The organism is Streptomyces sp. NPDC052064, assembly GCF_055585925.1.
This window is the reverse complement of the sequence record NZ_JBVJJE010000002.1, coordinates 112396-226018: the sequence shown is the minus strand read 5'-3', so window position 1 is coordinate 226018 and position 113623 is coordinate 112396. Positions and strand designations below refer to the sequence as shown.

Here is a 113623-nt window from a genome sequence, read left to right as displayed (position 1 = left end):
TCGAACCCCGGGCCACGACCGACTACGAGACGACCCCAGACGCGGACGACGCGGCTCCGCCGCCTCCGACGGGGGCCGACGGAGGAGCGGCGGCCGGGGCTCCGGGGACCGCCCGGGACACTTCCGCCCCCGGACCCGACGACAAGACGCCCGCCTCCGGCGACGAGGCGTCGGCTCGGGGGCACGCCGACGACGCTCGTGCCTCCGGGACCGGCGACGAGGCCCCGGCTCCGGGTCGCGCCGACGAGCCCCCGGCCCCCGCGGCCGGCGACGACACTCCCGCCCCCGGCCCCGGCGACGAACCCCCCGCCGCCCCGGCCCCCGAGCCCCCCTCCGCCTTCGAGAGCGATGTTCCGCCGTCCTCTCCCGGGCCCGCGGATGAGGACGACGAGGACGACGAGGACATCGCCGAGGCGGCGCATGCGCGGCGGACGATGATCGGGCGTAGTGCCGAGGAGGTCGATCACGCCCCGCCCAGGGGCCGGTACGCGCCGGTGCCCGCGCCGCAGACCGTGATGCCTCCCGCCCCGCTGCGCTGGGCGGCCCCCGCGGCGGCGCTCGCGCTGGCGTCGGCCATCGTGGCGGTCCGGGCTCTGCGCAGACGCCGCTGAAAACACCCCGCACCGGGTGAGGCCCTCTTGATCACCCCAGTAGGGTCGTCCCGTGAGTGACGAAGACATCACGCTGACCGCGGGCGACGCGGAGGTGACCGTGCAGCCGGGCAACGGCGGCCGGGTCGGAGGGCTGCGCATCGGCGGCGTGGAGATGCTCCGGCAGGGGGAGCGGTTCGGCTGCTTCCCGATGGTGCCGTGGTGCGGGCGGACCCGGGACGGCCGGTTCCTGGACGGCGCCGCCGTACGGCAGATGCCGCTCAACGCCCCGCCCCACGCCATCCACGGCACGGCCCGCGACGGCGCCTGGCGCACCGCCCGCACGCGCACGGACGAGGCCGTCATCACCCACGAGCTCGTCGACCCCTGGCCCCACCCGGGCCGCGTCACCCAGGTCGTCGCCCTCACCGGGGACGCGCTGACGCTGACCATGTCCGTGGAGACGTACCAGTCGTCGTTCCCGGCGCAGATCGGCTGGCACCCGTGGTTCAACCGGAACCTCGGCGGTGAGGACGTACGCCTCGACTTCGACCCCGCCTGGCAGGAGGAGCGCGGCGACGACCACCTGCCCACCGGCAACCGCGTCGAGCCGAAGCCCGGTCCCTGGGACGACTGCTTCGGGATGCCCGGCGGCGTCGACGTGACCCTCACCTGGCCCGGGCAGCTGGAGCTGAAGGTGACCAGCCGGGAGGAGTGGGTCGTCGTCTACGACGAGCAGGACGCGGCCGTGTGCGTGGAGCCGCAGACCGGCCCGCCCAACGGGCTCAACACCATGCCGCGCCTGGTCACGCCCCTGGAGCCGCTGGAGGCCACCACGACCTGGAGCTGGCGCCGCCTCTAAGCTGGGCGGCATGAAGGACACACGTGGCGCGCTGCTGCGACAGATCAAGGACAAGGCCGTGGTGCACGGCAAGGTGACCCTGTCGTCGGGTCTGGAGGCCGACTACTACGTCGACCTGCGCCGCATCACCCTCGACGGCGAGGCCGCGCCGCTGGTCGGGCAGGTGCTGCTCGACCTGACCGCTGACTTCGGGTTCGACGCGGTGGGCGGGCTCACCATGGGTGCCGACCCCGTCGCCGCCGCCATGCTGCACGCCGCCGCCGCCCGCGGGCAGCGCCTGGACGCCTTCGTCGTACGGAAGGCCGCGAAGGCGCACGGCTTGCAGCGGCGCGTCGAGGGCCCGGACATCGCGGGCCGCCGCGTGCTGGTCGTCGAGGACACCTCCACCACCGGCGGCTCCCCGCTCACCGCCGTCGAGGCCGTGCGCGAGGCCGGGGCCGAGGTCGTCGCCGTCGCGACCATCGTCGACCGGGCGACCGGCGCCGCGGAGAAGATCCAGGAGGGTGCCGGGGTGCCGTACCTCTTCGCGTTCTCGAAGGACGAGCTGGGCCTCGACTGACCAGGGCGTGGACGGTGGCCTGGACCTTCCGGCCAAGTCTGGAAAGATGGGGCCGACGATGACGTCGCATCCCAAGGTCTAGGTCAGGGCCGTAAAGAACGCAGTACGCCAACCCGCAGATACAAGGAGCGGACGCATGCCCATCGCAACTCCCGAGGTCTACAACGAGATGCTGGACCGGGCGAAGGCAGGAAAGTTCGCCTACCCGGCCATCAACGTGACCTCCACCCAGACCCTGCACGCGGCCCTGCGCGGTTTCGCTGAGGCGGAGAGCGACGGCATCGTCCAGATCTCCACGGGTGGCGCCGAGTTCCTGGGCGGCCAGTACAGCAAGGACATGGTGACCGGCGCCGTCGCCCTGGCCGAGTTCGCGCACATCGTCGCCGAGAAGTACCCGGTGAACATCGCGCTGCACACGGACCACTGCCCGAAGGACAAGCTCGACGGGTACGTACGTCCGCTGCTGGCGCTCTCCAAGAAGCGCGTCGAGGCCGGTCTGGCCCCGCTGTTCCAGTCGCACATGTGGGACGGCTCCGCCGAGACCCTCGCCGACAACCTCTCCATCGCGCAGGAGCTGCTGGAGCAGGCCCGGGCCGCGAAGATCATCCTCGAGGTGGAGATCACCCCCACCGGTGGTGAGGAGGACGGCGTCACCCACGAGATCAACGACTCCCTCTACACCACGGTCGACGACGCGATCCGCACCGCCGAGGCCCTCGGTCTCGGTGAGAAGGGCCGCTACCTGCTGGCCGCGTCCTTCGGCAACGTGCACGGCGTGTACAAGCCGGGCAACGTCGTCCTGCGCCCCGAGCTGCTGAAGGAGCTGAACGAGGGCGTCGCCGCCAAGTTCGGCAAGGGTTCCCCGTTCGACTTCGTCTTCCACGGCGGCTCCGGCTCCACGGAGGAGGAGATCCGCACCGCCCTGGAGAACGGCGTCGTGAAGATGAACATCGACACGGACACCCAGTACGCGTTCACGCGCCCGGTCGCGGACCACATGTTCCGCAACTACGACGGTGTCCTGAAGGTCGACGGCGAGGTCGGCAACAAGAAGACCTACGACCCGCGCACCTGGGGCAAGCTGGCCGAGGCCTCCATGTCCCAGCGCGTCGTCGAGGCCTGCGGCAACCTGCGCTCCACCGGCACGAAGATCAAGTAGTCCCGGTTCGTTCGCGTGGAGCCCGGCACCTCCTGAGGTGCCGGGCTCTTCCGTATGCTCCCTGCATGCCCGATGTCCGGCTGGCCTCACCGCGGGGCAAGTGGATCCTGCTCACCACCGTCCTCGGCTCCAGCATGGCCCTGCTGGACTCGACCGTCGTCAATATCGCGCTGCCCCGCATCGGCCGTGACCTCGACGCGGACCTGGCGGCCCTCCAGTGGACCGTCAACGCGTACATGGTCACGCTGGCCGGGCTGATCCTGCTGGGCGGGGCGCTGGGCGACCGTTTCGGGCGCCGGAAGGTGTTCGTCGTCGGTGTGGTGTGGTTCGCGGTGGCGTCCCTGCTGTGCGGGATCGCGCCGAACGCCGGGGTGCTGATCGCCGCGCGCGCCCTGCAAGGGGTGGGCGGTGCCCTGCTCACACCGGGGTCGCTGGCGCTGATCCAGGCGTCCTTCCATCCCGACGACCGGGGCCGCGCGGTGGGCCTGTGGTCCGGCTTCGGCGGGGTCGGGGCGGCGGTAGGGCCCTTCGTCGGCGGCTGGCTGGTGGACGGGCCGGGCTGGCGCTGGGTGTTCCTGCTGAACGTTCCGCTGGCGCTGCTGTGTGTGCCCGTGGCGCTGCGGCACGTGCCCGAGTCGGGCGGAGAGGGAGCCCGGGGCCGGTTCGACGTGCTGGGGGCGGTGCTGGGCGCGTCGGCGCTCGCGCTGCTGACGTACGCGTTGATCGAGGCGGGCGGTGCGGGCGGCGGCCTGGTGGTGGCGGGTACGGCGGTGGCGGGGGCGGTCGCGGCCGTGGCCTTCGTGGTGGTCGAGCGGCGGCGGTCCGAGCCGATGATGCCGCCGGACATCTTCTCCTCGCGCCAGTTCACGGCGGTCAACCTCGTCACGCTGTGCGTGTACGCGGCCCTCGGCGGGTTCTTCTTCCTCGCCGCGCTTCAGCTCCAGGTGGTGGTGGGTTACTCGGCCCTCGCGGCCGGTACGGCGTTGCTGCCGACGACCGCGCTGATGCTGGTGCTGTCGGCGCGGTCCGGTGAGCTGGCCGACCGGATCGGGCCGCGACTGCCGCTGACGGTGGGGCCGCTGCTGTGCGCCGCGGGGATGCTGCTGATGCTGCGGGTCGGGCCGGGGGCGTCGTACGGGGCCGATGTGCTGCCGGCGCTGTTGGTGCTCGGGCTGGGCATGGTCACGCTGGTGGCGCCGCTGACGGCGACCGTGCTGGGGTCGGTGGATGTGGCTCGGGCCGGGCTGGCCAGCGGGATCAACAACGCGGCGGCCCGGGCGGCGGGGCTGGTGGCGGTGGCGGCGTTGCCCTTGCTGGCGGGGATGGGGGAGGAGGCGTACCGGGAGCCGGGTGCGTTCGATGTCGCCTTCGGGAAGGCGATGGCGTGGTGTGCGGGGGCGTTGGTGGTGGGGGCGGTCGTCGCGGCCGCGGTGGTACGGAGGCCGCCGCCCGGCTGCAAGCGGCCGGAGTGTCTGAGGCATGGAGGTGTGACGGCACCGCCGCTTGAGGGGGAGCCGGTGCGGAAGCGGTTGTCGTAGGGGTGGGACGTTTTCGCTCGCGCCGGGGGCGCAGCCGGCGTAAGCGGGGTGCCGCTTCCTTGGGACGGGCGCCGCCCTGGGGGTACCTCCCAGGCCCTTGAGGCACTGGGGGAGGCACGACTGCCCGCAGCTCACGCCTGCGGCAGACTTGGGGCATGTCCATTCACGAGAACCTCCTCGGGGGCCCGCCCCCGACCCACCTCCCCGACGACCCCGGGCCACGGGAAATGCTCGCGTCGGGTACCGCGCCGGTCGATGTCGCCGCCGCGCACCCCACCTCCTCGCTCGCCTGGGCGCAGCTCGCCGACGAGGCGTACGAGCGGGGCGCGACCGTCGAGTCGTACGCGTACGCCCGTACGGGCTACCACCGCGGCCTCGACGCGCTGCGTCGCAACGGCTGGAAGGGCCACGGCCCGGTCCCGTGGGAGCACGAGCCGAACCGCGGCTTCCTGCGTGCCCTGCACGCCCTCGCCCGTGCCGCACAGACGATCGGCGAGCAGGAGGAGTACGAGCGCTGCTCCCAGTTCCTGAAGGACTCCTCGCCGACGGCGGCGCAGGTCCTGGGCTGACAGCGGCCGTGAACGCGAGGCCCGTCCGCCGAGCGGGCGGGCCTTGCGGTTTCGGGGGACGATTGCGGAGTATGCCGGTGGGGACCGGGGCCCCCGTGTCGGCATCGGCAGGGGCGGACCGCTACCCGGAGTTATCTGCAGGAGACAGCGATGTCCCACGAGGCTCACGAGCCCGAGACCCCGCATCTCGATTTCCACGGCACGACGCCGTACGAGGACTACGTCAAGGCGGACGTGCTCACCCACCTCCAGCACACCCTCTCCGACGACCCCGGAGAGATGGTCTTCCTGGTCACGACCCAGGTCATGGAGCTGTGGTTCACCGTCATCGTCCACGAGTGGGAGACCGCGGCAGGCGCGCTCAGGGGTGACGACATCCCCGCCGCCACCGCCGCGCTCAAGAGGTCCGTCCGCGAACTGGAGGCGCTCAACCACTCCTGGAAGCCGCTCGCCCAGCTCACGCCGGCCCAGTTCAACTCGTACCGCAGCGCCCTCGGCGAGGGCTCCGGCTTCCAGTCGGCGATGTACCGCCGCATGGAGTTCCTGCTCGGCGACAAGTCCGCGTCGATGCTCGTCCCGCACCGGGGCGCACCGCGCGTGCACGCGGAGCTGGAGAAGGCGCTGCACGAGCCGAGCCTGTACGACGAGGTCGTGCGGCTGCTCGCGCGGCGCGGGCACGACATCCCGGAGTCCGTGCTGCGGCGCGACGTCTCGAAGCGCTACGAGCCGTCGCCGGAGGTGGAGGCGGCCTGGACGGCCGTCTACTCGGGTGACGAGAGCGACGAGGTCGCCCGGCTGGGCGAGGCGCTGAGCGATGTCGCCGAGCTGGTGTGGCGCTGGCGCAACGACCACCTGGTCGCCACCCGTCGCGCGATGGGCGCCAAGACCGGCACGGGCGGCTCCGCCGGGGTCGCCTGGCTGGAGAAGCGCGCGCAGAAGAACGTGTTCCCCGAGCTGTGGACGGCGCGGTCCTATGTCTGACCTGGCCATCGCGGCAGAGAAGCTGGACGCCGTCGACGAACTGGCCGGCAAGCGCGCCGAGTTCGTGCTCGGCGAGGGTGTCTACCTCGACGGCAACTCGCTCGGCGCGCTGCCGGCCGTCGTCCCCGGACGGGTCGAGGACGTCGTACGCCGTCAGTGGGGAGAGCTGCGCATCCGGTCCTGGGAGGAGAGCGGCTGGTGGACGGCGCCCGAACGGATCGGTGACCGGATCGCCCCGCTGGTCGGGGCGGCGCCCGGGCAGATCGTCGTGGGCGACTCCACAAGTGTCAATGTCCTCAAGGCACTCGTGGGTGCGGTGCGGATGGCCGGGGAGGGCCGTGACGAGATCCTCGTCGACGCGACGACCTTCCCCACCGACGGGTACATCGCCGAGTCCGCCGCCCGTATGACCGGCCGCACCCTGCGGCCCGTGGCACCGGCGGACGTCCCGGGCGCACTGGGCGACCGTACCGCCGCCGTCCTCCTCAACCACGTGGACTACCGCACCGGCCGGCTGCACGACCTGCCCGGTCTGACGGCCGCCGTGCACGAGGCCGGCGCGGTCGCCGTCTGGGACCTGTGCCACAGCGCGGGCGCGCTGCCGGTCGGGCTGGACGAGCACGGTGCGGACCTCGCGGTCGGCTGCACCTACAAGTACCTGAACGGCGGGCCCGGTTCACCGGCGTACCTGTATGTGCGGCGGGAGCTGCAGGACCGCTTCGACTCGCCGCTGCCCGGCTGGAACTCGCACGCCGAGCCGTTCGGCATGCGCACCGGTTACGAGCCGGCCTCCGGTGCCCTGCGCGGCCGGGTCGGCACGCCCGACATCCTCTCCATGCTCGCCCTGGAGGCGGCCCTGGAGGTCTGGGACGGGGTGGCGGTCGAGGCGGTGCGGGCCAAGTCCCTCGCGCTGACGGACTTCTTCCTGGAGTGCGTGGCGGCGTATGTACCCGAGGGCAGGGTCGAGTGTGTGACGCCGCTGCCGCACGCGGAGCGGGGCAGCCAGATCGCCCTGCGCTGTGACGACGCCGGTGACGTCATGAAGCGGCTGATCGAGCGGAATGTGGTCGGTGACTTCCGGGCACCCGACGTGCTGCGCTTCGGCTTCACACCGCTGTACGTCGGGTTCGCCGACGTGGAGCTGGCGGCGCGGGTGCTGGCGGAGACGCTGGCCTGAGCGGCGACGGGGCCGGGACGCCCGTGCGGTGTCCCGGCCCCGCGGTGCCCGGTCTTCACCGAGCGTGACATCCGCATGTCCGCGCATGTCACGCGCCTGGTACCGTCCCGGCCAACGGCGCGGCCCTCAACCGGCCCGCCCCGTACGGTTCATCGCTGGAAGGTTGGAGCATGACGGACGACGTCGCAGCAGCACGGGCCGCTGCCGAGGAGAAGTCGGCCTTCTCCCACGCGCCCGTCGACCCCGACGCCACCGCGGCCTACGGCGACCACCCGGACCAGGTGATCGACTTCTTCGCGCCGCGCCGGGCCGGTGGCCCCGGACCGGCCCCGGTCGTCGTCGTGCTGCACGGCGGCGCCTGGCGCGCGCCCTACGACCGGCGCCACATCAGCCCGTTCGCGGACTTCCTCGCCCGCCGCGGGTTCGCCGTGGCCGGCGTCGAGTACCGGCGCGGCGGCGGCGACGGCTCCGTCGCGGGCCGCTGGCCGGACACCTTCGACGACATCGCGGCGGCGCTGGACGCCCTGCCCGCGCTGGTACGGGAGTTGCTGCCGCAGGCCGACCCGCGCCGTACGGTCCTCACCGGTCACTCGGCGGGCGGGCATCTCGCGCTGTGGGGCGCCGCCCGGCACGTCCTGCCGGCGGACTCGCCCTGGCGCAGCGGCAGTCCGGTGACGCTGCGCGGTGTTGTCGCCCTCGCCCCGATCGCGGACCTGGCGATCGCCGACAAGCTGGACGTGTGCGGGGGCGCCGCGCGTCAACTCCTGGGCGGGGACGAGTACTTCGCCGAGCGGCAGCCGTACGCGGACCCGGCGCTGCTGCTGCCCACGGGCATCGCCACCACCCTCGTGCAGGGTCGCGCGGACCTCGACGTGCCGCAGGCGGTCGCCGAGTCGTACGCGGAGGCGGCGGCGAAGGCCGGGGAGATGGTGGGGGTGACGTTGCTGGAGGACGTGGGCCACTTCCCGCTCATCGACCCGGCGGCTGACGCGTGCGCGGTGGTGGTGGAGGAGATCGCGCAGCTGGCCTGGTGAGCGGCGGACCGGGCGGCTTCCTGACAGCGTCCACGGGGCCCCTAGGAGCGGTCCCCGGTCATACCCGTAGTACCTGAGAGCTACGCCGCAGGTGAGTTCCCCGGTGTGACGCGGACGAGGCGCCCCGCTCCGTAACTTCCCTTCCACGCAGACCCGATGGCCGGGTGCGCTGGAGAGGGACGACCATGGGGTCCGCACCGCAGTACCGCCGTGCCGACGGCGGCAGACGCCGCGCCGGGCGATGGCGCCGAGCCGCGCTCGCCGCCCTCATCACCGGTGCGGTGGTCGTCCCCCTGTCCGGGGCCGTACGACCGCAGACCCCCGCACCGGCCCCCGCCTCCCTCGCCCCCCTCAGCGCGTCGACGCTCGACGCGGCGTACGCGGCCAACCGGGCCAACGCCGCCGAGGCGGCCCGCACGGCCGCCGCCCACCACGACCGGGACCGTGCCGCGACGGACCGTCGTCTGGCCGCCCCGGCCCGGCACCTCCTGCGGTTCGACGGCCGCGGCTCCGGCCTGGTGACGGAGGTCCTCGGCGACCTCGCCCGGGCCGACCGCATCGCCGTCCTGGTCCCCGGCTCCGACACGAGCCTCGACACCTACGGCCGGTTCCACGCGGCGGCCGCCGCCCTGCACCGGCAGCTCGCCCGGCAGGCCCCCGCGGGCACGCACACCGCGGTCGTGGCCTGGCTGGGCTACGAGACGCCGGGCACGGTCAGCACGACGGTCACGACGACCGGCAGGGCGGAGCAGGCGGCCCCGCACCTGCGCGCGCTCGTCGCCGACCTGCGTGCCATAGCGGGCACCGGACCGCGCATCTCGTTGCTGTGCCACTCCTACGGCTCGGTGGTCTGCGGCCGTGCCGCCGCCGGGATCGCCGTCGACGACATCGCGCTCGTCGGCAGCCCGGGCACGGGCGCCGACACCGCCGCCGGCCTGCACACCCGCGCCCGCGTCTGGGCGGCCCGGGGCGGTGACGACTGGGTGGAGAACGTCCCGCACCTCGACCTGGACCTGTTCGGCACCACCGTCGGCTTCGGCACCGACCCCGTCTCCCCGGGCTTCGGCGCCCGGGTCTTCACGGCGGGCGACGGCGGCCACAGCGACTACTTCAGACCCGGCACGGCCTCCCTGACCAACCTGGCCCGGATCGTCCTGGGCGAGACCAAGGCGGTGCCCCATGACTGACATCGGCGTGCGCGCCCTGCGGCAGGGAGTGCGCCGGGGCGCCGGCCGCATCGGCGCGGCCACCCCGCCCGGCCGCGACCGGGCCGTGGACGCCCTGCGGGCCGCCGCCGTCCTCGGCGTCGTCCTCGGGCACTGGCTGGTCACGGCCCTGGTCTCCGACGGCCGCGTCCTGCGCACGGCGAGCCCGCTGCAGCACATGCCCTGGCTGACGCCCGTCTCCTGGATGTTCCAGACACTCGCCGTGTTCTTCCTGGTCGGGGGCCATGTCGCCACCCGTGGCCATGCCTCGGCCCGGGCCCGCGGAATCCCGTACCACCAGTGGCTGACGGCCCGGCTGTCCCGGCTGTTCAAGCCGGTCGCCGCCGTCCTCACCCTGTGGACGGTCGCCGCCGTCGCGCTGCTGCTGTCGGGCACCGAGTTCGGCACCGTCCGCACGCTGGTGAAGCTGGCCCTGTCCCCCCTGTGGTTCCTCGTGGTGTTCGCGGGCCTGACGGCGGCGACCCCGCTGCTCGCCCGGCTCAACCCGCTCTGGCCGCTGGCCGTCGTCCTGCACGTGGACCTGCTGCGCTTCGGCCTCGGCGGCCCCTCCTGGCTGGGCTGGGTGAACGTGGCGGCCGGCTGGATGGTGCCCTACACGCTGGGCGCGGCCTGGACCCGGGGCGAGTTGGAGCGCCGCCACGTGGGCTGGATCCTGCTCGCCGGCGGTGCGGCGGCGAGCACGGGGCTCGTCGCGTGGGCGGGCTATCCGGCGTCGATGGTCGGCGTCCCGGGCGAGGGCATGTCCAACCTGGACCCGCCGACGCTGGCCGTCGTCACGTTCGGCCTGGCCCAGTGCGGTCTCGCCCTGCTGCTGCGCGAGCGGCTGCGGAGGGCGATGCGCCGGCCCGTGGCGTGGGCGGCGGTGGCGCTCGTCAACCTCTCCGCGATGACCGTCTTCCTCTGGCACCAGACGGCCCTGATGGCCACCACGGCCACCGGCCTCCTCGCCGGCCGGCTCCCCGGGCTGCACACCCGGCCCGACGACCTCGGCTGGGTCGGGGCCCGGCTTCTCTGGCTGCCCCTGTTCGCGCTGGCCCTCGCGGTCTGCTGGGCCGCCTTCCGCTCCTTCGAGCGAGGCGGCGGCCGGGGCCGCGGGTCGCGGGTGGTGCGGGCGCACCGTCCGTCCGACCGGGGCACAGCGGCGAAGGCGCGTCATGTCTAGGCTGGGCCGTGTGACGGACACGGGGGTGGGCCGCGCGCTGCGGGCGCGCGTCGGGGACTGGCTGCGGGTGCTGCGCCAGGATCTGTGGACGGTCCGGGTGGACCCGTTGCCGCCGTCCACGTGGCTGCTCTGGCTGCCGCACGGGCTGGTGTGCCTGGCCGCGTTCGGTGTCACCGTCGGCGCGGTGGGGCAGCTCGTCGACAACGGCGGGGTGGGTCTGCAGATCGCCTTCCCGCTCGGGCTGGCGCAGGGCGGTGCCATGGTGCTCGCGCTGTGGCGGCCCATCCCGGCGTGGTGGCTCTCGACGGCGGCCATGGTGCTGGGAGCCCTCGAGGTGCGCCGCCAACTGCTGGCAGGTGGCGCCCACGACTTCACCTGGCCCTGGACGTCGGCGGGGATCATCGAACACATGGCGGTGCTGCTGCTGCTCGCCCTGCGGGTGCGTACCCGGGTGTCCGTCGAGGCGCTCGCGCTGACCGTGCTCCTCACCTACGTCGTGCAAGGATTGCTGGGCGCGGCCGGCTATCAGCCCACCGGGGTGCTGGCGGTCACCCTGTTCGCCGTCGTCGTGGTCGTCGGCACAGCCCTGCGCGGCCGCCGCGAGGCCCGCGCGCAACTCGTCGAGCAGACCACGCTCACCGCCGAGGAGCGCACCCGGCGCACCCTGTTGGAGGAGCGCAGCCGCATCGCGCGGGAGCTGCACGACGTGGTGGCCCACCACATGTCGGTCATCTCCATCCAGGCGCAGGTCGCCCCGCACCTCGTCGAGAACCCGCCCGACGAACTCAAGGAGAACCTCGCGGGCATCCGGCAGAACGCCCTGGAGGCGCTGACCGAGCTGCGCCGGGTGCTGGGCGTGCTGCGCTCGGAGCACCCCGGGCCGGGGGAGCCGTTCGCCGACGCGGGTGACGAGACCACACCGCACGCCCCGCAGCCCACGCTCGACCGGCTCGACGCGCTGGTGGAGAACACCCGGGCGGCCGGACGCGAGGTCGTCACCGACATCAACGGCGAGCGGCGTCCGCTGCCGCCCGGCGTGGAGCTGTCGGCGTACCGGATCGTGCAGGAGGCGCTGAGCAACGCCCTGCGGCACGCTCCCGGCGCGAGGATCACGGTCCGTCTCACCTACGAGCCGGACGGCCTGGAGGTGGAGATCGTCAACGGCCGCCCGACCGGGCCACCACCGCCGTCGACGGGGGCGGGCCACGGACTGCTCGGCATGCGGGAGCGGGTCGCGATGCTCGGCGGCACCATGACGGCGCACCCGTGGCACTGGGACGGCTTCAAGGTCACCGCCTTCCTCCCGGACACCCCGCCCGCCGACGCCCCGGGCATCCATCACCCCACGGCCCCTCAGGGAGAGACCTCATGACGAGCGGTACCGGCAAACCCATCCGGGTTCTCATCGTCGACGACCAGGCGATGGTCCGGCAGGGCTTCACCGTGCTGCTCGGTACCCAGCCCGACATAGAGGTCGTCGGCGACGCGAAGAACGGTGAGGGCGGCATCGCCCTGGCCACGGAGCTCGCCCCGGACGTCGTCCTGATGGACATCCGCATGCCCGGGATCGGGGGCATCGAGGCCACCCAGCACATCACCTCGGCGCACCCGGACATGCGGGTGCTGGTGCTCACCACCTTCGACCTCGACGAGTACGTGTACGACGCGCTGCGCGCCGGAGCCTCCGGGTTCCTGCTGAAGGACGCGTCGTCGGAGCAGCTGGCCGAGGCGGTCCGGGTGGTCGCGGCCGGGGAAGCGCTGCTCGCCCCGGTCATCACCCGCAAGCTGATCGCCGAGTTCTCCCGGCTCGACGGCAAGCCCCGCGCCCCGCTCAGGGAGCGCGTCGGCGACCTGACCGAGCGGGAGACGGAGGTGCTCGCGCTGATCGCGCAGGGCCTGTCGAACGCGGAGATCGCCCGGCACCTGGTCGTGGCCGAGCAGACGGTGAAGACCCATGTGGGCCGGATCCTGGTGAAGCTGGGACTCAGGGACCGGACGCAGGCGGCGGTGTTCGCCTACGAGTCGGGGCTGGTGCGGCCGTCGGGGTACTGAGGGGTGGCCGACGAGACTCCGTAGTACCTGAGGGGGACGCCGAGGAACCCCTCTCCAAGGGGACGACCGGGACCCGGGGGCCGCATACCGTTCTGTACGTGACCGAGACGACTCACATGCAGACCACGCCGTCGGGGCCCGGGGCCAAACCGCGCAGCCCGGAGTACCGGGTGGCCGTGGACTCCCTGCGCGGACTGCGGCAGGACCTGATCCACGACGCCTTCGCCTACCGGCCGCTGCCGCGCAGGAGCACGGACGGGCGGATCATCCGGCGGCTGCCCGGCCGCCTGCGGGAGTACGCGATCTGGACGCCACACGCCCTGATGGCCGTGGCCGCCCTGATCACCCTGCTCATCACCGGCGCCGACACCGACGGCCACGTGCTCCTGGTCGGCCCCTTGACGGTGATCCCCGTCCTGCTGACCATGATCCGTCCGGTCGGAGCGTTCTGGGCGTCCATGGCCTCCACGCCGCTGGCCGTGCTAGGCAGCAACTGGGGCGGATGGCCTTGGGCCGCCGGCAGCTTCGTCTGCCACCTGACCGTGCTGACGGTCGTGGCCATGCGCACCAGGCCGCGCACGGCCGGGTGGATGTGGGGGCTGACGGCCCTGTACGCCCTGATCGCGGACAGCGGCATCGGCCCGACCTACTTCTACGGCACCAACTCCGCCCCCATGCTGATCTTCTCGGCCATGATCCTGCTCTGCGTCACCGTGTGGCACATCCGCCGCCACGCCGAGCAGGAGGTCACCGCCCAGCAGACGGTCACCGCGCACGAGCGCTCCCGCCGCACCCTGCTGGAGGAGCGCACGACGATCGCCCGCGAGCTGCACGACGTGGTCGCCCACCACATGTCGGTGGTCGCCATCCAGGCGGAGGCAGCGCCCTACCGGGTGGAGAACCCGCCGCCGGAGCTGGAGAAGGCCTTCGCCACCATCCGGGAGAACGCGGTGGCGGCCCTGACCGAGCTGCGCCGCGTCCTGGGTGTCGTCCGCGCCGAGGACTACGAGGCCCCGGACGCCCCGCAGCCCACGCTCGCCGACCTGGAAGGGCTGCTGGCCAATGTGCGGGAGGCCGGTCTGGGGGTCGAGAAGGTGGTGACCGGCGCGGTGCGCGAGCTGCCGCAGGGCGTGGAGCTGTCGGCGTACCGGATCGTGCAGGAGGCCTTGAGCAACACCCTGCGGCACGCGCCGGGCGCGAGTGCCCGTGTCGAGATCGGGTACGTTCTCGGCGGCCTGGGCCTGCGCATAGTCAACGGCCCGCCGCCGAACCCCGGCCTGATCAAGCCCTCGCCGGGCGCCGGGCACGGCATCACGGGCATGCGGGAGCGTGTGACGATGCTGAACGGCGAGATGACGGCGGGCCGGACGGACGACGGAGGTTACGAGGTGGCGGTGTTCCTGCCGGTCGCCCTGCCGGACGAGGACGACGCATGACCATTCGCGTGCTGATCGCGGACGACCAGATGATGGTGCGCGAGGGCTTCTCGGTCCTGCTGAACGCGATGCAGGACATCGAGGTCGTCGGCGAGGCGGTGAACGGCCGGGAGGCCGTCGCGAAGGTCCGCGAGCTCGCCCCGGACGTGGTGCTGATGGACATCCGCATGCCCGAGCTGAACGGCATCGAGGCGACCCGCGAGATCGTCGCCGCCGACGGCGCGGCGAAGGTGCTGGTGCTCACCACCTTCGACCTCGACGAGTACGTCTACCAGGCGCTGCGCGCGGGAGCCTCCGGGTTCCTCCTCAAGGACGCCTCGGCCCGCCAGCTCGCCGACGGGGTGCGGATCGTGGCTGCCGGTGAGGCCCTCCTGGCCCCCTCGGTGACCAGGCGCCTGATCACCGAGTTCTCGAAGCTCTCCGAGACCCCGCGCCTCATGCCCTCCGCGCAGGCGGCGTACGGCGACCTCACCGACCGGGAGACGGAGGTGCTGGTCCTCATCGCGCAGGGCCTGTCGAACGCGGAGATCGCCGAGCGGCTGGTGGTCGCCGAGTCGACGATCAAGACGCATGTCAGCCGGATCCTGGTGAAGCTGGGGCTCAGGGACCGGACGCAGGCGGCGGTGTTCGCCTACGAGGCGCGGCTGGTGACGCCCGGTTAGCCGGGGACGTCGCCCCGCAGGCCCTCGGGCCCGGGGGCGACAGGCCGGATCAGTCCAGCTGCATCGGCACGCAGTCGCTCACGTACGACTTGGAAACCCAGCCGGTGGTGCCCTTGGCCAGCCCGCTCTTCGACTTCTGGCCCAGCTTCAGCTTGATCCAGGAGCCCTTGGTGCCGACCTTCTTGCCCCAGTCGTTCTTGTGGAGGATGCCCTTGGACTTGTAGCCGGCGCCGGGACCCGTGCGGAAGTTCACGCCACTGCTCTTGTAGACGTAGTAGTAGACGCGCGGCTTGCACGGCATCTCGGCGGCGGTGGCGGCCGGGGCGCCGGCCGCGACCGCGCCGGCGGTCAGCGACAGGGCCAGCATGGCCGAGGCGGCCAGACGTGCGGGGACGCGGGTGCGGAACTTGGCTCGCTGCTGTGTCATGAAGTTCTTTCCTTGCGAAGGCAGGTGCCGCTCAGGCGGCACGCACAGCTTAACGATCTTGGTCTGGATGGTTGATCCCGCCTGTCCCGTCGGAACACCCCTGGTCAGATGCGGGGATGTGGGGCTAGCGTCCGTCCATGGCAGCTGCTTCCGACCTCGCGTTCGACCCGTGGGACCCGGCGTTCCTCGCCGACCCGTACCCCGCCTACGCCGAGCTGCGTGCCCGGGGCCGCGTGCACTGGTTCGAGCCCACGAACCAGTGGCTCGTCCCGCACCACGCGGACGTCTCGGCGCTGCTGCGGGACCGGCGCCTGGGCCGGACGTACCAGCACCGGTTCACGCACGAGGAGTTCGGCCGCACCGCGCCCCCGCCGGAGCAGGAGCCGTTCCACACGCTCAACGACCACGGGATGCTCGACCTGGAGCCGCCGGACCACACCCGGATCCGGCGCCTGGTGTCGAAGGCGTTCACGCCGCGCACGGTGGAGCGGCTGAAGCCGTATGTGCGGGGCCTGGCGGACGAGCTCGCCTCGGCCCTGGTCGAAGCGGGCGGCGGCGACCTGCTGAGGGACGTCGCCGAGCCCCTCCCGGTGGCGGTGATCGCCGAGATGCTCGGCATCCCGGAGTCCGACCGGGCCCCGCTGCGCCCCTGGTCGGCGGACATCTGCGGGATGTACGAGCTGAACCCGTCCGAGGAGACGGCGGCGAAGGCGGTCAGGGCGTCGGTGGAGTTCTCCGACTACCTGCGCGAACTGATCGCGGCCCGCCGCAAGGAGCCGGGAGAGGACCTCATCTCGGGCCTCATCGAGGCGCACGACGAGGACGACCGCCTCACCGAGCAGGAGATGATCTCGACGGCGGTGCTCCTCCTCAACGCCGGCCACGAGGCCACGGTGAACGCCACGGTCAACGGCTGGTACGCCCTGTTCCGCAACCCGGCCCGACTGGCGGCCCTGCGAGCGGACCACTCCCTGATCCCCTCCGCCGTCGAAGAACTGATGCGCTACGACACCCCGCTCCAGCTCTTCGAGCGCTGGGTCCTGGACGAGATCGAACTCGCCGGCACGACGATCCCCCGCGGCGCGGAGGTCGCCCTGCTCTTCGGCTCCGCCAACCACGACCCGACGGTGTTCGAGAACCCGTCCGCCCTGGACCTGGGCCGCGCCGACAACCCCCACATCTCCTTCAGCGCCGGCATCCACTACTGCATCGGCGCACCCCTGGCCCGTATCGAACTGGCGGCGTCCATGGGGGCGCTGCTGGAGAGGGCCCCGACACTGCGCTTGGCCGCCGAGCCCGCCCGTAAGCCGAACTTCGTGATCCGGGGGCTGGAGGGGCTGGCCGTGGAGGTGGGCTGATCACCCGTCGACTCGAACTCGACCCCGAGGAGCTGAGGCGTGGGACGGACCGACTCGCCGTCACGTGGTCATGTCCCGCCTCCGCAACCCCGCCAGCCCCGCAGCCACCAGCACCACCGCCAACCCGGTCAGCATCACCACCGGCCCCCACTCCATCTCCCCGCCCGGCAGCTTCGGCAGATGCCCGAACGGCGAGAGGTTCAGCACCATCTGCGGCACATCCAGTGCGGGGCCGACCCAGCCGATCAGGAGTGCCGCGCCGGCGACGCCCCAGGCCGCCGCCGCTCCCCGGGGCAGCACGCCGTGCAGCAGCACCGCCACCCCGCCCATCACCCACACCGCCGGCAGCTGCACCAGGCACGCGCCCAGGATCGGGCCGGTCTCCTTGCCGTAGCCGGCGGCCAGGCCGAGGCCGGCCAGGAGCATGATGAGTGCCGAACCGCCGAAGGCGATCACCAGGTGGCCCGCGGCCCACCGCAGGCGCCCGACCGCGTTCGCCAGCACCGGCTCCGCCCGGCCGGACGTCTCCTCGCCGTGCAGGCGGAGCACCGACGCCACGATGTACAGCGCCGCGACCAGGCCGAGCATGCCGGTCATCGACGCCAGGAAGGTGTCCGTCAGGCCGGACCGGCCGCCCATCCGCTCGAAGATCCGCCTGGCGTTCTCGTTGTCGCCGACCAGGTCGGCCGCGCCCTCGGTCATGCCGCCGTAGACGACCCCGGCGAGGAGGAAACCGATGCTCCAGCCCAGCACGCTGCCCCGCTGCAACCGCCAGGCCAGCACGCCCGCGCTGCCCAGGCGGCCGGTCGCCGGGCCCGGCCGGGAGGGCAGGAAGCTCATGCCGAGGTCCCGGCGGCCCGCCAGCCCGTACGCCACCGCGCCCTGGAGGAGGGCTGCCCCGGCGAGCAGCGCCAGCACCCACCAGCGTTCGTCCGCGTACGGCCGCAGGTTCTCCAGCCAGCCGAGCGGTGACAGCCACGTCAGGACCGACGAACCTCCCCCGGTGCCGAAAGCCTGGGAGGTGCCCCCATCCGCCGCCGAGTCGCCCGCCGCGCGCAGCACGAACGCGGCGCCCAGCACCGCCGCCGTCAGACCGCGGACCAGCCGCGCGCTCTCCGTCAGCTGGGCGACGATCGCCGCCATCGTGGCGAAGACCATGCCGACTCCGGCGATGCCGAGTCCGAGAGCCAGTGCCCCGGTCGTACCCAGGCCGGCCAGGCCGGCCGTCAGCAGCAGCGCCAGTACCCCGTTCGCGACCGCCGCCGCCAGCAGGGCCGCCGTCAGGGCGGCCCGGCGGCCCACCATGCCGGACGCCACGAGCTCCTGACGGCCGCTCTCCTCCTCGTCCCGGGTGTGCCGGACGACGACCAGCAGGCTCATCACGGCGGCCAGGGCGCCCGCGTAGAGGCCGACCCGCCAGGCCGTCAGCGCGCCCAGCGATTCGCCGAAGACCGGGCCGATCATCGCGCGCAGCGAGGAGTTGGTCTCCATCTGCCGGATCAGGCCGGCGCGTTCGGCCGGGGTGCCGTAGAGGCCCTCCAGGGTGTTCGGCATGGAGAGGACCATCAGGGCGTTCACCGCGATCCACACCGGGATCATCAGCCGGTCGCGGCGCAGGGCGAACCGCAGCAGCGTGCCCGTCCCGGCCAGCTGGCGTGCGCTGCCGGGCCTTACCGCGAAGGTCGTCATCGGGCGTCCCCCAAGCTCTCGGCTTCGCTCGAGCAGGGGGGACCCCCAGCCTCGTCCTGGTAGTGCCGCAGGAACAGTTCCTCCAGCGTCGGCGGCGTCGACGTCAGCGACCGTACGCCCGACTCGCTCAGGGACCGCAGAACGGCGTCCAGCCCGTCGGTGCCGACCTGGAGCCGGACCCGGCGTCCCTGCACGTCGAGGTCGTGGACGCCGGGCAGGTCCGCCAGCCCGTCGGGCGGGCCCGCGAGTTCGGCGACGACACTGGTACGGGTCAAGTGACGCAGGTCGGCGAGCGAACCGCTCTCGACCGTACGGCCCTTGCGGATGATGCTCACCCGGTCGCACAGCTCCTCGACCTCGCTCAGGATGTGGGAGGAGAGCAGGATCGTGCGGCCCCGGTCGCGCTCCTGAGCCACACAGCGCTGGAAGACCTCCTCCATCAGCGGGTCCAGGCCCGAGGTCGGCTCGTCGAGGATCAGCAGGTCGACGTCCGAGGCGAACGCGGCGACCAGGGCGACCTTCTGCCGGTTGCCCTTGGAGTAGGTGCGGCCCTTCTTCGTGGGGTCGAGCTCGAAGCGCTCGATGAGCTCCGCGCGGCGCCGGGGGTCGAGCCCTCCGCGCAGCCGGCCGTAGAGATCGATGACCTCGCCGCCGGAGAGGTTGCGCCACAGCGTCACGTCCCCGGGGACGTACGCGATGCGGCGGTGCACGTCCACCGCGTCCGTCCAGGGGTCGTGGCCCAGCACCTGAGCGGCGCCCGAGTCGGCGCGCAGCAGGCCGAGCAGGATCCGGATGGTGGTGGACTTGCCCGAGCCGTTGGGGCCGAGGAAGCCGTGGACCTCGCCGGAGGCGACCTCCAGATCGAGCCCGTCGAGTGCATGCGTCCGTCCGAAGGACTTGTGCAGTCCGGAGACGGTGATGGCCTTCGTCATGCTTCAGAACGTACGCTTCTTTCAGAAATTTGTGAAGTTAAGGAAGGATGTGAATCGCGGATAGGATGAACCGCATGACGGAATCAGCCAGGGACGCGCGGGACGCGGAGGCAGTGTCGAGGTTCGTGGAGTCCTTCGCGGCGCACCTCGTCGAGGCCGGGATGCCGCGGATGCCCGCCCGGGTCTTCGCCGCGCTCCTCTCCTCGGACGAGGGCTCGATGACCTCCGCCGGACTGGGAGAGCAGCTGCGGATCAGCCCCGCGGCGGTGTCCGGGGCGGTGCGCTACCTGGCCCAGACGCACATGGTCTCGCGTGAACGGGAGCCCGGCTCGCGCCGGGAGCGCTACCGGGTGCGCGGAGACCAGTGGTACGAGGCCCTGACCAACCGCGACGCCGTCCTCAAACGCTGGGAGGAGGCCCTGCGCGAAGGCGTCACCAGCCTCGGCGCCGACACCCCGGCCGGCCGCCGCATGTCCGAGACGCTCGCGTTCTTCGAGTTCGTCGAGGCCGAGATCGTGGAGATGATGGAACGCTGGCGCGTGCACCGGGACAAGACGTTCGGGCAGGGATGACGAGCGGGTGGCGCTCACGGCGCCGCCGGCACCGTCAGCCCCCAGGCCCCCTCCCGGACCACCCACGTCCGGGTCCGTACCGGCCCCGACACCACCGTGTCCGCCCGGTAGCGGAAGTGGGCCCCCGACACCGTCACCGTCCGGCCCTCCGCGAGCAGGGGGGAGGCCTCGGCGCCCACCGACACCGGGCGGACCTCCACCGCGGCCACACCGGAGGCCGAGGGCGACACCGACACCGCCTCGACCGGCTGGTTCAGGTCGACGAGGGTTTCGCCGTCGACCTCGACCCGCAGCCGGGAGGGGCCGGGCTCGGGAGCCGAGGCGAGCCGGGACGGGCGGGCGGCCGGGACCAGGGTGCGCACCAGGGACTGGCAGGTCCGCAGCCAGGGGCGGCCCGGCGCGTCCTCGGTATCCGGCGCCTGAGCGTCGGCCGTCACCGGCGGTATCCGCAGCGCGCCCAGCACCACCCCGTCGCTGTCGTCCACCATCAGGTCCATCCGCCGCTCGACCCCGTCGAGCACCGCCCGCGCCGCCGCCACCGTCCCCGTCGGCACCCCCAGCGACCGGGCGAGGGACAGCGCGCCGCCGACCGGCACCACCGACAGCGCACATCCGGCCAGCTCCCGATGCCGGTGCAGCAGCGACACCGCGCGGATCAGGGCCCGGTCGTCGCCCACCACCACCGGGCGCCGCGAGCCCCGCCGGGCCAGCGCCCGGGCGAACTCCTCCGGCCCCTCCGGCAGGCACAGCTTGACGGCCGCACCCGCTCCGAGCACGTCTTTCGCGATCCGTACGGACTCGCCGTCCGACCGACGGGCGACCGGGTCGATGACCAACAGCAGCTGCTCGGACGTCGCGGAAGTCGCCACCTCGGCCATGCCTCGCTTCCTCGGGTAGCATCTTTGTGCAAGAGCCCCTTGCGCTATTGCGCCAGGGGCTTCGTCTATTCCGGGGCATCCGGTCCGACGGTTGGCGGCCAACGGCGGTCGCGGTGCACGCGGTTTCGTAGCTTCCGCGTTCGCCCTCGACCATGGACATGCCCCGCCCGGAAGGGGTGTACGCGCGTGCCCGCACTTGTGCTGCTCGGTGCTCAGTGGGGTGACGAAGGCAAGGGAAAGGCCACCGACCTGCTCGGTGGATCCGTGGACTATGTAGTGCGCTACCAGGGCGGCAACAACGCCGGCCACACGGTGGTCGTCGGCGACCAGAAGTACGCACTCCACCTCCTCCCTTCCGGAATCCTGTCCCCCGGCTGCACGCCGGTCATCGGTAACGGTGTCGTCGTCGACCCGTCGGTCCTGCTCTCCGAGCTGAGCGGTCTGAACGAGCGTGGTGTCGACACATCCAAGCTCCTCCTCAGCGGAAACGCGCACATCATCACGCCGTACAACGTGACGGTCGACAAGGTGACGGAGCGCTTCCTCGGCAAGCGGAAGATCGGCACGACCGGGCGCGGCATCGGCCCGACCTACGCGGACAAGATCAACCGCGTCGGCATCCGCGTCCAGGACCTGTACGACGAGTCGATCCTCACGCAGAAGGTCGAGGCGGCCCTCGACGTCAAGAACCAGATCCTCACCAAGCTCTACAACCGGCGCGCGATCGCCGTCGACCAGGTGGTCGAGGAGCTGCTGGGCTACGCCGACAAGCTCGCGCCGTACGTCGCCGACACCGTTCTGGTCCTCAACCAGGCGCTGGAGGAGGACAAGGTCGTCCTGTTCGAAGGCGGCCAGGGCACGCTCCTCGACATCGACCACGGCACGTATCCCTTCGTCACCTCCTCCAACCCGACCGCGGGCGGGGCCTGCACGGGCGCCGGCGTGGGCCCGACGAAGATCAGCCGCGTCATCGGCATCCTCAAGGCCTACACGACCCGCGTCGGCGCGGGCCCGTTCCCGACGGAGCTCTTCGACGAGGACGGCGAGGCCCTGCGCCGCATCGGCGGCGAGCGCGGCGTCACCACCGGCCGTGACCGGCGCTGCGGCTGGTTCGACGCGGTCATCGCCCGCTACGCGACCCGCGTGAACGGCCTGACCGACTTCTTCCTCACCAAGCTCGACGTCCTCACCGGCTGGGAGCAGATCCCGGTCTGCGTGGCGTACGAGATCGACGGCAGGCGCGTCGAGGAGCTCCCGTACTCCCAGACCGACTTCCACCACGCGAAGCCGGTCTACGAGATGCTGCCGGGCTGGAGCGAGGACATCAGCAAGGCCAAGTCCTTCGCCGACCTGCCGAAGAACGCCCAGAGCTACGTCAAGGCGCTGGAGGAGATGTCCGGCGCCCCGATCTCCGCGATCGGCGTGGGTCCGGGCCGGGACGAGACGATCGAGATCAACTCGTTCCTGTAGCCGAACCGAGCGGCATACGCCCTGCGTCCCGGTGACCCATGTGGTCGCCGGGACGTTCTGCTGTCTGCTCCCGATGGAGCAATCAAATGACTTATCGGGCAAATCTGGCCATACGCTGAGCTTGCGAATCGCAGCAGTCACCACCCGACGAGACAGAAGAAGTGAGTGCTATGCGCGTGATGCTCAAGGCGACGCTGGACACGGACAAGGGCAACGAGGCGATCCGGGCCGGCAAGATGCCGCAGATCATGCAGGAGGCCATGGAGAAGCTCAGGCCGGAGGCCGCCTACTTCGGCCCCGAGGGCGGTCGCAGGACCTGCTTCATGGTCTTCGACATGCAGGACAGCTCACAGATGCCTCCCGCGCTGGAGCCGTTCTTCACCGGCCTCAACGCCGAGGTCGAGGTGTTCCCGGTCATGAACAGCGACGACCTGCAGAAGGGGCTGTCCCAGCTGCGCTGACCCTCAGCTGAAGACGATCATCGACCCCTGGGCAAGACTCCGCGTCACGGCCGCGTGCAGGCCGAGCCAGACGTGGCGTTCCCGGGCGAACGGGCTGGGGTCGTACGGGGCCGGGACGGCGGGTTCCTCCAGTTCCGTGGGCACGAGCGGCGGTTGGGGCGCGGCCGGCGGGTTGGCCGGGTCGATCCCGATGGCGGGGGCGACCAGCTCCAGCTCCCGCAGCAGGGCATGGGAGGAGCCCAGCGGACCGCCGCCCGCGAGGAGCTCGTCGTCGGCGAGCGGGCTGGGGAAGTCGACGGGGACGTACGCGCCCGCGTGGTCGTAGTGCCAGACGAGGTGCGACTGCTGGGCCGTCGACTCGAACATCTCCAGCAACTGCTCGTAGTCGCCGCCGAGTTCGTCCACGGGCGTCACCGGCAGGCCGCACACCTGGAGCAGATAGGCGCGGCGCAGGAAGTGCAGCGCGTCGTAGTCGAAGCCCGCGACCGGGGCGACATCGCCCGACAGGCCCGGCATGTACTGGTACACCGGCACCGGCGGCAGCCCGGCCCCGGCGAGCACCTTGTTGTATTGCGCGAGTTCCTCGGCGAACGGGTTGTCCGGCGTGTGGCACAACACGTCGACGAGCGGTACCAGCCACAGGTCACAGGCCAAAGAAGGCTCCTCGCTCAGCTCGGTCGGTCGGGTGGCGCGGTGGTCAGGGAAGGGTATCGGTGCGGCGCGGAAGCGGCTCCTGCCGTGCATGTCCCATACCCATACGAACAGATGCGACGCAGGTCATTCTGATGCGAGGCGCTCGATCATGGCGATGGAGTGCGCGTTGTAGCGGGCGATGATCGCCCGCGCGGTGTCGTTGTCTCCGGCGATCAGCGCGTCGACCAGCTCGGTGTGACCGGCCCACAGCTCGCCGCGCAGATCGGTGAGCCGGCGCAGGTGCTGCACCGCGCACACCCAGGTCTGGACGCGCAGCCGGTGCAGGAAGTCGGCCAGGTAGGGGTTGCCGAAGCAGGCGCCGAGCTCGCGCCAGAAGCGCAGGTCGTAGCCGATGAGGACGGTGAGATCGCCGGCGGCGGCGGCCCGCTGCGCCTCCTCGCCACGCCTGCGGACCCCGGCCACGACGGCGGCGGCCCGGGGGTCGTCGGGCCGCACGGCGTTGGGGCGTCCTTCGGTCAGCGCGAGGAACATCCCCTCGATGACCAGGCCGCGGGCCTCGATCATGCCGCGGAAGTCCTCGACCGAGTACTCGTGGACGCGGAAGCCGCGGTGCTGGTCGGCGTCGAGGAGCCCCTGCGCGGAGAGGTCGACCAGCGCCTCCCGGACCGGCGTGGCGGACACCCCGTACTGCTCGGCGATCTCCTTGACCGTGAACTCCTGACCCGGCTGGAGCCGCCCCGCCAGCACCTCGTCACGAAGCGCGTCGGCGATCTGCTGTCGCAGGGTGCTGCGCGTCACGGCACCGTTGCCGGAGCTGCGGGGCATGGTCAGGGCGTCTCCCTCGTCGCGTTCGGGTGGCGTGCGCGTATATGTCTACGGGCACGCCACCTTACGCGTTCGAATGAGACGCGAGGATGTCTGTTACTGACGGGTTTACAGGCCTTTACCGCGTGTACTCGTCCGCTACCGAGAGCGCCGCGTCCAGGGCCGCGAGACCCTCCTTCAGCTCCGCCTCGGTGATGTTGCAGGGCGGCACCACGTGCGTCCGGTTCATGTTCACGAACGGCCAGAGCCCGCTGCCCTTCGCGGCGGCGGCGAAGGCGGCCATCGGCGCGTTCGCCTCCCCGGCCGCGTTGTAGGGCACCAGCGGCTCCCGTGTCTCCCGGTTCCGGACCAGCTCCAGCGCCCAGAACATGCCGACACCGCGTACCTCGCCCACGCTCGGGTGCCGCGCGGCCAGCTCACGCAGTTCCGGCCCGAGGACGGACGCGCCCAGCCGGGCCGCGTTCTCGACCACGCCCTCCTCAGCCATGGCGTCGATCGTCGCGACGGCGGCTGCGCAGGCCAGCGGATGCCCGGAGTACGTCAGACCACCGGGGTACGGCCGCTTCCCGAACGTCTCCGCGATCGCGCCGGAGATCGCGACACCGCCCAGCGGCACATACCCGCTGTTCACGCCCTTGGCGAAGGTCAGCAGGTCGGGCGTGACGCCGAACAGGTCCGCCGCGAACCACTCACCGGTCCGCCCGAACCCGGCCATGACCTCGTCCAGGACGAAGACGATCCCGTACTTGTCGCACAGCTCCCGCACCCCGGCGAGATAGCCGGGCGGCGGGACCATGATCCCGGCCGTTCCCGGGATCGTCTCCAGGATGATCGCCGCGACGGTCGAGGGCCCCTCGAAGGCGATCGTCGTCTCCAGGTGCTCCAGCGCCCGCGCGCACTCCTGCTCCTCGGTCTCCGCGTAGAAGCGGGAGCGGTAGAGGTAGGGCGCCCAGAAGTGCACGACCCCGGCGGTGCCGCTGTCGGAGGCCCAGCGGCGCGGGTCGCCGGTGACGTTCACGGCCTGCTGCGTACCGCCGTGGTACGAGCGGTACGCCGAGAGCACCTTGGGGCGCCCGGTGTGCAGGCGCGCCATCCGGATCGCGTGCTCGACGGCGTCGGCGCCCCCGTTGGTGAAGAAGATCTTGTCCAGGTCGCCCGGAGTCCGCTCGGCGATCAGCCGGGCCGCCTCCGACCGGGCCTCGATCGCGAACGCGGGGGCGAAGGTCGTCATCTTCGCCGCCTGCTCCTGGATCGCGGCGACGACCTTGGGGTGCTGATAGCCGACGTTCGTGTAGACGAGCCCGCTGGAGAAGTCGAGGTAGCGCCGGCCGTCGTAGTCCCAGAAGTACGCCCCCTCCGCCCCGGCGACGGCGAGCGGGTCGATGAGCTCCTGAGCGGACCAGGAGTGGAACACATGGTCACGGTCGGCGGCCTTGACGGCGGCACCGGCTTCGGGGTTCGGCTGAGGGGTCATGCGGGCGAGCGTAGGCGCGGGGGAGAGGGCGGTGAAATCGGCGGCCTGTCTGCCGTCGGCGGCATTCCGCGACAGGTTGTCCAGACGCGGAGGAGTGCATTGACAGCGTCCTGTCTAAATGTCAGGATGCTGTCATGCCCCCTCGGGGGTGAGTTCGGGTCTCAGGAGGAGCCATGAACGCCATCACAGGCCGCAAGCCCGTCCACCTCGCCGTCTACGACACCCTCGCCGACTGGGAGACGGGCCACGCCACGGCCCATCTCGCCCGCGCCGGATACCGGATCCGTGCCGTCGGCCCGTCCACGGACCCGGTCACCAGCATCGGCGGACTGCGCATCCAGCCCGACACGGCCCTGGACGACGTGCGGCCCGAGGACAGCTCCCTGCTGATCCTCCCGGGCGCCGACCTCTGGGACACATCCGGCGACCTGGCGCCCTTCGCCCGCAAGGCCCGGGCGTTCCTCGACGCGGGCGTGCCGGTCGCCGCGATCTGCGGTGCCACCGCCGGACTCGCCCGGGAGGGCCTGCTCGACGACCGCGACCACACCAGCGCGGTCTCCTTCTACCTGGCCGCGACCGGCTACGCGGGCGGCGAGCGCTACGTCGAGAGCGACGCCGTCACCGACGGAAACCTCGTCACCGCGGGCCCGACCGAGCCCGTCGCCTTCGCCCGGGAGATCTTCCGGCTGCTCGGGGTGTACGAGGGCGAGGTGCTCGACGCCTGGTACCGGCTGTTCCACGACTCCGACGCGGAGGCGTACGCCGTACTGGAGAAGGCCGGGGCGGCATGAGCCGGGAGCGTCAGGACCTGTTCAGCCGCAGCGCCCTCGGGGTGTTCCGGCTGAACGGCCAGTTCATCGCCGTGGCGGAGGAACTGGCCCGGCCCGCCGGGCTGACCGCCGCCTGGTGGCAGGTGCTCGGCGCGGTCCTCGGTGAGCCGCTGCCCGTCTCCGGCATCGCCCGCGCCATGGGCATCACTCGGCAGAGCGTGCAGCGGATCGCCGACCTGCTGGTGGAGCGCGGGCTCGCGGAGTACCGGCCGAATCCCGCGCACCGCCGCGCCAAGCTCCTCGCGCCGACCGAGGAGGGGCGTGCGGCCATCGCTCGTATCGGCCCCGGGCACGCGGCGTTCGCCGACCGGCTTGCCGAGGCGTTCGGGGAGGCGGAGCTGGCGGAGGCGGTGCGGGTGCTGGAACGGCTGTCGAAGGTGCTCGACCGGGCGGGGTCGCCTGTTACGGAACCGTAGACATCATCCGGGCCGCCCCGCCCGGGCTCCCCACTATTCTCGGTCCGTTGCTCACGTGTGGGGGGAAGGCGGCTGAGCGATGGAGAAGCTGGGACCCGGGGATCCGCAGCGTATTGGTGCCTATCGGCTGCTGGCGCGGCTCGGCGCGGGCGGCATGGGGCAGGTGTATCTGGCCCGCTCGGAGCGGGGCCGTACGGTCGCCGTGAAGCTCGTGCGCGAGGAACTGGCCGCGCAGGAGGAGTTCCGGGAGCGCTTCCGGCAGGAGGTGCGGGCCGCGCGGCGGGTCGGCGGGTACTGGACGGCGCCGGTGCTCGACGCGGACACCGAGGCGGCGGTGCCCTGGGTGGCCACCGGGTACGTCGCCGGGCCGAGCCTCCAGCAGGTCGTCGGGCACGACCACGGTGCCCTGCCCGAGCGGACGGTCCGCATCCTCGCGGCCGGGCTCGCGCACGCGCTGAAGGACATCCACGCCGCGGGCATCGTCCACCGCGACCTCAAGCCGTCCAACGTCCTGGTCACCATCGACGGCCCACGCGTCATCGACTTCGGCATCGCGCGCGCCCTGGAGACCGTGACGGACGTCGGACTCACACGCACCGGCGCGCTCGTCGGATCGCCCGGTTTCATGGCGCCCGAGCAGGTGCGCGGCGACCGCATCACCCCGGCCTGCGACGTCTTCTGCCTCGGCTCGGTCCTCGCCTACGCCGCCACCGGCGCCCTGCCCTTCGGCACCGCCGACAGCGGCGTGCACGCCCTGATGTTCCGCATCGCCCAGGAGGAACCGGACCTGGAGCGCCTCCCCGAGGGCATCGCCGACCTGGTCCGCGACTGCCTGCGCAAGGACCCCGCCGCACGCCCGTCCCTCGACCGCATCCTGGAACGCACCGGCGCGGACGACACCGTCTCCGACGGCCGCGCCCTCGACCCCTGGCTGCCGAGCGCCCTGGTAGCCCAACTCGGGCGGCACGCGGTGCGGTTGCTGGACGCGGAGGAGCCGGAGGGGGAGGCCGCAGGAGAGCGGGCCGGTGCCGCCGGCGCCCCTGGGGAGCAGCAGGGCTCCGGTCCTGACGAGAGTCCCGGCCCCGACCCGACACCCGAACACGCCCCCGCCGCCGACGAATCGTCCCCGAGCCCCGCGCTGCCCCCGGCCCCCGCGACGGCGCCCGCCGCACCCTCCGGCCCCCCTCCGCCTGGCCGCCCGGGCGAGGGACCGCCGCTGAACCACCTGCCCACCATGGTCGCGGGCCAGAGCACCGCCCCGCCGTCCCAGCAGACACCCCCGCCCCCGTACCCGGCGTACGGCTACCCTCAGCAACACCCGCAGCCCGGCACCCCGGGCGCCGCCCAGCCCTACCCCCCGGCCTACGGCGGCCTCGGCTCCACCCCGCCCTACGGCCCGCCGCCGTACGGCACCAGCCCGCCCTACGGCACGACCCCGCCCTACGGTCCGCCGCAGGAGCCGGTGCGAAGAAACGGCCGTTCCACCGCGCTGCTCGTCGTGATCGCCCTGGTCGTCGCGCTGGCCGCGGGCGGCTCGGTGTACGCCCTGATGCAGGGCGGCGACGGCGACCGGGCCGGCGGCGACCCCACCCCCACGCAGAGCACCGGCGCGCCCCCGACCACGCCGGGCTCCTCCCCGACGACCTCGGAGCCGGACACCTCCACCCCTCCGGCGGACGGCTCGATCCCGACGGCGTACCTGGGCACCTGGGCCACGACCATCGACAACGCCGACGGCCGGCACACCCGCCGGCTGACCATCCAGCAGGGCGAGCCCGGCGACACGGTCCTGTCCCTCGTGGCCGACGGCCCCACGGACGGGGGCGGCAGCTACCACTGCGTGTTCGAGGGCGAACTGACCGACGCCCCCGACGCCGACGGCCCGGTGAGGATCGGCCCGTCCGCCGTGACCGTCGGGCAGCCGCGCACCGCCTGCACCCCGGGTGCCGCCACCGAGGTCACCGTCCTCCCGAACGGCACACTCCAGCGCGTGAACGCGAGCAGCGGGGAGAGGCTGACGTACACGAGGCAGTGATCAGAGGTAGTGACCAACTCGCGGTTCCCCCACAGTCGTTGAACGTACGGCGAATTCAAGCCGACGAATACCGGATACCCGCTCGTACAGCCGTACGGTGACCAGACGATCGAATTCGTCCGGCGGCGGGGGCACCGACGATGGAGTGGCTGAGCACGGAGAACCTCGTGGCCGTGGCGACGGCCGTTCTCGGCATCATCGCCTCGGGCGTCATGGTCTGGTACGAACGCCGGGTGCCGCGCCGCAAACGGATCGGCTACCGCGTTCAGATGGACAACCACATCGGCGACGACGTGCGCTCGGGCCGCGCCAACCGCCGCCTCGGACTGTTCGACGAGGCTCCCGGCATGTCCGACGCGACCCTGGTCCTGCTGCGCATCGAGAACGACGGCTCGCAGGGCATCGACCGCGACGACTACACCGGCCCCGAACTCCACGGCCTGACCGCGGTGTTCGCCGGACGCACCGTCCGCGGCGTCTCGGTCACCCAGCCGTCGGACACCGACCACCTCATGGACCACTTCACCCCGGCGGGCGGCTTCGCCTACGACGGCAACACGCTGCGCATCCCGCGCGTCCCGCTCAACCGCGGCGACCACTTCAAGCTGCTCGTGCTCCTGGCCGGCGGCGACGTCGGCGACGACATCCGGCTGGTCGGCGGTCTGCGCGACGGCGAGGTGCACCCCAACCGCAGCGCCACGCCGGACGACAAGCCGCCGCTGTTCAGCCGGGCGGCACGGCTGATCACCATCGCGCTCACGGCGAGCGTGGTCACTCTGGCCGCGATCGTCGTCGCCCAGGACGACACTCCGCCCCCGATCGGCTGCGCGAGCGGCAGGCTCACCCTCACCGGCTCGACCGCGTTCGCGCCCGTCCTGCGCGAGGTGGCCGGGAAGTACGAGCGGGACTGCGGCGGCGACCCCGTCATCGACGTGGACACGCACGGCTCGACGGCCGGGATACGGGAACTCGCGGCGGCGGGCGCGCAGGCAACACGGGACGGACAGGGCTCACCGCCGGTGGTGGCCCTGTCGGACGGCCCCAAGCCGGCCGGCCTGCCCGAACTGCGCGAGAACCGGGTTGCGGTGTCGGTCTTCGCGCTCGTGGTCAACGACGACGTACGCCTGACGAACCTGTCCACGAACGACGTACGGCGCCTCTACCGGGGCGAGATCCGCAACTGGCGGCAGCTCGGCGGCCCCGACCTGCCCGTGCACCTCGTCAGCCGGGACGCCAACTCCGGGACGAGACAGGTGTTCCAGCGCCGGGTGCTGGGGCGGGGAGAGATCGCCAACTCCTCCGTCGACTGCGTCCACAAGGACGACCCGACGGCGGCCGTCATCCGCTGCGAACTCGACTCGACGGACCAGGTGCTGACCATGGTCGCCGGCCTGCCGGGCGCCATCGGCTACAGCGAACTCAACCTGTCCGCCCGCGCCAAGGGCCTGCACTCCCTGCGCCTGGACGGCGACCCCGCCTCCGCCGACGCCATCGAACACGGCACGAGCGACTACCCCTACCGCGAGATCGAGTACGCCTACACCTACGGCCGCCCCCCGGCCGACTCCCTGGCGTCGAGCTTCCTCACCTACCTGTCCCGCGGCAACGGCCAGGACGTCATCCGCACGCACGGCCACCTACCGTGCTGGACACCGGAGGGCCTGTCCCTGTGTGCGCAGGACTGAGCCGCCCCCGCGCCCTCTTGCCCAGACTTGGCGTGTCCACAACCATGGGGCGAAGTCGGCCGGCACCCCAGCCCCGGGAGGACGCATGCGCCCCAGCAGGAGAACGGTCCTGACCGCGACGGCGGCGGCGGGAGCGGCAGGGGCGACGGCGGGCACGGTCGCGGCCGCACCACAGCCGGGAGCCGGCCGCCCCCCTGCCACGGCCCAGCGCCCCACCCGCGAACTCCGCGCCCTGCTGCGGGAGGTCGACCCGGCCCGCATCGAGCGGACGGTCCGCAAGCTCGTCTCCTTCGGCACCCGCCACACCCTCTCCTCCCAGGACGACAAGGCCCGCGGCATAGGCGCCGCCCGGGACTGGCTCCTCTCCGAACTCCGCACGTACGCCGCCGTGTCCGACGGCCGGATGACGGCGGGGCTCCAGTCGTACGTCCAGGAACCGGCCCCGCGCATCCCGGCCCCCACCCGCATCACGAACGTCATCGCCACACTCCGCGGCTCGGTCACCCCCGACCGCGTCTACGTCGTCGCCGGCCACTACGACTCCCGCGTCACGGACGTCATGGACGCCACGTCCGACGCCCCCGGCGCGGACGACGACGCCTCGGGCGTGGCCGTGGTCCTGGAACTGGCCCGGGTCATGGCGAAGCGCCGCCCGGCGTCGACGATCGTGTTCGCGGCGGTGGCGGGGGAGGAACAGGGCCTGTACGGATCGGGCCACATGGCGCAACAGCTGAAGGCCGCCGGGGCGGACGTCCAGGGGATGTTCACCAACGACATCGTCGGCAGCGCCACGGCCGACGACGGCACGCGGGACCCGTACACGATCCGCCTGTTCGCCGAGGGCGTCCCGTCCTCCGAGACCGAGGAACAGGCGGCGATACGGCGCTCGGTGGGCGGCGAGAACGACTCCGCGACCCGCCAGCTGGCCCGCTTCGTCCGCGACGTGGCCGACAACGACGCGACCGGCCTGCACGTCCGTGTGATCCACCGCCGCGACCGCTACCGCCGGGGCGGCGACCACATCCCGTTCCTCGAACGCGGCTACCCGGCCGCCCGCTTCACCGAACCGGCCGAGGACTTCGCCCACCAGCACCAGGACGTACGCGTCGACGACACGGGCAAGCAGTACGGCGACCTGCCGGAGTTCTGCGACTTCGACTTCATCGCGAGGGTGGCCCGGGTCAACGCGGCAACCCTGTGGACCCTCGCCCAGGCCCCCGGCACGCCGAGGGGCGCGAAGATCGTGACATCGACCCTCACGAACGCCACGGAGCTGGTCTGGACCCGGGGCACGGAACCCGACCTGTCCGGCTACGAGATCGTCTGGCGCGAGACGACGGCCCCGGAGTGGACCCACGTCATCCCGGCAGGCGACACTACGACCTACGAGGTGGACCTGTCGAAGGACAACGTGTTCTTCGGGGTACGTGCGGTGAACCGGGCGGGCCTACGCAGCCCCGTGGCGTTTCCCGACCCCGCTTGACCGCGGGCATTCGTGCCGCCTCCTGGGGCGGCACGGGTGGGCGCGGGCGGCACCCCGGAGCGCCGGGTTGCGCACCCACCCCGGCCTCGGCAGCAGCCCCGAGCGCCGGCAGACCAAGGCTCGCTCACCGCGGCTCCGGCGGCCGCTGCCGAGGCATGTTCGGCCTGGCGCCCCCCGCCGGCGGCACGGAGAACCGCCCATTGAAACCTCCCGTCTCGGCCCCGCGCCCACCCCCCGAGAACACCACCGCCTGCAATCCCACAGGCGCACCCCCGCTCCGAAACTCCCCCACCCACTCCGCCGTCTCCCCCCGCACCAGCTCACTCACATCCTCGGAGAACCTCCGCAACACCCCAAGACACCGCTCGGCCGCCTCACTCGCCGTCCCCTCCGCCGGCCCCAGAACCTCCCGCACACTCTCCGCCGCCCAGTCGAACTGCAGCGCCTGCAACCGCCGCTGCACGGCCTGCGCGGTAGCCACATCCCGCATCCACCCCGTCGTCACGCCGAAGTACCGGTCGACGGCGACACACGCCACCCCCAGCAGCAGCGCCAGACAGCCCCAGGGCGCGATTCCGCCCGCGACCCCGGTCAGATCCAGCAGGGGCAGCGCGATCCCGGTGACCGCCCCCACCGCGGTCCCGCAGCGCAGCACCCGCGCGCACCGCCGCTTCCACACCCGGTCCTCGAGATACCAGGCCGCCGTCTGAAGCGCCCCGCGCTCCACCCACCGGTACAGCTCGTCCAGCCGGACCGCCGGCTCCCCCCAGTCCCCGAGCGGGAAGGTCCGCCCGGTCAGATCGCCCGGCCGCAGCCGGGCCGCCTCCTCGCCCCGTCCGTCCTGAGGCGGCCCCTCGGGCTGCATCTCCGGCTGACCCACCCGGCACTCCCTACTGACCACGCTGCGTGACAAGCGACACACATGACGCACAGGACACAGATGACACCTGGCACACAAGCCACGTCATACGTGCGTCCTGTACGCGCCGGACCCTTCCTACCCCCCAATGGGTGGCGAAGATGCGTCTTTCGCCTCTTTTCCGCCCGGAAGTATTCCTTGATCAGTTTTAGGGCGCGAGGGGAACTCACTCGAAAGAGTGCTGGGGCGACGGCAGGCCCGACCACGTAGGCTCGTGCCGAACGGGAAAACCCGTACCGAGCAAGGAGCTGATCGTGATCCCCGGTGGTGGCCAGCCCAATATGCAGCAGCTGCTCCAGCAGGCCCAGAAGATGCAACAGGACCTGGCACAGGCGCAGGAGGAACTGGCGCAGACGGAGGTCGACGGCCAGGCGGGAGGCGGCCTCGTGACCGCGACCGTCACCGGCGCCGGCGAGCTGCGCAACCTGAAGATCGACCCGAAGGCGGTGGACCCGGAGGACACCGAGACCCTCGCCGATCTGGTCGTGGCGGCTGTGCAGGCGGCCAACGAGAACGCGCAGGCGCTCCAGCAGCAGAAGCTGGGCCCGCTCGCGCAGGGTCTGGGCGGCGGCGGCATCCCGGGTCTGCCGTTCTGAGACGCGTACCGCCTTCCTCGGACGGGCGGCTGACAACTACGGTACGTACGGGAAGGTCGTACGGCGCGAACGACCTCGATGACCCAGGAAAGGCAGTCCGTTGTACGAAGGCGTGGTCCAGGACCTGATCGACGAGCTGGGGCGGCTGCCCGGCGTCGGTCCGAAGAGCGCCCAGCGGATCGCCTTCCACATCCTGCAGGCGGAGCCCACGGACGTACGACGGCTCGCCCAGGCCCTCATGGAGGTCAAGGCGAAGGTCCGCTTCTGCGCGACCTGCGGCAACGTCGCGCAGGAGGAGCTGTGCAACATCTGCCGCGACGCCCGCCGCGACCCCGCCGTCATCTGCGTCGTCGAGGAACCGAAGGACGTCGTGGCGATCGAGCGCACGCGTGAGTTCCGGGGCCGCTACCACGTCCTGGGCGGCGCGATCAGCCCGATTGACGGGGTGGGGCCGGACGACCTGCGGATCAGGGAACTCCTGGCGCGCCTGGCCGACGGCACGGTCACGGAACTCATCCTCGCCACGGACCCGAATCTCGAAGGCGAGGCGACAGCCACGTACCTCGCCCGCATGATCAAGCCCATGGGCCTGAAGGTCACCCGCCTGGCCAGCGGCCTCCCGGTGGGTGGCGACCTGGAATACGCGGACGAGGTGACCCTCGGTCGCGCCTTCGAGGGGAGACGACTCCTAGATGTCTGACGCCACGCTGCACGCGACCGACCAGAACCCGGACGACTTCGCGGTCCAGATCGCGGACCAGGTCGAGAGTTTCCTGGTCGCCGTCATGGAGATCGCGAAGGGCGACGAGCCGGAATCGGCCGTCCCCTTCCTGCTCCTGGAGGTCTCCCAACTCCTCCTGGCCGGCGGCCGCCTCGGCGCGCACGAGGACATCGTGCCGGACGAGCGCTACGAGCCCGACCCGGGCCCCGAGCCCGACGTCGACGAGCTCCGCGAGAACCTGGCCCGCCTCCTCGACCCGATCGACGTCTACTCGGAGGTCTTCGACCCCTACGAGCCCCGCAAGGCTCCGGTCCCGGCCCGTATCTCCGACGACCTCACCGACGTCATCACCGACCTGCGCCACGGCATGGCCCACTACCGCGCGGGCCGCACCACGGAGGCCCTGTGGTGGTGGCAGTTCTCCTACTTCTCCAACTGGGGCTCCACCGCCTCCGCGACCCTCCGGGCCCTCCAGTCGGTCCTCGCCCACGTCCGCCTCAACCAGCCCCTGGCCGAACTCGACGGCCTGGACACGGACCAGGACATGGGCGACGACACCCTGGAGATCGAGGCGGGCAGGGTGATGGCGGAGGAGATCGCGGAGCCGCTGGGCCTGCGCCCGGCCAAGTAACCCCCCCCGCCTCAACGGCTTTCCTCACCACAGCCCGGCCCCGAGCGCGATGATGGCCGTATGACCGGTCAGTCGAAGGCATGGATGTGGACGGGCATCGGGCTCTGTGCCGCCGGTGCCCTGGGGCTTGTCGTCGGCGCCGTCCTGGACGTCGAGGCGGCGGATCCCTGGGCCAGTGTGGCCGGCGGCGTCGCCGCGCTGCTCGGGCTGGCGCTCGCGGTGTACGCCGGTTTCCGGGGTTCGACGGGCGGAGAGGGCGGCCCGTCCGCCGGTACGACGGTGACCGCGAGCGGTACGCGGTCGGTCGCCGCAGGGGGGAGCATCCGCACCGTGGCGACGGGAGACGGAACATCCGTGCGCTCCCCGGGGCCCGTTCCGCCGACCCCGCCCGCTCCTTCCCCCGCCGCGGGTGGCTCCGTCACGGCCTCCGGTGACCGTTCGGTCGCGGCCGGCGGTGACATCGGGAGCGTGTCGACGGGGGACGCATGAGCCACGGGTCGGCGCAGGCCCGCGGGGAACGGACCGTCGCGGCGGGCGGGAACATCGGCCAGGTGGCCACGGGCGACCACGTCACCCAGCGGACCACGCTGCTGCCACCCGAGGCCCTGGCCATGGGAACGGACAGCGGGCGCGTGTGCCATCTGCCCCACCGCACGGCTCTGTTCGTCGGACGGGAACGGGAACTCACCAGGCTGGACGAGGCGTTCGGCACCGCACACGGGGTCGTGGTGCACGCCGTCCACGGCCTGGGCGGGATCGGCAAGTCGACGCTCGCGGCACACTGGGCGGCCCGGCGCGTGGCGGACTTCAACCCGGTGTGGTGGATCACCGCCGAGACCCCGGCCGACCTCGACGCCGGCCTCGCCGCCCTCGGCCGGGCCCTCCAGCCCTCCCTGGCCGGGACCCTGCCCGAGGAAGCCCTGCGCGAGCGCACCCTCCAGTGGCTCGCCTCCCACGACGGCTGGCTGCTCGTACTGGACAACGTCTCCGACCCGGCCGACGTCAAGGCCCTGCTCGACCGGGCTCCTTCCGGCCGGTTCCTGATCACCACCCGGCGGGAAGCGACGGGGTGGCGCGGCATCGCCGAGCCGCTGAGTCTCGACGTACTCGAACCGGCCGAGGCCGTCGAGCTGTTCACGAAGATCTACGACGGCCCTGCCGACGGAGTCGGGGAACTGTGCGACGAACTCGGCTGCCTGCCGCTCGCGATCGACCAGGCCGCCGCGTACTGCCGGGAAGCGAGGATCACCCCGCGGACGTACCGTGAGCTGCTCGCCCGGTACCCGGCCGACATCTACGCCGCCACCGCGGAGGGCGGTGAGGCACAGCGCACCGTCGGACGCGTCTGGCGCGTGACATTGGACCGGCTCGACGACACCCCCTTGGCCCTGATCGTGCTGTTCACGATCGCCTGGTGGGCGCCGGACGGGATCCAGCGCCGCTACCTGAAGGCGCTCGACGAACCGCTTCCGGTGACCGAGGCGGTGCGGCGGCTCGCCGCCCACAGCCTGATCACCCTGCACGGTGACACCCTCTCTGTGCACCGGCTGGTCCAGGCCGTCGCCCGCACCCCGGACCCCGCCGACCCCTACCGGGACGCGGAAATGATCGACTTCTGCCGGGAGGCCGCCGTGAAGCTGCTCTTCGGCGCGCTGCCCAGGGAAGCGAGACTCACCCAGGATTTCCGGGAGCTCACCACGCACATCGAGGCGCTCGCCGGCCACACTGACCCCGCGACTGACACCCTGCTCTCCACGCTGCTGTTCATGCACGCCGCGGCCTACCTGCACAGCAACAACTCCACCGACCGCGCGGCCGTGCTGGCCGAGCGCGCCAAGCCCGCGGCCGACCGCATCTGGGGCCGTGGGGACAGCAGCGCCCTGAACGTGGCAGGGCTGCTGGCCAGGTGCTCGGAGGAGCAGGGGGACCACGCGCGGGCTCGTGCCCTGCTCGAACAGGCGCTGGCGGACAGCCTGGAGCACAACGGCCCCGCGGATCCGGCGACCTTCCGCATGCGCAGCTGGCTCGTGCAGTGCCTGACGCGCGTGGACCGCTCCCGGGCCGGGGCAGCGGCCCAGGAGTACGCCGCCGAGGCGACGCGCCTACTGGGTCCCGAGCACGCCGAGACCTTCGAGGCGCGGCTGCACCTGTACTGGGTAGCCGAGTTGTGGCCGAAGAGCCCCGAAGTCGAGGCGTATCTGGCAGAGGCCAGAAGACTGCTGGGCGAGGACCACGTGTCGACCAGGCGGCTGGAAAAGCAGAGTGTGGTCGCCGCGCTGGTCGCCGGTGAGACGCAAGAGGCCCTGGGACGGGCGGAGCGGCTCGTGGCCAGGTGCCTGCGGGTCGTCGGGGACCAGCACGGGGAGACGCATGCCGCGCGCCTGCTGCGCGCCGGCCTCGTGGCCCTCACCGGTGACCCGTCGCGCGCCCGTGAGCTCGTGTTCGACATCGGGCAGCCGTTCCAGACGACACTGTCGCTGCCCCCCACCGAGAATTGCAGTCGGCTGGTCCGCGCACTCGCCGCGGCGCTCACCCCGCGGAAATCCTGACCGTCCGGTCACGCCTCGTGATTTTCCTGCTCCTTGTACGCCCCCTGTACGTCGGCTGCACGGCCCCTAACCGGTGAAACGCGAATCTGGAGTCACTTCCACCGCAGAGGAAGCGGAGGTAAGTCAACTCCCCTCGATCTCACCGGAGATGAAGATGACCCGTCGCCCCGCAGCCACGTCCGTACGCAAGCGCGTCGCCGTCGCCACCGCCGTGGCCGTCCTCGCCGCCGGCACCTTCGCCGTCGGAGCCGGAGTCGCCGGAGCCGACGCGCGCGGCCAGTCCGAGAAGAAGTCCGCCAAGACGGCCACCAAGGCGCAGGTGCTCGGGCTGTTCGACCAGTGGAACGCGGCGCTTGCGACCGGCGACCCGCAGAAGGTCGCCGACCTGTACGCGAAGGACGCGGTCCTGCTGCCGACCGTCTCCGACAACGTCCGTACGGACAGAGCCGAGATCGTCGACTACTTCGAGCACTTCCTCCAGAACAAGCCGGTCGGCACGAAGATCGAGTCGGTCGTCAGTGTTCTCGACCGGAACACCGTGATCGACACCGGTGTGTACGAGTTCGCGCTCACCGACCACGAGACGGGTGCGAAGAACACCGTCAAGGCCCGCTACACGTACGCCTACGAGAAGCAGCCGAACGGCACGTGGCTGATCGTCAACCACCACTCCTCGAAGATGCCCGAGGGCTGACCGCCCGGAGGGTGATCGTCACGCACAGGCCGCCGCGGGGAGCGTCCGTCAGCACCACGGTCCCGCCGTCGTCCGTCGCCAGTTGCCTGACGACGGCGAGACCGAGACCGGAGCCGCCCTTCCCGGTCAGGCCCTGGCCGCGCCAGAAGCGGTCGAAGGCGCGGGACTTCTCGGCGTCCGACATGCCGGGCCCCTCGTCCAGGACCGACACCCCCACCACATCGCCCCGGGGGTCCACCCGCACGGTGATCGTCCCGCCGTCCGGTGAGACCTCCAGGGCGTTGGAGAGCACGTTGTCCAGCATCTGGTCCAGATGACCGGGGCTGGACAGCACAGACGGCCGGCCGTCGATACTCCCCCTGAGCGCGACGGTGACTCCGCGCTCGTCGGCGGCCGGTCTCCACACGGCGAGCCGCTCCCGCACGATCTCCACCAGCGGGAGCGGCTCGGCAGCCGTCACCTTCGCCTCGGCCCGGGCCAGCACCAGCAGGCCGTTGACCAGGCGGTTCATCCGGACGACCTCGGCGGTGGCCTGCTCCACGTCCTCCCGTACGAACTCGTCGTCCACACCGTCCGCGATGTTGTCCAGGGACAGCCGCAGGGCCGTGAGCGGGGTGCGCAGCTGGTGCGAGGCGTCCGCCACGAAGATGCGCTGGGCCGCGATCAGCGTGTCCAGGCGTTCCGCGCCCTGGTTGAGCGTGCGCGCCAGCGTCTGGGTCTCAGGCGGGCCCGTCACGGGGGAGCGGGCGGTCAGGTCGCCGTCGCTGAACTTGCTCGCCATGTCGTTGAGCTGGCGCAGCGGGCGGGTGAGGCGGCGCGCCACGCCCGCGCCGAGCAGGGCGGCCACCACGAGGACCAGCACCGCGAGGACAGCCCGGAAGCCCCAGATCGTCCACAGGCGGTCGGTCATATCGTCCGTCGAGTAGACGATGCGCACGGCGCCCACGGCGCGGTCCTCCCCGGCCGTCTTGGCGGGGACGGTGATCACCAGCTCGGGACCCCAGATGAAGGAGGAGCCCCAGTCGGTCGTCGAACGGTTCCGGTCGAGGGCCGCGGTCAGGGCCGCGTCCTCCCTCGCCCGGAGCAGGCCCGGCGCGCAGCCCGGGGCTCCGGTCACCTGGACGTCGCCGGGCGTCTCGGCGGCGTACGCGGTGGCCATCTTCTGGAGTGCCTCGCACGAGGTGGTGTCGCCGTTGGCCAGCAGCAGCGCCATGGTCTCGGCCTCGCGCACCACGGATTCCTCGGTGTCGCCCCGCAGTTGGGCGGTGAGGGAGAAGGCCACCGGCACCGTGAACAGGGCGATGGCGATCGCGACGAGGAAGATGTAGCTGCGGACGAGCTGGCGGATCATGAGGCGTCGCTGTCCGCGCTCGTGTCGCCGCCGCTGTCCTCGACGATCTCCAGCCGGAAGCCGACCCCGCGCACCGCCTCGATCGTGATCGCCCCCGCCAGCTTCCGCCGCAGCGCCGACACGTGCACGTCCAGCGTCTTCGTCGGCCCGAACCAGTTGGCGTCCCAGACCGCTTCCATGATCTGCTCGCGCGACATCAGCGCCCCGGGCTCCTCGGTGAGGAAGGCCAGCAGGTCGTACTCCTTGGGCGGGAGGGCCACCTCCTCGCCGTCGAGCCGCACCCGGGCCGCCTTGCGGTCGACGGTCAGACGGGGGCCGTAGCGGTCGGGGCCGTTCTCGGGTGTCCCGGCCGCGGGAGTGCGGGGCTGCGCGCGGCGCATGACCGCCCGGATGCGGGCGATGACCTCCCGGACGCCGAACGGCTTGGAGACGTAGTCGTCCGCGCCGAGCTCCAGGCCCACCACCCGGTCCGTCTCGTCGCTGCGGGCGCTGATCACGATGATCGGGACGTTGCCGCGTTCGCTCAGCGCCTTGCAGACGTCGAGGCCGTCGGTGTCGGGCAGGCCGAGGTCCAGCAGGACGACGTCGTAGAGGCCCGTGTGGCTCAGCGCCGCCTGGCCCGTGGTGACCCACTCGACCTCGAAGCCGTAGCGCTTCAGGCCGCGTCTGAGGGACTCGGCGACCGGTTCATCGTCTTCCACCAGAAGTACGCGCACAGGCGAACCCTAGTGCTTGAAAGTTGAGCCACCGTGACCAGCCCGCGTGCGATTGTGACGCCGGGCACTTTCTCGCGTGGCCTGTGCCCAGATGGGCATGAGCAGCTCTGGACGAGTGGCCGGGAAATCTCAGCATGCGATATCGCGGCAGGGTTTTTCGGACGCTCGTTAGACTGAGCCGACCGCAGTACGAATGCGTATGAGCGGATAGAGACGGATTGAGCGAGGAGCGCACGTGGGCCTTGTCGTGCAGAAGTACGGAGGCTCCTCCGTAGCCGATGCCGAGGGCATCAAGCGCGTCGCCAAGCGGATCGTGGAAGCGAAGCAGAACGGCAACCAGGTGGTTGCCGTCGTTTCCGCGATGGGCGACACGACGGACGAGCTGATCGATCTCGCCGAGCAGGTTTCCCCGATGCCTGCCGGGCGCGAGCTCGACATGCTGCTGACCGCCGGAGAGCGGATCTCCATGGCACTGCTGGCCATGGCGATCAAAAAGCTGGGCCACGAGGCGCAGTCGTTCACCGGCAGCCAGGCAGGTGTCATCACCGACTCGGTCCACAACAAGGCCCGGATCATCGACGTCACGCCGGGTCGGATCAAAACCTCGGTGGACGAGGGCAACATCGCGATCGTCGCCGGTTTCCAGGGCGTCAGCCAGGACACCAAGGACATCACCACCCTCGGCCGCGGCGGCTCCGACACCACCGCGGTGGCCCTCGCCGCCGCCCTCGACGCCGACGTCTGCGAGATCTACACCGACGTCGACGGCGTGTTCACCGCCGACCCGCGCGTGGTGAAGAAGGCCCGGAAGATCGACTGGATCTCCCTCGAGGACATGCTCGAGCTGGCGGCATCCGGGTCGAAGGTGCTGCTCCACCGCTGCGTGGAGTACGCCCGCCGGTACGACATCCCGATCCACGTCCGGTCCAGCTTCAGCGGACTTCAGGGCACGTGGGTCAGCAGTGAGCCGATTCAGCAAGGGGACAAGCAGGTGGAGCAGGCCATCATCTCCGGTGTCGCGCACGACACCTCCGAGGCCAAGGTCACGGTCGTCGGCGTGCCGGACAAGCCGGGCGAGGCGGCCGCGATCTTCCGTACGATCTCGGACGCCGAGATCAACATCGACATGATCGTGCAGAACGTGTCCGCCGCCTCCACGGGCCTGACGGACATCTCCTTCACGCTCCCCAAGGCCGAGGGCCGCAAGGCCATAGACGCCCTGGAGAAGAACAAGGGCGGCATCGGCTTCGACTCCCTGCGCTACGACGACCAGATCGGGAAGATCTCCCTGGTCGGCGCCGGGATGAAGACGAACCCGGGTGTCACGGCCGACTTCTTCAAGGCGCTGTCCGACGCCGGTGTGAACATCGAGCTGATCTCGACATCCGAGATCCGCATCTCGGTCGTCACGCGCGCCGACGACGTGCCCGAGGCCGTCCGTGCCGTGCACACCGCGTTCGGGCTCGACTCCGACAGCGACGAAGCCGTCGTCTACGGAGGCACCGGCCGCTGATGACCGGCCTCCGACGGGCCGACCGGCCCGGCCGCTCCGGGCGGCCGACGCTCGCCGTCGTGGGAGCGACCGGGGCCGTCGGCACGGTCATGCTCCAGATCCTGTCCCAGCGGGCGGACGTCTGGGGCGAGATCCGACTGATCGCCTCCCCGCGTTCGGCCGGCCGCAAGCTGGCCGTGCGCGGCGAGGAGACCGAGGTCGTGGCGCTCACCGAGGAGGCCTTCGACGGGGTCGACGTCGCCATGTTCGACGTCCCCGACGAGGTCGCCGAGCGGTGGGCGCCCCTGGCCGCCGCCAAGGGCGCGGTGGTGGTCGACAACTCCGGCACGTTCCGGATGGATCCGGACGTGCCGCTCGTCGTGCCCGAGGTCAATCCGCACGCCGTGCGGATGCGCCCGCGCGGGATCATCGCCAACCCCAGCTGCACGACGCTCTCCATGATCGTGGCCCTGGGCGCGCTGCACGCCGAGTTCGGGCTGCGCGAGCTGGTGGTCTCCTCGTACCAGGCGGTCAGCGGCGCCGGCCGCGCGGGCGTGGCGACGCTGCGGCAGCAGTTGTCCCTGGTCGCCGGCACGGAGCTGGGGACCAGCCCCGGTGACGTACGGCGGGTCGTGGGGGACAGCACGGGACCGTTCTCGGAGCCGGTCGCGCTGAACGTCGTGCCGTGGGCCGGGTCGCCGCGCGAGGACGGCTGGTCGTCGGAGGAGCTGAAGGTCCGGGACGAGTCCCGCAAGATCCTCGGGCTGCCCGCCCTGCCCGTGGCCGTCACCTGCGTCCGCGTGCCCGTGATCACCACGCATTCGCTGACCGTGCACGCCCGCTTCGAGGGCGAGGTCACCGTCGACAAGGCCCGCGAGATCCTCGCCACGGCGCCCGGGGTCGTGCTGTTCGACAACCCGGCCGCGGGGGAGTTCCCGACCCCTGCCGACGTGGTCGGCACCGACCCGACGTGGGTCGGGCGGGTGCGCCGGGCCCTGGACGACCCGACGGCGCTCGAACTGTTCGTCTGCGGGGACAACCTGCGCAAGGGCTCCGCGCTCAACACCGCGCAGATCGCCGAACTGGTGGCCGCCGAGCTTTCTTGACGTGCAGAGCCGGTGGCCGCCGGGCCTTCGTGACGTGCCGAACTGGCGGCCGCCGGGTTTTCGTGAAGTTTCGCCACGCCGAAATCCCCCGGCAGGTGTCATAGGCGGTTTGTAGGATCTGTGTACGACATGTGAGCCGGTCGATGGTCCGGACCACTTGTCCCGAACCCCATCGGCATCCGAGGATTTACCTCCCCGCCCTCCGCAACCGCGCGGAGGGCGGGGAGCGTCTTTGCGGTCGCCCTTCCGGGCCGCGGGACGTGCATTCAGGCGTGGGGACGTCTGGAACCGGGCGTGGGGACGCCCGTTCACAAATGGACATAGGGGAAGAGCGGGACGCATGAGGGCATTTGATGCACCACCGGTTGTGCTGCCTGACGCGGGTAGACCGTCGCCGGCGAAGGTCGGCGTGAAAGTGATGCCCGGCACGTACAACCCTCACGGGGGGGAGCGTGTCCAACAGACGTGGCAGAGGTACTCGACTTCAGCGCGGCACGCGGCACGGTCATCAGACCGCCCCGTCCGGCGGCTCTACGACCCCGCATGCCCGGTACCGCCGGTGGCATGCCGGTGATCGCGCCCGTGCCCGCAGCGCGGCCGGCCCGCATCCCGAACCAGCGTGACGGTGCCGAGGACGGTGTCGCGGCCGGGACCACCGTCGACCACCTCACCGAGACCTACCGGGCGCACTACCGCTCGCTGCTCGGTCTCGCCGCCCTCCTCCTCGACGACACGGCCTCCTGCGAGGACGTCGTCCAGGAGGCCTTCATCCGGGTCCACTCGGCCCGCAAGCGCGTCCGCGACCCCGAGAAGACCCTGGCGTACCTGCGTCAGACGGTCGTCAACCTGTCGCGCTCGGCGCTGCGCCGCCGCATCCTCGGCCTGAAGCTGCTGTCGAAGCCCATGCCCGACATGGCGAGCGCCGAGGAAGGCGCCTACGACCAGCTGGAGCGCGACTCCCTCATCAAGGCGATGAAGAACCTCCAGCGCCGCCAGCGCGAGGTGCTGGTGCTGCGCTACTTCGCGGACATGACCGAGGCTCAGGTCGCCGAGACCCTCGGCATATCCCTGGGCTCGGTCAAGGCGTACGGCTCGCGCGGCATCGCGGCGCTCCGGCTGGCCATGGAGGCGCCGGCATGAGCGACGGCAACGGCGCGCCCCGCGACGGGCGTGACCGGCACGAGCCCTTCGAGTGGCATGAGCCGACAAGGCTGCACGGGCAAGATCCGAAGCAATCGCACGCTGGGAACGGAACTGTGAACCACGGCCTGGACGACCAGAGCTCCAAGGGGCTCGACTCGGACGAGCTGGATCTGCGCAGGATGCTGCACCAAGCGGTGCAGGAGGTGGAACCGCGCGACGGCACGCTGGACTACCTGCGGAAGGCGGTGCCCCAGCGGCGGACCCGCAAGCGGCAGGCCGTCGTCGGCATGGCCGCCGCCGCGCTGTTCATCGGCACGGCCGTCCCCGCCCTCGTGCACGTCTCCAACTCCACCGGCTCCGAGGCCAACCCGTCGGCCATCGGTCACGCCTCCGAGACCCAGGGCAGCACGAGCGACGGCAAGGGCCCGGACGGCGGCGAGAGCAGCGCGGGCGGCACCCCCGGCAAGACCGAGGGCAAGGAAAAGGGCGACAAGAAGCAGAAGGGCAAGGAGAGCAAGGGCACCGGCGCCTCTACCGGAGCGTCCCAGGGTGCGGGCCCGTCCTCCACCGCCGCCGCCGGCATCCAGGCGTGCACCGCCGCCCAGCTCGGCCCCGCCGCCGGAAGCAGCGTCGCCCCCGACTCCACCGGCGCGGTCTACGGCTCCTTCCGTGTCACCAACGTCTCCGCGGCGAGCTGTACGGTCACCGGCCCCGGCGACGTGAGCGCGCTGGCGCAGGGTTCGGCCGACGCCACCAAGATCGGTGCGGTCCGGCACACGGCCGGGGACGCGGCGGCCGGACTGCCCGACCCGTCCCTGGAGGCCGCCCAGCTGGTGCTCGCGCCGGGCGTCGCCTACGACGTGAAGTTCGCCTGGGTCCCCACGGAGACCTGCCCCACCTCCGGCGGCCCCGACGACCCCGTTGACCCCACTCCAACCCCCACACCGTCGCAGGACAGCGCGGCCGCCGGCGGCACCTCCACCGGCGGCGACACGGGCGCGGCTCCGCAGCTGGCCACGGAGGACGGCACGGTCGACGGCAGCGTGGTGGTCACGTACACGCCGGCGACCGGCTCGGGCGCGGGCTCGGTGACGGTGTCCAACGCCTGCGCGGGCACGGTCTACTGGACGGGCGTACTGGCGGCGTCGTAGTCGTACAACCCACGGGCAGTCGTGCCTCCCCCAGTGCCTTAAGGGCCTGGGAGGTGCCCCCAGGGTGGCACGGGTGAGCGCGGGCGGTACCCCGCTCCGCCGGGCTGCGCACCCACCCGCCCTCAGCAGCGACGCCGCCTCACTTGGCGCCGGCGTCCACAGCGACAGGCTCCTCCTCCGGCGCCAGCCCCAGCTCCGCGTCCCGCGCGAACTCCACCTCACGCCGCAGCAACCGGAACCACATGAAGATCACAAACCCCACGAAGGCGAACCACTCGGCGGTGTAACCGAGGTTCTGGAACGCCTTCAGATCCAGCCCCGTGTCCGGCGGGGCGCTGGCGGGCACGGTCTTCATACCCGAGTCGCCCTTGGCGAGCGTGACCCACGCGTCGTACACGTCGTACGGCACCAGATTCACCAGAGACGCCGCGCTGATCGCCCCGGTCTGCCCGGACGGCAGACCACCCTGCGCACTGACGCCGTTGTCACCCGGAGTCTCGGACGCCTGGAGCGCCCCGGTGACCGTGACCTCGCCGGTGGGCGCGGCGGGCGCCTTCGCCGCGTCGGCAGCCCCGGGCAGCCAGCCCCGGACCACCGGCAGCGCCTCGCCCGAGTCGGTGCGCAGCAGCGTCAGGACGTAGAAGCCCTGCTTGCCGTCGAGCTCCCGGCCGGGCACCAGCAACTGCTTGCCGTAGCGGCCGGTCGCGATGACCAGCTTCCCGGACGTCGCCTTGGTCACCGGCAGCATCCGACCGAGCGGCCGGGGCGCCTCGTGCCGGGCCTCGGAGACCTGCTCCGTCGCCGTGCGGTGGTCCTGCACGCGGTCCTCGAACCGGCCCAGCTGCCAGGACCCCATGAAGATGCAGAAGGGGATGGACAACAGCACGAAGACGTTGATCCCCCACCATCGGGGCGTCAGCAGAAACCGGTACACACCCTTACGGTACGGGGCAGCCGGGCGGGTCCGGCCCGCGGGGTCGGCACGGCTCCTCTGCGCGAACGCCGGTCCCGGCCGTCGCCCGGTCAGTCCTTGCGGGCCCGGATCGAGTACATCAGCGGGATCCGCGGCCGGTCCGCCGGATAGCGGAAGTAGCCGTCCCGCCGCTCGAAGCAGCCGAACCGCCGGAACAGCGAGACGTCGTGCTCGTGCAGGAACTCGATGCGCAGCCCGGCCGCCGCCAGCGCCGAGACGACCTCGCCGACCGGGTGCTGCCACTCCACGCGCCGGTTGTGGACGAACTCGGCGCCCTCGGCCGCGTACGAGCCCGGCCCCTCCTCGATCCAGGCGTCACGGGCGAAGTAGTCGTACGTGATCCGCGAACCGGTCTCGTCGTCGAGGACGTCGGTGAGCGGGTGGAACTCGGAGAGGTACAGGAACCCACCGGGCGCCACCAGCGAGGCCGCCGTCTCGGCCCAGCGCCCGATGTCGGGCAGCCAGCACAGCGCGCCGACGCCGGTGTAGACGATGTCGTACGACGGGTCCGGAACCGCGGTGGCCGCGTCGTACACGTCCGCCGAGACGAACGCCGCCCGGTCCTGGCCGAGGCCGAGATCGCGCGCGAGGCCGCTGGCGATGTCGACCGCCGGCGCGGAGAAGTCGAGGCCGACGACGCGGGCGGCACCGTGCCGGGCCCAGGCCAGGGTGTCGAGGCCGATATGGCACTGCAGGTGCAGCAGCGAGCGGCCGGAGACGTCGCCGACCTCGGCGATCTCGAAGTCGCGCAGCGGGTCCTGCCCGGCCCGGAAGGCGTCGAGGCCGTAGAAATCGCCCGCGGCGTGCATCGGGACGCGTTCGTCCCAGTGGGCGCGGTTGGCCTCGTGCCAGTCGGCCGGAGTGGGGGAGTACATGGGGGGTTACTCCTGACCTGCTGGGAAGGGGGACCGGTGGAGGTTATCCACATGCTGAGGACCTCGCCAGCGAATTGTCGGCGAGGGCGGGCAGTATGGGGCCATGACTGAGAGCAACGGATCCGAGGCGCGGGATCAGCGGGACCAGCAGGAGCAAGAGGTACGGGCGGCACAGCAGGAGCGGATGCCGGACTGGGAGAAGCGCTTCCGGGCGCCCCGGGTGTCCCTGCCCGACTGGGCGGAGGACGCGCCGGACCGCTCCCTGTTCGTGTCGAACGCGACGGGGACGTACGAGCTGTACGCCTGGGACCGGAAGACGGGCGAGCAGCGCCAGGTGACGGACCGGCCGAACGGCACGACGGACGGCGTGCTGTCACCGGACGGCGCCTGGATCTGGTGGTTCGACGACAAGGACGGTGACGAGTTCGGTGTCTGGCGCCGCCAGCCCTTCACGGGTGGGGCGGACGAACTCGCCGCCGAGGGCCTGGACGCCTCCTACCCGGCGGGCCTCGCCCTCGGCCGCGACGGGCGCACGGCGGTCGTCGGCCGCTCGACCGACGAGGACGGTACGACGATCCACCTCGTCCACACCGGCGAGGACCCGGTGGAGATCTACCGCCACCGCGAGTCGGCCGGCGTCGGCGACCTCTCCCACGACGGCTCGCTCATCGCCATCGAGCACACCGAGCACGGTGACGCCATGCACTCCGCCCTGCGCGTCCTGCGCACCGACGGCACGGCGGTCGCCGACCTCGACGACACCGAGGGCGGCACGCGCGAGCTGGGCCTGGAGGTCCTCGGCTTCGCCCCCGTCGACGGCGACACCCGCCTCCTCATCGGCCACCAGCGCCGGGGCCGCTGGGAGCCCCTGGTCTGGGACGTCGCCTCCGGCGAGGAGACGGACCTGGCGCTGGAGCTGCCGGGCGACGTCAGCGCCGAGTGGTACCCGGACGGCAGCGGCCTGCTCATCGCGCACAGCTTCGAGGCGCGCAGCGAGCTGTTCCGCTACGACCTGGCGAGCCGCGCCCTCAGCGAGGTCCCGACCCCGCCCGGCACGGTGTCCGGCGCCACGCCCCGGCCCGACGGCAGCGTGGAGTACCTGTGGTCCTCGGCCGCCGAACCGTCGGCGGTCCGCTCCACGGCAGGCGGTGTCGTGCTCGACCCGCCCGGCATGAGGTCGCCCGGCTCGGTGCCGGTGGAGGACGTGTGGGTGGAGGGCCCCGGCGGCCGTATCCACGCCCTCGTCCAGAAGCCGAAGGGCACCACCGGCCCGCTCCCCACGGTATTCGACATCCACGGCGGCCCGACCTGGCACGACAGCGACTCCTTCGCGGCGGGCCCGGCGGCGTGGGTCGACCACGGCTACGCGGTGGTCCGGGTCAACTACCGCGGCTCGACGGGCTACGGCCGTGCCTGGACGGACGCCCTGAAGCACCGCGTGGGCCTCATCGAACTGGAGGACATCGCCGCGGTCCGCGAATGGGCCGTCACCTCCGGCCTCGCGGACCCCGACCGCCTCATCCTGACCGGCGGTTCCTGGGGCGGCTACCTCACCCTCCTCGGCCTCGGCGTCCAGCCCGACGCGTGGGCCCTGGGCATCGCGGCGGTCCCCGTCGCCGACTACGTCACGGCGTACCACGACGAGATGGAAGCGCTGAAGGCGATGGACCGCACACTCCTCGGCGGCACCCCCGAAGAGGTCCCCGACCGCTTCGAGGCCTCGTCTCCCCTCACCTACGTCGACCAGGTCAAGGCCCCGGTCTACATCTCGGCCGGCGTCAACGACCCGCGCTGCCCCATCCGCCAGATCGAGAACTACGTCAAACGCCTGGAGGCGAGGGGCGCGGTCCACGAGGTGTACCGCTATGACGCCGGGCACGGGTCGCTGGTGGTGGACGAGCGGATCAAGCAGGTGAGGTTGGAGCTGGAGTTCGCGGAGAGGCACCTGAAGGACTAGGACGCGAGCCCGCGGGCAGTGGCCCCTGGCCCGCGGCAGGCGTGCCGCTGGGGCGATGAGGGCCCCCTGCTCGAGCGAAGTCGAGAGCTTGGGGGAGGGTGGGCGCTGGGGGTACCCCTGCTCGAAGAGCTCGGGGGAGGCACCCCGCTGCGCAACGCCCCGGCCTCAGCCCAACGCCGAGCACCTCGAAACCCCGGGTTGCGCACCCCGGCCTCTCCCGACGTCGAGCCGTGAACCCCCGCTCGGCGTCACGCCCCCGCCCGCTCCCGCCTCCTGCGCCCCAGCAACTCCGCCAACCCCCGCCGCGTAGCCGCCAGCACCACCCGATCATCCGCCCCCAGCACATACGTGGGAGGCAGATCCCACACCAGCCCCGAAGCCGGCGCACCTTCCTCCTCCGGACTCTCCGCCTCACCCCGCCGCCCCCCAGGAGGTGCCGTGTTGAGCGCCAGCACTCGCCAGGCCCCCGCCCGGAACGCCTGCCCCACCGTCCGCCCCTCCAACTGCGGATGCCCCGCCACATCCACCTCCGCGAACAGCAACACCCGCCGCTCGACCGGAATCGCCCCCAGAATCTGCCGCCCCATCATCGCCCCGGCGAACGCGGGCGCGGCCAGATGCGACACACTCCGGCTCCGCGTGAGGGCGAACGGATGCGCGGCCCGGAGCGTCCGGTACACCGCGGTCGCGAAGTCGTCGTCGTACAGCCGCAACACCACCCGCAGATCGGGCCGCACGGACCGCGCGTACAAGGCGGCCTCCAGATTCGTCGTGTCCGCACTGGTCAATGCCAGCAAGGCGTGCGCCCTATGGATCTTGGCGGCCTCCAGCACCCCTTCCTGCGTGACATCTCCGAGCACCACCGGTACCCGCAGCCGCCGCGCCGTGGCCATCCCCCTGGCCTCCGGATCGGATTCGACGCACACCACCGGAATGTGCAGCTCCCGCAGCCGCGTCAGTACCCGGGTCCCGATCTTGCCGAGCCCGAGCAGCACCACGTGCCCGCCGAGCCCCCGCGGCGGCTTCCGCAGCGCCGACGCGCTGCGGAACGTGCCCAGTGCCTCCAGCACCGCGGCCAGCAGCACCGGCAGCAGCAGCAACCCGACCAGCCCGGACAGCAGTTGCAGGACCTGCCGCGCGGTCGACTTGTGGTACGCGGGATCGTTGATGCCGAACAGGTCGAGGAGCGTGACGTACGTGGCGTACAGCGGATGCTCCCCGGTCACGAACATCAACGCGACGGCGAGCGCGAGCACACATCCCACCAGCCCGGCCAGCGACCACCGCAGCCGGCGTGAGAACAGCGAGGCGAACGACGGCACACCGCCCCGCCCGGCGGGCAGGGACGGCCCCGAGTACGACACCTGCTCCAGGACGACGGTCCCGCGCCCGGTCGCCGACGCCACCGCCGCCTCGTCAGGCAGCAGTTGCGGCCCCTGCTCCCCGCTGCCCTCTGAACCGTCGGCGCCGGCCGGGTCGTTGCTCGTCGCGGACAGCAGCGCCAGGGTGCACAGGCCGGGGTCGGCCACCTCGCCCGGCCGCGGTGGCTGTCGCTCCACGGCACGCAGGACGAGCCCCTCGGTCTGGACGACCTTGCTGGTGCCGACGAGGGCGGTGGCGGCCAGGGCGGGCGCGGCCGTGTCGGCGTCGGACAGCACGGTCGTCGACGTGTCCAGTCCTCCCGTGCCGGGCCCCGTGCCGGAGGCCACCGCCGCCGTCTGGTCGAGCAGTTCCTCGATGTGCTGGCCCAACCGCCGGTTGTACAAACGGAGGACGAGCCTGAGGCGGGGGTTGAGCCGACGGGCGGTGAGGGCGGCGCGGATGTTGGTCTCGTCGTCGTCGTACACGAGCGCCAGAGCCGCCGCCCGCTCGGCGCCCACGTCCGTGAGTACGGCCTCGGTGACCTCGGCGGCCTCCACGACCTGCTCGTTCGTGGCCGGTTCGGCGCCGCCCGTGCCCGTCCGGTTGACGGCCGCGCTGACCCGGTCGAGCAGCGCCGCCGAGGCGGCCCGGGCCCGTCCGACCACCGGCTGCCGCACCCGGCGCCCCGAGGGCGGCACCACGAGCGTGACGTGTTCGCCGTACACACCGCGGAGTTCGGCGGCCAGCCGGTGCGCGAGCCCGTCGTCCCCGCACACGATCATGTGCGTGGCCGGATCACCTGGCAGACCTTGGTTCGGAACGCTCCCCACAAGGGAGAAGACTGCCTCACCGGGACGGCTGGTTCCAGAAGGGAACCGAGGTGGCTGAACGCCCGACGTGGCCCGGCCGTACAGAAGGGGAGGCAATGCCCGTGCGCACGACCGGAGGTACCGGGCCGGTGGCCACCACGAAACCCGCCCCGCAGGAGACCGACGAGACCGTCGGGAACACGTCCGTCGGGAACGAGACCACGAAGCCGGCCTCCGGCAAGGGCGGCCCGAGTCAGGACCCGGAAGAAGCCCGCCACCTCAACTCCCCCCTCCTGCTCACCCTCCTGCTGCTCACGGCGGTGATGTTCCAGGACCCGATCCGCAGGGCCCTGTCCGCACCGGTGATGCAGAGCTGGATGACGGTGTTCGTCGCGGTCATGGTCCAGGCTCTGCCGTTCCTGGTGCTCGGCGTGCTGCTGTCCGCGGCGATCGCGGTGTTCGTGCCGCCGTCCTTCTTCGCCCGGGCCCTGCCGAAGCGGCCGGCCCTGGCGGTCCCGGTCGCGGGCGCGGCGGGCGCGGTGCTGCCGGGCTGCGAGTGCGCGTCGGTGCCGGTGGCCGGGGCGCTGGTCCGCCGAGGGGTCACACCGGCGGCGGCGCTGGCGTTCCTCCTCTCGGCGCCCGCCATCAACCCGATCGTGCTGACCGCGACGGCGGTCGCCTTCCCCGGCAATCCGGAGATGGTCCTGGCCCGCTTCGTCGCGAGCCTGCTGGTGGCCTGCGCGATGGGCTGGCTCTGGCACCGCCTCGGCCGCACGGAGTGGCTGCGCCCACCCGACAGACCGTCGTACGAGGGCCGGGGCAAGGGGGCGGCCTTCTGGGGCTCGGTGCGCCACGACGTGATGCACGCCGGCGGTTTCCTGGTGGTCGGTGCGATGGCCGCGGCGACGCTGAAGGCGGTGGTGCCGGAGGAGTGGCTGCGCGCGGCGGCCGGGAATCCGGTGTTCTCGGTGCTGGCCCTCGCGGTGCTCGCCGTCCTGCTGTCCATCTGCTCGGAGGCGGACGCGTTCGTGGCGGCGTCCCTGACCCAGTTCTCGCTGACGGCCCGTCTGACGTTCCTGGTCGTGGGGCCGATGATCGACCTGAAGCTCTTCGCGATGCAGGCGGGCACCTTCGGCCGCGCCTTCGCCCTGCGCTTCGCCCCCGCGACGTTCGCCCTGGCCGTCGTCGTGTCGGCCCTGACCGGAACGGTCCTGCTGTGAACCGCCTGGCCCAGACGGCCCTCCTCTTCCTGCTCGGGGCGACGCTTCTGCACGCCGGCCTGACCGACCTCTACCTGCGCTACGTCAAGGCGGGCCTGCGTCCGCTGGTCCTGCTGGCGGGCGTGGTGCTGATCGCGACGGCGGCGGCGACGCTCTGGTACGAACGCCGTCGAGCGCCCGCGCGACAGCACCACCACGAGCCCCGAATCTCCTGGCTCCTCGCCCTCCCCGTCCTCGCCCTGATCCTGGTCGCCCCACCGGCCCTGGGCTCCTACAGCGCGGCCCACACGGGCACCGCCCTGACGAAGCCCTTCGGCTTCCCGGACCTCCCCGCCGGCGAGACCCTCCGCCTCGGCGTGGCCGACTACGCCGGCCGCGCGGTCTACGACGACGGCCGCTCCCTCCGCGACCGGGAGCTGAAGATCACCGGCTTCGTCACCCTGGACCGGGCGGGCGCCCCGTACCTGGTACGCATGGGCCTCAACTGCTGCGCTGCGGACGCCCAGCCGGTCAAGATCGCCCTGACCGGCAACATCCCCCCGGTCCTGAGCCCGGACACCTGGCTGGAGATCACCGGCCGGTACACACCGCGCCGGACCAAGGACCCGGTCAACGACGGCCCGATCCCGTACCTCGAAGTCACCAGCACCAGACCGGTACCGGCGCCGGCCGACCCGTACGACGAGACGTGGAACAACTGAGACCCGCGTACTGCGCGTAGCACCAGGCGTACTAGAAGCGCCATTTCCGGGTACTCGGGAATGCCGCTGATCAGCGAGGGGGAGGTATGACCACACCGAGCGGCGAGACCGGGACCGGGACGCAGACCGACCGTGCGGCGGAACTCACCCGGGACCTCCTGACCGAGGCCCGCGAGCAACTCGCGAAGGCCGACAGCAAGGCCGGACTGACGCTGGCGACCCTGGGCGCGGCCCTGACCGCCCTGCTCGGCGCGATCGTCGGCGGCCTCATCGCGCCCGGCCAGTACGCCGTGATCCCCCAGCTCCTGGTGTGGGCCGGCTGTGCCGCCTGCGCCCCGTCTCTCGTCCTCCTCGGCCTGGCCGTGTCCCCCCGACGCCCCTCCCAGGCGGCCTCTTCCCGCGACGCGACCCAGTTGGAGGTCCTGTCCCGCACCGCCTGGATCAAGTACCGCTGCATCCGCCGGGCGATGGCCTGGGGCGCGGTCTTCCTCACGCTCACACTGGCGGGAACGCTGGCCGGGGTCCTGTCCTGACAGCCCGCCTCGGGCCACTGTCCCTGAACCTGACCCGTGCGCTGCGGCGGCTCGTCCGCGCTTCTCGGCACGGGACAGCACTTCGCACGGCAGCAATAACTCACCAGTAATGAGTCTGGATTTGTGTTCTATTAGGGAACGTCCGTTCGGTCAATTCCGGCTGTGAAGCAAGAAAACAGGCCACATCCCGTCCCGTCTGTTTTCCGGGGCAGGGCTCGGCGGCAGCATGGTCGGACGCTTGATCGGCGCGCGCCGCGCCGCGGAGTGAGATCGTCGGGGGTGCTGGTGAATCACGTGTGGCCGCCGTCCACCTTTCTTGGCCGGCTGCGGAACACGACACGCGAAGAACTGCTGGGGCAGGGCACCCCGATCGCCTATCCGCCGCATCGCGCGCTGCTGCAGCAGGGCGACGAGAGCCGGCACGTCCTGTTGATCACGAGTGGTGTCGTCAAGGTCGTCGCCAGCGCGGAGAGCGGCTACGACATGCTGCTCGCCGTTCGTGTGGCGGGCGACTTGGTGGGCGAGATGGCGGCCTTCGAGGAGCGCCCCAGGTCCGGCACGGTTGTCGCGTGCAGCGATGTGACCGCGCGGATCATCCAGATGCGGGCGCTGGAGACCTTCCTCACCCGGCACCCGGACGCCATGCGGGCCATCCTCCACATGCTGTGCGCCCGGCTGCGCTGGGCCAACCGGCGCCGGGTCGATTTCCAGGCCTACGACTCGCTGACCCGGCTGGCCCGGGTCCTGGCCGAGCTGTGCCAGGCCTACGCCCAGCCCGCACCGGACGGTGACGGCAGGCGGTGCGACCTCGGTGTGACGCTCACGCAGAAGGAACTCGCGTCGCTGGCTGGACTGAAGCTCAACACGGCCGAAAAGAGCCTGGCCACACTGACAGCCCAGGGACTGGTGGAACGCAGTTACCGAAACATAACCATCTGTGACGTTCCGAAGTTGCTTGAATTCGCCAAAGTCGTTGCCGACAACCCGTACTGATACGGAATCACTTCACGCACTCTCTCCTAACCTCTCGGGCAGCACTTCGTGGGCAGTGTCTGCCCATCGCCTGCCCAGAGAGGAATGACGCGGGTGGCTGCGTGGCCTGACTTCTATCCCTGTACCTGCATAGCCGTGGACGCACAGTCCTACGGAAGCAAGAACGACCGTGGACAGTCCGAAATCCAGCACGACCTGCCGAGGCTCCTCGACCGTGCCGCCAGAGGCGCCGGACTGGACCGCGCGCAGTGGCACATCCAGCGCAAGGGCGACGAGCAGCTGGCGGTCCGGCCCGTCGACGGCAAGGAACCTCGCCTGGTCGACGACTATGTCCGCCATCTCGTCGCCGAGCTGCGCGAATACAACGCCCAGCGCGTTCCCGAGGCCCGGATGCGGCTGCGGGCCGTCGTCCATCAGGGTCTGGTGGAGCTGGCGGACAACGGCTTCGCCGGCACGGCCGTGGTGGCCACGGCGCGCCTGCTGAACGCACGCCCGCTCTACGACGCGCTGACCGCGCACCCCGACGCCGACCTGGCGCTGTTGCTGTCCGACGACGTCTTCCGGTCCACGGTGGCGGGCGGTCACACGACCCTCTCCACCGAGGACTTCACCAGCGTCACCGTCCAGGTGAAGGAATACGAGGCCACGGCCTGGCTCCGGGTGCCCGCGCTCGGCGCACCGGACGTGGCCTCGCGTGAGCCCGGGGCCGCGCAGCAGGGGAAGCACGCGGCCCCGGTGTCGGGGGAGCCCGCGGCGGACCGGCCTGAGCCGGCCGCCGCAGGCAGGACGGGGATCAGCAACGACTACCGGGGCGACAACATCAACGTCACCAACATCGCCGGCCCGGTGGACGCCCGTGGCGCCGTCTTCGGCTTCGGGAGCGCCGGTGGCTGACGACACGGGCCCGGACGACGGGCTGGACGTACCGCCCGTCCCCGCGCCCGACCAGGACGCCGAGCCACCCGTGCCGGGGGACGACGGCAGCGCGCCGCAGGCCGGGGACGAGGAGCTGGGCCCGGACCAAGTCTCCGAACAGCGCACAGAGCCGGACGAACGGGAGGAGGACGACCGCGGCTACGACGACCTCCGTCGCGTCCACCAGCTCGTCAACAACAACTTCTACGGCGTCGTCGACGCCGCCGGAGCGGCGTTCGGCTTCGGTGCCGCCTCGTCCCCGGGGCTCGCTCCCGGCACCATCGAGCCCGAGGAGGCGGACCGGGCACTGCGGTTCTACATGCCCCCGCAGCCCTGCTTCGACGAGGCGCTGGGCAAGCTGCGCGCGGACGGTCTCGTGGTCCTGACGGGTCAGGACAGCTGCGGCCGGGGCGCGGGTTCGCTCGCCCTGCTCAGGGACATCCTGGGCGAGCAGGCCAGGCTGCGCAGCCTGTCGCCCGCCAACGCCCTCGCCGAGCTGGCGGCATCACGGGATCTCAAGCCGGGCCGGGGCTACGTCATCCTCGACTACGTCGGTGAACTGCCCGACCAGGCCGTGCAGGCGTACGAGATCGGGCGGTTGAGCGAGGAACTGCACCGCAACGGGTCGTACCTGGTGATCACGGCGGGCGACACGACCCGTCGGCGGCTGGCGCTGCGGGACCGCTGTGTGCCGTGGCAGGCCCCGGACCCCGTGGAGCTGTTCGAACACTGCCGGGAGAAGCTGCCGCACGCCGGCCTCACGCCGGACACCGAGCAGGAACTGCTGGAGCGGGTCGGCGAGCAGCGGCGGCCGGCGGACGTCGTCGCGGCGGCCGTGGCCCTGTCCCAGGACGGCGCGGAGAAGGCGCTGGACACGCTGCGGGACCGGTACCGGGAGCGGGTTCAGGAGTGGTTCCGCAGGCAGCCGTCCGCGGGCGACCTGCTCCCGCTCGCGGCGCTGGCCTTCCTGGAGGGCGTCCCGGAGCGGACGTTCGAGAAGGAGTGCGCCGCGCTCGCCGCCCATGTGCGCAACTGGGAGCAGAGCGGCGAGACGCCGGTCGCGGAGCCGGACGACGAGGTGAGGACGCCGTCGGGCGGCGCGGTGGCCCAGCAGTCCAGGGCCCGGTGGAGGGAGCGGGCGGTGGGACTCGTGACCACCGACCACCGCCCGGGTCCGGGCCGGGACGCCGGCCGCAGCGAACGGCGCCTGGTCTTCACCTCGCCGCGCGTCCGCGAGCTAGTCATCGCGGAGCTGCACGACCTGTACGGCTACGAGCTCTGGTACCCGCTGCGCCAGTGGCTGGGCGAGCTGGCCCTGCGGGGCGACCTCGACACCCGGACGGAGGTGGCCCGGGGAGTCGCGCTCCTGGCACGGTACGCGCTGGTCGAGGTCGACGAAAACCTGCTGAAGGTATGGTCCGAGGGCATCACCAGCCAGCGGGTGACCGCTGCGCTGACGCTCCAGTTCATGTGCGACGTGGAGCACCTCGCCCCGCAGGCCCTGAACATCGTCCTGAGCTGGACGGACAACAGCGGCCAGGGCCGTGCCGTGACGGCGGCCATGGCGCTGACGGGCCGCCTGGGCTCCCTCTACCGCCTGGAAGCGCTCAACCGGCTGTGGTTCCTGACCCAGCGCGGCGAGCGGATCGCGTTCTCGGCCCGCCGTTCCCTGATCCTGCTGCTGCAGACCGCCGAACAGGACCCCGAACGCGTCCTGTTCACCCTCCGGTACGTACGGACAGTGATCGCCAAGACGACGCCAGGGTCCCGGGAGCGGTCGATCGCCCTGCGAACCGCCGTCCAGCTGCTGGAGGCCGCCCGGCTGGAGGCCCCCGAGCCCGTCACCGCGGCACTCCTGCGTACCGTCCCGGACAGCGCCCGCCAGCTCGGGTCGCTGTGGGCGGACGTCCTGCACAGCAGCAACCGGAGCCGGGCGGTCAGCGCGCTGTGTCGCACGCTGGTGCAGTTGCGGGACGACCCGTCCGTCACCGGCGCCGTACGCGAACTCGGCGAGGCCATGCGGAAAGCCATGAGCGGGCGCCAGTGGGCCGCCCTGTGCCACCACCTGTCCATCGCCCTGAAGCACCCCGACTACGCGATCCCCGGCGCCCGCCAACTGGCGCAGGTGCTCCTCGGATCACTGCGCGGCCGGGCCCCGGCCGAGCCCCGGCGCTCCACCGCGTCCCTCATATCCACCGCTCCCGCCCCTTCCTCTCCTGGAGGTCGAAGCAAGTGAACTACCCGGTCATCGCCGAGCACATACTGGCCACGGTCCAGGGCACCTGGTGGTCTCGGCGTCGCCGCCGCGAGGACGTACCGCCGCTGCCACCCGGAGCGGCCTACGTCTTCAGAGTCGGAGGGAACTACCGCACGTTCCCCGAGGGGATGGTGTTCGACCCGTCCCACCCCGACGTGCTCGACGCCTCCTCGGTCAGCCTGGTCGACACCCGGGCGCGCCTTGTCGATGTGGAGCGTCCCCTGCCGTCGGTGAGCGAGGCGGACAACTTCACGATGCGGGCGTCCTTCACCTGTCAGGTGACCGACCCGACCGTCATCGCCCGGCAGGGCATTATCGACGTCACCGTTCCCCTGCGCGCCTACCTGATGGGCGACAGCGACCTGCCGAGGGTGAGCGCCGGGCACCGCGTGGAGGAGGTCAACGCGGTGCGCACCGAGGCAAGTCATCGTATGACCGCCTACAGCGCGATCGTGCCGCCGCGTGTCGCGGGCATGAGCGTCGAGTTCGTCAGCGCCGAGGTGCACGCGTCGGACGACCTGCGGGACTGGGAGCAGAAGCTGCGCGACGAGCGGCGTGCCTGGGAACTGCAGCGCGGCCAGCGCGACTTCGAGACCGAGGACGCCCGGCGGATCGCGGAACTGCTCTCCCAGGGATCCGACCACGTGGACGCCTTCGGCATCGCCCGCAAGGAGATGGACGTCACCGAGGTGGCGGCCCGCATTCACCGGATCACCGACGAGGAGTCAGCCCGCCGCCACACGGTGGAGACGGCGGAGCGGGCCCACGCGCAGGCGCGGGAGACGGCGGAGGCGCAGATGCGCCGGGACATGCTGCTGACGCTGCTGCGGCAGATGGGCGGCAGCGAGTACGTCGACTACCACCAGGTCCTGGAACAGGTCCTGCGCGAGACGGGCGGCCAGGTGGCGCCCGGCATCGGAACCACCGCCGGCCCCGCCCACATGGTCGAGTCGGGACAGGCACGCCCCGGTCGCACGGCAGCGGGCCGGGAAGGGGCGCGCGACCCGCAGGGTGGTTTCGTCAAGGACGAGGACGATCTCGTTGACTGACTTCCTGACGAACCCGAACCATGTGGCGGCCTCCGGCACGGCGGATGGCCAGGGGACCGGTGACGGGGCTGCCTCTCGCACCTCGAGCGGCCGGGTCGCTGCCCGCACCACGGGGGGTGAGCCCACTGCCCGCACCACCCGCCGCTCCGTCGACTTCGACGCCGCACGACGGTTGCGTGCCCTCACCGGTGTCGACGAGGAACTGCTGGCCAGGGTCAAGTACGAGCGGAGCAAGTACACGGCCCTCGGTGGGGTGGTGCTCGGTACCTCCGTCATCGCGGCGTTCTCCATGTGGAACTTCGCGACCGAGGCGCTCGGCAAGGTCTCCTTCGTGGCCCTGGTCCCGACGGTCATCTGGATGCTGTTCGTACTCAACCTCGACCGCTGGCTGGTCACTCCTCAGCCGAACGCCCGGCGACGGGCCGGCCCTCTCGTCACACGCCTGCTCATCGCCCTGATGCTCGGTGTGGTGATCGCCGAGCCCCTGGTGCTGCGCATCTTCCAGACGGCCATCGAGGAACGCGTCGCGGACGAACGCACGGACACCATCGACCGCTTGCGCACGAACCTGGTCCGCTGCAACCCCGTACCGTCCACGACGCAGGCCGTCACACCGAAGGGCTGTGACAGGGCGTACGTCCTCTCCTTCGGCGCGACGCCCGGCGAGCGGGGCGAGGAACTGGACGCCTTGCGCTCGGACGCCGCCGCCCTGCAGAAGCGGGTGGACCGGGACACCACCAGGTTGGAGGCCATCGACTTCGAGGTACGGGACGAGTGCCGCCGACTGATCCGCATAGCCGCGACCGGCCTCTTTCAGCGGACGTCCGAGTGCCTGCGCCTGCGCGACAAGGCACATGACTACCGGACCACCCACCGCACGAGTGAGAACGAGAAGCGACTCGCCGGAATGAACAACCGCATCTCGAAGATCGAGGCCGAGCTGACCTCGTCACGCGGCGCGTTCCTCAAGGACCGGGCCGACGGCATCGAGCGGCGGCTGGACGAGGAGCGAGCCAAGCAGAAGGAGATCGGTGTCCTGGAACGGATCCGGGCGCTCGACGAACTCGCGAGCGGCAACGCGGTGCTGTTCGTGGGCATCTGGCTGGTCCGCCTGCTGTTCGTACTCCTCGACATGCTCCCTGTGCTGGTGAAATACCTGAGCGGCGATACCGCGTACGACCGGATGCTCACCAGCGAGAGCAACAGCGCGGTCAAAATCCACGGCGAGGAGGTCCGCCTCACCGAGCGCCGCGCCATGGCGAACCTCGAGATCGCCCAGGACGCCATCGAACAGGAGGTCCGGCGTCACCGCGCCGAGTCGGAGGCGGCGGCCCGGGAGCACACGGCAGCGATGAACATCCGGGTCCGGCAGGCGGTGAACTCGCTGGAGGACGAGATCCGCCGCTCGTCGACGGTCTGACGCACCCGCCCGCACCGGGAACACAGCACCACGGCCGCCCCGCACACCGGGGCGGCCGCCCGACACCGACGGAAAGACGGAAAGGAGGGGGAGGTATGACCACACCCGGAGGCGACGCCGGCACAGACCCGGACATCGACACCGGCACCGCAACCGACCGCGGCGCGGAACTCGCCAGGGTCCTGCTGTCCGAGGCTCGCGAGGAGCTCGTGAAAGCCGACAACAAGGCCGGTCTCATGCTGGCGTCCCTGGGCGCGGCCCTGACCGCCCTGCTCGGCGCGATCGGCAGCGGCGTCATCGCCCCGCGACAGTACCCGGTCGTCCCGCAGCTTCTCCTCTGGGTGGGCTGTGCCGCCTGCGTACCGGCACTCGTCCTGCTCGGTCTGGCCGTGACCCCACGGCTGGGAAGCCCGCACCGCTCCCGCACTCACTACTTCGGCGACGCGAGGCTGGCGAGGTCGGTCGCCCACCTGGAGCGGACGGTCCGCCACACCGACCCGGTGTCCCGGGACCTGAGCCAACTGGCGACCCTGTCCCAGACCGCCTGGACCAAATACCGCTGCATACGCCACGCACTGGCCTGGGGCACGATCTTCTTCGCGCTCACACTGCTGGGCATAGTGACGGGAGCGTCGGCTTAGCGGCACACCGGGACCCACAACTCGTCCCGAACGCGATCAGACCCCTCTGTGACCTTGGTTCGGGGTTCCCGACCCGCCAGCTTGGCCACAGAGATGCTTCGGGTGCATTGTTCTGGACCGCGAAGCCCGAGGTTCTCCAGGCGGGCAGGGCCTGGACCGGTTGCCCCGTGATCGATGAGACGTCGCCCGAGCGGTTAGAGCGGTCCACAAGACGGAGGCACGCGGCCTGAAGAGGGCGAAAGGCGGGGCCGACAGCGTTCGTCTGCACTGATGGCGGCAGGGCGATGGCGCATCTCGGCGCCCCCATCGAAGGACCGGTCGCGTGCCTGAGCGGGGTGGGTCAGAAGATCGGCGTCTGCGCTTCGATTTCGGTGAGTCCTTCCTCCATGGTCAGCGACGGCAGCACGCGGACGCGGTTCCAGTGGGGGAGGCGAGACTCCATCAGCAAGCGGTCGACGTTCTCGACCTTGTCGGACTGTACGACCACGACAATCGTGTGTTCACGGTTGACGAAGGGGCCGGCCACGATCTCGACGCCTGCCTTCTGGGCCAGGTTCGGGATATCAGGGGCGGTCTGCAGCATCAGGTCGCGTGTCGTCGCGTTGGAGGTCGGACAGATTTCCGGAGTGTGGGTCGCGATCAGGACGAAATGCATCTCAGGTTCCCTTCCACTCGAGGGCCCTTGATTTCAGCCTAGGCCGCCCCGAGGTGCTCCGCGACCGGTGATCCCGGCTCCGACCGTCGGAGGCCTGTGCTGCCGCGATGACGCCGCGGTAAGCCGCTCGATGCCCGCGGGCCGTCGCGGATGCTGCGGGAGTACATGACCGCGGACAACACCCCTATCGCGGCCCGCAACATCAAGGCGGGCGGGAGCGTCATGAAGGGCCTGACAGGAAGGGGGCCACCGCCCCCGGAACCCTGCCGAGGAGGCACCGCCGCATGGCCACCGTTGCTGAACCTGCCGAACAGCTCCTCTACCTCCCCGAAGAGGCGGCCAAGGCTCTCAGGATCGGACGCTCGATGGTCTACGAGGAGATACGCCTCGGACGACTTCAGACCGTCCGCATCGGCCGTCGCCGTCTCGTGCCACCGGAGTACATCGAGCGGTACGTCGAACTCCTCAAGCGCGAGGCAGAAGTCACCGCCTGAACTTCCCACCACCCGAGTTCCACAGGGCCGCGTCCTTCAGGGCGCGGCCCTGTCCTATGAAGGCACGACAGAGCATGACCGACACCCTGAAGCGCGCCCAAAGGGCTGGCCATGATGCGGACACCATCTACTGGGACCCGGCCAAGAAGAGTTTCGTGGGGGCCGTCTCCCTGGGACACGGCCCGAGCGGCAAGCGCCGTCGATCGAAGGTGTACGGCGAGACGAAGACCGAAGTCCGCCAGCAGATCGGGGACTTGAAGAAGGAGGTGCAGACGGGCGTCAAGGCTTCGGCCAACTACACCGTGGCCAACGCGGTGAACCGCCGCACGTCCGTCACGGCTGTACGCCTACCTCGTGCTTTCGCTCCTCAGCGGTGCTCGCACCGAAGAGGCACGGCCCCTCATCTGGGATCACGTCTTCCTGGAGACGAAGGACGGCATCCCGCCCCATGTCGCGGTGTGACGCTCGGTGCGGCAAGCACGGCGAGACGAAGACCAGGAAGAGCCGCCGGACCATCGCGCTGCCCAAGCAGGTGGTCGACGTCCTCGAAGAGCACATGCGGCGGCAGAAGCAGGAGCGGGCAGCGAGAGGGATGGAGTGGAGCCCGACCGGCCGCGTCTTCACCACCCGGAGCGGCGAGCCGCTCGACGCGGCCAACGTCCGGCGAGACTTCAAGGTCATCGTGAAGAAAGCCGGACTGAAGCCTGAGTGGATACCGCGGGAGCTCCGGCACAGCTTGGTGTCCCTCTCTCTGACCACGGCATCCCGCTGGAGCGGATCGCGCTCTTGGTCGGTCACAGCAGTCAGGCGACCACAGAGGCGGTCTACCGCAAGCAGCTCCGGCCCGTGATCACGCAGGGTGCCGAGGCCTGACCAAATGCGTTTGCCCCCCGGGCATGAAAGAGGCCCATTCGCGATCAAGCGAATGGGCCTCTGACCAGCGTCGGGGTGGCGGGATTTGAACCCACGACCTCTTCGTCCCGAACGAAGCGCGCTGCCAAGCTGCGCTACACCCCGATGTCGCTGCTGTCGCGGCGACGACGTTTACTTTAGCCCACTGGTGGCTAGAGACGAAATCCGGTTTTCCAGCGGTGGCGGAGAGGGTTCGGGCGGGCGTGGTCGAGGGCCACGAGGAGGGTCGCGAGGGCGTAGCAGGAGAGGCCGAGGAGGAGGGCGTTGCCGAGGACCTTCCTGTAGCCGTCCTGGCCGACGTCCAGGAAGGGGTAGAGGTAGCGGTCGGGGGTGCCCGGGAGGAGCAGTTCGCCTCGGGTGAGGGAGAAGACCAGGTAGGCCAGGGGGTAGAGGAGCCAGATACCGGCCTGGCGCAGGCGCAGGCGGCCGGGGGTCGTGAGCAGGAGCCAGTCCAGTACGGCCGCGATCGGGGTCACCGTGTGGAGTGTGTGATGGGCGAGGGCCTGCCGGCCCGTGGGGGCGGCGGCTTCGCCCGTGAGGGAGAAGGGGCTCGCCTCGTTCCCCAGGAGCAGGTGGTGCACCAGGGCCGCGATGACGACGTAGAGCAGGGTCGCGCCCAGCGCGGCTCCTGGCAGCGGGCGGTCGGCCGTCCACGCGCGGCGGGCCGAGAGGGCCATCACCAGCGCGAGCAGGATGTTGCTCTGGACCACGAAGTAACCCAGGGTTCGGGAGGGGTCGCCCAGGAGTACTGCGAGCGTCACGCCGGCGGCCGCCGCCAGGGCGACCAGCAGGCGGAAGGCCGCGGCCGCCGGGCGGCGGATCGGGGTGATGACGGCCGAGGCGGGGACGGGGGACGGCTTCAGTGCGGGCTTGCCCGGAATCGCGGGGAGGTCCGGTATGTCCCTGGGTATCGGGGCGGTCATGCCCCTCACGCTGACAGAAGCGGATATAGGGGGCGATCTGGGTGTGCTGTGCGGGTTAACGGGCCCTTGACGGGCCCGGCCCTTGAGGGCTCCTGCCGGTGGGCAGTGGCCGACGGCTACTCCCGCCCCACCAACGTCAGCAGCGTCGCCTCCGGCGGGCACGCGAACCGTACCGGCGTGTAGCGGTTCGTGCCGCAGCCCGCCGAGACGTGCAGGTACGCCGTACGGCCCTCCGCCGTGTGCGTGGACAGGCCCTTCACTCGGTCCGTGTCCAGGTCGCAGTTGGTGACCAGGGCGCCGTAGAAGGGGATGCACAGCTGGCCGCCGTGGGTGTGGCCGGCCAGGATCAAGGGGTAGGCGTCGGCCGTGAAGGCGTCCAGCGTGCGCAGGTACGGCGCGTGGACCACGCCCATGGAGAAGTCGGCCGAGTCCGACGGGCCGCCGGCCACCTGGTCGTAGCGGTCCCGCTTGATGTGCGGGTCGTCCAGCCCTGTCAGCTCCAGCGAGACACCCTCGATCTTGAGCGTGCCGCGCGTGTTGGTCAGGTTCAGCCAACCCGCCGCGTCGAAGGCGTCCCGCATGTCCTCCCACGGGTTGTGCACCACGCCGACGGCCGGCGGATTGCCGTTCAGGCCATGGCGACCCTGGACCTTCTCGAGCAGGTAGCGGGCGGGGTTGCGCAGCATGGGGCCGTAGTAGTCGTTGGAGCCGAAGACGTACGCGCCCGGGAACTCCATCAGGGGGCCGAGCGCGTCCAGGACCTCCGGGATGCCCTCCGAGTCGGAGAGGTTGTCACCCGTGTTGATCACGAAGTCGGGGCGCAGGCCCGCCAGGGAGCGCAGCCAGCGCTGCTTCTTGCGCTGACCGCTGACCATGTGGATGTCGGAGACCTGCAACACGCGCAGGGGTCGCATCCCCGAGGGCAGGACCGGGACCGTGACCCGGCGCAGGCGGAAGGAGCGGGCCTCGAATCCCGCCGCGTACAACAGACCGGCGGCACCAGCCGCCGTGATGCCCAGGGGGACTCCGTATCGCGCGCGCATAAGACCATCGTGTCAGACCACGCCGGTCACTGCGCCCGGCGGTGCCCGAAATCCCCTGACGCCACCGGCGCTTAAACCATCGCCCCACAAATCAATGGGCGTCTTTCCACCCGCACCTGCGACAATCAACCCCATGACCACGCTCAAGTCGAAGCTTCAGGATCACCTCAACGCCGCCATCAAGGAGCGCGACGAGCTCCGCTCCTCGACGCTCCGGCTGACGCTCGCCGCGATCACCAAGGAGGAGGTCGCGGGCAAGGAGAAGCGCGAGCTCTCCGACGACGAGGTGCAGAAGGTGATCACCCGCGAGGCGAAGAAGCGGCGTGAGGCGGCCGAGGCCTTCGCACAGGGTGGTCGTGCCGAGCAGGCCGAGCGGGAGAAGGCGGAGGGCGAGGTGCTCGCGGAGTACCTGCCCAAGCAGCTGTCCGACGAGGAGCTCCAGCAGATCGTGGCCCAGGCCGTCGAGGAGGCCAGGGCCGCCGGTGCGGAGGGGCCGCGGGCCATGGGCGCCGTCATGAAGATCGTGAACCCGAAGGTGGCCGGCCAGGCCGAGGGCGGCCGGGTCGCCGCCGCGGTGAAGAAGCTGCTGACCGGCTGACCGCCCTTCGGCTGGACCTAACAGGGGCGGCCCCCTCTTCCCCTTTCGGGAGAGGGGGCCGCCCCTGTTGGTCACGCCCCTGTTGGTCACGCCGACGGCTCAGCCGAACCGCCCGCCGTTCCCGTTCCCGTTGCCGCCCCCGTTGTCCTGGCCCCGGAAGAAGCCCTCGGGAATGGAGAAGGAAGGTGTCGGGAAGGGGTCGCCGCCTCCGCCGCCGTTGTTGTTGCCGCCGACCAGGCCACCGATGAAGCCGTCCCCGTCGTCGCGGCCCTCGTCGTCGCCGTTCCCGTCGCCGCGGTCCCGGTCGATGCCGTCGGGGATGTGGACGGTGTTGAACTGCTCGACGGGCTTGCCCTCCAGCGCGCCGGTCATCATGTCGCCCCAGATCGGACCGGGGACCTCACCACCGAAGACCTTGCCGTACGACCGGCCGCCTATGGTGATGTTGGTCATCTTCCGCTTGTGTGCGGGGTCACCGACCCACACGGCACCGGCCATGTTCGGCGTGTAGCCCACGAACCAGGCCGCGTAGCGCTCGTCCGTCGTACCGGTCTTACCGGCGCTGGGGCGGCTGTCGAGGCCGGCCTTCTTACCCGTACCGTCCTCGACGACGCCCCGCAGCAGCGCGTTGATGGTGTCGGCGGTCTTCTCCGACATCGCACGCGAGCAGGTCGACTTCGGGACCTGGAGCGACTTCGTCTGGTCGCCGACGCGCTGGGTGACCGACTCGATGGCGACCGGCGTGCAGTGCATCCCGCGCGAGGCGAAGGTCGCGTACGCGTTCGCCATGGTCAGCGGGGACATCTCCTGGGTGCCGAGGGCGATGGAGGGCACCTGGGGCATCTTGTCGCCGTCGGCCCGCACGACGCCCATCTTCTTCGCCATCGTCGTGACCGGGCAGATGCCGATGTCGCTGATCATCTGCACGTAGTAGGTGTTGACCGACTTGGCGGTCGCTTCCTTCATGTCGTACGGGCCGACCTCCGACTCGTTCTCGTTCTCGAGCTTGGCGGGGTCGGTCCGGCTGTTCTTCCAGGTCTTGCCGTCGCAGGCCGAGACGGGGCTCGGATACGGCATCTGGTACGGCGAGGAGTACACCTTGTTCGCCGGCATGCCGTCCTCGAGGGCCGCGGCGGCCACGATCGGCTTGAACGTCGAACCGGGCTGATAGCCCATGCCGCCGCCCATCGACTGGTCGACGGAGAGGTTGATCTGCGTCTCGTTCTTGCCGAAGCCGTACGGACGAGACTGGCCCATGGCGAGGATCTTGCCGGTGCCGGGCTGGACGAGGGAGGCGGCGGTGGCCACGTCGTCGCTCTTGTAGACGTGGTCCTTGATGGACTGCTGCGCTGAGTCCTGGGCCTGCGGGTCCATGGTGGTGCGGATGGTGAGGCCGCCCTGGTTCCAGACCTTCGCCCGCTTCTCCTTGGTCTTGCCGAAGACCGGGTCGTTCAGGAAGACCTCGCGCACGTAGTCACAGAAGAAGCCCGCGCCCTTGGTCGCCGTGATGCAGCCGTTCTTGGGCTTGCTGACCTTCAGACCCAGCGGCGCTTTCATCGCCTCGGCGGCCTGCGCCCGGGAGATGTCGCCGACGTCGGCCATGCGCCGGAGCACGATGTTGCGGCGCTTGGTGGCCTCCGCCTCGTCGTTGACCGGGTCGTACCGGCTCGGCGACTGGACGATGCCGGCGAGGAGGGCCGCCTCCTGGACGTTCAGGTCCTTGGCCGACTTGGAGAAGTAGCGCTGGGCCGCGGCCTCGACGCCGTAGGCCTGCTGACCGAAGAACGTGATGTTCAGGTAGTTCTCGAGGATCTTCTTCTTCCCGAGCTCCTCCTCGACCTGGATCGCGTACTTCAGTTCGCGGATCTTGCGGCCGATGGTCTGCTGGGTGGCCTGCGCGACCTTCGTCGGGTCGTCGCCGGCCTCCTCGACGAATACGTTCTTCACATACTGCTGCGTCAGGGTCGAGGCGCCCTGGGCGACCTCACCGCTGCGCGCGTTCTTGTTGAGGGCGCGCAGGACGCCCTTCAGGTCGACCGCGCCGTGCTGGTAGAAGCGCGAGTCCTCGATCGCGACGATCGCCTTCTGCACGTACGGCGAGATGTCCTTGAGGGGGACCACCGTGCGGTCGCGCGAGTAGACCGTGGCGATCTGACCGCCGTCGGCGTCGAGGATCGAGGTCCGCTGGCTCAATGGCGGGGTCTTCATGTTGGCCGGGAGCTCGTCGAAGCTCTCGACCGATCCCTTCGCCGCCAGCCCCAGCGCGCCCACCGCGGGCAGCGCGATACCGGCCAGCACGGCTCCCGCGAGAACACTGACACCGAGGAACTTGGCGGCCTGCTGCGTGGGTGACAGACCACCGCCCGAGCGCTTCTTTGGCATGAGGGCAGCCTACGTTCTCATTCGCCGGACAGGCGTATAGGCCTTGGCCTAAGCTGCTCTCAACTGTCACAGCAGTGAGGCCACGTATCAATACGTCCGGCGACCCCGAATCGTTCCGGGTGTTCCCCAACTTTTTTGGTGGGGTCGTGTCCGAATCCGCCTCGTGTGTCCTGTGGCGTCCGTTGTGACACAGCTGAACTGTCCTGGTTTGCCGGGAAGGTTACGTATGTCGCCAGCTCACTCCCCCGGGTGATCTGCCGCTTACCCATAGTCCGTTCGGACCATTCAAGATTGGGCCCGCTGGGGGTGTTGCGCTGTGCCCACCTTCCGTAACGTCCTCAACTGGCGGCGGTGAATATGCCGCTGCCGCCGTGGGGGAGCCTCGATTCGGGAGAGGACGGCGCCGGTATGGGCTGGGTAGTCGACTGGAGTGCGCAGGCGGCCTGCCGCACTACCGATCCGGACGAACTGTTCGTTCAAGGAGCAGCGCAGAACAGGGCCAAGGCGGTGTGCACCGGATGCCCGGTGCGTACGGAGTGCCTGGCCGACGCGTTGGACAATCGCGTCGAGTTCGGCGTATGGGGAGGCATGACGGAGCGGGAGCGCCGCGCCCTGCTGCGCAGGCGGCCCACGGTGACCTCCTGGCGCCGGCTGCTGGAGACCGCACGTTCGGAGTACGAGCGTGGCACGGGGATCGTGCCCCTCGACGACGACGACGAGGTCTACGAGAACTACGCGGCGGTGAGCTGAGGGGTTCCCTCCGGGGGCTCCTCGGGGCTTCAGGTCGGGGCTCAGGCCCCTACGGAGACAGGCGCGGCCAGGCCCGTTGGCAGGGCCGGGTCGCCCCTGGGGCACTCGCGTTGCGCCCAGGCGCACTCGCTGCTCGGGCGCTCGGGCGCTCAGGCGCTCGCCTCAGGGCGGGTGCCCGCCTCGGGCAGCTCGGTCTCGGGCAGTTCGCGCTCGTTCGCCGCGAGCCGGTCGCCGATGTCGCGCAGTCCCGCGAGGTCGTGCACATCACCGGGCAGCGCGCCCACTTCCGTCACCGCCACCTCGGGGTGGAGCGCGGTGAAGCGGTCACGCGTGCGCTGCTCACGGGAGAGCAGCTGCATACGTTCGGCGTGCAGCCTCAGCAGGCCTGCCGTGAGCTGTTCGACGGAGCGCTCGGTGTTCTCGGCGTCCTCGGCGGGGGAGCCACCGTCAGAAGCCGGAGCAACAGCCGGAGCTGGTGTTTCGGATGTGAGAGGGTCTGAACTGTCGTACGTGTCGGGGGAGTTACGAAGTACTGCTTTCCCGCCCTCCTGATCCACAATGCGGGGCTCTTCAAGATTTTCCGCGGCGTCGAGCGCACGCTCGGCCGACAGCCGGCCGGCGCCGCTGCCGTGGACCCGGTTGAGTACCAGCCCGGCGAGCGGCATGTCCTCCGCGGCCAGCCGTTCCACGAAGTACGCGGCCTCGCGCAGCGCGTCCCGCTCCGGGGCCGCGACCACGAGGAACGCCGTGCCGGGCGCCTGGAGCAGCTTGTACGTGGCGTCCGCGCGGGTGCGGAACCCGCCGAAGGTCGTGTCCATCGCGGACACGAACGTCTGGACGTCCTTGAGGAGCTGGCCGCCGAGCAGCTTGCCGAGGGTGCCGGTCATCATCGACATCCCGACGTTCAGGAATTTCATCCCGGCCCGGCCGCCCAGCTTCGCCGGCGCGGTCAGCAGCCGGATCAGCCGCCCGTCCAGGAACGACCCGAGCCGCTTGGGCGCGTCCAGGAAGTCCAGCGCCGAGCGGGACGGCGGGGTGTCGACGATGATCAGGTCCCACTCGTCCCTGGCCCGCAGCTGCCCGAGCTTCTCCATCGCCATGTACTCCTGCGTGCCCGCGAAGCCCGCCGAGAGCGACTGGTAGAAGGGGTTGCCCAGGATCGCGGCGGCCCGCTCGGGGTCCGCGTGCGCCTCGACGATCTCGTCGAAAGTGCGCTTCATGTCGAGCATCATCGCGTGCAGCTCGCCGCCCGCGGAGTCGTCGATGCCCTTCACCCGGCGCGGCGTGTTGTCGAGGGAGTCGATGCCCATGGACTGGGCGAGCCGGCGGGCCGGGTCGATGGTGAGGACGACGACCTTGCGGCCTCGCTCGGCCGCGCGCAGGCCCAGGGCCGCCGCGGTCGTGGTCTTGCCGACCCCGCCCGAGCCGCAGCACACCACGATGCGGGTCTTCGGGTCCTCCAGCAGCGGGTCGATGTCGAGCACGCGCGCGGGGGACAGGTGGTGGCGGGCCGGGTCGTGGGTGTGGGCCGGGTCCGGACGACTCATGACATCCCCTGCTTCCGACTCATGACGGGCCTTGCCTGTGTGCTGTTCCGGGGGCCGCGGCCTGCCCGGCTCATGACACGCCCTGCTCGCGCAGCTCGCGGGCCAGTTCGTACAGCCCCGCCAGGTCCATGCCTTCGGCGAACAGCGGCAGTTCGTGCAGCGGCAGGCCCAGCTCGGTGAGCACCGCACGCTGCTCGTGCTCCAGCGTGTACCGCTCGGCGTACTCCTCGGCCTGGGTGAGCAGCGGATCCACCAGCCGCTCCGCGCGACCGCCGCGCCTCGCCCCGCCGAGCCCGGCGGACGACAGCGACCGCGCAACCGTGGAACGCGGGACCGTCCGTACGAGTTCCAGGTCGGCCGCGTCCAACACCTCGGGCCGCACCATGTTCACGATGAGCCGCCCCACCGGCAGCCGGGCCGACCGCAGCTCTGCGATGCCGTCCACGGTCTCCTGGACGGGCATCTCCTCCAGCAGTGTCACCAGGTGCACGGCCGTTTCCGGCGACTTCAGCACCCGCATCACGGCCTGTGCCTGATTGTGTATCGGGCCGATCTTGGCGAGACCGGCGACCTCGTCGTTGACGTTGAGGAAGCGCGTGATGCGCCCGGTCGGCGGGGCGTCCATGACGACGTAGTCGTACGCGAACCGCCCGCTGCGATCCTTGCGCCGCACCGCCTCGCACGCCTTGCCGGTGAGGAGTACGTCCCTCAGGCCGGGCGCGATGGTGGTGGCGAAGTCGATCGCGCCGAGCTTCTTCAGGGCCCGTCCGGCGCTCCCCAGTTTGTAGAACATCTGGAGGTAGTCCAGAAGGGCCAGTTCGGGGTCGATGGCCAGTGCGTACACCTCCCCGCCCCCGGGAGCGACGGCGATCTTCCGCTCCTCATAAGGCAGCGCTTCCGTTTCGAAGAGCTGCGCGATGCCCTGACGGCCCTCGACCTCGACGAGAAGCGTCCGCTTCCCCTCCGTGGCCAGGGCCAGCGCTAGGGCCGCGGCCACCGTGGTCTTGCCGGTACCGCCCTTGCCGCTGACGACCTGGAGCCTGCTCACGTATTCGAGCCTAACCAGTCCGTGCCCGGGCTACGCGGGAGGCTGTGGATAACCGTCGCTGTGGATGGTGGACGACCGGGGGCGTGGTCGGCCGCGTGACCCTTCTCCGGCAGCGGCTAGAGTCGGCCCCATGACCAAGTGGGAATACGCAACCGTGCCGCTGCTCGTCCACGCCACGAAGCAGATTCTGGACACCTGGGGCGAGGACGGCTGGGAGCTCGTCCAGGTCGTGCCCGGGCCGAACAACCCCGAGCAGCTCGTGGCCTACCTGAAGCGGGAGAAGCAGTAATGAGCGCCGTCGAGGCGAAGCTGGCCGAGCTCGGCCTGACCCTGCCCGACGTCGTCCCGCCGCTCGCCGCGTACCAGCCGGCCGTGCAGTCCGGGCCGTACGTCTACACCGCCGGGCAGCTCCCGATGGTGGAGGGCAAGCTTCCGGTCACCGGCAAGGTCGGTGCGGAGGTCACCCCGGAGGAGGCCAAGGAGCTGGCGCGCACATGTGCGCTGAACGCCCTGGCCGCCGTCAAGTCCGTCGCCGGTGACCTGGACCGCATCGCGCGCGTGGTGAAGGTCGTGGGCTTCGTGGCCTCGGCCTCCGACTTCACGGGCCAGCCCGCGGTGCTGAACGGCGCCAGCGAGCTGCTCGGCGAGGTCCTCGGCGACAAGGGCGTGCACGCGCGCAGCGCGGTGGGCGTGGCGGTGCTGCCGCTGGACGCGCCGGTGGAGGTCGAGATCCAGGTGGAGCTCGCGTAGCACCCATTCGGTGGCCCTAGGGGTCTGTCGTTTGGATCACGACGCGGACGCGGGGTCTGGCACGCGCATCTGCGGCGTTGTCGTCGGTTGCCGACTCCCCCACGCTCGGCTTCGCTCGCGCGGGCGGTGCCCCCATCGCGTCGACGCCCTCCTCCGCCTTGCAGCCGCAGGCACCGGACCCAGCTCACCGGCGCTGACGAGATGCCGTCGACTCCCTGCGACGTGATCCAAACGACAGGCCCCAGCTGCGGAATCCGTCCCCGGAGCCACTCGAACATCCGCCCGTCACGGGATAGCCTCGCGCCCATGGCGAACGGTCAGTGGTACCCCCCGGAGTGGCCGGACCGCATCCGCGCCCTCGCGGCCGGCACCCTCACCCCGGTCACCCCGAAGCGCGCGGCCACCGTCATGCTCCTGAGGGACACCGGCACCGGCCCCGCCGTCCACATGCTGCGCAGACGCGCCTCCATGGCCTTCGCCGGGGGCGCGTACGCGTATCCCGGCGGCGGTGTCGATCCGCGTGACGACGACCACCACGTCCGCTGGGCGGGCCCCAGGCGCGCGTGGTGGGCGGAACGGCTCGGCGTCGACGAGACGACGGCCCAGGCGATCGTCTGCGCCGCCGTACGGGAGACGTACGAGGAGGCGGGCGTGCTGCTCGCCGGACCGACGCCGGACTCGGTCGTCGGCGACACCACCGGCGCCGACTGGGAGGCCGACCGTGCCGCCCTGGTCGCCCGGGACCTGTCCTTCGCGGAGTTCCTGGACCGCCGCGGCCTGGTCCTGCGCTCCGACCTGCTCGGCGCCTGGACCCGCTGGATCACTCCGGAGTTCGAGGCCCGCCGCTACGACACCTGGTTCTTCGTGGCCGCCCTCCCCGAGGGGCAGCGCACCCGCAACGCCTCCACGGAGGCCGACCGTACGGTGTGGATCGCCCCGGGCGAGGCGGCGGCCGGGTACGACAAGGGCGAGCTGCTGATGATGCCGCCGACCATCGCGACCCTGCGTCAGCTGACGGCGTACGAGACGGCCGCCCAGGCGCTCGCGGCCGCCTCGGGGCGTGACCTCACGCCCGTCCTGGCCACCGCCCGCCTGGTGGACGGCGAGATCCTGCTCTCCTGGCCGGGCCACGACGAGTTCACCAAGCACATCCCGAACGCCCCGACCGGTGGAGCCACCGCATGACGGACGCAGCAGCCCTTCCCGGCCAGCCTCGCGGCGGGGTCCTCTCGGGGCCCGCCACCGCGCGGGCCGTCAACGTCCTGGCCCCCAACCCGTCGGCGATGACCCTGGACGGCACGAACACCTGGATCCTCGCCGAGCCCGACTCGGACCTGGCGGTGGTGGTCGACCCGGGCCCGCTCGACGACGGGCACCTGCGCCATGTCGTCGCCACGGCCGAGCAGGCCGGCAAGCGGGTCGCCCTGACCCTGCTGACCCACGGTCATCCCGACCACGCGGCGGGTGCCTCCCGGTTCGCCGAACTGACCGGCACGCGCGTGCGGGCGCTCGATCCGGCACTGCGGCTGGGCGACGAGGGCCTGGCCGCCGGAGACGTGATCACCACCGGCGGCCTCGAACTGCGGATCGTCCCGACCCCCGGCCACACCGCCGACTCCCTCTCCTTCCATCTCCCCGCCGACCGGGCGATCCTGACCGGCGACACGATCCTGGGCCGCGGGACGACGGTCGTGGCACACCCCGACGGCCGTCTCGGCGATTACCTGGACTCCCTGCGACGCCTCAGGTCCCTCGCGGTCGACGACGGCGTCCACACGGTGCTGCCGGGCCACGGACCGGTCCTGGAGGACGCCCAGGGCGTCGTCGAGTACTACCTCGCCCACCGCGCCCACCGCCTCGCCCAGGTCGAAACGGCCGTCGAGGACGGCTACCGCACCCCCGCCGAGGTCGTCGCCCACGTCTACGCCGACGTCGACCGCTCCCTGTGGCCGGCGGCGGAACTGTCGGTACGGGCGCAGTTGGACTACCTGGAGGAGCACGGGCTCATCTAGGGCCCGTCAGGGACGCGGCGCTTTGACGCCGTGCACGCGCGCGTACTCCTCGGCGAGCCAGGGACCGAGATCGTCGACGTACGAGACGAGCACGGCGGCGTCCCCCGTCGGCTCGCGCCCCAGGACGGCCGCGGCCCGCATCTGCTCGGCGCGCTGCGGGTAGTACCGGCCGAACGCCCCGGCCATCTCCCGCAGATCGCTGGTCCAGCCGTTCCAGCGAGGCATGACCAGGGTGAAGCCCGTACGCACGAGGTGCCGGGACATGAACCGGACAAGGGGACGGCGGGCCTCGTCGGTGTCGCCGGCCTCGGCGATCCGCCGGCGCCAGCGCGGGAGGAGCAGGGCCAGGTCGCCGTTGGTCTCACGGGCCAGGAGCGTGTCCGGACGGTAGCGCGGCAGCTGCGCGGCGAGGTCCTCGCCCAGCAGCGGTGTGCACAGGCAGGCGACGAACCATCCCAGGTCGTACCGCTCCAGGTCGCTCAGCAGCCGTGCCCGGCTGAACAGCAGCGTCCCGTGCCCGTCGAGCTGCCCGAACTCCTCGTCCAGCGCGGCGCCGAGGGCACGGGCGTCGGCCCGGTCCGCGTCCGTCGGCTCCTCGCGCAGGGCGAGCAGCAGATCGAGGTCGCTGTGCCCCACGCGCGCGGTGCCGCGCGGAATCGACCCGTAGAGGTACGCGCTGTGCAGCCGCGCCCCGAACCCGTCGGTCAGCCACGCCCGGGCCGTGTCGACGACCGGGCGGAAGGCGGCGGGCACGCGTGCGAGGGAGCCCTCCCGGGCGATGAAGCCCTGCGCGTCGAGTCCGGGGCGGTGAACGGTTCCGGCCATGCGGTCACTGTGCCGTGAAGGGGGACGCCGGCGCGTCTCGTTTTCGTGCCGCGTACGCGTCGGGCCCCGTCCCGCGAGGAGACAGGGCCCGACGAGGTACGGTCAGCGGTGCGTGCGCGTCAGCGCGAGCGCTTGGCGAGGCGTTCCACGTCCAGGAGGATCACCGCGCGGGCCTCCAGGCGCAGCCAGCCGCGCTGGGCGAAGTCCGCCAGTGCCTTGTTGACCGTCTCGCGGGACGCGCCGACCAGCTGGGCCAGCTCCTCCTGCGTGAGGTCGTGGACGACGTGGATGCCCTCTTCGGACTGCACGCCGAACCGGCGGGAGAGGTCCAGCAGGGCGCGGGCGACACGGCCCGGGACGTCCGAGAAGACGAGGTCGGACATCGCGTCGTTGGTCTTGCGCAGCCGGCGTGCGACGGCGCGCAGGAGCGCCGTGGCCACCTCGGGGCGGGCGTTCAGCCAGGGCTGGAGGTCGCCGTGGCCGAGGCCGAGCAGCTTGACCTCGGTCAGCGCCGTGGCGGTCGCGGTGCGCGGGCCCGGGTCGAACAGCGACAGCTCGCCGATGAGCTCGCCGGGGCCGACCACGGCCAGCATGTTCTCGCGGCCGTCGGGGGACGTGCGGTGGAGCTTGACCTTCCCCTCCGTGACCACGTACAGGCGGTCGCCGGGGTCACCCTCGTGGAACAGCGAGTCGCCGCGCGCGAGGGTCACCTCACTCATGGAGGCGCGGAGCTCCGCGGCCTGCTCGTCGTCGAGCGCCGCGAAGAGCGGATTGCGCCGCAGAACGTCGTCCACGAGTTCTCTCCTTGTCGACCTGCTCAGGGGCTGTTGCCCCCGCGTACCAAGGCACCGTGGTGCCCATTTTGCCGGACGGTCCAAACAGTGTGATCTGTCACAAGGATGCCGCACACGTGTCCCGGGGTACGCGGCAGGGGTCCAATTGGACGCCGATCTTCGAGGGCCGGGGCAGATGTCGGTGCCGGGCCTTAGGCTGGCCGGGTGTCCAAATCGCCGGTGAGAGCACAGGCCGAGGGGGCTGCGCGGGTGGTTGTACGTCGCGATTCCGCTGTGGGCGAACAGAGCCCCGATGGCGGTAGGAAAACGGCGAAAGCGACAGGGGAGGAGGCGCCTTCCGGGAAGTCGGCGCCGGCGAAGAAGGCGCTTGCCAGGAGGGCCGGGGCCGCGAGTAAGCAGGCATCTGCGATGCAGGCTGCGGCTGTGAAGAAAGCCGCTGCTGCGAAAAAGGCCCCCGCCGCCAAGAAGGTCACCGTCGCGCCCAAGAAGGCCACGGCCCGCCTCAAGGGCACCGCCCCGGCCAGGACCGTCGTCCACCCGCCGAGTGGCGAGTCGCGTACCGCCCTGGTCCGCCGGGCCCGCCGTATCAACCGCGAGCTCGCCGAGGTCTACCCGTACGCCCACCCCGAGCTGGACTTCGCCAACCCCTTCCAGCTGGTGGTCGCCACGGTCCTGTCCGCCCAGACCACCGACCTGCGCGTCAACCAGACGACCCCCGCCCTCTTCGCCAAGTACCCCACCCCCGAGGACCTGGCCGCCGCCAACCCGGAGGAGGTGGAGGAGATCCTCCGCCCGTGCGGCTTCTTCCGGGCCAAGACGAAGTCGGTCATAGGGCTGTCCAAGGCCCTGGTGGAGGACTTCGGCGGCGAGGTCCCCGGCCGGCTGGAGGACCTGGTCAAGCTGCCCGGTGTCGGCCGCAAGACCGCGTTCGTCGTGCTCGGGAACGCCTTCGGCCGGCCCGGCATCACCGTGGACACGCACTTCCAGCGCCTGGTGCGCCGCTGGCAGTGGACCGGTGAGACCGACCCGGACAAGATCGAGGCCGCGATCGGCGCGCTGTTCCCGAAGAGCGACTGGACGGACCTCTCGCACCACGTGATCTGGCACGGCCGCCGTATCTGCCACGCCCGCAAGCCCGCCTGCGGCGCCTGCCCGATCGCCCCGCTCTGCCCGGCGTACGGCGAGGGCGAGACCGACCCGGAGAAGGCGAAGAAGCTGCTCAAGTACGAGAAGGGCGGCTTCCCCGGCCAGCGTCTGAACCCCCCGCAGGCCTACCTGGACGCGGGCGGCAAACCGGCGCCGCCGCTGGGGGCCGGATGAGCTGCCCCACGAGCCCCCCGATCAGGGGATCGCGGCCGTTCACGGAACGATCTCAGGGCCGCCGCGCGTTGGAAGCGGCAGGACGACAGGGGTGGCGATGACGCGGGCGAGCGACACACAGGGCGGGCCGGTGACGGTGAGCAAGGAGGGCCTGCCCGGCTGGCTGGACCCGGTGGTGCACGCCGTGGAGACGGTCCGGCCGCGGCAGCTGAGCCGCTTCCTGCCGCCGGAGGACGGCGCCGGGCGGCAGTCCGCCGTGCTGATCCTGTTCGGCGAGGGCGAGCGCGGACCGGAGCTGCTGCTCATGGAGCGCGCGCACTCCCTGCGTTCGCATGCCGGCCAGCCCTCCTTCCCGGGCGGCGCCCTCGACCCCGAGGACGGCGACCCGCGCGGCGACGGCCCGCTGCGGGCCGCCCTGCGCGAGGCGGAGGAGGAGACCGGCCTCGACCCCTCGGGCGTCCAGCTCTTCGGCGTGCTGCCCCGGCTGTACATCCCGGTCAGCGGCTTCGTCGTCACCCCGGTGCTGGGCTGGTGGCGTGAGCCCAGCCCGGTCGGCGTCGTCGACCCGAACGAAACCGCCAGGGTCTTCACCGTCCCCGTGGTGGATCTCACGGATCCCGCGAACCGTGCCACCACCGTCCACCCCAGCGGCCACCGAGGCCCGGCATTTCTGGTCGAATCGGCACTTGTCTGGGGTTTCACGGCCGGAATCATCGACCGACTGCTGCACTACGCGGGCTGGGAGCGGCCCTGGGACCGCGAGAAGCAGGTCCCGCTCGACTGGCGCGCATGACAGGGTGGCCTCCGTGAACGTGCTGGACATCTTGTTGTTGGTCGCCGCCGTGTGGTTCGCGGTCGTCGGGTACCGCCAGGGGTTCGTCGTCGGCATCCTGTCGGTGATCGGCTTCCTGGGCGGTGGTCTCGTCGCGGTCTACGCGCTGCCCGTCATCTGGGACGCGATCACGGACAACGCGGAGGTGAGCACGACCGCGGCCGTCGTCGCGGTCGTCGTCGTCATCGTCTGCGCCTCCGTCGGCCAGGCCCTCACCACCCACCTCGGCAACAAGCTGCGCCGGCACATCACCTGGTCCCCGGCCCGGGCCCTGGACGCCACCGGCGGCGCGTTGGTCAACGTCGTGGCGATGCTCCTGGTCGCCTGGCTGATCGGCTCGGCCCTCGCGGGCACCACACTCCCGACCCTCGGCAAGGAGGTCCGGAACTCCAAGGTGCTGCTCGGCGTCTCCCAGGCGCTGCCGGAGCAGGCCGCCACCTGGTTCGCGGACTTCTCCTCCGTCCTCGCGCAGAACGGCTTCCCGCAGGTCTTCAGCCCGTTCTCGAACGAGCCGATCACCGACGTGCAGCCGCCGGATCCGGCCCTGGCCGACAGCCCGGTGGCGACCCGCGCCCAGCGCTCCATCGTCAAGGTCATGGGCACGGCCCCGAGCTGCGGCAAGGTCCTGGAGGGCACGGGCTTCGTGTTCGCCGACCGCCGCGTCATGACCAACGCGCATGTGGTGGGCGGCGTCGACGAGCCGACCGTGCAGATAGGCGGCGAGGGCAAGAAGTACGACGCCACGGTCGTGCTCTACGACTGGCGGCGCGACATCGCCGTACTCGACGTGCCGGACCTCAAGGCGCCCGCGCTGCGGTTCACCACCGAGGACGCGGGCAGCGGCGACGGCGCGATCGTCGCGGGCTTCCCGGAGAACGGGGCGTACGACGTGCGTGCCGCACGCGTGCGTGGCCGCATCACGGCCAACGGCCCGGACATCTACCACCGCGGTACGGTCCGCCGCGACGTCTACTCCCTCTACGCGAACGTCCGCCAGGGCAACTCCGGCGGCCCGCTGCTCACACCCGACGGCAGGGTCTACGGCGTCGTCTTCGCCAAGTCCCTCGACGACACCGAGACGGGTTACGCGCTGACCGTGGACGAGATCCAGAAGGACATCACCAGGGGGCGCACCGCCAACCAGCAGGTGGGCAGCGACAGCTGCGCGCTCTAGGAGTGGCGCTGGAGCGGGGCAGCCGACGGGGTCACTCGCGGGGGCGACGCCTCAGTCGCGTGTGTGGCGCAGACGCACGGAGACCCAGCGGGCCCGGCGGCGGAGGATGCGCGGGATCCCGACCCTGGGGTCCGCGGTCGCCATCTGCGGTGCACCGCTTCGCTGGTGGGGGTTCGCACCGCTCGCCGAGCGGCGATTGCGGCTTGCGTCACTGTAGTCGTGCGTCCAGCCCATACCTCGACGTGTGCCCCAGCCCCATGGTCGATAACCGCCGCCGGGGCGCCCAATTGGCCTATGCGCCAGGCAAATGGCCGTTCGTAGTACAAGCGTTCACGGGCGGATACCGGCCGCGGCCATCCGGTCACCGGTCGGGTTCGGGATCCTTCAGCCAGTTGATGAGCTCGGAGGAGAACGCGACCGGGTCCTCTTCGTGCGGGAAGTGGCCGAGGCCGTCGAACAGGCGCCAGCGGTACGGGGCTTCGACGTACTCGCCTGATCCGGCCGCGCTGCGCGTGCGCATGACGGGGTCGAGCGAGCCGTGCAGATGGAGCGTCGGCACGCGCACGGGCCGCTTCATGCGGCGGTTGAACTGGATGCCGTCCGGGCGGGCCAGGGAGCGCACCATCCAGCGGTACGGCTCGACCGCGCAGTGAGCCGCGGAGGGGATGCACATGGCCCGGCGGTAGTTCTCCAGTGCCTCGTCCTCCGGCGGACGCGGCCCGGACCAGTCCTGGATCAGCCGGGCCACGAGCTCCCCGTCGTCGGCGGTGAGCTGCCGCTCCGGGATCCAGGGCCGCTGGAACCCCCAGATGTGTGAGCCGGCGCGGGTCTGCTTGACGTCTCGCAGCATGGCCGAGCGCCAGCGCCGCGGATGTGGCATGGAGGCGACCGCCAGCCGCCGCACCAGCTTGGGGCGCATCGCGGCGGCCGTCCACGCGAGGTACCCGCCCAGGTCGTGGCCGACCAGCGCGGCGTCCGGCTCACCCAGCGAGCGGATGACGCCGGTGACGTCCAGCGCGAGGTTCGCGGGGTCGTAACCGCGCGGCGTACGGTCGCTGCCCCCGACGCCCCGCAGGTCCATGGCGACGGCCCGGAAGCCCGCGTCGGCGAGCGCCACCAGTTGGTGCCGCCAGGTCCACCAGAACTGCGGGAAGCCGTGCAGGAGCAGCACCAGCGGCCCGTCGCCCAGCTCGGCGATGTGGAAACGGGCGCCGTTGGCGGCGACGTCGCGGTGGCTCCAGGGGCCGTCCAGCCGCACGGCCGAAGCCGGTTGTGCCGAAGGTGTGGCGGGATCGTCGGTCATGACGACGAGCGTGCCACAGCCTCGATGGCCTCGGGGACCCGGTCCTGCGCGAGCTCCGGACGCGGGTGCGGCTTGGCCTTCTGCAGGACGCCCGCGGTCTCCTTCATCGACGCGGCGACCTTCTGCGGGCCCTTGCTCTTCTTGGCCTTCTTCGCGAAGACCACGCCGATCAGCACGAGCACGACCGCGACCAGCACGTTCGCCGCGAAGGACAGCAGGAAGCAGATCGCGAGGTTCCAGTCGCTCCAGGTGCGGATGCCGTACGCCAGCGCGAAGTTCAGCATCGGCAGGGAGAACAGCAGTACCGCCCCCGCCATCGAGAAGGCGCCGCCGCTGGTCGCGCCGCGCTTCACGTCCTGCTTGAGCTGCGCCTTCGCCAGCGCGATCTCGTCGTGCACCAGCGCCGACATTTCCGCCGTCGCCGAGGCGAACAGCTGGCCGATGGTGCGTTCGGCGCCGACCGGGCTGCCGTCGGGTGCGCTCATCGCGGTCTCCCTCTTCTGCGTACGGTCCGATTTCCGCGTCTTGTGCCTGACTGGCCACAGTCGTCCGACTGCGTACGGCCTGACTGCGTACGGTCCCGTCTTTTGTACCGTCCCGTCAGATCATGCCGGACGGTGGTGGTCCTCGCCTGCCCCGCCCGGTACTTCGGCAAGCCCGTGCCGTGCGACTGCCTTCTCCTGAGCGATCCGGCGGTGTTCGGCGGCCTTGCGTTCGTAGAGGGCGGCCAGCCTCAGGTGGTACGCCGGGTCGTCCTCCTCGTAGATGTCCGGGATGCCGTCGAGGTCCTCGTCGCGTTCCTCGGCCTCCCACAGGCGGCGGTACTTGGTGTTCCGCAGCTTCAGCAGCACGGTCGCCAGCGTCGCGGCGATGAGCGAGCCCACGAGCACGGAGACCTTGACCGCGCCGGTCATCGTCTCGTCCCCGTCGAAGGCGAGTTCGCCGATGAGCAGCGAGACGGTGAAGCCGATGCCGGCGAGACTCGCCACCGCGAACACGTCCGCCCAGGCGAGGTCGTCGCTGAGCGACGCCCTGGTGAAACGGGCGGTCAGCCACGTCCCGCCGAAGATGCCGAGGGCCTTGCCGATGACCAGCCCGAGGACGACGCCGAGGGTCTCCGGCCTGGTGAACACGTCGACGAGCGTGCCGCCGGACACGGAGACCCCCGCGCTGAACAGTGCGAACAGCGGTACGGCCAGGCCCGCCGACAGGGGCCGTACGAGGTGCTCGATGTGTTCGCCGGGGGAGTGGGCTTCGCCCTCGCGCCGGTGGCAGCGCAGCATCAGGCCGATGGCGACGCCGGCGATCGTGGCGTGGATGCCGCTGTTGTACATCAGCGCCCAGATGACGAGCGCGAGCGGCACGTACACGTACCAGCCGCGTACGCCCTTGCGCAGCAGCAGCCAGAAGAGGCCCAGACCCACGACGGCGCCGCCGAGCGCGGCGAAGTTCAGGTCGTCGGTGAAGAACACCGCGATGATCAGGATCGCGAAGAGGTCGTCGACGACGGCGAGCGTGAGCAGGAAGGCCCGCAGCGCGCTCGGCAGGGACGTGCCGATGACGGCGAGCACGGCGAGCGCGAAGGCGATGTCGGTGGCGGTGGGCACGGCCCAGCCGGCCAGGGAACCGCCGCCGGTGACGTTGGTGAGGACGTAGACGAGCGCCGGGACGGCCATCCCGCACAGCGCGGCGACGACCGGCAGTGCGGCGGCCTTGGGGTCGCGCAGGTCGCCCGCGACGAGTTCACGCTTGAGTTCGATCCCGGCGACGAAGAAGAAGATCGCCAGCAGCCCGTCGGCGGCCCAGTGCGCGACCGACAGATCGAGGCCGAGGGCGGCGGGGCCCAGGTGGAAGTGGGAGACGCTCTCGTAGCTGTCTCGCAGCGCGGGTACGTTCGCCCAGATCAGTGCGGCGACCGCGGCGGCGAGCAGCAGCACACCGCCGACGGTCTCGGTGCGCAGCGCCTCCGCCATGTAGGTCCGCTCGGGGAGGGAGAGCCGGTCGAGGACCTTGCGGGGGGTGGAGGGGCGGGGCGCGGTCACGTGGGAGACCTCCGGTCGGTGGGCAGGGCTGAACGCATGCCGACCAGACTTCCCGGCGCACCATGAAGCAGTTGTTTTTCTCAATCTAGGTAAACATATGGCCGAACGCACCCGGTGATCACCACCGGAGGTGCCGAAGGGGCACTGGCGTGCCGACCGCCGGGTGCCCCTTCGTCCGTCGCGCTATGCCTGTGCGGTGATCAGTCCTCGCTGGGCGCGGCCGGGAGCTTCGCCTGGATCAGGTCCATGACCGTGGAGTCGGTCAGCGTGGTGACGTCACCGAGTTGGCGGTTCTCCGCGACGTCCCGCAGCAGACGACGCATGATCTTGCCGGAGCGGGTCTTGGGCAGCTCGGCCACCGGCAGGATCCGCTTGGGCTTGGCGATCGGGCCGAGGGCGTTGCCGACGTGGGCGCGCAGCTCGGCGACCAGGGTTTCGGTCTCGGTGGCCGTACCGCGCAGGATCACGAAGGCGACGATCGCCTGCCCGGTCGTCTCGTCCGCCGCGCCGACCACGGCCGCCTCGGCGACCGAGGGGTGGGAGACGAGCGCGGACTCGACCTCGGTGGTGGAGATGTTGTGCCCGGAGACGAGCATGACGTCGTCGACCCGGCCGAGCAGCCAGATGTCGCCGTCGTCGTCCTTCTTGGCGCCGTCACCGGCGAAGTACTTGCCCTCGAAGCGCGACCAGTAGGTGTCGATGAACCGCTGGTCGTCGCCCCAGATGGTGCGCAGCATCGACGGCCACGGCTCGGTCAGCACCAGGTAGCCGCCACCGCCGTTGGGCACCTCGTTGGCCTCGTCGTCTACGACCGTGGCGGCGATGCCGGGCAGCGGCGTCTGCGCGGAGCCCGGCTTGGTCGCGGTCACGCCCGGCAGCGGGGTGATCATCATCGAGCCGGTCTCGGTCTGCCACCACGTGTCCACGATCGGGGTGCGGTCGCCGCCGATGTTCTTGCGGTACCAGATCCACGCCTCGGGGTTGATCGGCTCGCCCACCGAGCCCAGCACCCGCAGGCTGGACAGGTCGAACTTGGCGGGGATGTCGTCGCCCCACTTCATGAACGTGCGGATCGCGGTCGGCGCGGTGTAGAGGATCGTCACGCCGTACTTCTGGACGATCTCCCAGAAGCGGCCCTGGTGCGGGGTGTCGGGCGTGCCCTCGTACATGACCTGCGTCGCGCCGTTCGCCAGCGGGCCGTAGACGATGTACGAGTGGCCGGTGACCCAGCCGACGTCGGCGGTGCACCAGTAGACGTCCGTCTCCGGCTTGAGATCGAAGACGGCGTGGTGGGTGTAGGCGGTCTGCGTGAGGTAGCCGCCGGAGGTGTGCAGGATGCCCTTCGGCTTACCCGTGGTGCCCGAGGTGTAGAGGATGAACAGCGGGTGCTCGGCGTTGAACGCCTGCGGGGTGTGCTCGGCGCTCTGCCGTCCGACGAGGTCGTGCCACCACACGTCGCGGCCCTCGGTGAAGGCGACCTCCTGGCCCGTGCGGCGCACGACCAGGACGTGCTCCACGTTGCCCGCCTTCTCGACCGCCTCGTCCACGGCCGGCTTCAGCGCGGACGGCTTGCCGCGCCGGTAGCCGCCGTCGGAGGTGATGACCACGCGCGCGTCGGCGTCCTGGATGCGGGTGGCGAGCGCGTCCGAGGAGAAACCGCCGAAGACGACGGAGTGCGCGGCGCCGATGCGGGCGCAGGCCAGCATCGCGATCGCCGTCTCGGGGATCATCGGCATGTAGACGGCGACCCGGTCGCCGGCCTGAACTCCCAGTTCCAGCAGGGCGTTGGCGGCCTTGGAGACCTCGTCCTTGAGCTCGGCGTAGGTGATGGCACGGCCGTCGCCGGGCTCGCCCTCGAAGTGGATCGCGACACGGTCGCCGTGCCCGGCCTCCACGTGGCGGTCGACGCAGTTGTAGGCGACGTTGAGCTCGCCGTCCTTGAACCACTTGGCGAACGGCGGGTTCGACCAGTCGAGGGTCTCGGTGGGCTCCTTGGCCCAGGTCAGCCGACGGGCCTGCTCGGCCCAGAAGCCGAGCCTGTCAGCCTTGGCCTGTTCATACGCCTCCGCGGTGACGTTGGCGTTCGCGGCCAGGTCGGCGGGGGGTGCGAACCTGCGCTCTTCCTTGAGCAGGTTGGCCAGGCTTTCGTTGCTCACGGCATCTGCCTTTCCCAGGGTGTCCGTTGTGTCCCAGGCCACAGCTCATCAGACCCGGGGGTGCGATGACAAGGGCCGACCACGGATTGGTATAGACCTGTTGGGCGGTGGTCTCGGCGGCCGGCGTCATCCGTACCCACGGACGCCGACCAGGGAAAGTTCAGCCTGTGTAACGCGCGTCACCCATGGGGCGGGGGTGTGGCGTGCGGGCGGTGGGGGTGTGCGGGCGGTGGGGGGTGCGGCCCGGAGGCGGTCGGAGCCGTCGGGCTGTCGGGGCCGCACACCCGTGCACGACACCCGTGCACGCGCCGGGCTCACGCCGTCAGGTCCGCCTCGCGTACGCGGTCGAAGACGCCACCGCCGCCGTCCGTCTCGGTGAGCAGGTAGGCCTCGGCCTCGCCCACGTGGAAGTACATCCCGTGCAGTTCCAGGGTGCCCTTGTCGAGGGCCCGGGCCACCGAGTCGTGGGCGCGCAGGTGCTCCAACTGCTGGACCACGTTGGTCAGGCAGAGCTGCTCGACCGCGTCCTCGGGCGCCCGCCCGGCCAGGCTGCCCCACGCCAGTCTGTCGTCGGCCATGCGATCAAGGCTCGGCAGCCCGTGCCGCAGCCACCGCTTCAGCGGTGTCCGGGCGCCGCCGGGCTCGGAGTTGAGCAGCGCCTGCATGGCGCCGCAGCCCGAGTGCCCGCACACCGTGATGGACCGCACCCGCAGCACGTCGACGGCGTACTCGATCGCGGCCGCCACCGAGTCGTCGCCGCTCTCCTCGCCCGGCCGTGGGACGAGGTTGCCCACGTTGCGCACGACGAAGAGGTCGCCCGGACCACTGGAGGTGATCATCGATGTGACCAGTCGTGAGTCGGCGCAGGTCAGGAAGAGCTGCGACGGCCGCTGCCCCTCACGCGCCAGCCGGGCCAGCTCGCTGCGCACCAGGGGCGCGGTGTTGCGCTGGAACGCGCTGATGCCACGCGCCAGTTCGTGCCTCCTGGCTCTGCCGGTGCCTGCCGGGTCCGGCTCGATGCGGTCCGTCCCGCCCGGGGTGTTCCGGGAAGGGGGAGTGGACTGGGGGCGGTCGCACTGGTGGTTGCGCCAGGGCGTCCAGGGCCGGCAGCGGCAGCCGGTGAGGGCCTGGGGCTCAGTGATGCGGGTGCCGGGGTGCCGGCCGGTGATCTCGACGGTGCCGCCCTGCGCGGTGTGCGTCTTCTGCCAGTCCTGCAACGTCTCGTACGCCGCGTGGTCCATGAACGACCCGTCCAGCTCGACGACGGTGTCGGCCCCGTGGGGTACGAGATGCAGGACCCGGCTGAGCCGTGGCACCGCGAGGAACGTCAACTGTCCTCTGACGTGTACGTGATGGACTCCTTCCGTCTCTTCGTGCGTGATGCCGGTGCGGGTGAGGCGGTGCAGGGCGACGCCCACGGCCATGGCGATGCCCAGCGCCACGCCTTGCAGAACGCCGAGGAACACCACGCCCAGGGTCGTGACGGCGTAGACCCACACCTCTCGGTGGCGCGTCACCGTGCGGATGTGGTGCAGGGACACCATCTGGATGCCGACGGCCATCACCAGGGCGGCGAGCGAGGCGAGCGGGATGAGCTCCAGGAGCGGGACCATCAGCAGCGCGGCGATCACTACGAGAACGCCGTGCAGCATCGTGGAGTTCCGGCTCACCGCGCCCGCGTGCACATTCGCCGAAGTCCGCACGGCCACGCCCGCGATGGGCAGTCCGCCGAGCGAGCCGGAGACGATGTTGGCGGCACCCTGCCCGAGCAGTTCTCGGTCGAGGTCGGAGCGCCGGACGCGGGCGGGCAGGCCCGGGCGGCCGGCCACCAGCTTGTCGACGGCGACCGCGCCGAGCAGCGACTGCACGCTGCACACCAGCGTGGTGGTGAGCACCGCGGCGACGACGCCGAGTACGGGGCCCTCGGGCAGCCCGGCCAAGGCGTGGTTGCTCCAGGACGGCAGGTCGACCTTGGGCAGGCGGAGCCCGGCGAGGGCGGCGGCCGCGCTGGCTCCGGCGACGGCGACGAGCGCGGCCGGGACCTTGCGCAGCAGGCGTCCGGCCCGGCCGGGCAGTCTCGGCCAGAGCAGCAGCAGGGCCAGGGTCAGTACGCTCACCGACACGGCCGCGGGGCGCATGTGCGCCAACTGGGCGGGCAGCGCGCGGAGGTTGTCCGGGACGGAGCTCTGCGGTGTGCCGCCGAGCACGATGTGCAGCTGGGCGACGGCGATGGTGACGCCGATCCCGGCGAGCATGCCGTGCACGATGGCGGGGCTGACGGCGAGGGCGCCACGGGCCACGCGCAGGCAGCCCAGGCCGAGTTGGGCGAGGCCGGCGAGGACGGTGATGGCGCAGGTCGTCCGCCAGCCGTAGCGCTGGATGAGATCGGCGGTGACGACGGTGAGTCCGGCGGCCGGCCCGCTCACCTGGAGCGGGGAGCCGCCGAGCCGTCCGGCGACGAGTCCGCCCACGGCGGCGGCGACGAGGCCGGCCTGGAGCGGTGCGCCGGTGGCGAGGGCGATGCCCAGGGACAGGGGCAGGGCGATCAGGAAGACCGCGATCGAGGCCGACACGTCGGCACCCGCGATCCGGAAGCGGCGGGGGCCGGTGGGCGGCGGACTGTGGGGTGGATGGGTGCGCTCGGTCCGGTTCGGATCGGCGGCACGGGTGGGGACGCAGGCTGACATGTTTTTCCCGTCTCCTCCGGGGCTGCGCGGTCGCGTAACGGGGGCTCCGCGCTCGGGGCGGGGGGCCGGTAGCGGCCGTGGTCACGGCTAAATCGGCGGGATGAATCAACGCTCGGTAAACGAATCGTAATGCAGAGTAAAGGGCAAGCATAGGCATTACGGGCAAATGGGCTAATAAATCACCTCGAAGAGTGAAGTGGCTAGGTGATCGGCTTGTCGTACTAAAACCTTCTCGGTCTCGTGCGAATTTGGCGGCGCTGTCCGCACCCGAGAGAAGGAAGAAGGTGGGCGGAACATGGCCGCCACCCACAGGATCGCCGCGGGCTCCGTGATCGCCGCGGTCTGCGCCGCATCGCTCGCCGGTTGCGGGACCGGCACACCGCGGCAGGAGCCCCCCGCCTCGCCGAAGGCGAAAAAGGCGAAACCGGCTCCGGCACCGAAGAGCGCGGTCCGGCTGATCGGAGACGGCTCCACCGCCTACACCGGCGCGCAACCCCACCTGCCCAGACCCGAGCGGCTGCGGCCCGGCCAGAAACCCCCGCAGTTCGTCGTCTTCTCCTGGGACGGCGCGGGCGAGGACAGCCAGAAGCTGTTCTCGCATTTCCGCGAGGTCGCCAAGGCGAACAACGCGACCATGACCTACTTCCTGAGCGGCGTGTACCTGCTGCCGGACGAGAAACGCGACCGGTACCGGCCGCCGCAGCACTCCCCGGGCCGCTCCGACATCGGTTTCAACGACCGCAGCGGCATCGCCGCCACCGTGAAGCAGCTGCGCCTGGCGTGGCTGGAGGGCAACGAGATCGGTACCCACTTCAACGGCCACTTCTGCGGCAGCGGCGGCGGGGTCGGCGAGTGGTCGGTGCAGGACTGGAAGGACGAGATCGCCCAGGCCAAGCAGTTCGTGAAGACCTGGAAGACCAACACCGGCGTGAAGGACGCGTCCCCACTGCCCTTCGACTACGACAAGGAGCTCATCGGCGCCCGCACACCCTGCCTGGAGGGCCGGCAAAACTTCATGAAGGCGGCCCGCGACCTGGGCTTCCGCTACGACTCCAGTGGCGTCAACAACCAGGTCTGGCCGAAGAAGAAGCACGGCCTGTGGGACGTGTCCATGCAGCTCGTGCCGTTCCCCGGCCACTCCTTCGAGCAGCTGACCATGGACTACAACTTCATGGTCAACCAGTCGGGCACCAAGACCCAGGGCAATCCCGCCATGCACGACTTCTGGGGCAACCAGATGCGCGAGGGTCTGCTCAAGGGCTTCCAGCGGGCCTACGACGGCAACCGTGCGCCCCTGATCATCGGCAACCACTTCGAGTCCTGGAACGGCGGCACCTACATGCGGGCCGTCGAGGAGGTCATCGAGACGGTGTGCACCAAGGAGGAGGTGCGCTGTGTCTCGTTCCGGCAGCTCGTGGACTGGCTGGACGCCCAGGACCCGACGACGCTGGAGAAGCTGCGCACGCTGACGGTCGGCGAGGCGCCGAAGCAGGGCTGGGCGTCCTTCCTCGCGGGCCGGCCCGCCCCGGCGCCGAAGGGCGTGCCCGGGGCTCCGGCGGCGAGGTAGCGGCCCGAGTGAAGATGGCCACTCCGCCGTGGGGCGGGCCCTCGGGGTGCGTAGGGTCGTACTCATGAGTACAGCAGGCGCGACCGCCGACCCTCTCGCGGCCCTGGGGGCGCTGCCCGGGGTGGCCGATTCCGTGGAGTCCGTGCGCAAGTCCGTGGACCGGGTCTACGGGCACAGGATCATGCGGCGCCGCAGCAACGCGATCACCTCCGAGGCGGCCCTGCGGGGCGCCCGTGGCTCGGCGGCGCTGTCCGGCGCGGACTGGGCGCTGGAGGAGGTCCGTCGGCGTACGGACTTCAGCGGCGACGACGAGGCGCGCGCCGTGGGTGCCGCCCTGCGGCTCACCGCGGAGGCGGGTCAGCTGCTGTCCATCTGGCGGCAGTCGCCCCTGCGAGTGCTGGCCCGGCTGCACCTGGTGGCGGCTGCCGACAAGGCCGACCAGGTGGGACGGCCGCGGCAGGAGGGCGAGCCGGTCGACGAGCCGCTCGTGGGGCTGCCGCTGCCGAGCGCGGCCGAGGCGCACGGCCGGCTGGAGGGGCTGGCCGGGCTGATCATCGCGGGCGGCGCCGCGCCGGCGCTGGTCACGGCCGCCGTCGTGCACGGCGAACTCCTCGCGCTGCGTCCCTTCACGTCCCACAACGGACTGGTCGCGCGCACGGCCGAGCGCATCGTCCTGATCGGCAGCGGCCTGGATCCGAAGTCGGTCTGCCCGGCCGAGGTGGGCCACGCCGAGCTGGGCCGCCAGGCCTACCTGGAAGCCCTCGAAGGGTACGTCTCCGGCACTCCGGAGGGCATGGCCGCCTGGATCGCCCACTGCGGCAGGGCGGTCGAACTGGGGGCACGCGAGTCGACGGCGGTGTGCGAGGCGTTGCAGCGCGGAGCGGCGTGACAGCACCACCGGACTGGAAAAGAGATGCGGCGGTACGAGAACTCGTACCGCCGCTGGCATGAGCATCGGGGTACCAAGCGTCCTCGATATATGCCCATCAGGTCGGGAACTTTGCCCGTCCCTGGTGCGGCTGGCCCGTAATCGACGGGTCGACGTCGCGTGGGTGCCCGGTGTTCATGCTCGGTCCGTGGGGCCAAATGCGTAATTAAGGTGATCCTCTCGGATGTCCTTGGTCTCGCGGGCCGTTGAGTCCTTTGTACTCCTGGCCCGGGGCAAGCGGAAGTCCAGACTGCACTTCTTTACTTTTGGGTTCAAACAGGACTTCGGGTCCCTCCAGGTCAAGCGACGTTCGCGCGGCGCCGGTTCGCGTACCAGACGAGGCCGGCGGTGGCCGCCGCGGCTCCTATCGCGGCGACCGCGACGAGCGCCGGGCGCGGCGGTACGGAGAAGCCGGGGATGCGCTGCTTGAGCCGGACCGGACGGTGGAAGTCCAGTATCGGCCAGCCGCGCGCGAGGGCCTCGCGGCGCAGCGCGCGGTCCGGGTTCACGGCATGGGGGCGGCCGACGGACTCCAGCATCGGCACGTCGGTCGCCGAGTCGCTGTAGGCGTAGCAGCGGCTGAGGTCGTACCCCTCGGACGCGGCCAGCTCCCTGATGGCCTCGGCCTTGGTCGGTCCGTACGCGTAGTACGCCACCTCGCCGGTGAAGCAGCCGTCGTCGCCCACGACCATGCGGGTCGCCACCACGCGGTCCGCGCCGAGCAACTCGCCGATCGGCTCGACCACCTCCGCGCCCGACGTGGACACGATCACGACGTCGCGGCCGGCGGTGTGGTGCTCCTCGATGAGGGAGGCGGCCTCGTCGTAGATGATCGGGTCGATCAGGTCGTGCAGCGTCTCGGCGACGATCTCCTTGACCTGCTGCACGTTCCAGCCGCGGCACAGCGCGGACAGGTACGCGCGCATGCGCTCCATCTGTTCGTGGTCGGCACCGCCGGCCAGGAAGACGAACTGGGCATATGCAGTTCGCAAGACGGCCCTGCGGTTGATCAGACCGCCTTGGTAGAACGACTTGCTGAACGTCAGCGTGCTCGACTTAGCAATGACCGTCTTGTCCAGGTCAAAGAAGGCCGCTGTGCGGGGCGACGAGTGGTTTTCCACGCCCTTGAGCATAGGGGCAGCCCATTCGGCGTAAGGTGGGGCGCGTGGGTTTGCCTGAGAGGGCTCTCGGGTACACCATGGAAGTCACGGATCGTTCGCGACCGTGCTAACCCGGCCCGACTCCTCCCCCCCCGAGTCGGCCGTGGGGACGACCCCCGCTCTCCCCCCCGGCGGGGGTCGTCGCATGTCCGGGTGGGTTTTCTCCTTCTTCGCGCGGCCGGGCTGCCGCTCTGTTGCCGTATCGGCGCGCAGTTTGGCATGCCCATGGTCTGTCACGGTGTGTAGTCATCGGACTGCTCTGTGGAGGGCGCACAGAGGGGCTGCGGGCGTCACCGGTATGGGTGACGGCGATATTCACAACCATCGAGGCGTCCACAGTTATCCACCAAGATCCACACGATTTCCGGGATCGCTGCACCGTGATTCCAGCGCACCCCGCTCGCGGCGGGTTCTTGGCCCGGCTCCGATTGCCGGGGGCGCTTGGCCGGTTTGTGTCGGCCGTTCAAAGGGAGGCCGCCTTGCCGGTTCTTCCCACGTTTGGGAATCGCGGGGCCACAGGGGCCGTGCGAGTCAAGCAGCGAAGGGGGATGGAGACCGTGGCCGGAGCCGTCACACACGATCCGCCGCCGGCCGCCGGAGGGCGGCAGGGCGGACCGCTGATCGTCACCGAGGACACCGAACTCCTCGACGACCTGCTGCGCCTGTGCGCGGCGGCGGGTGCCACACCAGAGGTGCACCACGGGGTGCCCGACCGCAGAGGCAGCTGGGAGGCCGCGCCGCTCGTCCTCGTGGGCGACGACGCCGCGCGACGGGTACGCGGGGCCGCGCGCAGAAGGGGAGTCGTCCTCGTCGGCCGGGACCAGGACGACTCCGGGGTGTGGCGGCGGGCCGTCGAGATCGGCGCCGAGCACGTCCTGATGCTGCCCGACGGCGAGCAGTGGCTCGTCGACCGCATCGCCGATGTGGCCGAGGGGGTCGGCCGGCCCGCCCTCACCGTGGGCGTCATCGGCGGCCGGGGCGGGGCCGGAGCGTCCACGCTCGCGTGCGCGCTCGCCGTCACCTCCGCGCGCGAGGGGCTGCGCACACTCCTCGTGGACGCCGATCCGCTGGGCGGCGGACTCGACGTACTCCTCGGCGGCGAGACGGCCGACGGGCTGCGCTGGCCCGCATTCGCCTCCTCGCGCGGGCGGGTGGGTGGGGGCGCTCTGGAGGAGTCGCTGCCCGAACTGCACTCGCTGCGGGTGCTCAGCTGGGACCGCGGCGACCGGATCGCCGTCCCGCCCCAGGCGGTGCGCGCGGTGCTCGCCGCGGCCCGGCGCCGGGGCGGCACGGTCGTGGTCGACCTGCCGCGCCGCATCGACGACGGCGTCGCCGAGGTCCTCACCCAACTCGACGTCGGCGTGCTGGTGGTGCCCGCCGAGCTGCGTGCCGTCGCGGCCGCCGGACGGGTGGCGTCCGCCGTCGGCATGGTCCTGCGCGATCTGCGGGTGGCGGTCCGCGGGCCGTACCCGCCGGGGCTCGACGACCGGGAAGTGGCCCGGCTGCTCGGACTGCCCCTCGTCGGAGAGGTGCCGGTCGAGCCGGAACTGCTGCGCCCGGACGAGGGCACGGCACCACCGGGTGCCGCCCCGCGCGGACCGCTCGCCCGGTTCTGCAAGGAGTTCTGGGAGCGGGCGCTCGTCGAGGCGGGTGCGGCGTGAGCACCCTGGCCGGCCTCGAGGGCGCGGAACTGCTCGACGGAGTGCGGCGGTGGCTGGCCGAGAGCGGGGCCGAGCCGACACCCGCGCGGGTGGCGCAGGCCCTTCGGGAGCAGGGCCGGGTGCTCGGGGACGCGGAAGTCCTGGGGGCCGCCGCGCAGTTGCGGTCCGAGCTGGTCGGCAGCGGGCCGCTGGAGCCCCTGCTCGCCGACCCGTCGGTGACGGACGTGCTGGTGTCGGCCCCGGACCGGGTCTGGGTGGACCGGGGCGGCGGACTGGAGCTGACGTCGGTGCGCTTCGCGGACGCGGCGGCCGTACGACGGCTCGGCCAGCGCCTCGCCGCCGTGGCCGGGCGCCGGCTGGACGACGCCCGGCCCTGGGTCGACGCCCGGCTGCCCGACGGGACCCGGCTGCACGCGGTGTTGCCGCCGGTCGCGGTGGGCTGCGCCTGCCTGTCGCTGCGCGTAGTACGGCCCCGTGCCTTCACGCTCGGCGAGCTGGTCGCGGCGGGCACGGTGCCGCCGGGCGGGGACCGTGTGCTGCGCGCGCTGCTCGACGCACGGCTGTCCTTTCTGGTCAGTGGCGGCACGGGCAGCGGCAAGACGACGCTGCTGAGTGCCCTTCTGGGGCTGGTGAGGCTGGACGAGCGGATCGTCCTCGCCGAGGACTCGGCGGAACTGCGGCCGGACCATCCGCACGTCGTGCGGCTGGAGACCAGACCCGCCAACCAGGAGGGCGCGGGCGTCGTCACCCTCGAGGACCTGGTGCGCCAGGCACTGCGGATGCGGCCCGACCGGCTGGTCGTGGGAGAGGTCCGCGGACCCGAAGTGGTGCATCTGCTGGCCGCGTTGAACACCGGCCACGAGGGCGGCTGCGGAACCGTGCACGCCAATGCCGCAGCCGGCGTACCGGCCCGGCTGGAGGCGCTGGGAACGGCCGCCGGGCTCGACCGGGCCGCACTGCACAGCCAGGTGGCGGCCGCCCTCTCCGTGGTGCTGCACCTCGTACGCGACCGGACCGGACGGCGGCGGATCGCCGAGGTGCACGTGCTGGAGCGGGACCCGTCGGGGCTGGTGCGGACGGTGCCGGCGCTGCGGTGGGGAGCGGAGGCCTTCGTGCGGGAGCGGGGGTGGGCGCGGCTGCGGGGGCTGCTTCGCGGCGGCGGAAACGGGCCGTGTGAGGCCGCGGTGAAGGGGGCGAGTCATGACGGGGGTGGCTGAGGTGTCCATGGGTGCGGTTGTGGCGTGCATGGGAGCGGCGGTGTGGCTGCTGGGCGAGCGGAACTCGACGGCGCGGCGGGCGAGGGTGTTGCTCGCGGGCGGCGGAAGTGTCGGGAGTGACCCGCCCGGGTGGCAGCGGATGGTCGGTGGGTGGCGGCGGGTCCGTGGGCGGCTGCGGGCCGAGTGGTGGGCGCCGGTGGCCGGGCTGGTGCTGGCGGTGCTCGGGGCGTCGGTGCTGCCGGTGGTGTTGGGAGCGGCTGGCGTGCCGTTGCTGCGGAGGGCCCGGCTGGCCTCTGGGGCACGGCGGGACCGGGAGCGCCGGGCCGACGCGGTGATCGCGTTGTGCGGAGCGCTGGCCGGGGAGGTGCGGGCCGGACGCCAGCCGGGTGAGGGGCTGCTGCGGGCCGCGCGGGACTGCGGCGGGCTCGCGGACGCACAGGCGACGGTGCTGGCGGCGGCACGGTTCGGCGGCGACGTGCCGGAGGCGCTCGCGACCGCCGCGGGGCAACCGGGAGCCGAGGGCCTGCGGGGACTCGCGGCGTGCTGGCGGGTGGCCGTGGACCAGGGCGCCGGGCTCGCGGCCGGACTCGACCGGCTCGCCGCCGCCCTGCGCGCCGAACGGGACCAACGGTCCGATCTGCGCGCCCAGTTGGCGGGCGCCCGGGCCACGGCGGTGCTGCTCGCCGGGCTTCCGGCCCTGGGGCTCCTCATCGGTACCGCCCTCGGCGCCGACCCCCTCCATGTCCTGCTGCACACCACGGCGGGCCTGGGCTGTCTGGTGGCCGGCGGTGTGCTGGAGGGCCTGGGGCTGTGGTGGGTGCTGCGGATCGTGCGGGGTGCGGAGGCGGCGGCATGAGCGGGGAAGTTGTCCACAGGCTGGGGGCGACGGTGGGGATTCTGCTGGCCCTCTGGCTGTCGGTGCGTCGGCTGAAGCAGGCGCGGCACCGCCGGAGGATGCGGCGCCGGCTGACCGAGCTGTCGCCCCGCGAAGCGACCGCTCCGGCCCCGCGCCCCGCCCTGAGCCGGACCGCGCGGAGATGGCTGGCCCCCGTGGGCGTGGCAGGTGCCGGGTGGGCGCTGGTCGGCGGCCTGGTCGGTGTCGTCGTGGGACTGGCCGGCGCGGTGGGGATTTGGCGGTGGCGGCTGCGGCAGGAGGCGGCCGGTACGGACCCACGGGCATCCGACCTCGCCGAGGCGGCGCGGCAACTGCCCTTGGCCGCCGACCTGCTGGCGGCCTGCATCGCGGCGGGCGCCGGCCCGGTGATCGCGGCGCATGCCGTGGGAGAGGCCCTGGGAGGCCCGGTGGGCGACGCCCTCGCCCAGGGGGCGGCGGAGGTACGGCTGGGCGGCGAACCGGGTGCGTCCTGGCGGAGGTTGGCAGCCCTGCCGGGTGCCGCAGGCCTGGCCCGGCTGCTCGAACGGGCTGATGTGTCCGGACTGCCCGCCGCCACACCGGTCGCACGGCTCGCCGCCGAGGCCCGCGCCGACTGGAGCCGCGCCGCGACGGCCAGGGCACGCCGAGCGGGCGTCATGGTCAGCGCGCCGGTCGGGCTGTGCTTCCTGCCCGCGTTCATCGCGGTCGGCGTGCTGCCCGTGGTGATCGGGCTCGCGGGCGGGGTGCTCGGAGGGGGTGGTGGCTGAGGCGGAGACCCGGATCGGCGGAACAAGTCAGCGACGACCAATAGAAGTTCGGACTCTTTCCTACGGGGGTTGAGATGTATCAGGCGGTACGGGCACGGCTGGGTGCCCTGGTGTGCAGGGCGCGTGCGGCGCGGAGGGACGCTGGGATGGTCACCTCCGAGTACGCGATGGGAATCGTCGCGGCGGTGGCGTTCGCGGTGGTGCTCTACAAGGTCATCACGAGCGGCGCGGTCAGCGCGGAGCTCCAGAACATCGTGAAGGAAGCCCTCAATGCGCGGATGTGAGCGGGGCGCGGACCGGGGGTTCGTCACGGCGGAGTCGGCCGTGGTGCTGCCCGTGCTGGTGATGTTCGCGATGGCGCTGGTGTGGGGGCTGCTGGTCGTGGCCGCGCAGATCCAGTGCGTGGACGCGGCACGGACGGGCGCCCGCGCGGCTGCCCGCCAGGACCCGCCCGACGCGGTCGTGCGACTGACCCGCGAGGCGGCACCACCTGGCGCGAAGGTGACCGTCAACCGGGGCGCGGAACACGTCCGGGTGGTCGTCGTGGCCGAGCCGCCGGTGCTGCGCGGTCTGTCCTTCACCGTACGGGAGGAGGCCGTGGCGTCGGTGGAGGAGACGGTGGGGGCGGGCACGTGAGACGGCGACCGGAGGCGCGAGGCCGGGGCCCGAGGCGCCGGGACAGGGGGCGTCGGCCGATGAGAGGTGCCGCCTCGGACCAGGGGTCCGCCACCGTCTGGAGTGTCGGGGCGATCGCCGTCCTGTGCGTGGTGTTCGGCGTCGTCCTCGCACTGGGGCAGGCCGTCGTGATCCGGCACCGTGCGGCGGGCGGCGCGGATCTCGCGGCGCTCGCGGCGGCGGACCACTGGGCCGAGGGCGGTACGGCTGCCTGTGCCCGGGCCGGCCGGGTGGCCCGGGCACAGGGCGTCCGGCTCGTGCGGTGCGAGGTCGTCGGGGAGATCTCGGACGTGACGGCGGCGTCGGGCCGGGGGCCGTTCATGGCGGAGGTCAGGGCGCGGGCGGGGCCTCCGACAGCTCCTCCGGGTATCCCGTCGGCGGGGATCGTCAGGGCGCGGTCGGGTGCTGGGGCGTCTCTCCCGGGCCTCCCGGCGGCTGCTCCTCCGCCTCCTTCTCCTCGGGAGCCCCCTCCAGCAGCACCGTGAGCAGCCGCACCGCCCCCCTCTTGTGCAGCGGATCGTTGCCGTTGCCGCACTTGGGGGACTGGATGCAGGACGGGCAGCCGGCGTCGCACTCGCAGGAGGCGATGGCCTGGCGGGTGGCGGTCAGCCAGGTGCGGGCGGTGTGGAAGGCGCGCTCCGCGAAGCCCGCGCCGCCGGGATGGCCGTCGTAGACGAAGACCGTGGGCAGGAGCGTGTCGGGGTGGAGCGGGATCGACACGCCGCCGATGTCCCAGCGGTCGCAGGTCGCGAAGAGGGGCAGCAGGCCGATCGACGCGTGCTCGGCGGCGTGCAGGGAGCCGCCGAGGATCTCCGGGTTGATCCGGGCGCGGTCGAGCTGGTCCTCGGTGACGGTCCACCACACGGCCCGGGTGCGCAGCGTACGAGGAGGGAGGTCGAGTTTCGTCTCGCCCAGCACCTCACCGGTCATGAGCCGTCTGCGGAGGAAGGAGACGACCTGGTTGGTGACCTCGACGGAGCCGTAGCACAGGCGGCCGTCGCCCCAGGGCACCTCGACGTCCGTCTCCAGCACGGAGATCGACGTCGTGTCCCGGGCGACCGTGGAGTAGGGCGGGGCGGCCTCCTCGACGAGGGCGACGGAGTCCTCCAGGTCCAGCGACCGCACCAGGTACGTCCGGCCTTGGTGGAGGTGGACCGCCCCCTCGTGGACGGTCGAGTGCGCGGCGCCCGCGTCGACCGTGCCCAGCAGTCGCCCCGTGCCGGTCTCGACGACCTGGATCGGGCGTCCGCCCTCACCGCGGATGTCGGTCAGGTCGGCGGCCCGCTCGCGGCGGGTCCAGTGCCAGGCCTTGGTGCGACGGCGCAGCAGCTTGGCGGCCTCGAGCTGGGGGAGGAGGTCCTCGCAGGCCGGGCCGAACAGGTCGAGGTCCTCGTCCGTCAGGGGCAGTTCCTCGGCGGCCGCACACAGGTGCGGGGCCAGCACGTAGGGGTTGTCCGGGTCGAGGACCGTCGACTCGACGGGCTGGTCGAACAGGGCCTCCGGGTGGTGGACGAGGAACGTGTCCAGCGGGTCGTCACGCGCGACCAGGACGGCCAGCGCCCCCTGCCCGGACCGTCCGGCCCGGCCCGCCTGCTGCCACAGGGAGGCCCGCGTGCCCGGGTAACCGGCGATGACGACCGCGTCCAGGCCGGAGATGTCGATGCCGAGTTCGAGGGCGTTCGTCGCGGCGAGGCCCAGCAGTTCACCCGAATGGAGGGCGCGTTCGAGTGCCCGGCGCTCCTCCGGGAGATAACCGCCCCGGTACGCCGCGACACGCCGGGCCAGCGACCGGTCGACCTCGGCCAGTCGTTCCTGGGAGATGACGGAGATCAGCTCGGCGCCGCGCCGGGACCGTACGAAGGCGACCGAGCGCACGCCCTGCACGGTGAGGTCGGTGAGCAGGTCGGCGGCCTCGGCGGTGGCCGTGCGGCGGACGGGGGCGCCCTTCTCGCCGTGCAGCTCGGTCAGCGGCGGTTCCCAGAGGGCGAACACCAGTTCACCGCGCGGGGAGGCGTCGTCGGCGACCTCCACCACCGGCAGACCGGTGAGGCGGCGGGCGGCCACCGCGGGCTCGGCGGCGGTCGCGGAGGCCAGCAGGAACACGGGCGAGGCGCCGTAGCGGGCGCACAGGCGGCGCAGTCGGCGCAGCACCTGGGCGACGTGCGAGCCGAAGACGCCGCGGTAGGTGTGGCACTCGTCGACGACGACGTACTTCAGCGACTTCAGGAAGGAGGACCAGCGAGGGTGGGACGGCAGGATGCCGCGGTGCAGCATGTCCGGGTTGGTCAGGACGTAGTTGGCGTACTGGCGGATCCACTCGCGCTCCTCGAACGGAGTGTCACCGTCGTACACGGCCGTGCGCACCGAATGGCCCAACGGATGTGAAAGTTCCTTCACGGAGCGGCACTGATCCGCCGCAAGGGCCTTGGTGGGGGCCAGGTAGAGGGCGGTCGCGCCCCGGCCGTTCGGGGCATCGGCGCCGTCCAGGAGGGTGGACAGGACCGGCACGAGGTAGGCCAGGGACTTGCCGGAGGCCGTGCCGGTGGCGACGACGACCGATTCGCCGTCCAGGGCGTGCTCCGCCGCATGCGCCTGGTGGGCCCAGGGATGCTCGATGCCCGCGGCCTGCACGGCCGCCACGACCTCCGCTCGGATCCGGTCCGGCCAGACGGCATGCCGACCCTCGCGCGGGGGCAAGTGCTCCGTATGAGTAATGCGCGAAGCCCTGCTCGGACCGGACGCGAGCCGGTCCAGGACCGTGCCCGGCGCCGGTCGCGAGGCGGGGTCCGTCGGGGTTCGATCGGATCGGTGATTCTTGGCCATCGGCACCGAGTGTGTCACTGGCGTGACGGACAATGGAGCCAAGGCGTCGTGCACGCCTGCCCGTAAGTGATTGAATGCCATCGCGGCTGGCGAACCGTCCAGGGGACGAAGCCGAGGTGCCCCAAGGGCGACCGCTCGATAGCAAGGTGCTGGAGGATCCGTGGACCTGTCCCTGTCGACCGAGACCATGGGCGATCGCACGATCGTCAGGGGCGGTGGCGAAATCGACGTATATACCGCGCCCAAGCTGCGCGAGCAGTTGGTCGAGCTGGTGAACGACGGCAGTTTCCACCTTGTCGTCGACATGGAGGGCGTGGACTTCCTCGACTCCACCGGGCTCGGCGTGCTGGTCGGCGGCCTGAAGCGTGTGCGGGCCCATGAGGGCTCCCTGCGCCTGGTCTGCAACCAGGAGCGCATTCTGAAGATCTTCCGCATCACCGGCCTCACCAAGGTGTTCCCCATTCACACCTCGGTCGAGGAAGCGGTGGCGGCGACCGACTGACCACCGGGCCCGGGCCTCGCGCCCGGGCCGGCCGAAGTCGCGGCAAGAGTTCGGCAGAAGTGAAGACCGAGGGGGCCCGGGCTTTTCGGCGGCCCGGAGCCTCTCGACAGCACGCCCGTAGTTGCGAGGGGGATGCATGGCCACCGTTGAGCTCCGCTTCAGCGCGCTGCCCGAGCACGTCAGGACCGCCCGGCTGGTGGCGGCCGCGGTGGCGCGCAGGGCCGGAGTGGACGAGGCCGTCCTCGACGAGGTCAGGCTCGCCGTCGGTGAGGCCTGCACGCGGGCCGTCGGACTGCACCAGACCGGCGGGATCTCGGCACCGGTGAAGGTGCTGCTGATCGAGGAGGAGAAACAGTTCTCCATCGAGGTCGGCGACGAGGCCCCGCATGCGGTACCCGGCGAGCGCGCGCCCGGCACCGGACCCGGCGACCCCGACGGTGAGGCCGAAGAGGACGAGATGGGCCTCGCGGTCATCAGCGGACTCGTCGACGACGTCGCGGTCAGCGCGGGGGAGCACGGCGGTTCGATCAAGATGACCTGGCCGACCACGCCGCCGCCGACCGTCCTGGCCTGACCGGCCACCGCGCACACCGTTCTTGACGAAGGGCCCCACCCATGGGGCCCTTCGTCATGTGCGGGTGTCAGTGCTCGCCTTTACAGTAGTTCCTGTGCCGTTCCTCGCGTGAATTCGTTCACGATCATTTCGCATGCTCCGCGGCAGTCCGAGAATGCTTTCAGGGCATTACCTCAGAAGGCCAATTCCACTTATCGCGCTCTGTTTTGATCAGGTTCCGGTACCTACAATCCCGTCCACATCTTGAGCTCAGCCCAAGCGTCAAGGAGGACGAATGGCGGGGCTTTCCATCTCACAACAGTCGGGCCATCCCACAGACCTCGCAGCCGCCGTACTGACCGATGGCAACCGCGTTCTCGTCGTGGTCATCGCGGTCGTCGCGCTGGCGGCACTCGTGGTCGCGGGCGTCCTGGTGCGCCAGGTACTCGCGGCCGGCGAGGGCACCGACAGCATGAAGAAGATCGCGGTGGCGATCCAGGAAGGCGCGAACGCCTATCTGGCACGTCAGCTTCGCACGCTCGGCGTATTCGCCGTCGTCGTGTTCTTCCTGCTCATGCTGCTGCCCGCGGACGACTGGAATCAGCGTGCCGGTCGGTCGGTGTTCTTCCTGATCGGAGCGGCGTTCTCGGCGGCCACCGGCTATATCGGTATGTGGCTCGCCGTCCGCAGCAATGTGCGGGTCGCGGCGGCGGCGCGTGAAGCAACTCCGGCGGAAGGAGAGCCGGAAAAAGATCTCACCACCGTCTCGCACAAAGCGATGAAGATCGCATTTCGCACGGGCGGCGTCGTCGGTATGTTCACGGTGGGCCTGGGCCTGCTGGGCGCCTCCTGCGTGGTGCTGGTGTACGCGGCCGACGCGCCGAAGGTGCTCGAGGGCTTCGGCCTCGGGGCCGCGCTGATCGCGATGTTCATGCGTGTCGGCGGCGGCATCTTCACCAAGGCCGCCGACGTCGGCGCCGACCTGGTCGGCAAGGTCGAACAGGGCATTCCGGAGGACGACCCGCGCAATGCCGCGACCATCGCCGACAACGTGGGCGACAACGTCGGCGACTGCGCGGGCATGGCGGCCGACCTCTTCGAGTCGTACGCCGTGACCCTGGTCGCCGCGCTGATCCTGGGCTCGGCGGCCTTCGGCGACGCCGGGCTCGGCTTCCCGCTGCTCGTGCCGGCGATCGGTGTGATCACCGCCATGATCGGCATCTTCGCGGTGGCGCCCAGGCGGGCCGACCGCAGCGGAATGAGCGCCATCAACCGCGGGTTCTTCATCTCCGCGGTGATCTCGCTCGTGCTGGTGGCCGTGGCCGTCTTCGTCTACCTGCCCGGGAAGTACTCGGACCTGGACGGCGTGACGGACGCGGCGATCACGGGCAAGGACGGCGACCCGCGGATCCTCGCGCTCGTCGCGGTGGCCATCGGCATCGTGCTCGCCGCCCTGATCCAGCAACTGACCGGCTACTTCACCGAGACCACCCGGCGTCCCGTCCGGGACATCGGCAAGACCTCGCTCACCGGCCCGGCCACCGTCGTCCTCGCCGGTATCTCCGTGGGTCTCGAATCCGCCGTCTACACCGCCCTGTTGATCGGCCTCGGCGTGTACGGGGCGTTCCTGCTCGGCGGTACGTCGATCACGCTGGCGCTGTTCGCGGTGGCGCTGGCCGGCACCGGCCTGCTCACCACGGTCGGTGTGATCGTCGCGATGGACACCTTCGGACCCGTCTCCGACAACGCACAGGGCATCGCGGAGATGTCCGGCGACGTCGAGGGCGCGGGCGCGCAGGTGCTCACCGACCTGGACGCGGTCGGCAACACCACCAAGGCGATCACCAAGGGCATCGCGATCGCCACGGCCGTGCTCGCGGCGGCGGCGCTGTTCGGTTCGTACCGCGACGCGATCATCACCGGCGCGCGGGACGTGGGCGAGCAGTTGTCCGGGGCCGGCGCGCCGATGAGCCTGATGATGGACATCTCGCAGCCCAACAACCTCGTGGGTCTCGTCGCGGGCGCGGCGGTCGTCTTCCTCTTCTCGGGGCTGGCGATCAACGCCGTGTCGCGATCGGCGGGTTCCGTGGTCTTCGAGGTGCGGCGGCAGTTCCGCGAGAGGCCCGGGATCATGGACTACAGCGAAAAACCGGAGTACGGAAAGGTCGTCGACATCTGCACCAGGGACGCCCTGCGCGAGCTCGCCACACCCGGTCTGCTCGCCGTGCTGGCGCCCGTCTTCATCGGGTTCACGCTCGGTGTCGGGCCGCTGGGCGCGTTCCTTGCGGGCGCGATCGGTGCGGGCACGCTGATGGCGGTGTTCCTCGCCAACTCCGGTGGCGCCTGGGACAACGCCAAGAAGCTCGTCGAGGACGGCCACCACGGAGGCAAGGGCAGCGAGGCCCACGCGGCGACCGTGATCGGCGACACCGTCGGCGACCCCTTCAAGGACACCGCCGGTCCCGCGATCAACCCGTTGCTCAAGGTCATGAACCTGGTGTCCCTGCTCATCGCGCCCGCAGTGATCAAGTTCTCCTACGGCCCGGATAAGAGCATCGGAGTGCGGATCCTGATCGCGGCCCTCGCGTTCGTCGTCATCGTCGGCGCGGTGTACGTGTCAAAGCGGCGCGGCATCGCCGTAGGTGACGAAGACAACGCCGAACCGAAGCCCAAGTCGGCGGACCCGGCGGTGGTTTCGTAGGGAGGTCGTCCAAGCCCCAGCTCAAGGTGCGGGCGGGCGGCGCGCGTTGACGCGTCGCCCGCCCGCTCTGCGCGCGTACGCGACCACGCCGTGAGGCTTCTCTCGCTTGGTGCAAAAGGTTACAAAAAGGTCTTAATAGACGCTCGGCGTGCTGCTGCCGTGCATCTGGCGTGTATGTTCCGGGGCCGAGAGCCATGGAAGGGACCAAACCGGTGAACAAGAAGCTCGCGGCCGCACTGTCCGGCGGTGCGGTACTGGTACTGGCGCTGTCGGGTTGCGGCGGCGACGACAACGAGAAGCTGGACTCCTGGGCCAAGCAGGTCTGCGACGCCGTACAGCCGCAGGCCAAGAAGATCGAGTCGGCCAATGGCTCGATCCAGAAGGAAACCTCGGACAACAGCAAGCCGAAGGACGTCCAGAAGACCGACGCAAAGGCCTTCCAGGACATGTCCGACGCCTACAAGGCCATCGGGGCCGCGGTGACCAAGGCCGGGGCGCCGGACGTCGAGAACGGTGAGAAGAAGCAGCAGGACGCCGTCAAGGAGCTCAACGCGATCTCCTCCTCGTACGCCTCCCTGAAGAAGCAGGTCGACGCGCTCGACACCAAGGACCAGGGCAAGTTCGCGGACGGCCTCAAGGACATCGCGACCGAGCTCGACAAGCTGGGCAAGAGCGGGAACGACGCGCTCCGGACCCTGGAGGAGGGCGAGGTCGGCCAGGCCATGGCCCGGCAGTCCAGCTGCAAGGCGGCCACGGCGCCGGCGACCCAGAGCTGAGTAAGGAGCATTCTCGGGGCCGACGGGGCTGCTGAGCCCAGAGTGACGGTCGAGCCGGTCCGCTGAGCCGCACGCGATACCCGGCACGGGCACGTGCGATACCGGCGCCGGCGGACACAATGGGGGGCGTGAGTAACGCCAGCCAGTCACCCCTGTCCCCGCTGCCCTCCTCCGACCGTCCCGATGTCGCCGCCCGGCTCCGGGACGCCCTGCTCGGAGCCTCCTTCACCGCCGACGGGCTGCTCGAACTGCTCGGCGCCCCCGCTTACGCTGCCCTGGCCCGGAGCGAGACCGTGCCCGCGCTCCGGGCGACCCGCGGGGACACGCCGCTGGAGTTGCTCGTCCGGCTGTTCCTCCTTCAGCAGCCCGTGCCGCACGCACGCGTGGCGGATGTCCTGCCCGTCGAGGCGTGCCTGGAGAGCGGCTGGCTGACCCGTGTCGGCGGCGACGCGATCGCCGCCGCTGTGGACGTACGGCCGTACGGCGGGCCCGGCGGCGAGGACTGGTTCATCGTGTCGGACCTGGGCTGCGCGGTCGGTGGCGCCGGGGGGATCGGCCGGCGTGACGAGGGGGTCGTCCTGGGAGTCGGCGGCGCCTCCACGACACTCGCCGGCATCACCGTCCGTACGCCCGTCGCCGCCGCGCTCGACCTCGGCACCGGCTCCGGCATCCAGGCGCTGCACGCCGCGCAGCACGCCACGCGCGTGACGGCCACCGACCTCAACCCGCGCGCGCTGCACATCACCGCCCTCACGCTGGCGCTGTCCGGCACCCCGGCCGCCGAGCTGCGCGAGGGCTCCCTCTTCGAGCCGGTGCGGGAGGACGAGAAGTACGACCTGATCGTCTCGAACCCGCCGTTCGTGATCTCTCCCGGTGCCCGGCTCACCTACCGCGACGGCGGGATGGGCGGGGACGATCTGTGCCGCACGCTCGTTCAGGAGGCAGGGGAGCGGCTGAACGAGGGCGGGTTCGCGCAGTTCCTCGCCAACTGGCAGCACGTGGAAGGGGAGGACTGGCAGGACCGGCTCAGGTCATGGGTGCCCCGGGGCTGCGACGCGTGGATCGTGCAGCGTGAGCTGCAGGACGTCAACCAGTACGCGGAGCTGTGGCTGCGGGACGCGGGCGACCACCGCGAGGACGTGGCGGAGTACCAGGCGCGGTACGACGCCTGGCTCGACGAGTTCGAGGCGCGCAAGGTGAAGGCCATCGGCTTCGGCTGGATCACCCTGCGCAGGACGGGCTCCGCCGTGCCCTCCGTCACGGTGGAGGAGTGGCCGCACCCGGTCGAGCAGCCGCTCGGGGACACCATCCGGGCCCACTTCGACCGGCTCGACTACCTGCGCGACCACGACGACGCCGCCCTGCTCGAAGAACACTTCCGGCTCGGCGCCGAGGTCGTGCAGGAACAGGTCGGACTGCCCGGCGCGGAGGACCCCGAGCATGTCGTGCTGCGCCAGAACCGCGGCATGCGCCGGGCCACCCGGGTGGACACGGTCGGCGCCGGCTTCGCGGGCGTCTGCGACGGCACGATGAGCGCCGGCCGCATCCTCGACGCCATCGCCCAGCTGATCGGCGAGGACCCGGTGCTGCTGCGCGACCGCACTCCGGCGCAGATCCGGCTGCTCGTCGAGCAGGGGTTCCTGGAGCCGGTCCGCTGAGGGACTCGGCAGGGATGCCTGCCGAGTGGACACCCCACGCGCCACTCCTCGCACCCCACGCCCCGTGATCACCCCCCACGGGCCCTCGTCGAGGAGACTCACCAATAAAATTCGAGTCGATTTGAACACCTCGTCCAAAACGGTCCGTGAGGGGGCGGACGTCCCCGATCCGCGGCTGTGTCGCCCCGGCGTTCACCTCTGGTTCGCCTGTCGGCCGCCCACGCGTGTCAGCCTCCCCTGGCTGGGGAGGCGCGGACGGGAGAAAAGGGGCGCGGGGAGTCATGGAGAGCGAACCGGCGATCTTCGCGGGAGTGGTGTTCTCCCTGTTCGGAGGCGGACTGCTGGCGTGGACCGTGACACGCGTACGCCGTCACCAGCCCGTCGCCCAGGGTGTGAACCCCGTCGCATCGGCGACCCTCGCGAGCGTCGTCGCGGTGCTCGCCCTGGCGGTCGGAACCTGGTGCTTCAGCCGCCTGTGAGGCCCGTGTCGGCGACGCCTCTGTGGGTAACCGAGAGGTTGCACTCCGCATAGGGGCGGGCCGGCTCCGGGCACTCCGGGCGGCAGGAATGGTGGTAGTCGGGTTACCGTTCGAGTGGCCGTTGCGGGCTTTTCCCGTTTGACACGGGGGCGGGATGTACCGTCACACTCCGCAGCGTCACCACGACCCGACCCCGGGAGACGAACCCTGGGGAGGCCCAGCGTCGACCGGAGAGAAGAGCGAAGTTGTCCCCGACCAGCGAGACCGCACAGGGCGGCCGCCGACTCGTCATCGTCGAGTCGCCTGCCAAGGCGAAGACGATCAAGGGCTACCTGGGCCCCGGCTACGTAGTCGAGGCGAGCGTCGGGCACATCCGCGACCTTCCCAACGGCGCCGCCGAGGTGCCCGAGAAGTACACCGGCGAGGTCCGCCGCCTCGGTGTGGACGTCGAACACGACTTCCAGCCCATCTATGTGGTCAACGCGGACAAGAAGGCGCAGGTCAAGAAGCTCAAGGATCTGCTGAAGGACTCCGACGAGCTCTTCCTCGCCACCGATGAGGACCGCGAGGGCGAGGCCATCGCGTGGCACCTCCAGGAGGTGCTCAAGCCCAAGGTCCCGGTCAAGCGGATGGTCTTCCACGAGATCACCAAGGCCGCGATCCAGGCCGCTGTGGCCAACCCGCGCGAGCTGAACCAGAAGCTGGTCGACGCCCAGGAGACCCGCCGCATCCTCGACCGCCTCTACGGCTACGAGGTCTCGCCGGTCCTGTGGAAGAAGGTCATGCCGCGGCTGTCGGCGGGCCGTGTCCAGTCGGTCGCCACACGACTCGTCGTGGAGCGGGAACGCGAGCGCATCGCCTTTCGTTCGGCTGAGTACTGGGACCTGACGGGCACCTTCGCGACCGGCCGCGCGGGAGACCTGTCGGACCCGTCGTCGCTGGTCGCGCGCCTCCAGACCGTCGACGGCAGGCGGGTCGCGCAGGGCCGCGACTTCGACTCCCTGGGACAACTGAAGAGCGCGAACACCCTCCACCTCGACGAGGCGAACGCCCGCGCCCTGGCCGCCGCCCTGGAGAACACGAGCTTCGCGGTCCGGTCCGTCGAGTCCAAGCCGTACCGCCGCTCGCCGTACGCCCCGTTCCGTACGACGACGCTGCAGCAGGAGGCGAGCCGCAAGCTCGGCTTCGGCGCGAAGGCGACCATGCAGATCGCCCAGAAGCTGTACGAGAACGGCTACATCACGTACATGCGTACGGACTCCACGACCCTGAGCGACACGGCGGTCGCCGCCGCCCGCGCCCAGGTCACGCAGCTGTACGGCGCCGACTATCTGCCGCCGCAGCCGAGGACGTACGCCGGGAAGGTCAAGAACGCGCAGGAGGCCCACGAGGCGATCCGCCCCTCGGGTGATCGTTTCCGCACGCCCGCCGAGACCGGACTGACCGGCGACCAGTTCAAGCTGTACGAACTGATCTGGAAGCGGACCGTCGCCTCCCAGATGAAGGACGCGACCGGCAACAGCGTCACGGTGAAGATCGGCGGCACGGCGGCCGACGGCCGGGACGTCGAGTTCAGCGCGTCCGGCAAGACGATCACGTTCCACGGCTTCCTGAAGGCTTACGTCGAGGGCGCCGACGACCCGAACGCCGAGCTCGACGACCGCGAGCGCCGGCTGCCCCAGGTCTCCGAGGGCGACGCCCTGAGCGCCGAGGAGATCACGGTCGACGGGCACGCCACGAAGCCCCCGGCCCGCTACACCGAGGCCTCCCTGGTCAAGGAGCTGGAAGAGCGCGAGATCGGCCGTCCGTCGACGTACGCGTCGATCATCGGCACGATCCTGGACCGCGGCTATGTGTTCAAGAAGGGCACGGCCCTGGTGCCGTCCTTCCTGTCCTTCGCCGTGGTCAACCTCCTGGAGAAGCACTTCGGGCGGCTCGTCGACTACGGCTTCACCGCCAAGATGGAGGACGACCTCGACCGCATCGCCCGCGGTGAGGCGAGGGCCGTGCCGTGGCTGAAGCGGTTCTACTTCGGTGAGGGCAGCGAGGGCGGTGCCGCCGACGCCGGCAACGGCGACGGGGATCACCTCGGCGGCCTCAAGGAGCTGGTGACAGACCTGGGCGCGATCGACGCCCGCGAGGTGTCGTCGTTCCCCGTGGGCAACGACATCGTGCTGCGGGTCGGCCGCTACGGGCCGTACATCGAGCGCGGCGAGAAGGACACCGAGCAGCACCAGCGCGCCGACATCCCGGACGACCTGGCGCCGGACGAGCTGACCGTCGACCTCGCGGAGGAGCTGCTCGCCAAGCCGAGCGGCGACTACGAGCTGGGCACGGACCCGGCCACCGGCCACACGATCGTCGCCAAGGACGGCCGCTACGGTCCGTACGTGACGGAGGTCCTCCCCGAGGGCACCCCGAAGACGGGCAAGAACGCGGTCAAGCCGCGCACGGCGTCCCTGTTCAAGACGATGTCGCTGGACACGGTGACCCTCGACGACGCGCTGAAACTGATGTCGCTGCCGCGCGTGGTCGGCGCAGACGCCGAAGGCCAGGAGATCACCGCGCAGAACGGCCGCTACGGCCCGTACCTGAAGAAGGGCACGGACTCGCGCTCGCTCCAGTCCGAGGAACAGCTCTTCACGATCACGCTGGAGGAGGCGCTGGCGATCTACGCCCAGCCGAAGCAGCGTGGCCGGGCGGCCGCCAAGCCGCCGCTGAAGGAGCTGGGCACCGACCCGGTGAGCGAGAAGCCGGTCGTCGTCAAGGACGGCCGCTTCGGGCCGTACGTCACCGACGGCGAGACCAACGCGACCCTGCGCTCCGGCGACAGCGTCGAGGCGATCACCCCGGAGCGCGGCTTCGAGCTGCTCGCCGAGAAGCGCGCGAAGGCGCCGGCGAAGAAGACCGCGAAGAAGGCGGCCAAGAAGGCTCCGGCGAAGAAGACGACGGCGGCCAAGAAGACCGCGGCGAAGAAGACCACGACCGCGAAGAAGACGACGGCCAAGAAGACGACCACCGGGAAGAAGACGGCCGCCAAGACGGCGACCGTCTCGGAGCCGGCGGAGGACTGAGGCCGTTCAGGCCCGGTCGGGATTCGCGCGGGACCCGTTCGGGGTCCGCTCGGGACCCGCTCAGGACCCGTTCGAGCCCCGTTCGACATCCGGACTGCCAAGGTCCGGATCTTCGCCCAGGGTTCGGAAAGCGAACGCCCCGGCAACACTTCGGTGTCGGGGCGTGCGCATGCCAGGCCGGGCATCCCAGGGTGTCGGTGGCTCCCGATAGGCTGAATGCATGACGCGAGCCGAGCATCCAACGGCCTCTCAGCCGGCCCCCGACGACGCCCTGGTCGCGGACTCCCGCGAGCGTGCCGTCCGCGCCCTGCTGCGCCGTCCGCAGTTGAAGCGGTTGTGGAGCGCACAGCTCGTGGGCGGCGTGGGCGACACACTCGCCCTTCTCGTCCTGGTAGTCCTGGCTGTCCAAGCGGCCGTCGCCGAAGGTGCGTTCGGGGGCGGCTACCGCGGCGTGGCGTTCGCAGTGGCGACCGTTTTCGGGGTGCGCATCCTGGCGACGCTCCTGTTCGGCGCCGTGCTCCTCGGACCGCTCACCGCGCTCACCTCCCAGGACGGCCCGCTGGACCGCCGCTGGACCATGGTGGGCGCGGACGGGCTGCGCGCGGCGCTCCTCATCGTCGCCCCGCTGTGGATCGACTGGACGCCCGAGGACGCGCTGGCCGTCCTCCTCGTCACGGCCTTCGTGACCGGTGTCGCCGAGCGGTTCTGGACGGTGTGCCGTGAGAGTGCGGCCCCCGCGCTGCTGCCGCCCCCGCCGCCGGAAGGCGCGACGGTCCGGCCGCTGCCGGACCACATGGACGCCCTGCGCCGCCTGTCGCTGCGCACCGGCTTCGCCGCGATCCCGCTCGCGGCCGTCGCGCTCGTCGTCGCAGCCCTGTTCAACAACCTGCTGGGCGCCGGCATCGACTGGTTCGCCCAGCATCAGGCGGCCCTCGCCTCCTACGTGGCGGCGGGGCTGTTCGCCGCCTCCCTGTCCGTGCTGACCTTCCTGGAGCTGCCCGGCACGCGCACCCCCCGCGCGCGGTCGCCGCTCGAGGGACTGCGGCGCCCGAAGACCGGCACCGGCGCCGACAAGGGACGCACCGGCGTGATGCCGCTGCTGGTGCTGGCCTGCGCGGCCGTCGCCGCCGCGGTGTCCGCCGCCGTCGCCGTGGCCGTGCTGCACGCCAAGGACCTGGGCGGTGGCCCGGTGCTCTACGGGCTGTTCGTGGGCGCGCTGACCGGCGGTGTCGTCGTCGGCATCCGTACGGCGCCCTCGCTGCTGCCCGCCCTGTCGCGCCGCCGGCTGCTCGCGCTGGCCATCGCCTTCACCGGTGTCGCGCTGCTGGCCGCCGGGCTGGTCCCGGACGTCACCAGCGTGCTGCTGATCCTCGCGCTGGCCGGCGTCGGCGCGGGCATGTCCGCCAACATCGGGCACATCCTGCTCGACCAGGAGACCGAGGAGTACCGGCGGTCCCGTACGACGGAGCACCTGCACGCGGTCGTCCGCGTCTGCGTCGCGCTCGGTGCGGTGATCGCCCCGCTGGTGGCGGCGGGGATCGGGCCGCACCGGCTGGAGAGCGGCAAGTTCGTCTTCGCGCACGGCGGCGCGGCCTTCACGCTGATGCTGGCCGGCGCCCTGCTGCTGCCGGTGGCCGCGCTGGTGCTGGCCAAGGTCGACGACCGTTCCGGGGTGCCGCTGCGGCAGGACCTGCGCGACGCGCTGCTCCGCGGCGACGACCCGGAGCAGGCGCCCGCCGCCTCCGGGTTCTTCATCGCCCTGGAGGGCGGCGACGGGGCCGGCAAGTCCACACAGGCCGAGGCGCTCGCCGAGTGGATCCGCGGCAAGGGCCACGAGGTCGTGCTGACGCGCGAGCCGGGGGCGACGCCGGTCGGCAAGCGGCTGCGGTCGATCCTGCTGGACGTGTCGAGCGAGGGTCTGTCGCACCGCGCGGAGGCGCTGCTGTACGCGGCCGACCGGGCCGAGCACATCGACACCGTCGTACGGCCCGCCCTGGAGCGCGGCGCGGTCGTCATCTCCGACCGGTACATCGACTCGTCCGTGGCCTACCAGGGCGCGGGCCGTGACCTGTCGCCGACCGAGATCGCCCGGATCAACCGCTGGGCCACGAACGGACTGGTGCCGCATCTGACCGTCCTGCTGGACGTCGCGCCGGAGACCGCGCGCGAGCGGTTCACCGAGGCGCCGGACCGGCTGGAGTCGGAGCCGGCCGAGTTCCACGCGCGCGTGCGGGCCGGTTTCCTGACCCTGGCCGCGGCCGACGCCGGGCGGTACCTGGTGGTGGACGCCGGCCAGGAGCCCGAGGCCGTCACGACCGTCATCCGGCACCGGCTCGACCAGGTGCTGCCGCTGTCCGAGGCCGAGATCAAGGCCCAGGAGGAGGCTCGGAGGAAGGCCGAGGAGGAGGCCCGCCGGAAGGCCGAGGAAGAGGCTGCCCGCAAGGCCGAGGAGGAGCGCCTGGAGCGTGAGCGCCAGGAGCAGCTCGCCCGGCTGCGCGCCGAGGAGGAGGAGCGCAAGCGGCGCGAGCTGGAAGAGGCGCAGCGGCGCGAGGCCGAACGGCAGGCGGAGGAGGCCCGGCGGCGGGCCGAGGAAGCGCGGAAGAAGGCCGAGGAGGAGCGGGCACGGCTCCTCGCGGAGGAGAAGGCCCGCGCCGAGGAGGAGGCCCGGCGCAAGGCCGAGGAGGAACGCCGCCGCAAGCAGGCCGAGGAAGAGGCCCGGCTGCGCGCTGAGGCCGAGGCGCTCCGCCTGGAGAAGCAGCGCAAGGCCGAAGATGCCCTGCTGCGGGCCGAGGAGGCGCGGCGTCTGGCGGAGGCGGCGGCCGCTGCCGCGGAGGCCGGGCCGAAGAGCTCCGCCCCGCGGGGTGCCTCCGGTGCGACGGCCGGTCAGGACGCGGCGACGGTGCCCACGCCCGTGGTGAAACCGGGCGGCGCGGCGGACGACACGACCGTGCTGCGCCCGGTGCGGGGCGAGGAGCAGGGCCCGGGCCGGACCTCCGGTGGGTCCGACGCCGAGGTGACGGCCGAGCTGCCCAAGCCGCCGGTTCCGCCGGCCGTGGGGGAGGAGACGGAGGTCCTGCCGCCGGTTCGCCCCGGGGCCGGGTCCGGATCCGGGGACGAGACCGAGGTGCTGCCCCAGGTGCCCTCCGGGGCGGGCGACGAGACGGCCGTACTGCCTCCGGTCCGGCCGGGGGACGCCGATGAGACGGCCGTGCTGCCGCCCGTACGCGGGGACGAACCGGCGGACCGGGTTCCGCCCGGGTACTTCCGGGAGGACGCCCCGGCCGCCCGGCCCGACGGCACCGAGGACCGTACGCGGGAGCTGCCCCAGGTCGACGCCGAGGGCCGGCCTCGCCACCGGCGGTCCGAATGGGCCGAGGAGACGCCGCTGGACGACCTGCCGTCACTGGCGGACGAACTGCTCGGACCGCACGAGGACGAGCCGGACGACGGGCGGGGACGCCGGGGGAAGGGCGGCCGGGGCCGCTGAGGCCTCCGGCGGTCCGCCGGGGGAGCCCGGGCCGAGGCGGGAGACGGGCCCGGGCCGGGCCCGCGAGATCAGGCGGCAGGCGTTGTCAGTGGTCACCCCCACAATGGATCTCGCACCGTGGAACGTGACGAAAGGGCGGCGTGACCCATGACCGTGTGGGACGACCTCGTCGGGCAGGAGAGGGTGAGCGCGCAGCTGGACGCCGCCGCCCGGGACGCCGACGCCCTGGTCACCGCGGCCGCGACCGACCTTCCCCCGCCCGAGGCGTCGAAGATGACGCACGCGTGGCTGTTCACGGGCCCGCCCGGGGCCGGCCGGAACCAGGCGGCGCGGGCGTTCGCGGCGGCCTTGCAGTGCGTCAGCCCGGACCGGGCCCTCGGCGGCTCCCCGGGCTGCGGCTTCTGCGACGGATGTCACACGGCCCTGATCGGCACGCACGCCGACGTCACCACCGTCGCCGCGGTCGGCACGCAGATCCTCGCCGACGACATGCGCGACACCGTCCGCAAGTCGTTCACGTCGCCGGCGAACGGCCGCTGGCAGGTCATCCTCGTGGAGGACGCCGAGCGGCTGAACGAGAAGTCGGCCAACGCCGTCCTCAAGGCCGTGGAGGAGCCCGCTCCGCGCACCGTCTGGCTGCTGTGCGCCCCCTCCATCGAGGACGTCCTGCCGACGATCCGCTCCCGCTGCCGCCACCTGAACCTGAGTACCCCGTCGGTCGACGCGGTCGCCGACATGCTCGTACGCCGCGAGGGCGTCGAGCCGGACGTCGCCGCCGCGGCGGCCCGCGCGACCCAGGGCCATGTCGACCGGGCCCGCCGCCTGGCCACCGACCCGGCCGCGCGCGAGCGCCGTGCCGCCGTGCTGAGGCTGCCGCTGCGGGTGGACGAGATCGGCAGTGCGCTCAAGGCCGCCCAGGAGCTCGTCGACGCGGCCGCCGAGGACGCCAAGCAGCTCGCGGAGGAGACGGACGCCAAGGAGACCGAGGAGCTCAAGGCCGCCCTCGGTGCGGCCCAGGGTGGCCGGATGCCGCGCGGTACGGCGGGCGTGATGAAGGACCTGGAGGACAAGCAGAAGCGCCGCAGAACACGCACGCAGCGCGACAGCCTCGACCTCGCCCTGACCGACCTCACGGCCTTCTACCGCGACGTCCTCGCCCTCCAGCTCGGCTCCCGCGTGGCCATCGCCAACGCGGACGCCGAGGACGCGCTGGAGCGCCTCGCCCGCGGCAGCTCCCCGGAGTCCACGCTCCGCCGCATCGAGGCGATCGCCGCCTGCCGCGACGCCCTCGACCGCAACGTGGCGCCGCTGCTCGCGGTGGAAGCGATGACGATGGCGCTCAGAGCGGGCTGATCCGGCAGAGCGGCACCGCCCATGAGGGTGGAAGCGGAGTTGACGCCGTAACTCGTACGAGGCACGACACGCACACAGGGCATTCATCCCGTCGCACAGAGTTACGCTCACTGGATGGACACCAGGCGCACTCTCCGCTCCGCCTCCCGCT

The 113623-nt window shown here is 71.5% G+C and carries 103 protein-coding genes, 1 tRNA gene and 1 pseudogene (2 of these 105 running past the window's edge); 75 read left to right on the top strand and 30 right to left on the bottom strand.

The genetic code is table 11. The features are described 5' to 3' along the window. From ACZ6TU_RS05635 to ACZ6TU_RS05565, 15 genes are all read left to right on the top strand, one after another. Positions 1-611 carry the 3' portion of an SRPBCC domain-containing protein gene (locus ACZ6TU_RS05635; protein WP_469546880.1) on the top strand. 454 nt of this gene lie to the left of the window's left edge, so the window shows 611 of its 1065 coding nt (coding positions 455-1065); its start codon lies off the left edge, out of view; the stop codon is at positions 609-611. A gap of 52 nt (positions 612-663) precedes the next feature. Beyond that, positions 664-1452, top strand: a complete 789-nt coding sequence (locus tag ACZ6TU_RS05630) for an aldose epimerase family protein (protein ID WP_469546877.1) — start codon at positions 664-666, stop codon at positions 1450-1452. Positions 1453-1462: 10 nt separating this feature from the next. Next, positions 1463-2011: an orotate phosphoribosyltransferase gene (gene pyrE, locus ACZ6TU_RS05625; RefSeq protein ID WP_467674830.1), complete on the top strand. Its 549-nt coding sequence runs from the start codon at positions 1463-1465 to the stop codon at positions 2009-2011. A gap of 136 nt (positions 2012-2147) precedes the next feature. Beyond that, on the top strand, positions 2148-3170 hold the full coding sequence (gene fbaA, locus ACZ6TU_RS05620; RefSeq protein WP_467674832.1) for a class II fructose-bisphosphate aldolase: 1023 nt from the start codon (positions 2148-2150) through the stop codon (positions 3168-3170). A gap of 65 nt (positions 3171-3235) precedes the next feature. Then, entirely contained in the window at positions 3236-4708 is a 1473-nt protein-coding gene (locus ACZ6TU_RS05615) for an MFS transporter (protein WP_467674834.1), read from the top strand. Between the two features lie 155 nt (positions 4709-4863). After that, complete coding sequence (locus ACZ6TU_RS05610) at positions 4864-5277, top strand: DUF3151 domain-containing protein (protein WP_467674836.1); 414 nt, start codon at positions 4864-4866, stop codon at positions 5275-5277. 150 nt (positions 5278-5427) lie between these two features. Then, positions 5428-6258, top strand: coding sequence for a tryptophan 2,3-dioxygenase family protein (locus ACZ6TU_RS05605; RefSeq protein ID WP_467674838.1), 831 nt, complete (start codon positions 5428-5430; stop codon positions 6256-6258). Further along, complete coding sequence (gene kynU, locus ACZ6TU_RS05600; protein WP_469546871.1) at positions 6251-7435, top strand: kynureninase; 1185 nt, start codon at positions 6251-6253, stop codon at positions 7433-7435. The genes ACZ6TU_RS05605 and kynU overlap by 8 nt, the downstream gene beginning before the upstream one ends. 170 nt (positions 7436-7605) lie before the next feature. Continuing rightward, complete coding sequence (locus ACZ6TU_RS05595; protein ID WP_467674842.1) at positions 7606-8469, top strand: alpha/beta hydrolase; 864 nt, start codon at positions 7606-7608, stop codon at positions 8467-8469. A gap of 185 nt (positions 8470-8654) precedes the next feature. After that, complete coding sequence (locus ACZ6TU_RS05590) at positions 8655-9656, top strand: alpha/beta hydrolase (protein WP_467674844.1); 1002 nt, start codon at positions 8655-8657, stop codon at positions 9654-9656. Beyond that, entirely contained in the window at positions 9649-10857 is a 1209-nt protein-coding gene (locus tag ACZ6TU_RS05585; RefSeq protein WP_467674845.1) for an acyltransferase family protein, read from the top strand. The genes ACZ6TU_RS05590 and ACZ6TU_RS05585 overlap by 8 nt, the downstream gene beginning before the upstream one ends. Further along, positions 10850-12229 carry a sensor histidine kinase gene (locus ACZ6TU_RS05580; RefSeq protein WP_467674847.1) on the top strand — a complete coding sequence of 460 codons (1380 nt, stop codon included), beginning with the start codon at positions 10850-10852 and terminating at the stop codon, positions 12227-12229. The genes ACZ6TU_RS05585 and ACZ6TU_RS05580 overlap by 8 nt, the downstream gene beginning before the upstream one ends. Further along, the gene (locus ACZ6TU_RS05575) at positions 12226-12909 is read left to right on the top strand and encodes a response regulator (protein ID WP_467674848.1); all 684 of its coding nucleotides are present in this window, start codon (positions 12226-12228) and stop codon (positions 12907-12909) included. Before ACZ6TU_RS05580 ends, ACZ6TU_RS05575 begins: the two co-directional genes overlap by 4 nt. Positions 12910-13025: 116 nt before the next feature. After that, the gene (locus ACZ6TU_RS05570) at positions 13026-14345 is read left to right on the top strand and encodes a sensor histidine kinase (RefSeq protein WP_467675183.1); all 1320 of its coding nucleotides are present in this window, start codon (positions 13026-13028) and stop codon (positions 14343-14345) included. Next, positions 14342-15007 (top strand): response regulator, encoded by a 666-nt coding sequence (locus ACZ6TU_RS05565; protein WP_467674849.1) that lies wholly within the window; start codon positions 14342-14344, stop codon positions 15005-15007. Before ACZ6TU_RS05570 ends, ACZ6TU_RS05565 begins: the two co-directional genes overlap by 4 nt. Before the next feature lie 49 nt (positions 15008-15056). Here the strand turns inward: ACZ6TU_RS05565 and ACZ6TU_RS05560 are convergent, their stop codons facing one another. Next, entirely contained in the window at positions 15057-15434 is a 378-nt protein-coding gene (locus ACZ6TU_RS05560; protein ID WP_467674850.1) for an SH3 domain-containing protein, read from the bottom strand. A 137-nt stretch (positions 15435-15571) separates the two neighbouring features. Here ACZ6TU_RS05560 and ACZ6TU_RS05555 point away from each other — a divergent pair, with 137 nt between their 5' ends. Then, positions 15572-16792: a cytochrome P450 gene (locus ACZ6TU_RS05555; RefSeq protein WP_469546864.1), complete on the top strand. Its 1221-nt coding sequence runs from the start codon at positions 15572-15574 to the stop codon at positions 16790-16792. 60 nt (positions 16793-16852) lie between these two features. Here the strand turns inward: ACZ6TU_RS05555 and ACZ6TU_RS05550 are convergent, their stop codons facing one another. Further along, positions 16853-18481 (bottom strand): ABC transporter permease, encoded by a 1629-nt coding sequence (locus ACZ6TU_RS05550; protein WP_467674852.1) that lies wholly within the window; start codon positions 18479-18481, stop codon positions 16853-16855. Next, on the bottom strand, positions 18478-19413 hold the full coding sequence (locus ACZ6TU_RS05545) for an ABC transporter ATP-binding protein (RefSeq protein WP_467674854.1): 936 nt from the start codon (positions 19411-19413) through the stop codon (positions 18478-18480). The genes ACZ6TU_RS05550 and ACZ6TU_RS05545 overlap by 4 nt, the downstream gene beginning before the upstream one ends. Positions 19414-19487: 74 nt before the next feature. On the opposite strand from ACZ6TU_RS05545, the gene ACZ6TU_RS05540 reads away from it, so the two are divergent. Continuing rightward, positions 19488-19985: a GbsR/MarR family transcriptional regulator gene (locus ACZ6TU_RS05540; RefSeq protein ID WP_467674856.1), complete on the top strand. Its 498-nt coding sequence runs from the start codon at positions 19488-19490 to the stop codon at positions 19983-19985. Positions 19986-19999: 14 nt separating this feature from the next. On the opposite strand, the gene ACZ6TU_RS05535 is transcribed toward ACZ6TU_RS05540, so the two are convergent. Further along, complete coding sequence (locus ACZ6TU_RS05535; RefSeq protein ID WP_467674858.1) at positions 20000-20863, bottom strand: diacylglycerol kinase family protein; 864 nt, start codon at positions 20861-20863, stop codon at positions 20000-20002. Positions 20864-21049: 186 nt separating this feature from the next. Here ACZ6TU_RS05535 and ACZ6TU_RS05530 point away from each other — a divergent pair, with 186 nt between their 5' ends. Both ACZ6TU_RS05530 and ACZ6TU_RS05525 read left to right on the top strand, forming a co-directional pair. Continuing rightward, a complete protein-coding gene (locus ACZ6TU_RS05530) occupies positions 21050-22333 on the top strand; it encodes an adenylosuccinate synthase (RefSeq protein WP_010032040.1) in 1284 nt (427 codons plus the stop codon). Positions 22334-22503: 170 nt separating this feature from the next. Then, entirely contained in the window at positions 22504-22794 is a 291-nt protein-coding gene (locus ACZ6TU_RS05525) for a DUF3303 family protein (RefSeq protein WP_388059430.1), read from the top strand. 3 nt (positions 22795-22797) lie between these two features. Here the strand turns inward: ACZ6TU_RS05525 and ACZ6TU_RS05520 are convergent, their stop codons facing one another. The 3 genes from ACZ6TU_RS05520 to ACZ6TU_RS05510 form a co-directional block, all read right to left on the bottom strand. Beyond that, positions 22798-23448, bottom strand: a complete 651-nt coding sequence (locus tag ACZ6TU_RS05520) for a hypothetical protein (protein WP_467674860.1) — start codon at positions 23446-23448, stop codon at positions 22798-22800. Positions 23449-23571: 123 nt separating this feature from the next. Continuing rightward, positions 23572-24273 carry a GntR family transcriptional regulator gene (locus ACZ6TU_RS05515; protein ID WP_467674862.1) on the bottom strand — a complete coding sequence of 234 codons (702 nt, stop codon included), beginning with the start codon at positions 24271-24273 and terminating at the stop codon, positions 23572-23574. Positions 24274-24391: 118 nt separating this feature from the next. After that, positions 24392-25747, bottom strand: coding sequence for an aminotransferase class III-fold pyridoxal phosphate-dependent enzyme (locus tag ACZ6TU_RS05510; protein ID WP_467674864.1), 1356 nt, complete (start codon positions 25745-25747; stop codon positions 24392-24394). Between the two features lie 173 nt (positions 25748-25920). Here ACZ6TU_RS05510 and ACZ6TU_RS05505 point away from each other — a divergent pair, with 173 nt between their 5' ends. The 5 genes from ACZ6TU_RS05505 (at position 25921) to ACZ6TU_RS05485 (ending at position 32196) form a co-directional block, all read left to right on the top strand. Then, positions 25921-26538 (top strand): type 1 glutamine amidotransferase family protein, encoded by a 618-nt coding sequence (locus tag ACZ6TU_RS05505; RefSeq protein ID WP_467674866.1) that lies wholly within the window; start codon positions 25921-25923, stop codon positions 26536-26538. Beyond that, positions 26535-26993: a MarR family winged helix-turn-helix transcriptional regulator gene (locus tag ACZ6TU_RS05500; RefSeq protein ID WP_467674868.1), complete on the top strand. Its 459-nt coding sequence runs from the start codon at positions 26535-26537 to the stop codon at positions 26991-26993. Before ACZ6TU_RS05505 ends, ACZ6TU_RS05500 begins: the two co-directional genes overlap by 4 nt. 79 nt (positions 26994-27072) lie before the next feature. Beyond that, positions 27073-29028: a serine/threonine-protein kinase gene (locus tag ACZ6TU_RS05495; RefSeq protein WP_467674870.1), complete on the top strand. Its 1956-nt coding sequence runs from the start codon at positions 27073-27075 to the stop codon at positions 29026-29028. Between the two features lie 140 nt (positions 29029-29168). Beyond that, a complete protein-coding gene (locus ACZ6TU_RS05490; protein ID WP_467674872.1) occupies positions 29169-30713 on the top strand; it encodes a substrate-binding domain-containing protein in 1545 nt (514 codons plus the stop codon). A gap of 85 nt (positions 30714-30798) precedes the next feature. Further along, positions 30799-32196, top strand: a complete 1398-nt coding sequence (locus ACZ6TU_RS05485; RefSeq protein ID WP_469546852.1) for a M20/M25/M40 family metallo-hydrolase — start codon at positions 30799-30801, stop codon at positions 32194-32196. Positions 32197-32320: 124 nt separating this feature from the next. Here the strand turns inward: ACZ6TU_RS05485 and ACZ6TU_RS05480 are convergent, their stop codons facing one another. Then, positions 32321-33076 (bottom strand): SLATT domain-containing protein, encoded by a 756-nt coding sequence (locus ACZ6TU_RS05480; RefSeq protein WP_467674876.1) that lies wholly within the window; start codon positions 33074-33076, stop codon positions 32321-32323. A gap of 293 nt (positions 33077-33369) precedes the next feature. Here ACZ6TU_RS05480 and ACZ6TU_RS05475 point away from each other — a divergent pair, with 293 nt between their 5' ends. From ACZ6TU_RS05475 to ACZ6TU_RS05450, 6 genes are all read left to right on the top strand, one after another. Next, a complete protein-coding gene (locus tag ACZ6TU_RS05475; RefSeq protein WP_082319878.1) occupies positions 33370-33711 on the top strand; it encodes a YbaB/EbfC family nucleoid-associated protein in 342 nt (113 codons plus the stop codon). A 100-nt stretch (positions 33712-33811) separates the two neighbouring features. Continuing rightward, entirely contained in the window at positions 33812-34411 is a 600-nt protein-coding gene (gene recR, locus ACZ6TU_RS05470; RefSeq protein WP_030897911.1) for a recombination mediator RecR, read from the top strand. Further along, positions 34404-35063, top strand: a complete 660-nt coding sequence (locus ACZ6TU_RS05465) for a DUF5063 domain-containing protein (protein ID WP_469546846.1) — start codon at positions 34404-34406, stop codon at positions 35061-35063. Before recR ends, ACZ6TU_RS05465 begins: the two co-directional genes overlap by 8 nt. Positions 35064-35123: 60 nt before the next feature. Beyond that, positions 35124-35552: a hypothetical protein gene (locus tag ACZ6TU_RS05460; protein WP_467674880.1), complete on the top strand. Its 429-nt coding sequence runs from the start codon at positions 35124-35126 to the stop codon at positions 35550-35552. Beyond that, positions 35549-37612 (top strand): NB-ARC domain-containing protein, encoded by a 2064-nt coding sequence (locus ACZ6TU_RS05455; protein ID WP_469546840.1) that lies wholly within the window; start codon positions 35549-35551, stop codon positions 37610-37612. Before ACZ6TU_RS05460 ends, ACZ6TU_RS05455 begins: the two co-directional genes overlap by 4 nt. A 154-nt stretch (positions 37613-37766) precedes the next feature. Next, positions 37767-38306: an SgcJ/EcaC family oxidoreductase gene (locus ACZ6TU_RS05450; protein ID WP_467674884.1), complete on the top strand. Its 540-nt coding sequence runs from the start codon at positions 37767-37769 to the stop codon at positions 38304-38306. On the opposite strand, the gene ACZ6TU_RS05445 is transcribed toward ACZ6TU_RS05450, so the two are convergent. Together ACZ6TU_RS05445 and ACZ6TU_RS05440 are read right to left on the bottom strand one after the other, a co-directional pair. After that, positions 38272-39657, bottom strand: a complete 1386-nt coding sequence (locus ACZ6TU_RS05445) for a sensor histidine kinase (protein ID WP_469546838.1) — start codon at positions 39655-39657, stop codon at positions 38272-38274. The genes ACZ6TU_RS05450 and ACZ6TU_RS05445 overlap by 35 nt on opposite strands. After that, positions 39654-40373, bottom strand: a complete 720-nt coding sequence (locus tag ACZ6TU_RS05440) for a response regulator transcription factor (RefSeq protein WP_469546835.1) — start codon at positions 40371-40373, stop codon at positions 39654-39656. The genes ACZ6TU_RS05445 and ACZ6TU_RS05440 overlap by 4 nt, the downstream gene beginning before the upstream one ends. Positions 40374-40608: 235 nt before the next feature. On the opposite strand from ACZ6TU_RS05440, the gene ACZ6TU_RS05435 reads away from it, so the two are divergent. The 4 genes from ACZ6TU_RS05435 to ACZ6TU_RS05420 all read left to right on the top strand — a co-directional run bounded on the left by ACZ6TU_RS05435 (position 40609) and on the right by ACZ6TU_RS05420 (position 45265). Further along, positions 40609-41886: an aspartate kinase gene (locus tag ACZ6TU_RS05435; RefSeq protein WP_467361778.1), complete on the top strand. Its 1278-nt coding sequence runs from the start codon at positions 40609-40611 to the stop codon at positions 41884-41886. Then, entirely contained in the window at positions 41886-42971 is a 1086-nt protein-coding gene (locus tag ACZ6TU_RS05430) for an aspartate-semialdehyde dehydrogenase (RefSeq protein ID WP_467674890.1), read from the top strand. Before ACZ6TU_RS05435 ends, ACZ6TU_RS05430 begins: the two co-directional genes overlap by 1 nt. Before the next feature lie 564 nt (positions 42972-43535). Then, on the top strand, positions 43536-44111 hold the full coding sequence (locus ACZ6TU_RS05425) for a SigE family RNA polymerase sigma factor (RefSeq protein WP_184986391.1): 576 nt from the start codon (positions 43536-43538) through the stop codon (positions 44109-44111). A 116-nt stretch (positions 44112-44227) separates the two neighbouring features. Beyond that, positions 44228-45265: a hypothetical protein gene (locus tag ACZ6TU_RS05420; RefSeq protein WP_469546831.1), complete on the top strand. Its 1038-nt coding sequence runs from the start codon at positions 44228-44230 to the stop codon at positions 45263-45265. Positions 45266-45404: 139 nt separating this feature from the next. Here ACZ6TU_RS05420 and ACZ6TU_RS05415 read toward each other — a convergent pair whose 3' ends face one another. Together ACZ6TU_RS05415 and ACZ6TU_RS05410 are read right to left on the bottom strand one after the other, a co-directional pair. Continuing rightward, on the bottom strand, positions 45405-46199 hold the full coding sequence (locus ACZ6TU_RS05415; RefSeq protein WP_469546828.1) for an SURF1 family protein: 795 nt from the start codon (positions 46197-46199) through the stop codon (positions 45405-45407). Positions 46200-46288: 89 nt separating this feature from the next. Next, a complete protein-coding gene (locus ACZ6TU_RS05410; RefSeq protein WP_469546827.1) occupies positions 46289-47113 on the bottom strand; it encodes a class I SAM-dependent methyltransferase in 825 nt (274 codons plus the stop codon). Positions 47114-47216: 103 nt separating this feature from the next. Here ACZ6TU_RS05410 and ACZ6TU_RS05405 point away from each other — a divergent pair, with 103 nt between their 5' ends. Further along, on the top strand, positions 47217-49070 hold the full coding sequence (locus ACZ6TU_RS05405; RefSeq protein WP_469546824.1) for a S9 family peptidase: 1854 nt from the start codon (positions 47217-47219) through the stop codon (positions 49068-49070). Positions 49071-49318: 248 nt separating this feature from the next. Here ACZ6TU_RS05405 and ACZ6TU_RS05400 read toward each other — a convergent pair whose 3' ends face one another. Further along, entirely contained in the window at positions 49319-51214 is a 1896-nt protein-coding gene (locus ACZ6TU_RS05400; RefSeq protein ID WP_469546821.1) for an NAD-binding protein, read from the bottom strand. Positions 51215-51357: 143 nt separating this feature from the next. Here ACZ6TU_RS05400 and ACZ6TU_RS05395 point away from each other — a divergent pair, with 143 nt between their 5' ends. The 9 genes from ACZ6TU_RS05395 to ACZ6TU_RS05355 all read left to right on the top strand — a co-directional run bounded on the left by ACZ6TU_RS05395 (position 51358) and on the right by ACZ6TU_RS05355 (position 60970). After that, positions 51358-52461: a permease gene (locus ACZ6TU_RS05395; protein WP_467674902.1), complete on the top strand. Its 1104-nt coding sequence runs from the start codon at positions 51358-51360 to the stop codon at positions 52459-52461. After that, positions 52458-53162, top strand: coding sequence for a TIGR03943 family putative permease subunit (locus tag ACZ6TU_RS05390; RefSeq protein WP_467674904.1), 705 nt, complete (start codon positions 52458-52460; stop codon positions 53160-53162). Before ACZ6TU_RS05395 ends, ACZ6TU_RS05390 begins: the two co-directional genes overlap by 4 nt. Before the next feature lie 86 nt (positions 53163-53248). Beyond that, positions 53249-53695 carry a Pycsar system effector family protein gene (locus ACZ6TU_RS05385; RefSeq protein ID WP_469546818.1) on the top strand — a complete coding sequence of 149 codons (447 nt, stop codon included), beginning with the start codon at positions 53249-53251 and terminating at the stop codon, positions 53693-53695. Positions 53696-53974: 279 nt separating this feature from the next. Beyond that, on the top strand, positions 53975-54688 hold the full coding sequence (locus tag ACZ6TU_RS05380; RefSeq protein ID WP_467674908.1) for a Crp/Fnr family transcriptional regulator: 714 nt from the start codon (positions 53975-53977) through the stop codon (positions 54686-54688). 135 nt (positions 54689-54823) lie between these two features. After that, positions 54824-55582 carry a hypothetical protein gene (locus tag ACZ6TU_RS05375; RefSeq protein WP_469546815.1) on the top strand — a complete coding sequence of 253 codons (759 nt, stop codon included), beginning with the start codon at positions 54824-54826 and terminating at the stop codon, positions 55580-55582. Continuing rightward, a complete protein-coding gene (locus ACZ6TU_RS05370; protein WP_469546812.1) occupies positions 55575-57839 on the top strand; it encodes a hypothetical protein in 2265 nt (754 codons plus the stop codon). Before ACZ6TU_RS05375 ends, ACZ6TU_RS05370 begins: the two co-directional genes overlap by 8 nt. Further along, on the top strand, positions 57836-58909 hold the full coding sequence (locus ACZ6TU_RS05365; protein ID WP_467674914.1) for a hypothetical protein: 1074 nt from the start codon (positions 57836-57838) through the stop codon (positions 58907-58909). The genes ACZ6TU_RS05370 and ACZ6TU_RS05365 overlap by 4 nt, the downstream gene beginning before the upstream one ends. After that, the gene (locus tag ACZ6TU_RS05360) at positions 58902-60329 is read left to right on the top strand and encodes a DUF4407 domain-containing protein (protein ID WP_469546809.1); all 1428 of its coding nucleotides are present in this window, start codon (positions 58902-58904) and stop codon (positions 60327-60329) included. The genes ACZ6TU_RS05365 and ACZ6TU_RS05360 overlap by 8 nt, the downstream gene beginning before the upstream one ends. Positions 60330-60424: 95 nt before the next feature. Next, positions 60425-60970 (top strand): Pycsar system effector family protein, encoded by a 546-nt coding sequence (locus ACZ6TU_RS05355; protein ID WP_467674918.1) that lies wholly within the window; start codon positions 60425-60427, stop codon positions 60968-60970. Between the two features lie 340 nt (positions 60971-61310). Here the strand turns inward: ACZ6TU_RS05355 and ACZ6TU_RS05350 are convergent, their stop codons facing one another. Further along, the gene (locus ACZ6TU_RS05350) at positions 61311-61625 is read right to left on the bottom strand and encodes a hypothetical protein (protein WP_467674920.1); all 315 of its coding nucleotides are present in this window, start codon (positions 61623-61625) and stop codon (positions 61311-61313) included. Between the two features lie 117 nt (positions 61626-61742). On the opposite strand from ACZ6TU_RS05350, the pseudogene ACZ6TU_RS05345 reads away from it, so the two are divergent. The 3 genes and pseudogenes from ACZ6TU_RS05345 to ACZ6TU_RS05335 form a co-directional block, all read left to right on the top strand. Then, positions 61743-61943, top strand: a pseudogene (locus ACZ6TU_RS05345) (DUF3631 domain-containing protein); the annotation flags it as partial. Next, positions 61910-62119, top strand: a complete 210-nt coding sequence (locus tag ACZ6TU_RS05340) for a helix-turn-helix domain-containing protein (protein WP_469546805.1) — start codon at positions 61910-61912, stop codon at positions 62117-62119. The pseudogene ACZ6TU_RS05345 and the gene ACZ6TU_RS05340, both read left to right, overlap by 34 nt. A gap of 448 nt (positions 62120-62567) precedes the next feature. Continuing rightward, positions 62568-62969: a tyrosine-type recombinase/integrase gene (locus tag ACZ6TU_RS05335; RefSeq protein WP_467674924.1), complete on the top strand. Its 402-nt coding sequence runs from the start codon at positions 62568-62570 to the stop codon at positions 62967-62969. A 93-nt stretch (positions 62970-63062) separates the two neighbouring features. On the opposite strand, the gene ACZ6TU_RS05330 is transcribed toward ACZ6TU_RS05335, so the two are convergent. The 3 genes from ACZ6TU_RS05330 to ACZ6TU_RS05320 all read right to left on the bottom strand — a co-directional run bounded on the left by ACZ6TU_RS05330 (position 63063) and on the right by ACZ6TU_RS05320 (position 64997). Beyond that, positions 63063-63136: transfer RNA gene (locus tag ACZ6TU_RS05330), tRNA-Pro, on the bottom strand. A 47-nt stretch (positions 63137-63183) separates the two neighbouring features. Next, entirely contained in the window at positions 63184-63954 is a 771-nt protein-coding gene (locus ACZ6TU_RS05325; protein ID WP_467674926.1) for a Pr6Pr family membrane protein, read from the bottom strand. A gap of 116 nt (positions 63955-64070) precedes the next feature. After that, positions 64071-64997, bottom strand: coding sequence for a metallophosphoesterase (locus ACZ6TU_RS05320; protein WP_467674928.1), 927 nt, complete (start codon positions 64995-64997; stop codon positions 64071-64073). A 133-nt stretch (positions 64998-65130) separates the two neighbouring features. Here ACZ6TU_RS05320 and ACZ6TU_RS05315 point away from each other — a divergent pair, with 133 nt between their 5' ends. After that, a complete protein-coding gene (locus ACZ6TU_RS05315) occupies positions 65131-65595 on the top strand; it encodes a GatB/YqeY domain-containing protein (protein ID WP_467674930.1) in 465 nt (154 codons plus the stop codon). Positions 65596-65694: 99 nt separating this feature from the next. Here ACZ6TU_RS05315 and ACZ6TU_RS05310 read toward each other — a convergent pair whose 3' ends face one another. Then, entirely contained in the window at positions 65695-67977 is a 2283-nt protein-coding gene (locus ACZ6TU_RS05310; RefSeq protein WP_469546801.1) for a transglycosylase domain-containing protein, read from the bottom strand. Positions 67978-68385: 408 nt separating this feature from the next. Here ACZ6TU_RS05310 and wblA point away from each other — a divergent pair, with 408 nt between their 5' ends. Beyond that, entirely contained in the window at positions 68386-68727 is a 342-nt protein-coding gene (wblA, locus tag ACZ6TU_RS05305) for a transcriptional regulator WblA (protein ID WP_469546798.1), read from the top strand. 149 nt (positions 68728-68876) lie between these two features. Here the strand turns inward: wblA and bagB are convergent, their stop codons facing one another. Together bagB and bagA are read right to left on the bottom strand one after the other, a co-directional pair. After that, positions 68877-70274 (bottom strand): ATPase BagB, encoded by a 1398-nt coding sequence (gene bagB / locus ACZ6TU_RS05300; protein ID WP_467674935.1) that lies wholly within the window; start codon positions 70272-70274, stop codon positions 68877-68879. Between the two features lie 70 nt (positions 70275-70344). After that, a complete protein-coding gene (bagA, locus tag ACZ6TU_RS05295; RefSeq protein WP_467674937.1) occupies positions 70345-71322 on the bottom strand; it encodes an ATPase BagA in 978 nt (325 codons plus the stop codon). 130 nt (positions 71323-71452) lie between these two features. Here bagA and ACZ6TU_RS05290 point away from each other — a divergent pair, with 130 nt between their 5' ends. From ACZ6TU_RS05290 to ACZ6TU_RS05275, 4 genes are all read left to right on the top strand, one after another. After that, on the top strand, positions 71453-71611 hold the full coding sequence (locus tag ACZ6TU_RS05290) for a DUF4177 domain-containing protein (RefSeq protein ID WP_003991873.1): 159 nt from the start codon (positions 71453-71455) through the stop codon (positions 71609-71611). Next, positions 71611-72072, top strand: a complete 462-nt coding sequence (locus ACZ6TU_RS05285; RefSeq protein WP_020271809.1) for a RidA family protein — start codon at positions 71611-71613, stop codon at positions 72070-72072. Before ACZ6TU_RS05290 ends, ACZ6TU_RS05285 begins: the two co-directional genes overlap by 1 nt. 306 nt (positions 72073-72378) lie before the next feature. Then, the gene (locus tag ACZ6TU_RS05280; RefSeq protein ID WP_469546794.1) at positions 72379-73257 is read left to right on the top strand and encodes an NUDIX hydrolase; all 879 of its coding nucleotides are present in this window, start codon (positions 72379-72381) and stop codon (positions 73255-73257) included. Continuing rightward, positions 73254-74084, top strand: coding sequence for an MBL fold metallo-hydrolase (locus tag ACZ6TU_RS05275; RefSeq protein ID WP_467674941.1), 831 nt, complete (start codon positions 73254-73256; stop codon positions 74082-74084). Before ACZ6TU_RS05280 ends, ACZ6TU_RS05275 begins: the two co-directional genes overlap by 4 nt. A gap of 6 nt (positions 74085-74090) precedes the next feature. On the opposite strand, the gene ACZ6TU_RS05270 is transcribed toward ACZ6TU_RS05275, so the two are convergent. Both ACZ6TU_RS05270 and ACZ6TU_RS05265 read right to left on the bottom strand, forming a co-directional pair. Continuing rightward, complete coding sequence (locus tag ACZ6TU_RS05270; RefSeq protein WP_467674943.1) at positions 74091-74909, bottom strand: nucleotidyltransferase; 819 nt, start codon at positions 74907-74909, stop codon at positions 74091-74093. 119 nt (positions 74910-75028) lie between these two features. After that, positions 75029-75703, bottom strand: coding sequence for a Crp/Fnr family transcriptional regulator (locus tag ACZ6TU_RS05265; protein WP_010031945.1), 675 nt, complete (start codon positions 75701-75703; stop codon positions 75029-75031). A gap of 273 nt (positions 75704-75976) precedes the next feature. Between ACZ6TU_RS05265 and nth the strand changes: the two genes are divergently transcribed. The 3 genes from nth (at position 75977) to ACZ6TU_RS05250 (ending at position 79029) form a co-directional block, all read left to right on the top strand. Next, the gene (nth, locus tag ACZ6TU_RS05260) at positions 75977-77023 is read left to right on the top strand and encodes an endonuclease III (RefSeq protein ID WP_467674945.1); all 1047 of its coding nucleotides are present in this window, start codon (positions 75977-75979) and stop codon (positions 77021-77023) included. Between the two features lie 97 nt (positions 77024-77120). Further along, a complete protein-coding gene (locus tag ACZ6TU_RS05255) occupies positions 77121-77816 on the top strand; it encodes an NUDIX hydrolase (RefSeq protein ID WP_467674947.1) in 696 nt (231 codons plus the stop codon). A 13-nt stretch (positions 77817-77829) separates the two neighbouring features. Next, a complete protein-coding gene (locus ACZ6TU_RS05250; RefSeq protein ID WP_467674949.1) occupies positions 77830-79029 on the top strand; it encodes a MarP family serine protease in 1200 nt (399 codons plus the stop codon). Positions 79030-79080: 51 nt separating this feature from the next. On the opposite strand, the gene ACZ6TU_RS05245 is transcribed toward ACZ6TU_RS05250, so the two are convergent. The 6 genes from ACZ6TU_RS05245 to ACZ6TU_RS05220 all read right to left on the bottom strand — a co-directional run bounded on the left by ACZ6TU_RS05245 (position 79081) and on the right by ACZ6TU_RS05220 (position 87217). After that, positions 79081-79263 (bottom strand): hypothetical protein, encoded by a 183-nt coding sequence (locus ACZ6TU_RS05245; protein ID WP_399167200.1) that lies wholly within the window; start codon positions 79261-79263, stop codon positions 79081-79083. A gap of 127 nt (positions 79264-79390) precedes the next feature. Then, positions 79391-80332 (bottom strand): alpha/beta fold hydrolase, encoded by a 942-nt coding sequence (locus ACZ6TU_RS05240; RefSeq protein ID WP_467674951.1) that lies wholly within the window; start codon positions 80330-80332, stop codon positions 79391-79393. Continuing rightward, a complete protein-coding gene (locus ACZ6TU_RS05235; protein ID WP_467674953.1) occupies positions 80329-80817 on the bottom strand; it encodes a phage holin family protein in 489 nt (162 codons plus the stop codon). Before ACZ6TU_RS05235 ends, ACZ6TU_RS05240 begins: the two co-directional genes overlap by 4 nt. 120 nt (positions 80818-80937) lie before the next feature. Continuing rightward, positions 80938-82374 carry a Na+/H+ antiporter NhaA gene (nhaA, locus tag ACZ6TU_RS05230; protein ID WP_467674955.1) on the bottom strand — a complete coding sequence of 479 codons (1437 nt, stop codon included), beginning with the start codon at positions 82372-82374 and terminating at the stop codon, positions 80938-80940. A 200-nt stretch (positions 82375-82574) separates the two neighbouring features. Beyond that, a complete protein-coding gene (gene acs, locus ACZ6TU_RS05225) occupies positions 82575-84530 on the bottom strand; it encodes an acetate--CoA ligase (RefSeq protein WP_467674957.1) in 1956 nt (651 codons plus the stop codon). Positions 84531-84844: 314 nt separating this feature from the next. Further along, positions 84845-87217, bottom strand: coding sequence for a bifunctional SulP family inorganic anion transporter/carbonic anhydrase (locus tag ACZ6TU_RS05220; RefSeq protein WP_467674959.1), 2373 nt, complete (start codon positions 87215-87217; stop codon positions 84845-84847). Between the two features lie 295 nt (positions 87218-87512). On the opposite strand from ACZ6TU_RS05220, the gene ACZ6TU_RS05215 reads away from it, so the two are divergent. Continuing rightward, positions 87513-88784 (top strand): polysaccharide deacetylase family protein, encoded by a 1272-nt coding sequence (locus ACZ6TU_RS05215; protein ID WP_467674961.1) that lies wholly within the window; start codon positions 87513-87515, stop codon positions 88782-88784. Between the two features lie 64 nt (positions 88785-88848). Continuing rightward, positions 88849-89673: a Fic family protein gene (locus ACZ6TU_RS05210; RefSeq protein WP_467674963.1), complete on the top strand. Its 825-nt coding sequence runs from the start codon at positions 88849-88851 to the stop codon at positions 89671-89673. Between the two features lie 338 nt (positions 89674-90011). Here the strand turns inward: ACZ6TU_RS05210 and ACZ6TU_RS05205 are convergent, their stop codons facing one another. Further along, on the bottom strand, positions 90012-90845 hold the full coding sequence (locus tag ACZ6TU_RS05205; protein WP_467674965.1) for an HAD family hydrolase: 834 nt from the start codon (positions 90843-90845) through the stop codon (positions 90012-90014). A gap of 575 nt (positions 90846-91420) precedes the next feature. Between ACZ6TU_RS05205 and ssd the strand changes: the two genes are divergently transcribed. From ssd to ACZ6TU_RS05170, 7 genes are all read left to right on the top strand, one after another. Beyond that, positions 91421-92533, top strand: a complete 1113-nt coding sequence (gene ssd / locus ACZ6TU_RS05200; protein WP_467674967.1) for a septum site-determining protein Ssd — start codon at positions 91421-91423, stop codon at positions 92531-92533. Continuing rightward, a complete protein-coding gene (locus ACZ6TU_RS05195; protein WP_467674969.1) occupies positions 92530-93750 on the top strand; it encodes a TadA family conjugal transfer-associated ATPase in 1221 nt (406 codons plus the stop codon). The genes ssd and ACZ6TU_RS05195 overlap by 4 nt, the downstream gene beginning before the upstream one ends. Further along, positions 93734-94606 (top strand): type II secretion system F family protein, encoded by an 873-nt coding sequence (locus ACZ6TU_RS05190; protein WP_467674971.1) that lies wholly within the window; start codon positions 93734-93736, stop codon positions 94604-94606. The genes ACZ6TU_RS05195 and ACZ6TU_RS05190 overlap by 17 nt, the downstream gene beginning before the upstream one ends. Continuing rightward, complete coding sequence (locus ACZ6TU_RS05185; protein WP_467674973.1) at positions 94603-95391, top strand: type II secretion system F family protein; 789 nt, start codon at positions 94603-94605, stop codon at positions 95389-95391. Before ACZ6TU_RS05190 ends, ACZ6TU_RS05185 begins: the two co-directional genes overlap by 4 nt. Positions 95392-95465: 74 nt before the next feature. Then, on the top strand, positions 95466-95675 hold the full coding sequence (locus tag ACZ6TU_RS05180; RefSeq protein ID WP_467674975.1) for a DUF4244 domain-containing protein: 210 nt from the start codon (positions 95466-95468) through the stop codon (positions 95673-95675). Continuing rightward, complete coding sequence (locus tag ACZ6TU_RS05175) at positions 95662-96027, top strand: TadE family type IV pilus minor pilin (RefSeq protein ID WP_467674977.1); 366 nt, start codon at positions 95662-95664, stop codon at positions 96025-96027. Before ACZ6TU_RS05180 ends, ACZ6TU_RS05175 begins: the two co-directional genes overlap by 14 nt. 59 nt (positions 96028-96086) lie before the next feature. Continuing rightward, positions 96087-96551 (top strand): Rv3654c family TadE-like protein, encoded by a 465-nt coding sequence (locus ACZ6TU_RS05170; RefSeq protein WP_467674979.1) that lies wholly within the window; start codon positions 96087-96089, stop codon positions 96549-96551. Here the strand turns inward: ACZ6TU_RS05170 and ACZ6TU_RS05165 are convergent. After that, positions 96454-98970, bottom strand: a complete 2517-nt coding sequence (locus tag ACZ6TU_RS05165; RefSeq protein WP_467674981.1) for a DEAD/DEAH box helicase — start codon at positions 98968-98970, stop codon at positions 96454-96456. The two genes, ACZ6TU_RS05170 and ACZ6TU_RS05165, sit on opposite strands and share 98 nt — an antisense overlap. A gap of 79 nt (positions 98971-99049) precedes the next feature. Between ACZ6TU_RS05165 and bldG the strand changes: the two genes are divergently transcribed. The 10 genes from bldG to ACZ6TU_RS05115 all read left to right on the top strand — a co-directional run. Continuing rightward, positions 99050-99391, top strand: coding sequence for an anti-sigma factor antagonist BldG (gene bldG, locus ACZ6TU_RS05160; RefSeq protein ID WP_469546769.1), 342 nt, complete (start codon positions 99050-99052; stop codon positions 99389-99391). 136 nt (positions 99392-99527) lie between these two features. Beyond that, positions 99528-99965, top strand: a complete 438-nt coding sequence (locus tag ACZ6TU_RS05155; RefSeq protein ID WP_467674983.1) for an ATP-binding protein — start codon at positions 99528-99530, stop codon at positions 99963-99965. Positions 99966-100239: 274 nt separating this feature from the next. Next, on the top strand, positions 100240-102645 hold the full coding sequence (locus tag ACZ6TU_RS05150) for a sodium-translocating pyrophosphatase (RefSeq protein ID WP_467674985.1): 2406 nt from the start codon (positions 100240-100242) through the stop codon (positions 102643-102645). Between the two features lie 194 nt (positions 102646-102839). Next, complete coding sequence (locus tag ACZ6TU_RS05145; protein ID WP_467674986.1) at positions 102840-103421, top strand: small secreted protein; 582 nt, start codon at positions 102840-102842, stop codon at positions 103419-103421. 119 nt (positions 103422-103540) lie between these two features. Continuing rightward, positions 103541-105079, top strand: coding sequence for a DUF7059 domain-containing protein (locus tag ACZ6TU_RS05140; protein WP_467674988.1), 1539 nt, complete (start codon positions 103541-103543; stop codon positions 105077-105079). 281 nt (positions 105080-105360) lie between these two features. Beyond that, a complete protein-coding gene (locus tag ACZ6TU_RS05135) occupies positions 105361-105558 on the top strand; it encodes a hypothetical protein (protein WP_467674990.1) in 198 nt (65 codons plus the stop codon). A gap of 245 nt (positions 105559-105803) precedes the next feature. After that, the gene (topA, locus tag ACZ6TU_RS05130; protein ID WP_467674992.1) at positions 105804-108632 is read left to right on the top strand and encodes a type I DNA topoisomerase; all 2829 of its coding nucleotides are present in this window, start codon (positions 105804-105806) and stop codon (positions 108630-108632) included. Between the two features lie 220 nt (positions 108633-108852). Next, complete coding sequence (tmk, locus tag ACZ6TU_RS05125) at positions 108853-112119, top strand: dTMP kinase (RefSeq protein ID WP_467674994.1); 3267 nt, start codon at positions 108853-108855, stop codon at positions 112117-112119. Positions 112120-112266: 147 nt separating this feature from the next. Continuing rightward, positions 112267-113472 carry a DNA polymerase III subunit delta' gene (locus tag ACZ6TU_RS05120; RefSeq protein WP_467674996.1) on the top strand — a complete coding sequence of 402 codons (1206 nt, stop codon included), beginning with the start codon at positions 112267-112269 and terminating at the stop codon, positions 113470-113472. Between the two features lie 114 nt (positions 113473-113586). After that, a protein-coding gene (locus ACZ6TU_RS05115) for an alpha/beta hydrolase (RefSeq protein WP_467674998.1) crosses the window boundary here: on the top strand, positions 113587-113623 show its 5' end (the start). Its footprint extends 1598 nt past the window's final position; 37 of the gene's 1635 nt are visible here — the first part of the coding sequence; it begins with the start codon at positions 113587-113589; the stop codon falls past the right edge of the window.

Coding starts and splice junctions, on each gene's coding strand:
- ACZ6TU_RS05120 (WP_467674996.1), top strand. CDS start 112,267: ATGACCGTGTGGGACGACCTCGTCGGGCAGGAGAGGGTGAGCGCGCAG.
- ACZ6TU_RS05490 (WP_467674872.1), top strand. CDS start 29,169: ATGGAGTGGCTGAGCACGGAGAACCTCGTGGCCGTGGCGACGGCCGTT.
- ACZ6TU_RS05340 (WP_469546805.1), top strand. CDS start 61,910: ATGGCCACCGTTGCTGAACCTGCCGAACAGCTCCTCTACCTCCCCGAA.
- ACZ6TU_RS05545 (WP_467674854.1), bottom strand. CDS start 19,413: ATGACGAAGGCCATCACCGTCTCCGGACTGCACAAGTCCTTCGGACGG.
- ACZ6TU_RS05580 (WP_467674847.1), top strand. CDS start 10,850: ATGTCTAGGCTGGGCCGTGTGACGGACACGGGGGTGGGCCGCGCGCTG.
- ACZ6TU_RS05400 (WP_469546821.1), bottom strand. CDS start 51,214: ATGATCGTGTGCGGGGACGACGGGCTCGCGCACCGGCTGGCCGCCGAA.
- ACZ6TU_RS05255 (WP_467674947.1), top strand. CDS start 77,121: ATGACGCGGGCGAGCGACACACAGGGCGGGCCGGTGACGGTGAGCAAG.
- ACZ6TU_RS05290 (WP_003991873.1), top strand. CDS start 71,453: ATGACCAAGTGGGAATACGCAACCGTGCCGCTGCTCGTCCACGCCACG.
- ACZ6TU_RS05165 (WP_467674981.1), bottom strand. CDS start 98,970: ATGGCATTCAATCACTTACGGGCAGGCGTGCACGACGCCTTGGCTCCA.
- ACZ6TU_RS05185 (WP_467674973.1), top strand. CDS start 94,603: ATGAGCGGGGAAGTTGTCCACAGGCTGGGGGCGACGGTGGGGATTCTG.
- ACZ6TU_RS05170 (WP_467674979.1), top strand. CDS start 96,087: ATGAGAGGTGCCGCCTCGGACCAGGGGTCCGCCACCGTCTGGAGTGTC.
- ACZ6TU_RS05500 (WP_467674868.1), top strand. CDS start 26,535: ATGAGCCGGGAGCGTCAGGACCTGTTCAGCCGCAGCGCCCTCGGGGTG.
- pyrE (WP_467674830.1), top strand. CDS start 1,463: ATGAAGGACACACGTGGCGCGCTGCTGCGACAGATCAAGGACAAGGCC.
- ACZ6TU_RS05485 (WP_469546852.1), top strand. CDS start 30,799: ATGCGCCCCAGCAGGAGAACGGTCCTGACCGCGACGGCGGCGGCGGGA.
- ACZ6TU_RS05275 (WP_467674941.1), top strand. CDS start 73,254: ATGACGGACGCAGCAGCCCTTCCCGGCCAGCCTCGCGGCGGGGTCCTC.
- ACZ6TU_RS05425 (WP_184986391.1), top strand. CDS start 43,536: ATGCCGGTGATCGCGCCCGTGCCCGCAGCGCGGCCGGCCCGCATCCCG.
- ACZ6TU_RS05270 (WP_467674943.1), bottom strand. CDS start 74,909: ATGGCCGGAACCGTTCACCGCCCCGGACTCGACGCGCAGGGCTTCATC.
- ACZ6TU_RS05190 (WP_467674971.1), top strand. CDS start 93,734: ATGACGGGGGTGGCTGAGGTGTCCATGGGTGCGGTTGTGGCGTGCATG.
- ACZ6TU_RS05615 (WP_467674834.1), top strand. CDS start 3,236: ATGCCCGATGTCCGGCTGGCCTCACCGCGGGGCAAGTGGATCCTGCTC.
- ACZ6TU_RS05335 (WP_467674924.1), top strand. CDS start 62,568: ATGTCGCGGTGTGACGCTCGGTGCGGCAAGCACGGCGAGACGAAGACC.
- ACZ6TU_RS05175 (WP_467674977.1), top strand. CDS start 95,662: ATGCGCGGATGTGAGCGGGGCGCGGACCGGGGGTTCGTCACGGCGGAG.
- ACZ6TU_RS05350 (WP_467674920.1), bottom strand. CDS start 61,625: ATGCATTTCGTCCTGATCGCGACCCACACTCCGGAAATCTGTCCGACC.
- ACZ6TU_RS05155 (WP_467674983.1), top strand. CDS start 99,528: ATGGCCACCGTTGAGCTCCGCTTCAGCGCGCTGCCCGAGCACGTCAGG.
- ACZ6TU_RS05495 (WP_467674870.1), top strand. CDS start 27,073: ATGGAGAAGCTGGGACCCGGGGATCCGCAGCGTATTGGTGCCTATCGG.
- ACZ6TU_RS05465 (WP_469546846.1), top strand. CDS start 34,404: ATGTCTGACGCCACGCTGCACGCGACCGACCAGAACCCGGACGACTTC.
- ACZ6TU_RS05455 (WP_469546840.1), top strand. CDS start 35,549: ATGAGCCACGGGTCGGCGCAGGCCCGCGGGGAACGGACCGTCGCGGCG.
- ACZ6TU_RS05235 (WP_467674953.1), bottom strand. CDS start 80,817: ATGAGCGCACCCGACGGCAGCCCGGTCGGCGCCGAACGCACCATCGGC.
- ACZ6TU_RS05280 (WP_469546794.1), top strand. CDS start 72,379: ATGGCGAACGGTCAGTGGTACCCCCCGGAGTGGCCGGACCGCATCCGC.
- ACZ6TU_RS05570 (WP_467675183.1), top strand. CDS start 13,026: ATGCAGACCACGCCGTCGGGGCCCGGGGCCAAACCGCGCAGCCCGGAG.
- ACZ6TU_RS05320 (WP_467674928.1), bottom strand. CDS start 64,997: ATGCGCGCGCGATACGGAGTCCCCCTGGGCATCACGGCGGCTGGTGCC.
- ACZ6TU_RS05460 (WP_467674880.1), top strand. CDS start 35,124: ATGACCGGTCAGTCGAAGGCATGGATGTGGACGGGCATCGGGCTCTGT.
- bagB (WP_467674935.1), bottom strand. CDS start 70,274: ATGAGTCGTCCGGACCCGGCCCACACCCACGACCCGGCCCGCCACCAC.
- ACZ6TU_RS05605 (WP_467674838.1), top strand. CDS start 5,428: ATGTCCCACGAGGCTCACGAGCCCGAGACCCCGCATCTCGATTTCCAC.
- ACZ6TU_RS05510 (WP_467674864.1), bottom strand. CDS start 25,747: ATGACCCCTCAGCCGAACCCCGAAGCCGGTGCCGCCGTCAAGGCCGCC.
- ACZ6TU_RS05410 (WP_469546827.1), bottom strand. CDS start 47,113: ATGTACTCCCCCACTCCGGCCGACTGGCACGAGGCCAACCGCGCCCAC.
- ACZ6TU_RS05430 (WP_467674890.1), top strand. CDS start 41,886: ATGACCGGCCTCCGACGGGCCGACCGGCCCGGCCGCTCCGGGCGGCCG.
- ACZ6TU_RS05180 (WP_467674975.1), top strand. CDS start 95,466: ATGTATCAGGCGGTACGGGCACGGCTGGGTGCCCTGGTGTGCAGGGCG.
- ACZ6TU_RS05505 (WP_467674866.1), top strand. CDS start 25,921: ATGAACGCCATCACAGGCCGCAAGCCCGTCCACCTCGCCGTCTACGAC.
- ACZ6TU_RS05610 (WP_467674836.1), top strand. CDS start 4,864: ATGTCCATTCACGAGAACCTCCTCGGGGGCCCGCCCCCGACCCACCTC.
- ssd (WP_467674967.1), top strand. CDS start 91,421: ATGGAGACCGTGGCCGGAGCCGTCACACACGATCCGCCGCCGGCCGCC.
- ACZ6TU_RS05215 (WP_467674961.1), top strand. CDS start 87,513: ATGGCCGCCACCCACAGGATCGCCGCGGGCTCCGTGATCGCCGCGGTC.
- tmk (WP_467674994.1), top strand. CDS start 108,853: ATGACGCGAGCCGAGCATCCAACGGCCTCTCAGCCGGCCCCCGACGAC.
- ACZ6TU_RS05550 (WP_467674852.1), bottom strand. CDS start 18,481: ATGACGACCTTCGCGGTAAGGCCCGGCAGCGCACGCCAGCTGGCCGGG.
- ACZ6TU_RS05310 (WP_469546801.1), bottom strand. CDS start 67,977: ATGCCAAAGAAGCGCTCGGGCGGTGGTCTGTCACCCACGCAGCAGGCC.
- wblA (WP_469546798.1), top strand. CDS start 68,386: ATGGGCTGGGTAGTCGACTGGAGTGCGCAGGCGGCCTGCCGCACTACC.
- ACZ6TU_RS05445 (WP_469546838.1), bottom strand. CDS start 39,657: ATGATCCGCCAGCTCGTCCGCAGCTACATCTTCCTCGTCGCGATCGCC.
- fbaA (WP_467674832.1), top strand. CDS start 2,148: ATGCCCATCGCAACTCCCGAGGTCTACAACGAGATGCTGGACCGGGCG.
- kynU (WP_469546871.1), top strand. CDS start 6,251: ATGTCTGACCTGGCCATCGCGGCAGAGAAGCTGGACGCCGTCGACGAA.
- ACZ6TU_RS05585 (WP_467674845.1), top strand. CDS start 9,649: ATGACTGACATCGGCGTGCGCGCCCTGCGGCAGGGAGTGCGCCGGGGC.
- ACZ6TU_RS05210 (WP_467674963.1), top strand. CDS start 88,849: ATGAGTACAGCAGGCGCGACCGCCGACCCTCTCGCGGCCCTGGGGGCG.
- ACZ6TU_RS05540 (WP_467674856.1), top strand. CDS start 19,488: ATGACGGAATCAGCCAGGGACGCGCGGGACGCGGAGGCAGTGTCGAGG.
- ACZ6TU_RS05325 (WP_467674926.1), bottom strand. CDS start 63,954: ATGACCGCCCCGATACCCAGGGACATACCGGACCTCCCCGCGATTCCG.
- ACZ6TU_RS05590 (WP_467674844.1), top strand. CDS start 8,655: ATGGGGTCCGCACCGCAGTACCGCCGTGCCGACGGCGGCAGACGCCGC.
- ACZ6TU_RS05525 (WP_388059430.1), top strand. CDS start 22,504: ATGCGCGTGATGCTCAAGGCGACGCTGGACACGGACAAGGGCAACGAG.
- ACZ6TU_RS05140 (WP_467674988.1), top strand. CDS start 103,541: ATGGGGGGCGTGAGTAACGCCAGCCAGTCACCCCTGTCCCCGCTGCCC.
- ACZ6TU_RS05450 (WP_467674884.1), top strand. CDS start 37,767: ATGACCCGTCGCCCCGCAGCCACGTCCGTACGCAAGCGCGTCGCCGTC.
- ACZ6TU_RS05135 (WP_467674990.1), top strand. CDS start 105,361: ATGGAGAGCGAACCGGCGATCTTCGCGGGAGTGGTGTTCTCCCTGTTC.
- ACZ6TU_RS05245 (WP_399167200.1), bottom strand. CDS start 79,263: ATGGGCTGGACGCACGACTACAGTGACGCAAGCCGCAATCGCCGCTCG.
- ACZ6TU_RS05355 (WP_467674918.1), top strand. CDS start 60,425: ATGACCACACCCGGAGGCGACGCCGGCACAGACCCGGACATCGACACC.
- ACZ6TU_RS05535 (WP_467674858.1), bottom strand. CDS start 20,863: ATGGCCGAGGTGGCGACTTCCGCGACGTCCGAGCAGCTGCTGTTGGTC.
- ACZ6TU_RS05405 (WP_469546824.1), top strand. CDS start 47,217: ATGACTGAGAGCAACGGATCCGAGGCGCGGGATCAGCGGGACCAGCAG.
- ACZ6TU_RS05285 (WP_020271809.1), top strand. CDS start 71,611: ATGAGCGCCGTCGAGGCGAAGCTGGCCGAGCTCGGCCTGACCCTGCCC.
- ACZ6TU_RS05220 (WP_467674959.1), bottom strand. CDS start 87,217: ATGTCAGCCTGCGTCCCCACCCGTGCCGCCGATCCGAACCGGACCGAG.
- ACZ6TU_RS05205 (WP_467674965.1), bottom strand. CDS start 90,845: ATGCTCAAGGGCGTGGAAAACCACTCGTCGCCCCGCACAGCGGCCTTC.
- ACZ6TU_RS05240 (WP_467674951.1), bottom strand. CDS start 80,332: ATGACCGACGATCCCGCCACACCTTCGGCACAACCGGCTTCGGCCGTG.
- ACZ6TU_RS05595 (WP_467674842.1), top strand. CDS start 7,606: ATGACGGACGACGTCGCAGCAGCACGGGCCGCTGCCGAGGAGAAGTCG.
- ACZ6TU_RS05385 (WP_469546818.1), top strand. CDS start 53,249: ATGACCACACCGAGCGGCGAGACCGGGACCGGGACGCAGACCGACCGT.
- ACZ6TU_RS05575 (WP_467674848.1), top strand. CDS start 12,226: ATGACGAGCGGTACCGGCAAACCCATCCGGGTTCTCATCGTCGACGAC.
- ACZ6TU_RS05145 (WP_467674986.1), top strand. CDS start 102,840: ATGGAAGGGACCAAACCGGTGAACAAGAAGCTCGCGGCCGCACTGTCC.
- ACZ6TU_RS05395 (WP_467674902.1), top strand. CDS start 51,358: ATGCCCGTGCGCACGACCGGAGGTACCGGGCCGGTGGCCACCACGAAA.
- ACZ6TU_RS05315 (WP_467674930.1), top strand. CDS start 65,131: ATGACCACGCTCAAGTCGAAGCTTCAGGATCACCTCAACGCCGCCATC.
- ACZ6TU_RS05560 (WP_467674850.1), bottom strand. CDS start 15,434: ATGACACAGCAGCGAGCCAAGTTCCGCACCCGCGTCCCCGCACGTCTG.
- ACZ6TU_RS05565 (WP_467674849.1), top strand. CDS start 14,342: ATGACCATTCGCGTGCTGATCGCGGACGACCAGATGATGGTGCGCGAG.
- ACZ6TU_RS05515 (WP_467674862.1), bottom strand. CDS start 24,273: ATGCCCCGCAGCTCCGGCAACGGTGCCGTGACGCGCAGCACCCTGCGA.
- ACZ6TU_RS05555 (WP_469546864.1), top strand. CDS start 15,572: ATGGCAGCTGCTTCCGACCTCGCGTTCGACCCGTGGGACCCGGCGTTC.
- ACZ6TU_RS05150 (WP_467674985.1), top strand. CDS start 100,240: ATGGCGGGGCTTTCCATCTCACAACAGTCGGGCCATCCCACAGACCTC.